The sequence below is a fragment of the Natronococcus occultus SP4 genome, assembly GCF_000328685.1.
GTDB classification, from domain to species: domain Archaea; phylum Halobacteriota; class Halobacteria; order Halobacteriales; family Natrialbaceae; genus Natronococcus; species Natronococcus occultus.
Window position 1 is genome coordinate 3,676,464 of record NC_019974.1, and the last position, 111,154, is coordinate 3,787,617.

General features: G+C 66.1%; 106 protein-coding genes, 4 tRNA genes, 3 rRNA genes and 5 pseudogenes (2 of these 118 only partly in view). 61 read left to right on the top strand and 57 right to left on the bottom strand.

Annotated elements, in window-relative coordinates:
• The 5 genes and pseudogenes from NATOC_RS17845 to NATOC_RS17865 all read left to right on the top strand — a co-directional run.
• Positions 1-475: pseudogene (locus NATOC_RS17845) on the top strand (proteasome assembly chaperone family protein); it begins 265 nt to the left of the window's first position.
• Positions 476-579: 104 nt separating this feature from the next.
• Positions 580-1,413: an aldo/keto reductase gene (locus NATOC_RS17850; RefSeq protein WP_015322885.1), complete on the top strand. Its 834-nt coding sequence runs from the start codon at positions 580-582 to the stop codon at positions 1,411-1,413.
• 55 nt (positions 1,414-1,468) lie between these two features.
• On the top strand, positions 1,469-2,215 hold the full coding sequence (locus tag NATOC_RS17855) for a hypothetical protein (RefSeq protein ID WP_015322886.1): 747 nt from the start codon (positions 1,469-1,471) through the stop codon (positions 2,213-2,215).
• Positions 2,216-2,263: 48 nt separating this feature from the next.
• On the top strand, positions 2,264-3,055 hold the full coding sequence (locus tag NATOC_RS17860) for a 2-oxo acid dehydrogenase subunit E2 (protein WP_015322887.1): 792 nt from the start codon (positions 2,264-2,266) through the stop codon (positions 3,053-3,055).
• Positions 3,056-3,205: 150 nt separating this feature from the next.
• Positions 3,206-3,397: a DUF7333 family protein gene (locus NATOC_RS17865; protein ID WP_015322888.1), complete on the top strand. Its 192-nt coding sequence runs from the start codon at positions 3,206-3,208 to the stop codon at positions 3,395-3,397.
• Positions 3,398-3,820: 423 nt separating this feature from the next.
• Here the strand turns inward: NATOC_RS17865 and NATOC_RS17870 are convergent, their stop codons facing one another.
• Complete coding sequence (locus NATOC_RS17870; protein ID WP_015322889.1) at positions 3,821-4,792, bottom strand: phosphoadenosine phosphosulfate reductase family protein; 972 nt, start codon at positions 4,790-4,792, stop codon at positions 3,821-3,823.
• Between the two features lie 145 nt (positions 4,793-4,937).
• On the opposite strand from NATOC_RS17870, the gene NATOC_RS17875 reads away from it, so the two are divergent.
• The 4 genes from NATOC_RS17875 to NATOC_RS17890 all read left to right on the top strand — a co-directional run bounded on the left by NATOC_RS17875 (position 4,938) and on the right by NATOC_RS17890 (position 8,165).
• Positions 4,938-5,570 (top strand): hypothetical protein, encoded by a 633-nt coding sequence (locus NATOC_RS17875; protein ID WP_015322890.1) that lies wholly within the window; start codon positions 4,938-4,940, stop codon positions 5,568-5,570.
• Positions 5,571-5,746: 176 nt separating this feature from the next.
• Positions 5,747-6,547, top strand: coding sequence for a hypothetical protein (locus tag NATOC_RS17880; RefSeq protein WP_015322891.1), 801 nt, complete (start codon positions 5,747-5,749; stop codon positions 6,545-6,547).
• A 39-nt stretch (positions 6,548-6,586) separates the two neighbouring features.
• On the top strand, positions 6,587-7,804 hold the full coding sequence (locus NATOC_RS17885) for a metal-dependent hydrolase family protein (protein ID WP_015322892.1): 1,218 nt from the start codon (positions 6,587-6,589) through the stop codon (positions 7,802-7,804).
• Between the two features lie 49 nt (positions 7,805-7,853).
• The gene (locus NATOC_RS17890) at positions 7,854-8,165 is read left to right on the top strand and encodes an ASCH domain-containing protein (protein ID WP_015322893.1); all 312 of its coding nucleotides are present in this window, start codon (positions 7,854-7,856) and stop codon (positions 8,163-8,165) included.
• Positions 8,166-8,220: 55 nt separating this feature from the next.
• Here NATOC_RS17890 and NATOC_RS17895 read toward each other — a convergent pair whose 3' ends face one another.
• From NATOC_RS17895 to NATOC_RS17930, 8 genes are all read right to left on the bottom strand, one after another.
• Complete coding sequence (locus NATOC_RS17895) at positions 8,221-8,778, bottom strand: sugar O-acetyltransferase (RefSeq protein ID WP_015322894.1); 558 nt, start codon at positions 8,776-8,778, stop codon at positions 8,221-8,223.
• Positions 8,779-8,845: 67 nt separating this feature from the next.
• A complete protein-coding gene (locus tag NATOC_RS17900) occupies positions 8,846-9,160 on the bottom strand; it encodes a zinc ribbon domain-containing protein (RefSeq protein ID WP_015322895.1) in 315 nt (104 codons plus the stop codon).
• A 73-nt stretch (positions 9,161-9,233) separates the two neighbouring features.
• A complete protein-coding gene (locus NATOC_RS17905; RefSeq protein WP_015322896.1) occupies positions 9,234-9,815 on the bottom strand; it encodes a DUF7110 family protein in 582 nt (193 codons plus the stop codon).
• Positions 9,816-9,930: 115 nt separating this feature from the next.
• The gene (locus NATOC_RS17910) at positions 9,931-10,275 is read right to left on the bottom strand and encodes a glutaredoxin family protein (protein ID WP_015322897.1); all 345 of its coding nucleotides are present in this window, start codon (positions 10,273-10,275) and stop codon (positions 9,931-9,933) included.
• A gap of 72 nt (positions 10,276-10,347) precedes the next feature.
• On the bottom strand, positions 10,348-10,815 hold the full coding sequence (locus NATOC_RS17915; RefSeq protein WP_015322898.1) for a DUF6691 family protein: 468 nt from the start codon (positions 10,813-10,815) through the stop codon (positions 10,348-10,350).
• Between the two features lie 85 nt (positions 10,816-10,900).
• Positions 10,901-11,458 (bottom strand): YeeE/YedE family protein, encoded by a 558-nt coding sequence (locus NATOC_RS17920; RefSeq protein ID WP_015322899.1) that lies wholly within the window; start codon positions 11,456-11,458, stop codon positions 10,901-10,903.
• Between the two features lie 103 nt (positions 11,459-11,561).
• The gene (locus tag NATOC_RS17925; protein WP_015322900.1) at positions 11,562-12,359 is read right to left on the bottom strand and encodes a M14 family metallopeptidase; all 798 of its coding nucleotides are present in this window, start codon (positions 12,357-12,359) and stop codon (positions 11,562-11,564) included.
• An 80-nt stretch (positions 12,360-12,439) separates the two neighbouring features.
• The gene (locus tag NATOC_RS17930; RefSeq protein ID WP_015322901.1) at positions 12,440-12,943 is read right to left on the bottom strand and encodes a DUF309 domain-containing protein; all 504 of its coding nucleotides are present in this window, start codon (positions 12,941-12,943) and stop codon (positions 12,440-12,442) included.
• Between the two features lie 205 nt (positions 12,944-13,148).
• Here NATOC_RS17930 and NATOC_RS22040 point away from each other — a divergent pair, with 205 nt between their 5' ends.
• The 11 genes from NATOC_RS22040 (at position 13,149) to NATOC_RS17985 (ending at position 22,767) form a co-directional block, all read left to right on the top strand.
• The gene (locus NATOC_RS22040; RefSeq protein WP_015322902.1) at positions 13,149-13,310 is read left to right on the top strand and encodes a hypothetical protein; all 162 of its coding nucleotides are present in this window, start codon (positions 13,149-13,151) and stop codon (positions 13,308-13,310) included.
• A gap of 48 nt (positions 13,311-13,358) precedes the next feature.
• Positions 13,359-13,441: transfer RNA gene (locus tag NATOC_RS17940), tRNA-Leu, on the top strand.
• A gap of 131 nt (positions 13,442-13,572) precedes the next feature.
• A complete protein-coding gene (locus NATOC_RS17945; RefSeq protein WP_015322903.1) occupies positions 13,573-14,376 on the top strand; it encodes an inositol monophosphatase family protein in 804 nt (267 codons plus the stop codon).
• Positions 14,377-14,442: 66 nt separating this feature from the next.
• Positions 14,443-15,561 carry a DUF63 family protein gene (locus NATOC_RS17950; RefSeq protein ID WP_015322904.1) on the top strand — a complete coding sequence of 373 codons (1,119 nt, stop codon included), beginning with the start codon at positions 14,443-14,445 and terminating at the stop codon, positions 15,559-15,561.
• 57 nt (positions 15,562-15,618) lie between these two features.
• Positions 15,619-16,296 (top strand): hypothetical protein, encoded by a 678-nt coding sequence (locus NATOC_RS17955; protein WP_015322905.1) that lies wholly within the window; start codon positions 15,619-15,621, stop codon positions 16,294-16,296.
• A 69-nt stretch (positions 16,297-16,365) separates the two neighbouring features.
• On the top strand, positions 16,366-17,229 hold the full coding sequence (locus tag NATOC_RS17960) for an NOP5/NOP56 family protein (protein WP_015322906.1): 864 nt from the start codon (positions 16,366-16,368) through the stop codon (positions 17,227-17,229).
• On the top strand, positions 17,226-17,864 hold the full coding sequence (locus tag NATOC_RS17965) for a fibrillarin-like rRNA/tRNA 2'-O-methyltransferase (RefSeq protein WP_015322907.1): 639 nt from the start codon (positions 17,226-17,228) through the stop codon (positions 17,862-17,864). The genes NATOC_RS17960 and NATOC_RS17965 overlap by 4 nt, the downstream gene beginning before the upstream one ends.
• Before the next feature lie 166 nt (positions 17,865-18,030).
• On the top strand, positions 18,031-19,362 hold the full coding sequence (hcp, locus tag NATOC_RS17970; RefSeq protein WP_015322908.1) for a hydroxylamine reductase: 1,332 nt from the start codon (positions 18,031-18,033) through the stop codon (positions 19,360-19,362).
• 97 nt (positions 19,363-19,459) lie between these two features.
• Positions 19,460-20,542 carry a glutamate--cysteine ligase gene (locus NATOC_RS17975; RefSeq protein ID WP_015322909.1) on the top strand — a complete coding sequence of 361 codons (1,083 nt, stop codon included), beginning with the start codon at positions 19,460-19,462 and terminating at the stop codon, positions 20,540-20,542.
• A 106-nt stretch (positions 20,543-20,648) separates the two neighbouring features.
• A complete protein-coding gene (locus NATOC_RS17980; protein ID WP_015322910.1) occupies positions 20,649-21,842 on the top strand; it encodes an AGE family epimerase/isomerase in 1,194 nt (397 codons plus the stop codon).
• Between the two features lie 331 nt (positions 21,843-22,173).
• Positions 22,174-22,767, top strand: a complete 594-nt coding sequence (locus NATOC_RS17985) for a helix-turn-helix domain-containing protein (RefSeq protein ID WP_015322911.1) — start codon at positions 22,174-22,176, stop codon at positions 22,765-22,767.
• Positions 22,768-22,770: 3 nt separating this feature from the next.
• Here NATOC_RS17985 and NATOC_RS17990 read toward each other — a convergent pair whose 3' ends face one another.
• Entirely contained in the window at positions 22,771-23,865 is a 1,095-nt protein-coding gene (locus tag NATOC_RS17990) for a M24 family metallopeptidase (RefSeq protein WP_015322912.1), read from the bottom strand.
• Between the two features lie 140 nt (positions 23,866-24,005).
• Here NATOC_RS17990 and NATOC_RS17995 point away from each other — a divergent pair, with 140 nt between their 5' ends.
• Positions 24,006-24,878, top strand: coding sequence for a COX15/CtaA family protein (locus tag NATOC_RS17995; protein WP_015322913.1), 873 nt, complete (start codon positions 24,006-24,008; stop codon positions 24,876-24,878).
• A 318-nt stretch (positions 24,879-25,196) separates the two neighbouring features.
• On the opposite strand, the gene NATOC_RS18000 is transcribed toward NATOC_RS17995, so the two are convergent.
• On the bottom strand, positions 25,197-25,688 hold the full coding sequence (locus NATOC_RS18000; protein WP_015322914.1) for a metal-dependent hydrolase: 492 nt from the start codon (positions 25,686-25,688) through the stop codon (positions 25,197-25,199).
• Between the two features lie 78 nt (positions 25,689-25,766).
• Between NATOC_RS18000 and NATOC_RS18005 the strand changes: the two genes are divergently transcribed.
• A complete protein-coding gene (locus NATOC_RS18005; protein ID WP_015322915.1) occupies positions 25,767-26,423 on the top strand; it encodes a uracil-DNA glycosylase family protein in 657 nt (218 codons plus the stop codon).
• On the opposite strand, the gene NATOC_RS18010 is transcribed toward NATOC_RS18005, so the two are convergent.
• From NATOC_RS18010 to NATOC_RS22045, 3 genes are all read right to left on the bottom strand, one after another.
• Complete coding sequence (locus tag NATOC_RS18010) at positions 26,420-27,745, bottom strand: DNA polymerase Y family protein (RefSeq protein WP_015322916.1); 1,326 nt, start codon at positions 27,743-27,745, stop codon at positions 26,420-26,422. The genes NATOC_RS18005 and NATOC_RS18010 overlap by 4 nt on opposite strands.
• A 91-nt stretch (positions 27,746-27,836) precedes the next feature.
• Entirely contained in the window at positions 27,837-29,180 is a 1,344-nt protein-coding gene (locus tag NATOC_RS18015; protein ID WP_015322917.1) for an MFS transporter, read from the bottom strand.
• A 1-nt stretch (position 29,181) separates the two neighbouring features.
• Complete coding sequence (locus tag NATOC_RS22045; RefSeq protein WP_015322918.1) at positions 29,182-29,322, bottom strand: hypothetical protein; 141 nt, start codon at positions 29,320-29,322, stop codon at positions 29,182-29,184.
• A gap of 215 nt (positions 29,323-29,537) precedes the next feature.
• Between NATOC_RS22045 and NATOC_RS18020 the strand changes: the two are divergent.
• Positions 29,538-29,917, top strand: a pseudogene (locus NATOC_RS18020) (FAS1-like dehydratase domain-containing protein).
• Positions 29,918-29,921: 4 nt separating this feature from the next.
• On the opposite strand, the gene NATOC_RS18025 reads toward NATOC_RS18020, so the two are convergent.
• The 3 genes and pseudogenes from NATOC_RS18025 to NATOC_RS21360 form a co-directional block, all read right to left on the bottom strand.
• Positions 29,922-30,245 (bottom strand): transcription factor S, encoded by a 324-nt coding sequence (locus tag NATOC_RS18025; protein ID WP_015322919.1) that lies wholly within the window; start codon positions 30,243-30,245, stop codon positions 29,922-29,924.
• A gap of 708 nt (positions 30,246-30,953) precedes the next feature.
• The gene (locus NATOC_RS18035; protein ID WP_049888970.1) at positions 30,954-31,937 is read right to left on the bottom strand and encodes a beta-ribofuranosylaminobenzene 5'-phosphate synthase family protein; all 984 of its coding nucleotides are present in this window, start codon (positions 31,935-31,937) and stop codon (positions 30,954-30,956) included.
• A 77-nt stretch (positions 31,938-32,014) separates the two neighbouring features.
• A pseudogene (locus NATOC_RS21360) lies at positions 32,015-32,480 on the bottom strand (histidine kinase); the annotation flags it as partial.
• Between the two features lie 25 nt (positions 32,481-32,505).
• Between NATOC_RS21360 and NATOC_RS22925 the strand changes: the two are divergent.
• The gene (locus tag NATOC_RS22925; protein WP_245549717.1) at positions 32,506-32,691 is read left to right on the top strand and encodes a hypothetical protein; all 186 of its coding nucleotides are present in this window, start codon (positions 32,506-32,508) and stop codon (positions 32,689-32,691) included.
• Between the two features lie 408 nt (positions 32,692-33,099).
• Positions 33,100-34,230 (top strand): CobW family GTP-binding protein, encoded by a 1,131-nt coding sequence (locus NATOC_RS18045; RefSeq protein ID WP_015322921.1) that lies wholly within the window; start codon positions 33,100-33,102, stop codon positions 34,228-34,230.
• On the opposite strand, the gene NATOC_RS22515 is transcribed toward NATOC_RS18045, so the two are convergent.
• Positions 34,225-34,383, bottom strand: coding sequence for a hypothetical protein (locus tag NATOC_RS22515; RefSeq protein WP_015322922.1), 159 nt, complete (start codon positions 34,381-34,383; stop codon positions 34,225-34,227). The two genes, NATOC_RS18045 and NATOC_RS22515, sit on opposite strands and share 6 nt — an antisense overlap.
• Positions 34,384-34,509: 126 nt before the next feature.
• Between NATOC_RS22515 and NATOC_RS22520 the strand changes: the two genes are divergently transcribed.
• On the top strand, positions 34,510-34,677 hold the full coding sequence (locus NATOC_RS22520; RefSeq protein ID WP_015322923.1) for a hypothetical protein: 168 nt from the start codon (positions 34,510-34,512) through the stop codon (positions 34,675-34,677).
• A gap of 44 nt (positions 34,678-34,721) precedes the next feature.
• Here NATOC_RS22520 and NATOC_RS23215 read toward each other — a convergent pair.
• Positions 34,722-35,068: pseudogene (locus NATOC_RS23215) on the bottom strand (DsrE family protein).
• Positions 35,069-35,288: 220 nt separating this feature from the next.
• Positions 35,289-36,449 (bottom strand): glutathione-independent formaldehyde dehydrogenase, encoded by a 1,161-nt coding sequence (locus NATOC_RS18055; protein WP_049888844.1) that lies wholly within the window; start codon positions 36,447-36,449, stop codon positions 35,289-35,291.
• Positions 36,450-36,646: 197 nt separating this feature from the next.
• Here NATOC_RS18055 and mobA point away from each other — a divergent pair, with 197 nt between their 5' ends.
• The 3 genes from mobA to NATOC_RS22525 all read left to right on the top strand — a co-directional run bounded on the left by mobA (position 36,647) and on the right by NATOC_RS22525 (position 39,329).
• Positions 36,647-37,285 carry a molybdenum cofactor guanylyltransferase gene (mobA, locus tag NATOC_RS18060; RefSeq protein ID WP_015322925.1) on the top strand — a complete coding sequence of 213 codons (639 nt, stop codon included), beginning with the start codon at positions 36,647-36,649 and terminating at the stop codon, positions 37,283-37,285.
• 94 nt (positions 37,286-37,379) lie between these two features.
• Complete coding sequence (gene ilvD / locus NATOC_RS18065; protein ID WP_015322926.1) at positions 37,380-39,107, top strand: dihydroxy-acid dehydratase; 1,728 nt, start codon at positions 37,380-37,382, stop codon at positions 39,105-39,107.
• 66 nt (positions 39,108-39,173) lie between these two features.
• Positions 39,174-39,329: a hypothetical protein gene (locus tag NATOC_RS22525; RefSeq protein ID WP_015322927.1), complete on the top strand. Its 156-nt coding sequence runs from the start codon at positions 39,174-39,176 to the stop codon at positions 39,327-39,329.
• Positions 39,330-39,339: 10 nt separating this feature from the next.
• Here the strand turns inward: NATOC_RS22525 and NATOC_RS18070 are convergent, their stop codons facing one another.
• From NATOC_RS18070 to NATOC_RS18080, 3 genes are all read right to left on the bottom strand, one after another.
• Positions 39,340-40,707 carry a YncE family protein gene (locus NATOC_RS18070; RefSeq protein WP_015322928.1) on the bottom strand — a complete coding sequence of 456 codons (1,368 nt, stop codon included), beginning with the start codon at positions 40,705-40,707 and terminating at the stop codon, positions 39,340-39,342.
• 211 nt (positions 40,708-40,918) lie between these two features.
• Positions 40,919-41,356, bottom strand: coding sequence for an adenylyltransferase/cytidyltransferase family protein (locus NATOC_RS18075; RefSeq protein ID WP_015322929.1), 438 nt, complete (start codon positions 41,354-41,356; stop codon positions 40,919-40,921).
• Positions 41,357-41,441: 85 nt separating this feature from the next.
• A complete protein-coding gene (locus tag NATOC_RS18080) occupies positions 41,442-41,936 on the bottom strand; it encodes a Mov34/MPN/PAD-1 family protein (RefSeq protein ID WP_015322930.1) in 495 nt (164 codons plus the stop codon).
• A 105-nt stretch (positions 41,937-42,041) separates the two neighbouring features.
• Here NATOC_RS18080 and NATOC_RS18085 point away from each other — a divergent pair, with 105 nt between their 5' ends.
• Positions 42,042-43,946 carry a DHH family phosphoesterase gene (locus tag NATOC_RS18085; protein WP_015322931.1) on the top strand — a complete coding sequence of 635 codons (1,905 nt, stop codon included), beginning with the start codon at positions 42,042-42,044 and terminating at the stop codon, positions 43,944-43,946.
• A gap of 45 nt (positions 43,947-43,991) precedes the next feature.
• Positions 43,992-47,177 carry a PAS domain S-box protein gene (locus tag NATOC_RS18090; protein WP_015322932.1) on the top strand — a complete coding sequence of 1,062 codons (3,186 nt, stop codon included), beginning with the start codon at positions 43,992-43,994 and terminating at the stop codon, positions 47,175-47,177.
• A 22-nt stretch (positions 47,178-47,199) separates the two neighbouring features.
• Here NATOC_RS18090 and NATOC_RS18095 read toward each other — a convergent pair whose 3' ends face one another.
• A complete protein-coding gene (locus NATOC_RS18095) occupies positions 47,200-47,523 on the bottom strand; it encodes a hypothetical protein (RefSeq protein WP_015322933.1) in 324 nt (107 codons plus the stop codon).
• 106 nt (positions 47,524-47,629) lie between these two features.
• On the opposite strand from NATOC_RS18095, the gene NATOC_RS18100 reads away from it, so the two are divergent.
• A complete protein-coding gene (locus tag NATOC_RS18100; protein WP_015322934.1) occupies positions 47,630-48,568 on the top strand; it encodes an HhH-GPD family protein in 939 nt (312 codons plus the stop codon).
• On the opposite strand, the gene NATOC_RS18105 is transcribed toward NATOC_RS18100, so the two are convergent.
• The 3 genes from NATOC_RS18105 to NATOC_RS18115 form a co-directional block, all read right to left on the bottom strand.
• Positions 48,565-49,128, bottom strand: coding sequence for a hypothetical protein (locus NATOC_RS18105; RefSeq protein WP_015322935.1), 564 nt, complete (start codon positions 49,126-49,128; stop codon positions 48,565-48,567). The genes NATOC_RS18100 and NATOC_RS18105 overlap by 4 nt on opposite strands.
• A gap of 69 nt (positions 49,129-49,197) precedes the next feature.
• Complete coding sequence (locus NATOC_RS18110) at positions 49,198-49,365, bottom strand: hypothetical protein (RefSeq protein WP_157224653.1); 168 nt, start codon at positions 49,363-49,365, stop codon at positions 49,198-49,200.
• 535 nt (positions 49,366-49,900) lie between these two features.
• Positions 49,901-49,975 (bottom strand) — tRNA-Val (locus NATOC_RS18115).
• 180 nt (positions 49,976-50,155) lie between these two features.
• On the opposite strand from NATOC_RS18115, the gene trpD reads away from it, so the two are divergent.
• The 4 genes and pseudogenes from trpD (at position 50,156) to trpG (ending at position 54,216) form a co-directional block, all read left to right on the top strand.
• Positions 50,156-51,184, top strand: coding sequence for an anthranilate phosphoribosyltransferase (trpD, locus tag NATOC_RS18120; RefSeq protein ID WP_015322936.1), 1,029 nt, complete (start codon positions 50,156-50,158; stop codon positions 51,182-51,184).
• The gene (locus NATOC_RS18125; RefSeq protein ID WP_015322937.1) at positions 51,181-51,840 is read left to right on the top strand and encodes a phosphoribosylanthranilate isomerase; all 660 of its coding nucleotides are present in this window, start codon (positions 51,181-51,183) and stop codon (positions 51,838-51,840) included. The genes trpD and NATOC_RS18125 overlap by 4 nt, the downstream gene beginning before the upstream one ends.
• Positions 51,837-53,584: pseudogene (gene trpE / locus NATOC_RS18130) on the top strand (anthranilate synthase component I). The gene NATOC_RS18125 and the pseudogene trpE overlap by 4 nt, the downstream one beginning before the upstream one ends.
• Positions 53,581-54,216: an anthranilate synthase component II gene (gene trpG / locus NATOC_RS18135; RefSeq protein ID WP_015322938.1), complete on the top strand. Its 636-nt coding sequence runs from the start codon at positions 53,581-53,583 to the stop codon at positions 54,214-54,216. Before trpE ends, trpG begins: the two are co-directional and overlap by 4 nt.
• A gap of 260 nt (positions 54,217-54,476) precedes the next feature.
• On the opposite strand, the gene NATOC_RS22530 is transcribed toward trpG, so the two are convergent.
• Positions 54,477-54,647, bottom strand: a complete 171-nt coding sequence (locus NATOC_RS22530; RefSeq protein WP_015322939.1) for a hypothetical protein — start codon at positions 54,645-54,647, stop codon at positions 54,477-54,479.
• Between the two features lie 397 nt (positions 54,648-55,044).
• On the opposite strand from NATOC_RS22530, the gene NATOC_RS18140 reads away from it, so the two are divergent.
• From NATOC_RS18140 to NATOC_RS22535, 3 genes are all read left to right on the top strand, one after another.
• Positions 55,045-58,155 carry an adenosylcobalamin-dependent ribonucleoside-diphosphate reductase gene (locus tag NATOC_RS18140; protein WP_015322940.1) on the top strand — a complete coding sequence of 1,037 codons (3,111 nt, stop codon included), beginning with the start codon at positions 55,045-55,047 and terminating at the stop codon, positions 58,153-58,155.
• A 116-nt stretch (positions 58,156-58,271) separates the two neighbouring features.
• Positions 58,272-58,589 carry a carboxypeptidase-like regulatory domain-containing protein gene (locus NATOC_RS18145; RefSeq protein WP_015322941.1) on the top strand — a complete coding sequence of 106 codons (318 nt, stop codon included), beginning with the start codon at positions 58,272-58,274 and terminating at the stop codon, positions 58,587-58,589.
• A gap of 44 nt (positions 58,590-58,633) precedes the next feature.
• Positions 58,634-58,780, top strand: coding sequence for an HVO_2523 family zinc finger protein (locus tag NATOC_RS22535; RefSeq protein WP_015322942.1), 147 nt, complete (start codon positions 58,634-58,636; stop codon positions 58,778-58,780).
• Positions 58,781-58,784: 4 nt separating this feature from the next.
• Here NATOC_RS22535 and NATOC_RS18150 read toward each other — a convergent pair whose 3' ends face one another.
• Complete coding sequence (locus NATOC_RS18150) at positions 58,785-59,474, bottom strand: TVP38/TMEM64 family protein (RefSeq protein ID WP_015322943.1); 690 nt, start codon at positions 59,472-59,474, stop codon at positions 58,785-58,787.
• A gap of 81 nt (positions 59,475-59,555) precedes the next feature.
• Between NATOC_RS18150 and NATOC_RS18155 the strand changes: the two genes are divergently transcribed.
• Positions 59,556-59,939, top strand: a complete 384-nt coding sequence (locus NATOC_RS18155) for a DUF5830 family protein (RefSeq protein ID WP_015322944.1) — start codon at positions 59,556-59,558, stop codon at positions 59,937-59,939.
• A 1-nt stretch (position 59,940) separates the two neighbouring features.
• Here the strand turns inward: NATOC_RS18155 and NATOC_RS18160 are convergent, their stop codons facing one another.
• A complete protein-coding gene (locus NATOC_RS18160; RefSeq protein WP_015322945.1) occupies positions 59,941-60,930 on the bottom strand; it encodes a DUF7115 domain-containing protein in 990 nt (329 codons plus the stop codon).
• Positions 60,931-61,032: 102 nt separating this feature from the next.
• Between NATOC_RS18160 and NATOC_RS22050 the strand changes: the two genes are divergently transcribed.
• Positions 61,033-61,184: transfer RNA gene (locus tag NATOC_RS22050), tRNA-Met, on the top strand.
• A gap of 547 nt (positions 61,185-61,731) precedes the next feature.
• Entirely contained in the window at positions 61,732-63,372 is a 1,641-nt protein-coding gene (locus tag NATOC_RS18165) for a hypothetical protein (protein WP_049888846.1), read from the top strand.
• A gap of 130 nt (positions 63,373-63,502) precedes the next feature.
• Here the strand turns inward: NATOC_RS18165 and NATOC_RS22055 are convergent, their stop codons facing one another.
• Positions 63,503-63,691 (bottom strand): hypothetical protein, encoded by a 189-nt coding sequence (locus tag NATOC_RS22055; RefSeq protein WP_015322947.1) that lies wholly within the window; start codon positions 63,689-63,691, stop codon positions 63,503-63,505.
• Positions 63,692-63,870: 179 nt separating this feature from the next.
• Here NATOC_RS22055 and NATOC_RS18170 point away from each other — a divergent pair, with 179 nt between their 5' ends.
• Positions 63,871-64,917: an AI-2E family transporter gene (locus NATOC_RS18170; protein WP_157224654.1), complete on the top strand. Its 1,047-nt coding sequence runs from the start codon at positions 63,871-63,873 to the stop codon at positions 64,915-64,917.
• Positions 64,918-65,195: 278 nt separating this feature from the next.
• Here NATOC_RS18170 and NATOC_RS18175 read toward each other — a convergent pair whose 3' ends face one another.
• From NATOC_RS18175 to NATOC_RS18200, 6 genes are all read right to left on the bottom strand, one after another.
• Entirely contained in the window at positions 65,196-65,495 is a 300-nt protein-coding gene (locus NATOC_RS18175) for a HalOD1 output domain-containing protein (protein ID WP_015322950.1), read from the bottom strand.
• Between the two features lie 98 nt (positions 65,496-65,593).
• Positions 65,594-68,362 (bottom strand): GAF domain-containing protein, encoded by a 2,769-nt coding sequence (locus NATOC_RS18180; protein ID WP_015322951.1) that lies wholly within the window; start codon positions 68,360-68,362, stop codon positions 65,594-65,596.
• A 53-nt stretch (positions 68,363-68,415) separates the two neighbouring features.
• Positions 68,416-70,083 (bottom strand): gamma-glutamyltransferase, encoded by a 1,668-nt coding sequence (ggt, locus tag NATOC_RS18185; RefSeq protein WP_015322952.1) that lies wholly within the window; start codon positions 70,081-70,083, stop codon positions 68,416-68,418.
• Positions 70,084-70,146: 63 nt separating this feature from the next.
• Positions 70,147-70,575 (bottom strand): universal stress protein, encoded by a 429-nt coding sequence (locus tag NATOC_RS18190; protein WP_015322953.1) that lies wholly within the window; start codon positions 70,573-70,575, stop codon positions 70,147-70,149.
• A gap of 85 nt (positions 70,576-70,660) precedes the next feature.
• Positions 70,661-71,716: a DNA-methyltransferase gene (locus NATOC_RS18195; RefSeq protein WP_015322954.1), complete on the bottom strand. Its 1,056-nt coding sequence runs from the start codon at positions 71,714-71,716 to the stop codon at positions 70,661-70,663.
• An 85-nt stretch (positions 71,717-71,801) separates the two neighbouring features.
• Positions 71,802-72,392, bottom strand: coding sequence for a hypothetical protein (locus NATOC_RS18200; RefSeq protein ID WP_015322955.1), 591 nt, complete (start codon positions 72,390-72,392; stop codon positions 71,802-71,804).
• Between the two features lie 191 nt (positions 72,393-72,583).
• Between NATOC_RS18200 and NATOC_RS18205 the strand changes: the two genes are divergently transcribed.
• The 3 genes from NATOC_RS18205 (at position 72,584) to NATOC_RS18215 (ending at position 75,340) form a co-directional block, all read left to right on the top strand.
• Complete coding sequence (locus NATOC_RS18205; RefSeq protein ID WP_015322956.1) at positions 72,584-73,225, top strand: hypothetical protein; 642 nt, start codon at positions 72,584-72,586, stop codon at positions 73,223-73,225.
• 98 nt (positions 73,226-73,323) lie between these two features.
• Positions 73,324-74,322, top strand: coding sequence for a hypothetical protein (locus NATOC_RS18210; RefSeq protein WP_049888847.1), 999 nt, complete (start codon positions 73,324-73,326; stop codon positions 74,320-74,322).
• A 109-nt stretch (positions 74,323-74,431) separates the two neighbouring features.
• Positions 74,432-75,340 (top strand): AEC family transporter, encoded by a 909-nt coding sequence (locus tag NATOC_RS18215; protein ID WP_015322957.1) that lies wholly within the window; start codon positions 74,432-74,434, stop codon positions 75,338-75,340.
• A 41-nt stretch (positions 75,341-75,381) separates the two neighbouring features.
• Here NATOC_RS18215 and NATOC_RS18220 read toward each other — a convergent pair whose 3' ends face one another.
• From NATOC_RS18220 to NATOC_RS18230, 3 genes are all read right to left on the bottom strand, one after another.
• The gene (locus NATOC_RS18220; protein WP_015322958.1) at positions 75,382-76,203 is read right to left on the bottom strand and encodes a YihY/virulence factor BrkB family protein; all 822 of its coding nucleotides are present in this window, start codon (positions 76,201-76,203) and stop codon (positions 75,382-75,384) included.
• 44 nt (positions 76,204-76,247) lie between these two features.
• Positions 76,248-77,015 (bottom strand): CAP domain-containing protein, encoded by a 768-nt coding sequence (locus NATOC_RS18225; RefSeq protein ID WP_015322959.1) that lies wholly within the window; start codon positions 77,013-77,015, stop codon positions 76,248-76,250.
• 63 nt (positions 77,016-77,078) lie between these two features.
• On the bottom strand, positions 77,079-77,381 hold the full coding sequence (locus NATOC_RS18230) for a lycopene cyclase domain-containing protein (RefSeq protein WP_015322960.1): 303 nt from the start codon (positions 77,379-77,381) through the stop codon (positions 77,079-77,081).
• A gap of 104 nt (positions 77,382-77,485) precedes the next feature.
• On the opposite strand from NATOC_RS18230, the gene NATOC_RS18235 reads away from it, so the two are divergent.
• Positions 77,486-78,643 (top strand): CBS domain-containing protein, encoded by a 1,158-nt coding sequence (locus tag NATOC_RS18235; RefSeq protein WP_015322961.1) that lies wholly within the window; start codon positions 77,486-77,488, stop codon positions 78,641-78,643.
• Positions 78,644-78,705: 62 nt separating this feature from the next.
• Here the strand turns inward: NATOC_RS18235 and radB are convergent, their stop codons facing one another.
• A complete protein-coding gene (radB, locus tag NATOC_RS18240; RefSeq protein WP_015322962.1) occupies positions 78,706-79,416 on the bottom strand; it encodes a DNA repair and recombination protein RadB in 711 nt (236 codons plus the stop codon).
• A gap of 99 nt (positions 79,417-79,515) precedes the next feature.
• On the opposite strand from radB, the gene NATOC_RS18245 reads away from it, so the two are divergent.
• From NATOC_RS18245 to NATOC_RS18265, 5 genes are all read left to right on the top strand, one after another.
• Complete coding sequence (locus NATOC_RS18245) at positions 79,516-80,265, top strand: hypothetical protein (protein ID WP_015322963.1); 750 nt, start codon at positions 79,516-79,518, stop codon at positions 80,263-80,265.
• Positions 80,266-80,457: 192 nt separating this feature from the next.
• Positions 80,458-81,687: an outer membrane protein assembly factor BamB family protein gene (locus NATOC_RS18250; RefSeq protein WP_015322964.1), complete on the top strand. Its 1,230-nt coding sequence runs from the start codon at positions 80,458-80,460 to the stop codon at positions 81,685-81,687.
• 79 nt (positions 81,688-81,766) lie between these two features.
• Positions 81,767-82,624, top strand: a complete 858-nt coding sequence (locus NATOC_RS18255) for a triphosphoribosyl-dephospho-CoA synthase (protein WP_015322965.1) — start codon at positions 81,767-81,769, stop codon at positions 82,622-82,624.
• Positions 82,621-83,232 (top strand): DUF447 domain-containing protein, encoded by a 612-nt coding sequence (locus tag NATOC_RS18260; protein ID WP_015322966.1) that lies wholly within the window; start codon positions 82,621-82,623, stop codon positions 83,230-83,232. The genes NATOC_RS18255 and NATOC_RS18260 overlap by 4 nt, the downstream gene beginning before the upstream one ends.
• Positions 83,233-83,284: 52 nt before the next feature.
• On the top strand, positions 83,285-83,476 hold the full coding sequence (locus NATOC_RS18265) for a 30S ribosomal protein S17e (RefSeq protein WP_015322967.1): 192 nt from the start codon (positions 83,285-83,287) through the stop codon (positions 83,474-83,476).
• A gap of 95 nt (positions 83,477-83,571) precedes the next feature.
• Here the strand turns inward: NATOC_RS18265 and NATOC_RS18270 are convergent, their stop codons facing one another.
• On the bottom strand, positions 83,572-83,832 hold the full coding sequence (locus tag NATOC_RS18270) for a hypothetical protein (RefSeq protein WP_015322968.1): 261 nt from the start codon (positions 83,830-83,832) through the stop codon (positions 83,572-83,574).
• A 233-nt stretch (positions 83,833-84,065) separates the two neighbouring features.
• Here NATOC_RS18270 and asd point away from each other — a divergent pair, with 233 nt between their 5' ends.
• Positions 84,066-85,100, top strand: coding sequence for an aspartate-semialdehyde dehydrogenase (asd, locus tag NATOC_RS18275; protein ID WP_015322969.1), 1,035 nt, complete (start codon positions 84,066-84,068; stop codon positions 85,098-85,100).
• 4 nt (positions 85,101-85,104) lie between these two features.
• Here the strand turns inward: asd and NATOC_RS18280 are convergent, their stop codons facing one another.
• Both NATOC_RS18280 and NATOC_RS18285 read right to left on the bottom strand, forming a co-directional pair.
• Positions 85,105-85,536: a universal stress protein gene (locus NATOC_RS18280; RefSeq protein ID WP_015322970.1), complete on the bottom strand. Its 432-nt coding sequence runs from the start codon at positions 85,534-85,536 to the stop codon at positions 85,105-85,107.
• A gap of 129 nt (positions 85,537-85,665) precedes the next feature.
• Positions 85,666-86,628: a D-2-hydroxyacid dehydrogenase gene (locus NATOC_RS18285; protein WP_015322971.1), complete on the bottom strand. Its 963-nt coding sequence runs from the start codon at positions 86,626-86,628 to the stop codon at positions 85,666-85,668.
• A 113-nt stretch (positions 86,629-86,741) separates the two neighbouring features.
• Here NATOC_RS18285 and NATOC_RS18290 point away from each other — a divergent pair, with 113 nt between their 5' ends.
• Positions 86,742-88,127, top strand: a complete 1,386-nt coding sequence (locus tag NATOC_RS18290) for an NAD(P)/FAD-dependent oxidoreductase (protein WP_015322972.1) — start codon at positions 86,742-86,744, stop codon at positions 88,125-88,127.
• 54 nt (positions 88,128-88,181) lie between these two features.
• On the opposite strand, the gene NATOC_RS18295 is transcribed toward NATOC_RS18290, so the two are convergent.
• Positions 88,182-88,619 (bottom strand): hypothetical protein, encoded by a 438-nt coding sequence (locus NATOC_RS18295; RefSeq protein ID WP_015322973.1) that lies wholly within the window; start codon positions 88,617-88,619, stop codon positions 88,182-88,184.
• 118 nt (positions 88,620-88,737) lie between these two features.
• On the opposite strand from NATOC_RS18295, the gene NATOC_RS18300 reads away from it, so the two are divergent.
• Positions 88,738-89,556 carry a manganese catalase family protein gene (locus tag NATOC_RS18300; protein ID WP_015322974.1) on the top strand — a complete coding sequence of 273 codons (819 nt, stop codon included), beginning with the start codon at positions 88,738-88,740 and terminating at the stop codon, positions 89,554-89,556.
• A 363-nt stretch (positions 89,557-89,919) separates the two neighbouring features.
• Here NATOC_RS18300 and NATOC_RS23355 read toward each other — a convergent pair whose 3' ends face one another.
• The 5 genes from NATOC_RS23355 to NATOC_RS18325 form a co-directional block, all read right to left on the bottom strand.
• On the bottom strand, positions 89,920-90,387 hold the full coding sequence (locus NATOC_RS23355; RefSeq protein WP_015322975.1) for a DUF7344 domain-containing protein: 468 nt from the start codon (positions 90,385-90,387) through the stop codon (positions 89,920-89,922).
• Positions 90,388-90,482: 95 nt separating this feature from the next.
• Positions 90,483-90,604 (bottom strand): 5S ribosomal RNA (gene rrf / locus NATOC_RS18310).
• Between the two features lie 119 nt (positions 90,605-90,723).
• Positions 90,724-93,645, bottom strand: a 23S ribosomal RNA gene (locus NATOC_RS18315).
• Positions 93,646-93,870: 225 nt separating this feature from the next.
• Positions 93,871-93,942 (bottom strand) — tRNA-Ala (locus tag NATOC_RS18320).
• A 164-nt stretch (positions 93,943-94,106) separates the two neighbouring features.
• Positions 94,107-95,578, bottom strand: a 16S ribosomal RNA gene (locus NATOC_RS18325).
• The 16S, 23S and 5S rRNA genes sit together here with 1 tRNA gene alongside, the layout of an rRNA operon.
• Positions 95,579-96,348: 770 nt before the next feature.
• Here NATOC_RS18325 and NATOC_RS18330 point away from each other — a divergent pair.
• Positions 96,349-96,726, top strand: coding sequence for a winged helix-turn-helix domain-containing protein (locus NATOC_RS18330; RefSeq protein ID WP_015322976.1), 378 nt, complete (start codon positions 96,349-96,351; stop codon positions 96,724-96,726).
• Positions 96,723-97,004, top strand: coding sequence for a DUF7521 family protein (locus NATOC_RS18335; protein WP_015322977.1), 282 nt, complete (start codon positions 96,723-96,725; stop codon positions 97,002-97,004). Before NATOC_RS18330 ends, NATOC_RS18335 begins: the two co-directional genes overlap by 4 nt.
• A 182-nt stretch (positions 97,005-97,186) precedes the next feature.
• On the opposite strand, the gene NATOC_RS18340 is transcribed toward NATOC_RS18335, so the two are convergent.
• The 5 genes from NATOC_RS18340 to lipA all read right to left on the bottom strand — a co-directional run bounded on the left by NATOC_RS18340 (position 97,187) and on the right by lipA (position 103,672).
• On the bottom strand, positions 97,187-98,680 hold the full coding sequence (locus NATOC_RS18340; RefSeq protein WP_015322978.1) for a dihydrolipoyl dehydrogenase family protein: 1,494 nt from the start codon (positions 98,678-98,680) through the stop codon (positions 97,187-97,189).
• 37 nt (positions 98,681-98,717) lie between these two features.
• Positions 98,718-100,340, bottom strand: a complete 1,623-nt coding sequence (locus NATOC_RS18345; RefSeq protein WP_015322979.1) for a dihydrolipoamide acetyltransferase family protein — start codon at positions 100,338-100,340, stop codon at positions 98,718-98,720.
• A 1-nt stretch (position 100,341) separates the two neighbouring features.
• On the bottom strand, positions 100,342-101,328 hold the full coding sequence (locus NATOC_RS18350; protein WP_015322980.1) for an alpha-ketoacid dehydrogenase subunit beta: 987 nt from the start codon (positions 101,326-101,328) through the stop codon (positions 100,342-100,344).
• Position 101,329: 1 nt separating this feature from the next.
• Positions 101,330-102,460: a pyruvate dehydrogenase (acetyl-transferring) E1 component subunit alpha gene (pdhA, locus tag NATOC_RS18355; RefSeq protein ID WP_015322981.1), complete on the bottom strand. Its 1,131-nt coding sequence runs from the start codon at positions 102,458-102,460 to the stop codon at positions 101,330-101,332.
• A 246-nt stretch (positions 102,461-102,706) separates the two neighbouring features.
• Positions 102,707-103,672 (bottom strand): lipoyl synthase, encoded by a 966-nt coding sequence (gene lipA / locus NATOC_RS18360; RefSeq protein ID WP_015322982.1) that lies wholly within the window; start codon positions 103,670-103,672, stop codon positions 102,707-102,709.
• Between the two features lie 108 nt (positions 103,673-103,780).
• Between lipA and NATOC_RS18365 the strand changes: the two genes are divergently transcribed.
• The gene (locus NATOC_RS18365; protein ID WP_015322983.1) at positions 103,781-105,181 is read left to right on the top strand and encodes an MATE family efflux transporter; all 1,401 of its coding nucleotides are present in this window, start codon (positions 103,781-103,783) and stop codon (positions 105,179-105,181) included.
• Between the two features lie 91 nt (positions 105,182-105,272).
• Complete coding sequence (locus NATOC_RS18370; RefSeq protein ID WP_015322984.1) at positions 105,273-107,690, top strand: DEAD/DEAH box helicase; 2,418 nt, start codon at positions 105,273-105,275, stop codon at positions 107,688-107,690.
• Between the two features lie 2 nt (positions 107,691-107,692).
• On the opposite strand, the gene NATOC_RS18375 is transcribed toward NATOC_RS18370, so the two are convergent.
• On the bottom strand, positions 107,693-107,926 hold the full coding sequence (locus tag NATOC_RS18375) for a DUF7385 family protein (RefSeq protein WP_015322985.1): 234 nt from the start codon (positions 107,924-107,926) through the stop codon (positions 107,693-107,695).
• A gap of 255 nt (positions 107,927-108,181) precedes the next feature.
• Between NATOC_RS18375 and NATOC_RS18380 the strand changes: the two genes are divergently transcribed.
• The gene (locus NATOC_RS18380; protein WP_015322986.1) at positions 108,182-109,966 is read left to right on the top strand and encodes an outer membrane protein assembly factor BamB family protein; all 1,785 of its coding nucleotides are present in this window, start codon (positions 108,182-108,184) and stop codon (positions 109,964-109,966) included.
• 21 nt (positions 109,967-109,987) lie between these two features.
• Here NATOC_RS18380 and NATOC_RS18385 read toward each other — a convergent pair whose 3' ends face one another.
• Positions 109,988-110,644: an HAD family hydrolase gene (locus NATOC_RS18385; RefSeq protein WP_015322987.1), complete on the bottom strand. Its 657-nt coding sequence runs from the start codon at positions 110,642-110,644 to the stop codon at positions 109,988-109,990.
• Positions 110,645-110,958: 314 nt separating this feature from the next.
• On the opposite strand from NATOC_RS18385, the gene NATOC_RS18390 reads away from it, so the two are divergent.
• A protein-coding gene (locus tag NATOC_RS18390; RefSeq protein WP_015322988.1) for a bacteriophage holin crosses the window boundary here: on the top strand, positions 110,959-111,154 show its 5' portion. Its footprint extends 116 nt past the window's final position; 196 of the gene's 312 nt are visible here — the first part of the coding sequence; it begins with the start codon at positions 110,959-110,961; the stop codon falls past the right edge of the window.

The window sequence follows — 111,154 nt, forward strand, 5'->3', positions numbered from 1 at the left end:
CCGGGCCGACGCCGTCGACCCGGTTACGAACTGCGTCTCGGGATGGATCGACCAGCAGGAAGCCCGCCCGATCTACCTCAGCGGGCTGCCCGCCGAGCGCGAGGAGCAACCCTCGCTGTACGGGATCGCCACCGGGAGCAAGGACGACGTCCTCGCGAACCACGACATCGACGCCCCGCCGGAGGACGGCGTCGTCAGCGGCCCGACGGGCGCTCTGCTCAACCGCGCCGCACAGAACGGCGACGACAGCCTCGGGCTGATCGTCGACTCGAGTCCGCAGTTTCCGGATCCCGAGGCCGCGAGCGTGCTGCTCGAGGACGGGGTCGCCCCGATCGCGGACGTCTCGATCGACGTCGGGGAGCTGGTGAATCGCGCCGAGGAGATCCGGGAGCAACGCGAGCAGTTCGCCCGGCAGATGCAGGAGCTGAGCCAGGACGAAAGCACGCAGGCCCAGCCGTTGCGAATGTACCAGTGAGGGGACGTCCGGGCTTTCGGCTGTGAGGGACGTTGACACCCGAAAGCGGCGATCTTGCTCACGCAATCCCAACCCCTTTTCGGGTCCTGACGAATCCTTCGGACATGGCAGACCAAATCGCTCCCGACTTCTGTCCGACGACGTCGAACGGAACCCCGATGCTCGGGCTCGGCACCTGGGAAAACGACGACCCTGAACAGTGCGCCGAGAGCGTCCGGAACGCCCTCGAGCGAGGGTACCGTCACATCGACACGGCACAGGCCTACGGCAACGAGGACGCCGTCGGCGAGGGGCTCGCGAACGCCGACGTCGACCGCGAGGAGGTCTTCCTCGCGACGAAGATCTGGATCGACAACCTCGGCTACGAGGACGTCAAAGAGACGGCCCGAGAGAGCATGGACCGTCTCGGCGTCGATTACCTCGACATGCTGTACGTTCACTGGCCCGCCGGGGAGTACGACCCCGAGGAGACCCTCTCGGCGTTCGCGGAGCTGTACGACGAGGGGCTGATCGAGAACGTCGGCGTCAGCAACTTCATGGCCGAGGACCTCGAGACGGCGATCGACGTCTGTGACGCCCCGATCGCGGCCAACCAGGTCGAGCTTCACCCGCTGCTTCCCCAGGAGGACCTGCGCGAGGCCTGCGAGAGCTACGACGTCGACGTCGTCGCCTACTCGCCGCTGGCCCGCGGCCAGGTCTTCAACCACGACGGGCTCGAGGAGGTCGCGTCCCGACACGGCGTCAGCGAGGCCCAGGTCAGCCTCGCCTGGCTGCGCGAGAAGGGTATCGTCGCGATCCCGAAGGCGACCGGCGAGGACCACATCGAGGACAACTGGGAGTCGCTGCTGGTCGAACTCGACCGCTCGGATATCGACACGATCGACGCCATCGACGAGGTCAGCCGCGAGGTCGATCCGGACTTCGCCCCCTGGAACTAGTACGGCTGCCTGAATAGCAAGAAAGCTTACCTTTTCTCGACTCGTCGCGGGTCGCATGGCAACCCGGACACGGAAGGGTGACGCCGGCGTCCTCGAGGAAATCAGGACGGATCTCCGGCGGCTCCACGACGGCTGGATGGCGCTCGTCTTCCCCAGACAGCGCGGCCGCGGTCACGCCGTCATGGGTCGGTGGACCCCCGAGACGACGCCCCAGCAGGTCGGCTACTACGGCTGGGGGATCGTCGGCGCGCTCGGCCTGCTGGCGCTGTACCCGCTTACCGTTCTCGGCTTCGCGACCCGCTACTACGCGGCGACGCTGGACTCGACCCGAACCCGGCTCGGAATCGCCGGCGTCACCGCCCTCGCCGTCCTCGCGTGGGGCGGGCTGACGGCCCTCGCCCACCTCCGGCTCGAGCCCGAGGCCGTCCTCGCGGTCGCCGCGGCCGGTGTCGTCGCCACGGGATCGACGGCACTGGCGGCCGCCTGCTCGCGGATCGGGGGTCGGCCCGTCTCGGTGCTGCTCGCGTACCCGTTCGCGCTGACCGCACTCTTTTTGCCGCCGGTCGTCGCCGCGCTCGTGACCCCGTCGCTCGAGGACGTCGTCCTCGAACCCAGCTACGCGTTCGCCGTTCAGTTGCTCGAGGGGCCCCTGGCCGTCGGCGGGATAAACGAACTGCTCCGGGCGAACTTCGAACTCGCTGGCACGGCCTACGCAGCGATGTGGACCGCGATCGCGTTCCCGCTGGGGTGGCTGCTGGGGGGTGCGGTCGCGCTGGCGAACCTCGTGCGTCCGTCGAGCTAATCGGCTCGGCGCGCGAAGATGGATGGTCGTCCTCGTGGTGGGGCGACTATGGACGAGAGCGACGCGACGATCGAATCCTTCCCCCTGGGGCGACGCGGCACCGTCGACTACATGCGGACGGCCGGCCGACGGAGCGTCGTCCACGGGCTCGTCGAACTCGACGTCACCGAAGCCCGGCGGCGCATCCGCGACCACGAGGACCGAACGGGAACCCGACGCTCCTTCACGGCGTTTCTGGTCCTGTGTCTGGCCCGGGCGATCGACGACCATCCGAACGTCCAGACGTACCGCGACTGGCGGGGCCGACTCGTTCGGTTCGAGGACGTCGACGTGAACGTCCTGATCGAACGGGAGATCGACGGTGAGCGGATCGTCGTCCCGCACGTCCTCAGGGCAGCGAACCGGCGCTCGCTCGAGTCGATCCACGAGGAGATCCGGGCGGCCCAGACGGATCCGAACGCGGGCCGACGGAGTGCCCTGTCGGCCGCGGGACTGCGACTCCCCGGCCCCGTTCGGCGGCTGTTCTGGCGGCTGCCACGGACCTTCCCCCGGCGCTGGAAGCGCGTCACCGGCACCGTCGCGGTGACCTCGATCGGCATGTTCGGTGCCGGCGGTGGCTGGGCGGTTGCGCCGACGAACTACGCGCTGCAGCTCACGGTCGGCGGCATCGAGCGCAAGCCGAGGGTCGTCGACGGGGAGGTCGTTCCCCGGGAGCTCCTCGATCTCACCGTGACGGTCGATCACGACGTCGTCGACGGCGCGCCCGCGGCCCGGTTCGTGCGACGACTGACGGAGCTCGTCGAGGGGGCCGACGGGCTGGAAACGGACCTCGAGACGTAGAGGCTCCGAAAGCGAGAGAGTTCCATCCGCAGAGCCGTGTAGCTCGGTGGAGCTGTCGAACCCGAATAGGTTCGGTCCAGACCAAGCGTCAAGTCGATCGGACTGCCGGTTTCCGATACCCTTTGGGGCTTCGCCGTCCCACGATTACGTATGGAGTTCGATCTACCAACCACGGCGGCGACGTTTATCGCGCTGATCACGCTCGGCGCGGTCGGAATGATCGCCTCGGACATGATGGCGACCGACAGTATCCTGATGATGGTCGTGCCGTCGATGGTGGTCTTCGGCGGTATCATGCTGCTGATCGGGATCAAACACGGCCAGTATCGGGCCACCAAGTAGCCGGAATCGTCGTTTCAGGGTTCCTCGTCGAACGTCCAGCGAGTCGCGTCGGTCGGAAACTCCGACCACGCGAACGCGACGTCCGGACGGACCCGGAAGAACGGCGGTCCGTGCCGAACGCCGTACTTCTCCTCGTAGGCCGCGTCGGGTCGCTCGACGGTTCCGGACGAGGCTATCTCCTCGTCGATCCGTTCGGCCTGCCCCTCGAGAATGATGACCTCCTCGGCGTCCTCGCGGTGGACGACGATATCGGGGTTTCGCTCGAGGTTGCGGACCCGCCGCGTCCGCTCCCCACCGCCACAACGGAAGGTGCCGTCGACCCAGACGCCCCAGGGCGGAGGCCGATGAAACGCGTTGCTGGTCGGTCGAGTTCGGACCGAAAACGGCGGTCGTTCGATCGTCGGTGCGCGAGCGCGGCGTCGCCTACATATACCCGAGGTCGCGCAGGCGCTCCATCAGGTCCTCCTTGTCCTGGGCGCGGCCCGCGCGCTCGGTCGTCCCCTCGAGGTCCTGGAGCCAGGCGGGGTCGTCCTCGGTCTTCTCCGTGCTGATCTCGCTACCCAGCGAGCGGAACCCTTCCCAGTACTTCGGCGAGACGGGTGTGTCGCGGGGCTCGAGCCCCTCCGGCAGGTCGTCCTTCCCTTCGGGGACGTAGCCCTCGTCCGGGAACTCGGGGACGGTGTCCGGCACCACGAAGTTCCAGAACGCCTCCCACACTGCGGCCTCCTCGAACTGCAGGATGGACTGGATGCGGTCGTGGGGCGGGTAGATGTCGGGGTCGTGGCGCGGCGAGAAGAACGTCTCGTCGGCGCGAGCCTCCTGTTCGTCCCAGCGAACGCCGGAGATGACGCCGTCGACGTCGTGCTCCTCCAGGGCGTTGTTCAGCGCGACCGTCTTCAGCAGGTGGTTGCCGACGTAGGTGTCCAGCAGGAACGGGAAGGTGTCGTCCTCGTACTCGAGCAGGTCCCGAACGTGGTGCTGGTTCTGTTCGTTCAGTTCCTCGATCTCGATCTCGTCGCCGGGTTCGAGGTCGTGCTCGTCGACGTACTCGCCGACGTCCTCGTTGCGCGCGTAGATCACGTCCAGATCCCACTTCTCGGCCCAGTCGTCGACGAAGTCGTGGACCTCGTCGAAATGCTGGTAGTGGTCGATAAAGATCGCCGGCGGCACCTCGAGGTCGTAGCGGTCGGCGACCTCCTTGACGAAGTACAACACGAGCGTCGAGTCCTTGCCGCCGGTCCACATGACCGCCGGGTTCTCGTACTGTTCGAGGCCCTGGCGGGTGACCTCGACGGCCTTCTCGATTTTCTCGTTGATATGGGGGTAGTCCTCGGGATCCTGACCCTCGCCGTCGTCGTAGTTCACGTCGACGTAGTCGGGGAAGCTCTCGGTCATCGTACTGTAATTAGATATAATTAGGAGGGATAAACCGTTTGTGGGACCGGAAACCTCTGTCGGAACTCCGGACGCTCCCCATCGACAGGTCGGCTGTCACCGAGTGAACAAATCGTTTATTTATCCGGGCGCGAGAACACTCACCATGATCGATGCGGTCGCCGCCGCGTTCGTCCTCGCCGGGATCGCCCTCCTGCTCTCCGGCACTGCGCTCTCGGTGTACGGAATCGTCGCCGTCGGCCTCACCGCGGGCGCCGGCGCGGGGTATCTGGTCGGCCCCGCGCTCGGACTCGAGGGTGTCGGCGCGGGCGTCGCCGCCGTTCTCGGCGCGGCCGTCGGCGGCCTCGGAAGCTACCTGCTCCTGTCGGTCGCCGTCTCGCTGCTGGCGTTCGTCGTCGGGACCGGCCTCGCGGTCTCCACACTCTCCTCGAGCGCCGCCGCAGACGGCTGGCTTCCCGAACTGGGTGGTGCCGTCGCCGTCGGCCTCGTCGCCGCCGTCCTCGGGCTGGTGCTCACGCGGTGGGTCACCGCCGCGCTTACAGCCGTCCTCGGCGCCGCGCTCGCCTCCCGGTCGCTCACCCCCGAGGGGATCCTCGCGGCCCGCGAGTCGCTGACGCTCGACCCGCTGCTGTTCGAGGTTACGTCGCCCGCGTTTCTACTCCTCGTCGCGGTCGGTCTCCTCTCGCAGTTCGGGCTGTTCTCGCTCCCGCGGCTGGTCCGGGCCGTTCCGCGACTCCTGTTCCCCCGGCGCCGCGAGGACTCGACGGCGACACGGTAGCGCTGCGGACTCGTCCGCTCCCGAGGACGCCCGGTAATGCTGTGGTTACCCACCGAGCCCCCGGCACGGTCGGGGCTGTGGCGGTCTCGGCTCGTTCGCGCCCGGGCGCTCGCGCTCGCCGTGCGAACGAAGAAGGCAGTGGCTTACTTTGTCCCTCGTCGGCACAGCGTCGAGCGATGACGTTCCCCGAAGATCGACTCGCGAGACACGTGGGCGAGGACGAGTCGGTTCGAACCCTCGCGAGCGCGACGTTCCTCGGCGAACCCGCCTCGGGACCGGTGACCGTCGGCCTCACCGACCGACGGCTGCTCTGTCTCGCCGAGGACGGCGCCTTCGCCGACGTACGCTACGAGTACGTCAGCGCGGTTCGCAGCCGCCCCCGGAGCAGGTGGGAGTACCGGTACCGGACCGAGGACGCCCTGCTGGTCGGTGGCGTCGGTGCCGTGCTCGCGGTGATCGGCGTCCTCGTCGCGGTCGGCTCTGCCGTCGGCGCGGGACCGCTGGGTGGCGCGCTCACGACGACGGTCGGCCTCGTCGCCGCGACGGCGGTCGCGTCGACCTACCGGGCTCGCGAAGCGACGGGACTCGACGGAGCCGACCGCCAGCTGGTCGTCGGTGCCGGCGGGTGTGCCGTCCTCTCGCTTGCTATCGTCGCGGCCGTCGTGCCCGCGCTGTCGGCGTCGCTGTTCGCGTTCGCGACGGTCGGCGGACTGGCGATCCTCGCGGCCGCGCCCCGGGTTGCCGCCGTCCTCGAAGGGATCGAGCTCGGCCGCAGTCGGAAGACGCAGCTGACGATCGCTACCGTCGACGGGGGGACGGTGCGGCTCGTCCTCGAGGACGACGCCGACCTGGGCCGGGAGCTGGGGGTCGAACTCGCTCGTGCCGAGCCGACCCCGCCGACCGCCCGCTCACCTGACGGCGACGTCGGGCTGGCGCTGCTCGGACGGGAGCCGGCCGAGGAATCACAGAGCCAGTAACGCACAACTACTATTCCCGTCCTCCGGAACTACTTGCGTATGCGAGTTATCGACGCCGACGTTCTCGTGACGGGACTGGACGCGGAGCCGATCGACGACGGCCGACTGGTGGTCGACGAGGAGGGCGCGATCGACGCCGTCGGCCCCCGCGAGGACGTCGCTGCGCCACCGGACGCTGCCCACGACACCTACCCCGCGGTCGCGCCGGGACTGATCGACGCCCACGTCCACCTTCAGGGGACCCGAACGATGAACCCGCTCGTCTGGACCACCGAGTCCTCGGAGCTCGGTACCGCGCGAGCGACGGCCGACCTGCGCTCGCTGCTAGCGGCGGGCTTTACCGCCGTCAGGGACGTCGGTTCGACGACCGGGCTGGGGCTGCGAGAGGCCGTCGCCGAGGGGACGATCCCGGGTCCGCGGGTGTTTACGAGCGCACAGAGCATCAGCCAGACCGGGGGCCACGGCGACTCCCACTTTCTGCCCTACGAGTGGGCCGCGACCGGCGAGGGATCGCTCGCGACGCTCGCCGACGGTGCCGACGAGTGTCGGAAAGAGGCCCGCAAGCGGATCCGTAACGGCGTCGACGTCCTCAAGATCATGACGACCGGCGGGGTGTTGAGCGAGAAGGACGCCCCCGACCAGAGCCAGTTCACCGACGCCGAGATCCGGGCGTTCGTCGAGGAGGCCCACCGGGTAGGGATCCCGGTCGCCTCCCACGCCCAGGGGGCACCGGGGATCAAGGCCGCGCTCCGCAACGGCGTCGACACAATCGAACACGGGTTCTGGGTCGACGAGGAGTGTCTCGAGCTGTTCGAAGAGACCGGTGCGACGTTCGTCCCGACGCTGTCGATCATGCACCGGCTGCTCGAGCACGGCGCCGACCACGGCGTTCCCGACTACGGACTCGAGAAGGCCCGCGAGGCGAGCGAGGCCCACCTCGACTCCGTCCGGCGGGCCTACGAGAACGACGTCCCGATCGCGACTGGGACGGACTTCCTCGGCCCCGAGCCGGTCCCCCATGGCGAGAACGCCCTCGAACTCGAGCTGCTGGTCGAGGAGATCGGCATGAGCGAACACGAGGCGCTCCAGTCGGCGACCCGGATCGCCGCGCGAACGATCCCCGACGACGACGTCGGAACCCTCGAGGTCGGTAACCGCGGGGACGTCCTCGCGCTCGTCGGCGATCCCTGCGAGGACCTCGAGGCGATCCGAACCCCCGAGACGGTGTACGTCGACGGGGAACCGGTCGGTCTGTAGGACCTCGAGTCACCGACAGCATTATTCTTCGCGGGCCGAAGCTCCGTCCATGGGAACGATCGACGCGAGCGACCTGCTGCCGGCCGAACGGCTCCGAACGAGCGCTCTCGAGGGCGAGGTTACCCAGATCCATCGCGGGGATAGACACGCCGCGGAGGGTGACAGCTTCGAGATCGAGGGGACGACCTTCGAACTCGTCGAGGTGACGGAACGACGGCTCGGCGACCTGACCGACGAGGACGCCCGCGCCGAGGGGTCGTCGGATCTCGAGGCCTACAAGCGACGGATCGAGCGCACGCACGGCACCGAGTGGGACGATGAGAACACTGCGTTCCTGCACCGATTCGAGCCCGTCGACTGATCGTCCCCTTCCGTTCTCCGTTCGCAGTTCCTGCAGTCGTCGCTCCGGTCGGCCGTCAGTCGAGTTCCCGCACGACCTCCGCGGGGTTCCCGGCAACGACGACGTCCGCCGGGACGTCCCGGGTGACGACGGCGCCCGAGGCGACGACCGATCGGTCGCCGACGCTGACGCCCGGGTTCAACACTGCCTGCCCGCCGATCCAGACGTCGTCCCCGACGCTGACGGGGTCACCGTACTCCACTCCCTCGGCGCGGGCGGCAGCTTCGAGAGGATGGGTCGCGGTGTAGACGTGGACGCCAGGGCCGAGCAGACACCGATCGCCGACGGTTACCGAACGCACGTCCAGAACGACACAGCCGAAGTTCGCGAAGAACTCGTCCCCGACGGCGATCTGGTCGCCGTAGTCACACCGGAACGGGGGTTCGACCTGCGGGCCCTCGCCGACGGCGCCGAACAGCTCCTGGAGGACGAGCTCCCGACTCTCACGGTCGCTCGCGGTCGTCCGGTTGTACAGCCGACACAGCGCTCCGGCACGCTCGCGGGCCGCGGCGAGTTCGGGGTCCGAGGGATCGTACGCCTCGCCGGCGAGCATCTTCTCCCGTTCGCTGGCCATACGGTCGATCGGCGCGGGGCGCAGATAGGCGTCCCGATCGACGCGATTCGCGGCGGCGACCGCCTCGCTAGCCCTCCGCGAGCTGAGCCAGACACTCGCGACAGTACCGCGCGTTCGAGTCGTTTGGGGTCTCGCAGGACGGACACCGGTACTCCGAGCGGTCGGCGCGGTCGAACTCGAGGCCGTCGGCGAGGACGTCGAGGACGTCGTCGTTCGGTGAGACGTCGACGTCCTCGCGGTGGCGTAACTCGAGCAGCAGGGCGTCGTCCCGTAGCCGCTCGAGGCCCCGGACCAGTCCGAGAAAGAGCAGCGTCGGCGCGACCGAGACGAACGCCGCGAGCGCGAGTCGCCCGACGATCCCGTAGCTACCCGGATCGAGCATAGTTCGGGTACGGGAACGGACGGAATAGCTCTACTGTCGGTCGGACTTCGTAGAACTCCCGTGTCGGCGACGGTCAGTCGCTGATGAACTTGTTGTCCCGCCAGTTGACGCCGCCCTGGCTCGAGCTGTGGTCCCGCGGACCTTCGACGACCTCGATGTCGGCGGGTCGGGGCTCGCCCTCGACGATACGGGTCGCCTCGAGCTCGCCGTCGAACTCGGCGATCGCGGTCAGGGTTCCCTTCTCGGCGGCCTCGGCGATCTCACAGAGGACGAGGAACATCTCGTACTGCAACAGCGAGTTCTGGAGGACGGTCTCGCGGTCGCCCTTGAACGCGGCGAACTCGACGAGCTCCGATTCGATCTCTTCCTCTTCGTCCTCGTCCCAGCGGAACGAGTTGTGTCGCTCGTCGGGGTCTTCCTCGTAGACCCGGTTCTCGGTGACGCTGGCCTTGAGCTGGGCCGTCGGAGTGTACTTGCTGACCGATTCGTCCTTGGCGACGGCCTTCAGGATCAGCGTGTTGTTGCGTCGCGTGATCTCGACATCCGAGACGCCGTCGGGAAACGTCGCCTCGTCGATGTGGTCGTGGAGGTCTTCGAGGGGCAGTTCGAGGGTCGAGTGCAGCCGATATACGTGTCTGGATTCCTCTGTGGACATAGTGGGAAGGTGTGGAGCGCTCGCTGGCTTATAATACGGTCGCGTGGCTTATATGACCTGCTATTAAATTCGAGGCCCTATATAAGGAATAAATTCAACTCGGTTTCGGCGCGAGCTATTCGTCCGCGAGCGTCTCGGCCAGTTCGCCGCGCTCCTCGAGCTCCGCGAGGATGTCCGACCCGCCGACGAACTCACCGTCGACGTACGTCTGGGGAATCGTCTCCCAGCCGCTCTGTTCTTCGAGGGCCGCCCGGTACTCGTCGAGCGAGTCGAGGACGTCGACGGTCTCGTACTCGTCGCGGTACTGGTCGATCAGCCCGAGCGCGCGACGGGAGTAGCCACACTGGGGCATCAGTTCGGTTCCCTTCATAAAGAGGACGACCTCGTTGTCCTCGAGGGTCTCGGCGACCTGTTCGTTGACCTCGTCCTGGTCGAGCCCCTGATTCGGTGGGAAGTCCATACCGGGGGTACGAACGTGACGGGGATAGACCTTACGTCCCCGGTGATCGTGCGCCGATTCGATCCGGCACCGTCAGTCGGCCGTCGAGGCCGGGGTATCGTCCCCGGCGTCGGCCGACCGCAGGTAGCCCTGAACGTACGCGCCGACGAACATACCGGCGATCCCGTAGAGGATCGCGACGTTGCCGATCCCGAGGCTGGCGTAGGCCGCGCCGGGACAGATCCCCGACAGCCCCCAGCCGACGCCGAAGATCCCGCCCCCGAGGACGACGTTTCGGTCGAGCGTCTTCAGCCGACGGCCGTAGGCGGTTCCGGTAAGCGGTGCCGTCCCTCGGACGTGTTTGATTCCGAAGAAGGTGATCCCCGTCACGACCGCGGCACCGAACATGACAAAGAGCAGTCCGAAGTCCTCGAACTGCAGGAAGTTCAGGACGATCTCGGGCTGGGCCATGTGGCTGAAGCCGAGTCCGAAGCCGAAGATCAGTCCGCCGACGAACACCAGCGGCATGAACAGCGGATGTTGCTCGTGGTCGGCGCTCATCGCTCACACCTCCGTTCGTAGCTCGCGGTTCGTTTCGCTCGCCGCTGGCGTCTCCGGGATTCTCGCGCGGCTCGAATCCCGTTCATCAGGGACTCACCCCCAGCGCCTGCACCAACTGGGCGACGCCGATCGCAACGAGCAGGAAGGTCGCGACGCCGACGAGAGAGGCGCTCGAGGCCGAGCCGACGCCACAGACGCCGTGGCCCGAGGTACACCCCTTGCCGACGCGGGTTCCGATCCCGATGAGGATTCCCCCGAGGAACAGCCGCCAGGGCTGGACGTCGGTCAGCCACAGCGTCAGTCCGCCGACGTCGTAGAGCTGTCCGGTCGTCGCGGGCTGGTGGAGCGAACTCGAGACCAGACCGGACTGGAACGTGACCGCGTAGACGGCCGCGCCGGCGACGATTCCCAGCGTGAACACGACCCGCCAGTCCCGCGAAGCGCGGTACCGCTGGAACCGCGAGAGGTTCGAGACGTACGACAGGGTCGACTCGAGGAACGTGCTCGCGCCGGCGGCGATGCCGGTGCCCAGATAGATGACGACGGTACCGAGACCGACGAGGAGACCGCCGATCGCGTAGTGGCTGATCCCGTTCGGGAACAGCTCCCCGAACGCGACCGCGAGGAGTGGTGTTACTGCCATATACGACCGCTAGGGACGCCGAGGCATCAATCCTCCTCACTCGGGGAAACTTGTGCGTATCTCGGAGCCGTTCCCGAGCCGTCCCGGGGCGACTGCCGCGCGATCAGTCGGCTGCACTCGACGTCGTCACAACGTCGAGCTTCTCGGCGGCGTAGCCGAAGACGTCGCGGTAGCCGTACGAGGACATGAGCACGGGGTAGAAGGATTCGGTGGCGACCTGCATGTCGCCGTCGGCCGCAGCAAAGGGATCGCCCGGCTCGATCTCGGTGAAGTTGTCGACGAAGACCTCGTAGCTGTCGGCCTCGCCTTTCGGAATGGCGTCGACGAGCCGGTACACCGGCAGGTCGCGACCGACCGTGTCGCCGGGCAGAGCGCCAACGGCGGTCAGAAACGCCCGGGTGAGCCGGTGGGCGTTCTGGGCTGCCGTCTCGGAACCCTGCAGTCCGCACTCGACCTCGACGGTGTCGATCTCGGAGAACAGCCGTCCCTCGGCAAACTCGCTGGTCTCGACCATCGCCTGCACGGGCAGCTGCGGACAGATCGACTTCGCCCGTTCGCCGATCTCGTTGACGATGGCGAACGGTTCGGCGTGGCTCTGCGTGGAGTGCATCGAGAACGTGAAACAGCCCGACAGCTCCTCGACGAGCTCGTTGGCGAGCCGTCCCTCGTGGGTCTTGGCGTCCGGATCGCCCGGAAACGCCCGGTTGAGGTCCTCGTCGACGAACCGTACCCGTCGCTCGAGCGCCTCCTCGTTGGCGATCACGAGCTTGACGGGACGCTCGACGGACGGGTTCTCGTCGAGCAACCGCTCGACGGCGCGAACCCCGCAGGGCTCGTCGCCGTGAATTCCTCCGACAACCGCTATCTCGGGCGTTCCGGACCCGAGCTGTGCAACTTTCATTATCAGTCGTACGAACTTCGACCTCAAATGCAGTTCGGTCCAGCATGGGCGCGGCCGCAAGCGACGGCGAACCCCCACTCTCAGGGACCGGTCTCGACGTCGGCCGCGTACTCTCGATCGATCGGTCGGGCGGTCGGTCGCTCGCCGTCCAGCGGAATTAGCCAGCCGTCGATCGCAGCCGGCTCCTCGAGGGCCGTCTCCAGGGTTTGACGGACCTCACGAACGTCGACGCCGTAGTAGTCGTCGGGGATCCCCTGTAGGTACTGCAGGGCCGTCCGGAACAGGCTTCGCATCCCGTCGTCGTCCTCGAAGTCGGCTCGCTTGTAGGCACCGGCGGCGACCTGAACCATCCCGTGCAGGAAGGAGCTCTCCGTCGTCCCGTGGCCGTAGTTGTACCACTCGTGTTCGAAACAGTCGTGGGACTCGTGGAACGCGCGGTCGTTGAACAGCCGCACGCCGTGGACGACAGCCCGCCGGAGCGTGCCGTGTTCCCAGCCGTTCGACTCCCCACGGTCGGGATCCCAGCCCGTCGGCTCCCCCGAGATCGGCGGCGCGACGGAGTAGTCTCGCGTGTGGTCGGTCATCGGACTCGAAACGACGTTCGGAGCGACTCGGCGAACGGTGCGGTTCCCATCACTCACCCCTTCGGGCTCGAGGACCCCGTTCGTTTCGCTCGTTGCGCCGCTTGCCGGCGTCGGACCGTCTCGACACCGAACCGTACGACAGCGATCCGATCCGTTCCGGCCGCACCCGGAATACTTATTTCGAGCGACGAGCGATCCACGGTCGATGAAACATCCGGACGGTCGCTGTCTGCGCTGTGGCGGACGGCTCTTCGGACACGTTGAGGGGGGCTACGCGTGTCACAACTGTAACGCCCGTCACCTGCTCGAGCCTATCGACGGGACGTCCTCGGTCGAGGACGTCCCCGGGTGCGGACTACGGGCGTAGCGAGAACCGCAGGGTATTCATACGATAGTCACCAACCGTCGACCGCGTGCGAGGGTAGCCAAGCGGTCAACGGCGGCGGACTCAAGATCCGCTCGTGTAGACGTTCGTGGGTTCGATTCCCTCCCCTCGCACTCACCAGAGTGCGGCAAGAGCGAGCCTCTTGCCCTCGCAAAGCTTCTCGCGACCGACGATCCGCCAGCGACTGCGCCGCGTCGATCCGAAACGTGATCCCTTTTTGACGGCGGCCCACCGAAACCGAACAATGAGCGACTCCGACGAGCTCGATCGACGCGCCGACACCGCCGTACGGGCGGCCCGAGCGGGCGCCGCTGTCGCCGGCGAGGCGTTTCGCACGACCCTGGAGGTCGAGACGAAAAACGGCAAGACCGACGTCGTCACGCGGGCCGACCGCGAGGCCCAGGTCGCGGTGATCGAGGCGATCCGCGAGACCTACCCCGACGACCCCGTCGTCGGCGAGGAAGAGGACGAACTGAAGGAGGTTCCCGAATCGGGGCCGGCCTGGATCGTCGACCCCATCGACGGGACGAACAACTTCGTCCGGGGGATCCGATCGTTCGGTACCGCCGTCGCCGCGGTCGTCGACGGCGAACCCGTCGGCGCCGCGACGGTGTGTCCGGCCCTGGACGACGAGTACCGGAGCGGTCCCGAGGGGGCGTTCCGGAACGACGAGCCGATCGCGGTCAGCGATTGCGCCGACCCCGAGGCCGCGACGGTCTCGCCGACGTTCTGGTGGGACTTCGACCACCGCGATCAGTACGCCGCCGCGAACCGCGAGATCGTGACCCGTTTCGGCGACATGCGACGGTTCGGCTGCGCTCAGCTCGGGCTCGCGATGGTCGCTTCGGGTGCCCTCGAGGGGATCACCACGAACCTGCGGGCGAACCCCTGGGACACCGTCGCCGGCGTCCACCTGATCCGGCAGGCTGGGGGCCAAGTGACCGACCTCGAGGGTGAGCGCTGGCGCCACGACAGCGAGGGGTTGGTCGCCTCGAACGGCGCGGTTCACGAGGAGCTGCTCGAGGCTGCGCGAGGGATCGACCCGTAGGCGGGCGGGTTTTTTCTCGGAGTGTAAACCGGAAACGGTAAGCGGTCGCTCCCACGGGTATCGAGTATGGACGAGTACATCGAACGGTTCGGGGCCGTGCGGATCTGGGCCGCGACCGTCCTCGTGCTCGCTGCCGCCATCGTCGCCCTCGCGGTGGCGTTTCCACAGCGAGTGTACGTCGATCTCATCTGGCAGTACTACTGGGGGCCAGTCGTCGCCGACGCCCACGGCTGGAACTGCGTCGCGTGGGCCGGCGGCGCCGAGATCCCCTGCAACGAGGCCGGTACCGGCGCCGGCCCGACCGCCGAGCCCGGCTACACGGCGGTCTCCTACGCCGGCTACATCCCGACGCTCCTGTTGTTGCTGATCGGGATCTACTTCATCATCGACTGGCTCGACATCGAGCGCTACCGAGCGGGCTTTTTCGCGCTGTTCCCGTTCATGCTGTTCGGCGGCGCCCTGCGAACCGTCGAGGACGCGAACGTCGCGGCCTACCGCGACACGGGTGAGCTGGCGATCGAGCTGCCGTGGTCGGGCTTTCTGATCAGCCCGCTGATCTACGTCACCGTCTTCCTGGTCGCGCTGGTCGCGATCGTCGCCGGCGTCTGGCTCGAGCGAAAGGAGTACGTCTCGGGCTACGAGTATCCGCTGTTCGGAGTCGGCGCCGTCGCGCTCGCGGCGACGCTGGGCTTTCTCGGATACACGGCCGCGACCGAGACGTACTCGACGTTCTACTGGACGATTCCGGCGATCGTGCTCACGGCTGCGACCGTCTCGACGGCCGTCGTCTGGCTCGCGATCGAGCGGTTCGCACCCGGGCTGAACGCGGGTACCCGGTACATGGGAATCGTGATCATCTGGGCCCACGCCGTCGACGGCTTCGCGAACCAGCTGATGCTCGACTGGTCACACGTCTGGGGGATGACCTACACGCCGAAACACCCCGTCAACGACGCGATCGTCACGTACACGAGTGCGCTTCTGCCTCAGAGCGCGGAGGTCATCGGCAGCGCGTGGCCCTTTGCCCTCCTGAAACTCGCCGCACCTGTGGCCATCATCTGGCTGTTCAACGAGGAGATCTTCGAGGAGAGTCCGCAGTTCGCGTATCTCCTGTTGGTCGCCGTCGTCGCCGTCGGACTCGGGCCCGGCACCCGCGACATGCTCCGGGCGACGTTCGGCGTCTAACTTCGCGCGAGCTCGAGTCGACGCGCTTTTCTCCTCTCTCTCGGACGTGGCTGCTGAATGAGCGAGCGAGAGCCACCGGTCGACGACGAGCGCGAACCCGACCGCTCGTCGAACCCGAGCGACGACGTCGATCGGCTCCTCGAGCATCTGGAGGAGCTCGAGGAACTCGTCGACCACCCCGACGAGCGCGAACAGGTCCGGAAGGCAATGCGAACGGCCCACCGCATCCCCGGGCTGGACGCGGTCGAGCAGGGGATCCGGAAGTACACGGCCCGCGACATGGCCGAGGCGTTCGTCGGCAGCATCCTGCTTGCGCTGCCGCTGCTCGTCGAGGACGGCGTCTTCGAGATCGCTGACCACTTCGTCACCACGACGGTGTCGGGGATCCCGGTCTTTCTCATCGCGAACGTCCTGTTCGTCGGCGTCCTCACGACCGGGTTGCTCTACTGGACCGACATTCGGGACGTCGACGTGACGAGCCCGCTGTTCGGCGTCGTTCCGCGGCGCCTCGTGGGTGTGTTGGCGATCTCCTTTCTCACCGCGGCAGGACTGATGGTCATGTGGGGCCGGATCTACGAGGAGGATCCGACGACCCTCGAGGCGTTCGCCCGGATCACGGTCATCTGGGCGGCCGGCGCGTTCGGCGCCGCGCTGGGCGACATCCTGCCTGGCGAAAGCGAGGGCCACGATGTCAGGCTCGACACGATCGACGACATCGTCGCGAGAGACCGGTAGCGGTAGCCGAGGGTTCGCGCCCGTGGCGGATCGGGAACGACTTACCGCCCCGAGATACAAGGGACGGGTATGACAGCAGATTCGCCCGCGGAAGCGGGCTGGTTCGCCGATCTCGAGCCCGGTGACCGCGAGGACGCGGCCGCCGCGATCGCGGATGGAACGACACCGGAGCCCCGGGACTGGCCGAACCTGGCCGTCGAGGCGGGCTTCGCGAGCGACACGGCGGAGTACTACGACCGACTCAAGGAGGCGACGACGACGGCGACCCGCGAGGCCGTCAAACGGGCCGAGCGGGCCGACGACCGACAGCTCGTCCACGCGGTGCGGACGATGGACGACTGTACGCGCACGGCCAACGAGCTCGCCGAACGGCTCGCCGAGTGGGCCGGCACGATCGATCCCGACGCGGGAACGGGCGTCGACTACGCCCGCGAACTCGCGGGCGACGAGGACGCCGTCGACCACCCCCGAGTTCGCTCGCTCGCCGAGCGGATCGCCGGACTGGCCGACGAGGCCGAGGCCCTGCGGGAGTACGTCGAGCGGGAGACCCCAACCGTCGCGCCGAACCTCGCGGCGCTGGCCGGCCCCGTGCTCGCGGCCCGGCTGATCTCGCTGGCCGGCGGGCTCGAACCGCTCGCGAAGCAACCCAGCGGAACCGTGCAGGTGCTGGGCGCCGAGGACGCCCTCTTCGCCCACCTCCGGGGGCACGCGTCCTCGCCGAAACACGGGATCATCTACACCCACGACGCGGTGCGGGGCACCCACCCCGACGAACGGGGCTCCGCGGCGCGGGCGGTCGCGGGCAAACTGGCTATCGCGGCCCGCGTCGACCACTACTCGGGCGAGCGCAAGCCAGAGCTCGAGGCCGAACTCGAGGAGCGCATCGAGACGATCCAGGCTCGAACCGACGACGACGGGGGTGACGGCGAGTGAGCGACCTTCCCGCGGGCGTCGAGCGCCGTCAGTTCGACGGTGACGAACAGCTCGCGACGCGGGGCGAGCCCGTCTACGGCGAGCCCACCGACGGCAAGTGGCGCGCCTGGAACCCGAACCGATCGAAGCTCGGCGCGATGCTCGCCCTCGGGATGGACACCGGTCTCGTCGGCGGGGACGACGAGACGGTGCTGTATCTCGGCGCCGCCAGCGGCACGACCGTCAGCCACGTCGCCGACGTCGCGGGTCCGACCTACGCCGTCGAGTTCGCCCCGCGTCCGGTCCGGGACCTCCTCGAGGCGGCCGACTCCCGACCCCGCCTCTTCCCGCTGCTCGCGGACGCCCGGAAACCCGAGACCTACGCCCACGTCGTCGAGCGCGACGTTGACGTTCTCGTCCAGGACGTCGCGACCCGAGGGCAGGCCCGTGTCGCCCTCGAGAACGCACGCTTTCTCGCCGAGGACGGCCGACTGGTGCTCGCGGTCAAGGCCAGAAGCGAGGACGTCACCCGCGAGCCCGGCGCCGTCTTCGCCGACGTCCGCGAGGAGCTGGCCGAGGGGTACGACGTCCTCGAGACGCAACGGCTCGACGACTACCACGCAGACCACCTCGGGGTCGTCGCGCGCCCGCGGTAGTCGGCCGAGGACGCGTCGCGTGAACGGTATCCGCGCCAGACTGGTCAGTCGAACGGACCGTCATAGCAGAGGTAGATAAACCCCAGCCCGAACCCGTTTTGCGGGTATTGCGAGCCTGCGGGAATTGCGCTCGGCTGTTATGTGGTCGCCGTTCCGTGAGTCGAGTATGGATTGCAACCAGTGCGAGCAAACGCCCGAGGGGGGCTGTACGGTTCGGGGCGTCTGTGGCAAGGAACCCGACATCAACGGGCTACAGGAGCTCGTCATCTACGGACTCAAGGGGATCTCGGCGTACGCGACCCACGCCCGCGACATGGGCTACCGTGACCCCGACGTCGACGCCCTCGTCCACGAGGCGCTGTACTCGACGCTGACCAACGTCAACTTCGACAGGGACGACCACGTCGACCTGGCGATGCGGGCCGGGAAGGCGGCCGTCGACGTGATGGAGCTGCTCGACGAGGCCCACACGACCGAGCTCGGGGTGCCCGAGCCGACGGAGGTCCCCCAGAACACCGTCGAGGGCCACTCGATCCTCGTGACGGGCCACGACCTCTACGGACTCAAGCAGCTGCTCGAACAGACCGCCGAGGAACCGATCAACGTCTACACCCACTCGGAGATGCTGCCGGCTCACGGCTACCCCGAGCTCGCGACGTTCGACCACCTGAAGGGCAACGTCGGCGGTGCCTGGCACGATCAGCGGCTGCTCTTCGCCGAGTTCCCGGGCGCGATCATCGGCACGACGAACTGCGTCCAGCCGCCCACGGAGGAGTACCGCGATCGGTTCTTCACGACCGGGCTGACCGGTCTCGAGGACGTCGGGGCGCTCGAGGAGTACGACTTCGAGCCCGTGATCGAGAAGGCGAAATCGCTGCCGGCGGTCGACTGGGAGAGCGACGAGACCGTCACGACCGGGTTCCACCACGAGCCCGTCCTCGATCAGGTCGACGAGATCGTCGAGGCCGTCGAGTCGGGCAAGCTCCGGCGCTTCTTCGTCGTCGCGGGCTGTGACGGCCCGACGCCCGGGCGGGACTACTACCGCGAACTCGTCAAACAGATCCCCGACGACTGCGTCGTGCTGACGACCTCGTGCGGGAAGTTCCGGTTCAACGACCTCGAGATGGGGACCGTGCCCGGCACCGAGATTCCCCGCTACGTCGACCTCGGGCAGTGTAACAACTCGATCTCGACGGTGAAGATCGCGGGTGCGCTCGCGGAGGCGTTCGACTGCGGCGTCAACGACCTCCCGCTGTCGGTGGTGCTATCGTGGTTCGAGCAGAAGGCGATCGCCGTCCTGCTGGGCCTGCTCCACCTCGGCGTTGAGGACGTCCGGCTGGGGCCGACGGTGCCGGAGTTTCTCACCGAGTCGAACGTCGAGCTGCTCCACGAGGAGTTCGGCCTGCAGCCGATCGGCGAGCCCGAGGCGGACCTCCGGGAGATGCTCGGCGAACCGGTGCCCGGCGCGGCGACCGGGCCCTCGCCCGCGGACGATTAACCCGCGTCGAACAGTCGGGAACCGGCCGAAACGTCGAGCGCGCGTTCGCGATCCCGAGCCAAACGGTATTTATCGGCGCGGCCGAAACGTGGCACCGATGGAACGCGGGTCGCCGGAATCGTTCACGCGCATGGGCACGCTCGGGATCGAGGAGGAGTTCTACGTCGTCGACGAGGGGGGCCGCCCGACCAGCGGCACCGACGAACTCGTCTACGAACACGATCCCCCCGAGATCCTCGAGGGGCGACTCGACCACGAGCTGTTCAAGTTCGTTATCGAGACCCAGACCCCGCTGATCGAGGAGCCAAGCGACGCCCGCGAATCGCTGCTCGAGGTCCGGGAGGCGCTGACCGACCATGCCGAGGCCCACGGCTACCGGATCGCCGCGGCGGGACTCCACCCGCTCGCGAAGTGGCGCGAACTCGAACACGCAGAGAAACCCCGGTATCGCTCCCAACTCGAGCGTATCCAGTACCCCCAGCACCGTAACACGACCGCGGGGCTGCACGTCCACGTCGGCGTCGACGACGCCGACAAGGCGGTCTGGATCGCAAACGAGTTGCGCTGGTATATGCCCGTGATGCTCGCGCTCTCCGCCAATTCGCCGTACTGGAACGGGTTCGACACCGGGCTCCAGTCGGCCCGCGCGAAGATCTTCGAGGCCCTGCCTAACACCGGGATGCCGACCGCCTTCGAGGACTACGCGGCGTTCGATCGGTTCGAGCGCCGAATGCTCGAGACCGACGCGATCGAGGACCGGGGCGAGCTCTGGTACGACGTCCGTCCCCACACCGCCCACGGCACCGTCGAGCTGCGAACGCCCGACGGGCAGGCCGACCCCGACGTCGTGCTGGCGTTCGTCGAGTACGCCCACGCCCTGGTCGACGTCCTCGCCGAGGAGTACGAGGACGGAACCCCAGGCCACGACCACCGACGGGAGCTGCTCGACGAGAACAAGTGGCGCGCGATCCGCCACGGACAGGACGTCTCGCTCATCGATCGGGATCTCGATGGGACCGTCGACCTGGGCGAACTCGTCGACCGGGAGTGCGAACGGCTGGGGATCGACGGGATCCGGGAGGTCTACGAGCGCGAGAGCGGTGCCGAACGCCAGCGACGCCTGCGCGAGAAGGAAGGATCCGACGCACTCTGCGAGTCGCTGCTGCTCGAGACGCACTGACCGAATTTTTCGTTCGTCCGTTCGCGGACAGCGATCAGCGCAGCGTCCGCGGCGCCCCGCGTGCAGCGTCCGAATCACTATGTGATCCCGTCGGATACGACGAGCCATGAACGTCTACCGGACCCGAGCGGGACTCCGCCACCAGTTCCGCGACGTCCTGAACTTCTACTATCCGGCCTGTATCGACACGACGGTCGGCGGGTACGTCGCCCAGCTCGACGAACGCGACGGCCACATCTACGACTCGCGGACGAGACACCTCGTCGCGACGGCGCGGGGCGTCCACAACTTCAGCCTGGGCGTCCTCGCCGACGGCCCCGACTGGTGTCGGTACGCCGCCGAACACGGCCTGCGATTCCTCTCGACGGCCCACTGGGACGCCGACCGCGAGGGGTACGACTGGCTGCTCGACAGCCGGGAGTCGACCGACCGCACCCGCTACTGTTACGGCCACGCCTTCGTCCTGCTGGCCGGGGCGCGAGCTCTGCAGGCCGGAATTCCCGGCGCCCGGGCAGAGCTCGAACGGGTGTTCGACGTCCTCGAGGAGCGGTTCTGGGAGCCCGAGCACGGCCTGTACGCGGACCGGGCCTCGCCTGACTGGGCGCTCGCGAGCTACCGCGGTCAGAACGCGAACATGCACGCCTGCGAGGCGCTGCTCGCGGCCTACGAGGCCACCGGCGAGGACCGCTTCCTCGAGCGTGCGACCACGGTCGCCGACCGCTTTACCCGTGAGGTGACGAGCGCGACCGACGGCCTGCTGTGGGAACACTACACCGAGGACTGGGAGCCCGATCTCTCGTACAACGAGGACGAGCCCCGCCACCAGTTTCGTCCGCCGGGCTACCAGCCGGGCCACCACGCGGAGTGGGCGAAGCTGCTCGCCCTGCTCGACGACCACGGGTCGGCGTCGTGGCCCCTCGAGCGCGCTATCGAGCTGTTCGACACCGCGATCGAGCTCGGCTGGGACGAGGAGTACGGCGGGCTCTACTACACGGTCGCGGCCGACGGCGAGCCGATCGTCCCCGACAAGTACGGCTGGGTCCACACGGAGGCCATCGGCGCCAGCGCCTTGCTCGCCCCGCACGACGAGGCGTACGCCGACTGGTACGACCGCCTCTGGGAGCACTCGGTCGAGCACCTCCGGAATCCCAAGTACGGCAACTGGTACGAGCGCCTGACCCGCAGCCACGAGCGCGACGATCCGAACCGCGGGACGGCCGTCGAACCGGGCTACCACCCGCTGACGAACTGCTGGCTCGCGATGGACGTCCTCGAGGACGAGCCAGCCGCCTTCGAGTGACGGCGGTTTCGATCGATCGAGCGGGCGGGCGCTGCACAACCGACGGATCGAGGACGAAGCGGAGCTGCTCGAACCGCGGATCTGAGCCGTCCGCTCGAGAGCTACTGGCCTCCGATCGCCGGACCCACGATTTCAGTAATACGCTCGCACAGCGAGAGTTGACGATCGAGGTTCTCCGTTCCCCCACTGTTTCCAGTGAGGCTGTTGTCGAGAGTAGTCTGAGCGATAGTGAAAGAATGGGAAGAGAGTGTCTTGGAATTCTGTTACGTGCTCGCTCGAGGGTCCCGCAAAGGTTTATCCATACACGCGGTCTCGTGAACACGAGAGGGACATGGCTTTAGACGACACTGACGACCGTTCGGGCGAGGACGTGATCGGGGACGACGAACGACCCGCGGTCGACGGGATGGATCGAGCGGCGACCGTCGAGGAGGTCGACCAGCGCATCGTCGATCTGCTCTCGTGGATTCTCGATACGGAGACCCGCGCGAAGATCTACGTCCACCTGCTGGCAAGCCCCGGCAGCACCTCCGAGGAGGTCGCGAAGGGGACCGGGCTCTACCCGAGCACCGTCCGGGAGGCGCTGGCGGAGCTCCACGAGGAAGAGCGCGTCAGCCGGGAGAAACGCGAGAGTCAGGGAGCGGGGAACAACCCGTACGAGTACACGGCGATCCAGCCCAGCGAGCTCGTCGGCGGCGTCGTCGATCAGGTCCAGCGCGAGCTCAACACCATCTTCACGCTCGATCGCGTCCTCGACCGGAACGACGCGCTCGAGGAGGCCGAACTCGAACCGGTGACGATCACGGTCGACGACGGCGACGCGACGGACGACACCGATCCGATGGCTCTCGAAGACGACATGGACATCGATCCGAGCGACGAGACGGAGAGCGACGACGGCGATTCCGCGGAGACGGACCGGTAGCCCTCAGTTTTCTTCGAGTCCGAGCACGGCGGGTCGCTCGAGTTCGAGTTCGTACTCGCCGACGGCGGTCGTCGACAGGGTCGGCCACTCTCCGGTACTCGTGAGCGGCTCGATCTCGTCGTCGACCAGCACGGTATCCTCGCTTTTCGCGCCCTGGACCGTTGGGTTCCAGGCGTAGGCCATCGGCGTCCGGACCGTCGCGTCGTGGTCGGGGGTCGCGATCCACTCCCGCCCGGCGAAGCCGGCGGCGCCGCCCTGGTGGTGGTGCTCCCACTCGCCGTCGTACCCGACGCCGTCGTAGGCCTCCCGGATCGCGTCGAAGACCGCACCCGCAGTTCCGTCCGTCCTCGCGGCCTCGTGTGTCGCTGCAAGCGCCGTCGTCTCGACGCGAGTCGCAGCGCGGTGGCGCTGCTCGAGCCAGCTCGGCGGATCGAAGGCGACGGCGCGGGTACAGCTCGCGTGCAGGCCGTGGCGCTCGGCGGTCACCGAGACGAGAACGTAGTCGTCCAGCTCCGCCTCGGTCGGGGTGTAGTGGCGGTACTGGCGTGCGCGCTCGCCGCCGCCGACGAGGACGACGGGCGTCTCGATCTCCCGCGCCGAGAGCGCGACCCGCAGCGCCGTCGCGACCTCCCGTTCGGTGTCGTCGGGCTCGAGCTCCCGGCAGACTGACTCGAGCGCACCTGCAGTTTCCCGCCCGAGATCGCGGTAGCGCTCGCGGTCGCGCTCGGTTAGGGGCTGGCGCAGCGCCGTCGGGTCGACAGGTTCGAGCCCCGGGACGTCGATATCGGCTGCGGCGCGTTCGTCCTCCATGCGGTCGGCGATCGCCTCCACGAGCGAGGCGTCGTACCAGGGGAACCGTTCGACGGCGACGTCCTCGAGGTCGGGCAGCTCCTCGGCCGCGATGCGGTCGGCCTCGATGGTGTCGGTCAGCACACGGAACTCCTCGTCGAAGCCGACGGCCGCGACGCCGGCGTCGCCCTCCCGGTCGACGACGTTGTCGCCTCCGGTGAGCCAGGCGAAGGAGTTCGGTCGAGCGAACCAGATCGAGTCGAGCTCGCGGCGGTCGAGCGCGCGCTCGAGTCGGGTGCGTTTGTCCATGACAAGCGCTATCGGGGGACGAGCCTTGAATCCGACGAACCAGTTCGGTCCGTGCGCAGCGAACCGGACGAATCCGCGACGGCTCGGGCTCGACTCGGGAAATCTAAATACGGGTGGTCCTAACCCCCGCCAGAACGCCCGTGTCGACCCACAGCCACACCTCCGGTCTCGGACTGCGCCCGCTGATCGCTCGCGTTGGCTTCCCGCATCTGCTCGCGGCGACGCTGACGCTGGTCGCAGCGACGATCCTGCTCGGCGTCGCGGCGAAAGCAACCGGTGCGGGACTGGCCTGCGAGGCGAACTGGCCCCAGTGTGACGCCGGCCCGTACAACCTGTTGCCCGCGAACCTGCCGAGTTTCTACGAGTGGTTCCACCGCTTCGTCGCGATGTTCGCCGGTTTCGCCATCATCGGCTCCGCGGTCGCGGCCTGGCGCTCGCCGTCGATCGACAAGCGCGTCACGGCGCTGGTCGTCGGCGGGATGATCCTGACGCCGATCCAGGTCGTTCTGGGTCGCGAGACGGTTACCCAGTACACGATGGACATCCTCTCACTGCACTTCTGGACTGCAGTGGTGATCTTCACGATGTTCGTCGTCGCGACCGTGCTGGTCTGGGCGGCCTCGCTGCGAGCGAGCCACGTCACCGCGGCGCTTGGCGTCGGCGTCCTCGCCCTGCCGGCCCACGTCGCGCTCAGCCCGACCGATCTGAGCCTCGTCTCGAGCTACTCGCCGACGGTCCAGCTGCTCCAGTACGGCGTGACCCTCGCCCTGCTTGCGGCGGTGATCGTTGCCGTGATGGGCGGTCGCTGGCGCTTCGACGACGGCCCGCTGCTGGGGCTGCTTTCGGTGTCGGCGGTTCTGGCGCTCGTGGTCACCTACCTCGGTCGCCAGGCGGTGATGACCTACAGTCCGCTGCTTGACGATCTCTATCTGGTCGCCGCGCTGGCGCTGCTGGTCGCCTTCGTCGTCGGGATCTGGAGGAGCCGATCCGCGACTGGCGCTCGAGACGCCTGATCGCTCTCCTCTCGCTTCTCGGTCGTTGAGAAGACGGGTTCGTTTTTGATCTGTTTCGTGACTCTTGATCGGTCGATTCGGTACACGGAGAGTGCGTATGGAGCGGAGCGGGTCGGAGAAGCGTACGCCGAGCGAAGCGAGGCGTTTCACCGACGGCGAGCCGGATGGGCGAGCCGTCGGCTTTTTCATCGAAGTTTTTGCCGGGGGTTGAGGCTGACGCCTTCGGCGTCAGCCGATGCCCTCGGTAAAAAAGTTCGCTATGCGTAACCCAATCTTCACCAGAGTATCAAATAGAGAAATTAGTACGATCGTTTGCTGCTATCCGGCCGTGACCACGATCCCCGCGGCCGCGGCCGTCGCCGCGACGCCGACGAGAAGCAACGCGTAGTTCGCCACCGGGCTCTTGGCGGGCGTCACGTTCAGCGTGTACCGTCGCCTCGAGAGGGGCCAGAACGGCCTGATTCCCATCGGTGTCAGCGCGTCGGCCAGCAGGTGCGAACCGATCGAGAGCGTCCCGACGAGAAAGGCAAAGCCGACGAACACGACGTCGATCAGCGGCGACGCAGCCTCGACGAGGACGGAGGCGGCCGCGGCGAGGGCGGCGCCGACCAGCGCCGCGAAGGCGAGAGTGTGGGTCGGCCCGCGGTGTGCGATCAGCGGGAGCCGATGATCGACGTCGGGTAGCGTCGACAGCGAGACACAGACGAGCCCGCCGACGATCGCCGCGGCCTCGAAGCCGGCGAGTCCGACGGCGGCGCCGAGCGGTGCGTACGCGAGCAACGCGGCGCCGTAGTGGCCGTGCTGGTACATCCTTCCTACCTGGATCCCGATCGCTGATAAGTTTCCCGTCGTCGAGGATCGAACGGCTCGGACCCAACCGCGGTCGTTATGGGCCCCGATCCCCTCACTCCGGCCGTGCAAAACGTCACCGACAGGACGAGCAACCCGTTCGGCATGCGACCGCCCTTCGACCGGAGCCCTCCCGGCGACCGACCCGCCGTCTTCGGCTACGGTGACGCCAACGCGGACTTCCACCTGATCGGCGACCACCCCGGCGTCCACGGCGGCGCCGACGACGGTGTCCCATTCAGTGCCCCTGAAGTCGAACCGCTGCGGGCGGTCCTCCGCGAGGTCGGGTTCGAGGACGGCACGCGGGACGAGCCCGTCTTCGAGGACCTGTTCGCCAGCTACGTCCACATGTGTACGCTGCCGCCCGGCGAGACCCCGAGCGAGGAGTCCTACGCCGACCTCGAGCGGTACTTCGACGCCGAGCTGCGGGCGATCAACGCCCACATCCTCATGCCCGTCGGCGAGCAAGCGACCGACCGCGTCCTCGAGGGGTACACCACCCAGCGCGGCCGGCTCGATCTCGAGATGGCGTCGTTACACGCCACCGAGATCCGCGGCCGGGGGTTCCTGATCGTCCCGATTAGAGAGCCCGCCGAGTGGGAGGATACGGAGCAGGAAGCGCTTCGCGCGCGTCTCGAGGCGATCCTCGGACGGGACTACCGCCAGACGAAAGGCGTCGCGACGACGGTCGGCTAGAAGTCCGCGAGCGACGACTGTCCGCCGTCGGTGTTGGTGTCCCGCTCGGTGTCGGCGTCGGCGTCGGTGTCCCGGTCCCGTTCGTCGGCGTCGGGGGTCCCCGCCCAGCCGTCGAGGCTGGCCTGGTCAGCTGCGGCGAACTCGAGGTTCGCGACCCTGACACCGAGCTTTCTGACCGGTTCGTCCTCGAACTCCGCGAACAGCTCCCGGGCGATCTCCTCGACCAGCGCCGGCTCGTCGACCGGGCCGGGCAGCGAGCGCGCGCGGGTGTTGACGTCGAACGGGGGCAACACGGCCTTGACGCCGACGGTCCGGTACAACGCACCCTCCCGGCGAGCGCGGTCGGCGACCGCGGCCGCCAGCGTCTCGATCTGTTCGTACTTCGGACCGGGCTCGGAAACGGGGTCGGCGAACGCAGATTCCCGCGAGAAGCTCTTGGGGTCGCCCTTCGGTTCGACCCGTCGGTCGTCCTCGCCGCGGGCGCGATCGTACAGCTCCCGGCCCCGTTCGCCGAACCGTTCGACCAGCGGCTTGGGGTCGGCCGCGGCGACGTCGCCGGCCGTCTCGAGGCCCATCTCCCGCAGTTCGCGAGCGGTGACGGGTCCGACGCCGTGGAGCAGGTCGACCTCGAGCGGTGCGAGAAACTCCCGGATCTCGCCCGGACGGACGACGGTCAGCCCGTCGGGCTTGTCGAAGTCGCTGGCGATCTTGGCCGCGCTCATCGTCGGCGCCGCGCCGACGCTGACAACGATGCCGACCTCCCGGCGGATGCGGTCTTTGACGTGGCGGGCAAAGCCGTCGGCGACCTCCCAGGCGGTGCGGTCGGTAACCTCGAGGTAGGCCTCGTCGATACTCACCTCGCGGACGACGTCGGCGCAGTCGTGGAGGATCTCCTGGACGTCGCTCGCGACGGATTCGTAGTAGTCCATGTCGACGGGGCGGTAGTGGCCCGTCTCCGATTCGGCGAGTTCGGGGTCGTGGTCGTCCGCGTCCGGGTCTCGCGGTGATCCGCTCGAATGTTCCGAGGCGCGTGGCGCCTCGCTCTCCAGAGCCGCACGGCGGGGGAGTCGCTCGAGGGCCGTCGAGATCGCCTGCGCGCTCTCGACGCCGAACTCGCGGGCCTCGTAGCTGGCGGTGGCGACGGCCCCGTTCGTTTCACCGGGCTCGTACCCCATCCCGACGACGACGGGCTCGCCCCGCAGTTCGGGCTCGCGTAACCGCTCGCAGGACGCGTAGAAGCAGTCCGCGTCGACGTGGAGGACGATCGGCTCCTCCTCGTCCTCGTCGTCCTCGATCCCTGGAAGTCGCGGCCCGTCTGCCATTCATCCGAGAGTTCGGGCGGACGGTTGTGAACGTTGCGCCCGTCGCCGATCGCGGATCGACCTCCGCGGGCAGGGGTTACGCTCGAGGACGTCAGTCGCCCGTCGGTGCGGGCGTCTCCGTCGGCACGGTCGTCGGCTCCGAGCGATACAGCGCGACGGCGATCCCGAGCGCGACGAGACCGAGGACCAGGTAGACGACGAACCCGGTCGCGTACCCGCTCACGCCCCGGAGGTCGACGAACAGTCCCAGAAGCGGGGGGACGACGAACCCGCCGAATCCGCCGAGGCCGCCGACGAGCCCCGAGGCGCCCCCGACCGCTTCGGGGACGTATCGCGGGAGGAGCTGGTAGATCGCCGCGCTGGCGATTCCCAATCCGGCCCCGAGGACGACCGTCGCGGCGACAGCGACGTACAGGTTCGCGGTTCCCACCAGCGCGAGCGTCGAGAGCACGACCAGGCCGAAGCTCGCAATGGTCGTCACCTCGCCGCCGACCCGGTCGCTGATCGCGCCGCCGGAGGCCCGAAAGAGCGCCGACAGTAGCGTGAAGGTGAGCGCGGTGACGACGCCGGCCGTGCGGACGTCTAATCCGTGGAAATTGCTCCAGTAGGAGGGAAACCAGGTGGTAAGCGCGAGGTAGCCGCCGAAGGAGACGAAAAACATCGCGGTGAGCAGCCACGAGCGGGGGATGGTCGCGGCCGTGCGGATCGACGCCAGCGCGTCGCCGCCCGGAAACAGCTCCTGGCCCGCTCCGCGAGCGCGGTCCCTGGCCTCCTGCTCGTCGAGGCCGCGCTTGCGGTACTGGAAGTACGGCGAGTCGACGGCGAAGACGACAAAGAGGATCGTCCCGACGAGGAGGAACGCGAACCACGCGGCGTACGTGCCCGTGAGGCCGAACGCCAGCAGGGCGAACGGCGAGACGATCGTGAACAGCCCCGGCGAGGTGGTTCCGAGGCCGGCGAACAGCGCGAGCATCGTCCCGCGGCGCTCGGATGTGTACCAGTAGGCGGTGTCGGTGATCCCCACCGAGAAGGCGGCGATCCCGCAGCCGCTCAGCGAGCCGAACAGAAAGATCAGCGGGTAGTGCGCGAGCGTGAGTCCGTCGGGGTAGGCCGCTACCAGGATCGCCAGCAGTCCCCCCATCCCAACTACCGAGAGCCCGAGGAGGACGCTGAAGGGCTTTTTGGCGCCGACGCTGTCGGCCCACGCGCTGAAAGGAATCCGGAGCAGCGATCCGGTCAGCTGTGGCGCCGCGACGAGCAGTCCGAGCAACACGCCCGATAGCCCGAGGACGTCCTCGAACTCCGAGGCGACCGGGCCGTAGACGACGACGCCGGCGAACCCGACGAAGTAGCCGAACGTCAGCACCGAGAGAGCTCGTTTCGGACCGCCGCGGACGCCGGCCGAGGACGGGTCGGACGGCTCCCCGCTGGACATCTCAGACGCTCACCTCGAGGGTCGAATCGTCGGTGCGCTCGGACTCGGCGTCCGCCGTCTCCCGGTCGTTCGTCCGATCCGACTCGAGCAACAGACCGTTGTGAAATCCGCGCGGAGCGCAACCGAACGTCTCGTGATACATGTTCTATCCACAGTAGTCTAAATATTATAATGGTATCTGTTTACAAACATCCAGTATTGTGGGGTACCGTGATTCGAACGTGGCGTCTTCAATCGAATGGAGTCTGTATTAGGATCTTTATTCGAATTGCTCGGACGGCGACTGGACGAGCATCCGTCCTCGAGTCGCGACCGAAAGGTCGAGGTGCTTCCCACGGGAGTGGGAACCGAGACCGTATGCAGCGACCGACTGAAGGGGAGACCCACACGTTCGAGCGCGCGTTCACCACCGAGGACGTCCGACAGTTCGCCGAGCTTTCCCGAGACACCCAGGATCGTCACACCGAGCCCGATCCGCAGGGCGGCTGCTGGTCCACGGCTTGCTGACGGCGACGTTACCGACCAAGATCGGCGGCGACCAGGAGGTGCTGGCCACCTCGATGGCCTTCGAGTTCCGCCAGCCCGTCTACACCGGGGAACGGATCACCTGCAGGTGGACCTACGAGGACGTTCTCGAGCGCGAGGATCGTTACGAGCTGGTGGTCGACGTCGGTTGTGAGAACGAGACCGGCGAGACGGTGCTGACGGCGACCGCCGAGGGGCTGATCTGGAAGTAGCCGCTCAGTTGTAGCCGCGCCAGCGGTGGCCACACTCCGTGCATTTAAAGAACCTGGTCGGGGGCTCGTCGGCCGAGGCGGTCTGTTTGAGCGTGTACCACGCCTCCTGGGTGCCACACTCGTCACAGACGACGTCGGTCGCCTTGGGCTTGCCCTCGAAGTTCGCGTCCTCGCTGGACTCGATCACCTCGTTGTCCGTCTGAGACTCGGTCGTGACGAACTCGCTTTCGGCCTCGCGGTCGCGCTCGTTCGAGGCGCCGCAGTTCGAACAGACCATGCGGTCGCCGTCGGCTTTCATCATCGAACCGCAGTCGTCGCAGAACTGCATGTCCGCACGTACGCACGCACAGCGACAAAACTCCCTCGCTCGGACACTGTGTCCCACCCAACAGCAGCAAGCTGGAGTTTCTCGCTCTCGATCCCGTCGCGTGCCGCTGTCCTGTTACGGCGACCGCCCGCGTAGCGTCCGCCGCTCGGCCCACTCGTGGACGCTCGTTCAGCAGGGGGGACCACGTTTAATTCCTTTAAGAAGCCAATGAGGGTGGTAGACAGAACTATCCATCCTCTCGGTCTCCTCTCACGGGATGGCACCTCCCCGTCCGGACGACGACAGCAGTACCGACCCGATTCGTCGGAAATCGATGCTGTTCTGCTGGGAGTGCGACCACGCGAGTCCGATCGAGGACGACTGGGTAGTCCACACGTGCGGCGACTACCTCCAGCATGCGTGTCCACGCTGTGGCACGGTCCTCACCGAACGTCCACGCTCGGAAACCGTTCCCGCAGTTCGCAGACGCCCGGCAGAACGCGTCGCGGCTTCGTGGGGGGACGTACTCCGATCGTCCGCCGAACTCTGGCGCGTGTCGTTTGCTATCGGAACCTGGGACACCACCCCGAACGCTGACCGCTGTGACTGTCGGTAAACGCGTGGGCTTTCGCGCTGTTGCCGTTGCTGGAGGAGTCGAACCCCGTCGGCGAGACGACTCTCATGGGCGTTCTGAAGGGGTTGCGTCCGATCGACCAGCCGAGGGTCGACTCACCGCTCCGTCTCCACCGCGACCGTCGCTCCCCCGGTCGCCGCGGCCGAGAGGACGACCTCCCCGCCGAACCCGCCGTCCGCGAGGGCGTCCTCGGCCGCGGCTCTGGCCTCGTCGGCGTGGGCGGCGTCGGTCAGCCCGTAGACGACCGGGCCCCACGAGGACTGGCCCACTCCAGTCAGGACGGGACAGTTCTCGAGGGTGGCGACGAGCTTGCCCGCGGGCGGTCGAAAGACCCCACCCTGGGCGTCGGCGTACCAGGAGCCGTTCTTGCGCCCGATCTCGGCGACCGCCTCGCCGAACGCCTCGAGGCGACCCTCGGCCGCGGCGGGCAAGAGCTTGCGGGTGACCACGCCCGCGAGCTCGTCGGCGACCGCGGGGTCGGCTCGCTCGACGACCGCGCGCATACTGGCGTCCTCGTTTTCGCCGCTGCGTCCGGGGTCGGCGTCGGGGACGACGATCAGAAAGCGCCAGTCCTCGGGCAGGTCGTGGCGGGCGACCACCGGAGGGACCGTCCAGTCGCCCTCCGCGGGCGGCTCGGTCGTGAACCGGCTGGTCGGATGGCCGGCGTCGACGACGAACCCGCCGTCCTCGAAGGTCGCGACGCCGATCCCGCTGCGCCCGCCTCGGCCCATCTCGGGCGCGCGCTCTCGAACGCGGGGCTCGAGACCGTGAGCCCGGGCCGTCGCCGCGAGGACGGCCAGCGCGAGCTGGGTGCCGCTCCCCAGCCCGACGTGGCGGGGCAGGCGCTCCTCGAGCGAGAGGTCGACGCCCGACACGTTCAGCGCGTCGACGGCCCGTCGGGCGTACTCGGCGATCAGTGAGTCGGGAGCCGTGACCGTCCTCGCGGGTTCGGCGACGACAGTCACGCGTGGCTGCTCGAGGCCGACGCCGATGCCGCCGTAGAGGCGGCGACGGGCCAGTGAGAGGTTCTGGAAGCCGACGTGGAGGCGTGCACCCGTGCTGACGGTCGCCGTCGTCATCGTGTTCTCGCCGTAGGAATCCGGTCGGGAAGGGGGTTTCGACGCTGACAACGACTGACTCCGCAGCGGACGTCCGGTCAGGGGCGCGGTGGGGCCTTCTGCAGGGCCGACTCGGCAACGTTCCCGCCGTAGTCCGCGCTGCGGGACAGCGAGTCGAGGACGAGTCCAAGCGATTGGGCCTGCACGGGATCGAGATCCCAAGCAGCTCGTCGACGCGACGAGTGTGTTCATCGATCTCGGGAACGGCTTCGAGCGCGCGGTACCGTCCCCGTTGGTGTCGTCGCTCTCCTCGGCGAACAGCGCGTCCATCGACTGCTCGATAATCGCCGCCGCGTCCTCGTGGAGGGCCAACAGCGCGTCCGCGACTGGCTCGGGGACGTCCTCGAGTTTGAGCGCCAGCCGGACGATCTTGACGGCGTGGTCGGCGATCCGTTCGAGCTGGCGGGCACTGGAGTGGTAGTCGACACAGTCCTCCCGGGAGACGCCGAGCCCTTCCGCGGTCCCGGGCGATCGAAGCGTCACACGAAAGATCCGCGAGACGACGGCAGTTCGAGTCCGACGTCGAGCAGTGGAGCGACGTCCGCGACGACTGGCCCACGAGGACATCGCGCTGCACAGCCGGGACTCCGCGTCGGGCACGTTCGACTACTTCACCGAACACATCAACGGCGAGATGAGCAACATCCGCGACGAGCCAGACCGACGAGATCCGGGACGCCGTCGCCGACAACGAGTACGCGCTGGGCCGAGGTAGCGTCGGCCACCTCCGCAGTCTGCAAGAACAGGACGGGATCTCAGAGCCGTCGAGGTCGAAAGCGACCAGGACGGCGAGTTCTACCCGCCCGAGGAGGAGTACATCGAGGGCGGGGAGTACTCCCCGCTCGCTCGGCCGCTCTTTTTCTACTTCAACCGCGCCGCGCTCGAGGAGAAGCCAGATCTGATCGGCTCGTTCGCTCGCTTCCACATCAACAACCAGCACGAGTTCGCCGAAGAGGTTGGCTTTTCAGATTGTGTTGGTGATGCGGGCAAGCTGAGACGCGTGGTTCGTGCCAGCAGTGACGGCTTCATCCCACGACCGAAGTCGTGGGCTTTTGCCTGTATCTCGTGTAACCCGAACGACCCGCGCCGTTTAGTAGTCGGCTTCCGTGGTAAGCGGTAGGACATGACAGGAACGGACGCCGATCGGATCCCGGTGACGATCGTCAGCGGCTACCTCGGTGCGGGCAAAACGACGCTCGTCAACCACCTGCTCACGAACGAGGCGGGGTACGAGATCGCGGTGATCGTCAACGACATGGGCGAGATCAACGTCGACGCCGACCTGATCGCCCGCGAGAACGAGGACGAGGGCGTGATCGACCTCTCGAACGGCTGTATCTGCTGTCGACTGCAGGGCGACCTGCTCGAAGAGGCCCGTCGGCTCGCCGAGACCCGCGAGTTCGACTACCTGCTCGTCGAATCGTCGGGGATCAGCGAGCCGATCCCGGTCGCACGGGTGTTTCTCGAGGGCACCGAGGAAAGCGAGATCGATCCGACCGAGCTGTTCGAACTCGATACGATGGTGACCGTTCTCGACACCTACGGCTTCTGGAAGGAGTTCGACGCCGGCGCGACGCTGCCCGAAAGCGCCCAGCCCGACGCGGAACGGCCTCTGAGCGAGGTGCTGGTCGAGGGAGTTGAGTTCTGTGACGTCCTTCTGTTGAACAAGACCGACATGGTTCCCGACGACGTCCTTGGGGAGATCGAGGACGTCGTCGATCGCCTCCAGCCCAGGGCTGAACGGGTACGAACGACGTACTCCGAGGTCGAGCCCGACCGCGTACTCGGGACCGGTAGCTTCGACTTCGAGGACGCGAAGCGCTCCCAGGGGTGGAAACGCGAGCTGCGCGGCGGGGACCACGAACACGGCCACGAGGACGACGGCCACCACCACGGTCCGGGGCAGTCCGCCGCCGCCATCCACGGCGTCTCCTCGTTCGTCTTCCGGGCCGACGACCCGTTCCGGCCCGACGAGCTGGGCGAGTGGCTCGAGGAGTGGGACGGGTCGATCGTCCGCGCGAAGGGCGTCTGTTACGTCGCCGGCCGCGAGGAGGTGATCGGTCTCAGTCAGGCCGGTCCCGCGGTGCAGGCGGGACCGATCGGGGAGTGGCGACCCGACGACGACCGACGGACCCAGCTCGTGTTCATCGGGCGCGAGATGGACGAGGATCGAATTCGGAGGGAACTCGAGTCGCTGCTGGTCGAGGCCGAGCGGGCGGACGAGACGGAGTGGGCGGATCCGTTTCCGCTATGACTCGAGTTCCTCGCTGAGTTCGTCCCAGGACTCGTGAAAGCCGTGCGTCGACTGCGTCGTCACCGACTCGGGGAGGGCGCTCTGGTAGACGTCGTCGTACTCGAGGAGCTGTCCCCAGCCGTCGGTAAACGAGTAGTTGCAGTACTTGCACATGGAACGGGATAGCACCGACGCCGACATACGTTTTGCCGTCGCCCCGGCGATCTCGAGACTGCGGTTCGGCGATCGGTCCGAAGAGCCATACCGCTTCGTCCCCGAGGGCGCTTACCCGACGAGCACATGACTCCGAAACGAAACGGGGCGTACGTCGACAGTCGGACCGACGTCGTCGAACGGTCCTGCGATCACTGCGGCTGGCACGCGGTCGACGACACGTACCCCGATCTGATCGAGCGGTACCAGTGCCACCTCCGGGAAGCGCATCCGAAGATCTGGCTTCGACGGTAGCCACGCGGGCGAGTCGTTGCCAACGGTGTGGTCGGGGGCCGCCGTTAGCCGATCGTCAGCACCCGATTCGCCGTCGTAACGGCCTCGAGGAGGTCGCTCATCGTCGAGATCGGACACACCTCGCTCTCGTCGCTGTTGCGAATCTCGAGGCAGGTGCCACACGCCAGCAGCTCCCCACCCGCCTCGTCGAACGCTTCCATGCGCTGTCTGACGTCGAACTGGTCGTCGGTGATCTCCGCTGCCTCGACGCCCTCGCCGACAGGAACGCCGAGACGTCGTGGCCGTCCTCGAGCGCCGTGATCCCCAGTCGGAACGCGTTCCAGGCCCGTTCGGGGTCGCTGGTCTCCAGCACGATACCGGTGTGTTCGACGTCGTCGGTCACTTCCACCATTTTAGTGTATAATTCACACAATACTATTTCCCACCTGGTTGCCCGTTTTGGAAATATATGCCAGATGTCGGCGTTACCAGGCAGCAATACGGAACAGAAGGTGACACGCCGATACAGCAGTTGTGCAATAACAGATAACAAATGAGGTCGAATATCGATCGGGGATTCCGAACCCACGACCTGTCCCCGGTTTCGCCGTCGGGAACGATCGGTCGCCCTTTCAGGGCTCGAGCAGGACCTTGACGACGCCCTCTTCGCGGTCGTCGAAGCGCTCGTACATCTCGGGGGCCTCCTCGAGGTCGACCCGGTGGGAGACGACCCAGCTGGGGTCGGCCCGCCCCTCGATGATCATATCCCGGAGCTGGCGGTTGTACTCCTTGACGTTACACTGGCCGGTGCCGAACCGGTGGCCTTTCTCGAAGAGCTTCCCGAAGTCGATCCCGAGCCGGCCCTGAGCGGCCATCTCGTCCGGCGCGCCGGGGTCGGATGGGACGTACAGCCCCGGGACGCCGATCGCGCCGGTCGGCCGGACCGTCTGGATCAGCTGGTTGAGCACGACCGCGGGGTTCTCGCGAGCCGGATCGTAGGCGTCGTCGCCCGGATCCGTCTCGGGGTCGATCGCCTGGTAGCCGACGGCGTCGACGCCCTTGTCGACCTCGTCGCCGTGGGCCTCGACGATCTGTTCGACCGGGTCACCCTCCTCGAAGTTGATCGCGTGGGCGTCGCAGTGGTCCTCGGCCATCTCGAGGCGGCTCGGAACCCGATCGACGACGTAGATTTCGGCGGCACCCTGTAGCTTCGCGCTGTAGGCGGCCATCAGCCCCACCGGCCCCGCCCCGTAGATCGCGATCGACTCACCCGGTTTGAGATCCGCGAGCCGGGTGCCGTGCCACCCTGTCGGGAAGATGTCGGCCAGCAGTGCGAAGGCGTCCTCGTGTGCGTCGCCCTCGGGGAGTTTCAGTGCGTTGAAGTCGGCGTAGGGAACGCGGAGTTTCTCGGCCTGTCCACCCTTGTATGGACCCATCGCCACGTAGCCGTAGGCGCCGCCCGCGAACCCGGGGTTGACGTTCGTACAGAACCCCGTATACCCCTCCTCGCAGTTCTGACAGAACCCGCAGGCAACGTTGAACGGCATGACGACTCGGTCTCCCTCCTCAAGGCTCGTGACCGCCTCGCCGACCTCGCTGACGACCCCCATGTTCTCGTGGCCGAAGACGATCCCCTCCTCGGCGGCGGTTCGGCCCTCGTACATGTGGAGGTCTGACCCACAGATTGCGGTCGTCGTGATGTCGACGACGACGTCGTTCGGGTGTTCGATCTCCGGCTCGTCTACCTCTTCGACGGCGACCTCGTGTGGCCCCTGGTATACGACAGCGTCCATTGACATTTGGTATCTCTCCACGGTACGGTGGTACGATGCCGACGGTAAATCTTGCTGTGATCGGTCCCTGAAGAATTGTGTGCTCTTGCTATCTGATACTGCTACACTAGCATCGCTCGGGGTGGACGAATCAAGCGAACGGTCGGTTCCGGACCGAGCCCGACAGCTATTACGGCCCGCCACCCCAAGCTCCGGCCATGAGTTCCCAGCGTTCACTGTCGGGGGTCGTCCTCGCGGGCGGCTACTCGACCCGGTTCGGCGAGGACGACAAGGCGGTCGCGGAGCTCGCGGGAACGCCGATGATTCGACGGGTCGCCGATCGGCTCGCGACCGTCTGCGACGAGCTCGTGATCAACTGCCGCGAGGACCAGCGCGAGGCGATCGAGGCGGCGATGGCCGACTTCCCCGACCTGGTCACGTTCGCGGTCGACCCCGAGCCCGATCGCGGACCGCTTGCCGGTATCGCAGTCGGGCTCGAGGCCGCCAACCGGGAGTACGGCGCGGTCGTCGCCTGCGACATGCCGTTCGTCGATCCCGCCCTGATCGAGCAGCTGGCCGACCGCGCACGGGACCACGACGGGGCGCTCGTCAAGCTCGAGGACGGCTGGTACCAGACGACCCAGGCGGTCTACCGCGCCGAACCGATGGCCCGGGCCTGCGCCGACGTCCTCGAGCGCGAGGACGGACGGATCCTCGCCGCCCTCGAGGAGCTCGACACCGTCGTCGTCGGCGAGGACGAACTCGCGGACGTCGCCGAGGAGACGTTCGAGAGCATCGACACGAAGGCAGCACTCCGGGAGGCTGCCGAGCGGTTCGAGGCGCGGAGCCGGAGCTGACGATCGCCGACCGAACCCGTTAGCCGGGTTTCCGATCGCCAGCAACCCTTGAGGAGAAGGCGTGACTTATGTCCCCCCGAGACAAGATCCGACCATGAGCAGCGATGACCGGTTCGAACATGGGAAAGACGAGCGCCTTCAGAGCCGCGAGGTCACGGAGGGCGCCGAGAAGGCACCACATCGCGCGATGTTTCGCGCGATGGGGTTCGACGACGAGGACCTCGGCTCGCCGCTGATCGGCGTCCCCAACCCAGCGGCCGACATCACACCCTGTAACGTCCACCTCGACGACGTCGCCGACGCGGCGCTCGAGGGCGCCGACGCGGCCGGCGGAATGCCCATCGAGTTCGGGACGATCACGATCTCGGACGCGATCTCGATGGGGACCGAGGGGATGAAGGCGTCGCTGATCTCCCGGGAGCTGATCGCCGACAGCGTCGAGCTCGTCAGCTTCGGCGAGCGCATGGACGGCCTGGTTACGGTCGGGGGCTGTGACAAGAACCTGCCCGGAATGATGATGGCCGCCATCCGAACGGATCTCCCCTCCGTCTTCCTCTACGGCGGCTCGATCATGCCCGGCGAGCACGAGGGACGGGACGTCACTATCGTCCAAGTGTTCGAGGGCGTCGGCGCCTACGGCACCGGCGACATGGACGCCGAGGAGCTAGACGAACTCGAGCGCAACGCCTGTCCCGGCGCCGGCTCCTGTGGCGGGATGTTCACCGCGAACACGATGGCATCGATCTCCGAGGCCCTTGGGCTCGCCCCGCTGGGCAGTGCCTCGCCGCCCGCGGAGGACGAGGAGCGCTACGCGGTCGCCGAGCGAGCCGGCGAGCTCGCCGTCGAAGTCGTCGAGGAGGACCGCCGTCCCTCCGATATCCTCTCCCGGGAGTCCTTCGAGAACGCCATCGCGCTCCAGACCGCGATCGGGGGCTCGACCAACGGCGTGCTCCACCTGCTGGCGCTGGCCCGCGAGGCCGGGATCGACCTCGAGATCGAGGACTTCGACGAGATCTCGAAGCGAACCCCCAAGATCGTCGATCTCCAGCCCGGTGGTGCCCGCGTGATGAACGACCTCCACGAGCTGGGCGGGGTTCCGGTCGTGATCCGTCGGCTGCTCGAGGCCGACCTGTTCCACGGCGACGCGATGACCGTCACGGGGCGGACGATCGCCGAGGAGCTCGAGGAGCTCGACCTGCCCGCTGACGAGGACCTCGAGGCCGACTTCCTCTACACCGTCGACGAGCCCAAACAGGAGGAGGGCGCGATCAAGATCCTGACGGGGAACCTCGCGCCCGGCGGCGCCGTCCTCAAGGCCACCGGCGAGGACCAGTTCCACCACGAGGGGCCGGCCCGGATCTTCGAGAACGAGGAAGACGCCATGCGGTACGTTCAGGAGGGCGACATCGAGAGCGGCGACGTGATCGTCATCCGCAACGAGGGCCCCCAGGGCGGCCCGGGGATGCGCGAGATGCTCGGCGTTACCGCCGCGGTCGTCGGCGCCGGCCACGAGGACGACGTCGCCCTGATCACCGACGGGCGGTTCTCCGGCGCGACGCGGGGGCCGATGATCGGCCACGTCGCCCCCGAGGCGTTCGTCGGCGGCCCGATCGGCCTGCTCGAGGACGGCGACGAGATCACCGTCGACATTCCCGAACGCACCCTCGCGGTCGACGCCAGCGACGAGGAGCTCGAGGCCCGACGGGAGGAGTGGGACCGGCCGGAGCCGGCCTACGACGCCGGCGTGCTGGCGAAGTTCGGCCGGGACTTCGACTCGGCAGCGAACGGTGCCGTAACCAATCCGGGCGTCAAACGCGAGTAACGTCCCTTCGATTTCCTGCACGGGTCTTTCCCGGCCCCGTCCCCGACTATCGAACAGAGCCGAGGGATGCACAAGTACTGTCTCGAGTGTGACTGGGAGGCGAGTACGGGCGACGACGACAGCGAGCAGGACGTCTCGAGAAAGGCGATCGAGCACTTCGTCGAGACTGGACACACCGTGGATTCGATCCCGCGTCCCCCCCGCTTCGTGATCAAAAACTAGCGACGGCGGTTCAGAACGGCGGTGAGTTCGGAATCTCGCCCTCGGCGTCGCCGATCGGACGAACGCCGAGCCCGTGGAAGTCCGGAATGTCGGGTGCGTCCTCCGCTCCCTCCTGTGCGGCCTCGATCTCCTCGTCGGCGTAGTCGTCGATCGGATCCGGCTCGACAACCTCGACGATTTCGCGGCTCTCGACGTCGAGTACCGAGAACCCGGGAGTAACGCCGGTCGCGGCGTGTGGGTCGCCCGACAGCGGCGCAGGACCCCGCAGGGTGACGAACATGTACTCGCCGTCGGGCGAGGTCCACATGATGTCCGGGGCGTCTCGCTCCTCGGGGTCGTCGGCCTGGTCGGGGCCGAAGGCCTCGATCTCGTCGACGACCTCGTCGGTCTCGGGGTCGACGACGACGCCGTCGTTGGTCTCGCGGTTCAGCACCCACAGCTCCTCGCCGTCGGGGGTAAACCAGAACCCGTGAGCGTCGACGCCTCTTGTGCTCTCGCCGTCGACGACGATCTCGTCCTCCTCGACGTCGTAGACGTAGTACTCACCGACGCCGTCCTCGCCTTCCTCGGGATCCGAGGGCAGCCCCGCGGTGAGGTAGAACTTCCCGTCCTCGAAGTGGGGCATGGTGCCACAGTTGGCCGGCAGCTCATCGCCGGAGTAGGCCCGTTCGACCTCGAAGTCGTCGTGGTCGACGATGACGACGCCGGCGTCGTGGTAGCTCGGACCGAGCGTGTGGATCGAGCGACCCTGCCCGTCGAACTGGTGGCAGATCGGGCTCGCGGACTCGATGCCGGCCTCCTGGACGGTCTCGTCCTCCGGCAGCTCGAGGCGGTCGACCTCCTCGAAGGACTCGGCCTCAAGGTCGGCCTCGACGCGGGCGACCGCCTCCTCGTCGATGACGTCGACGTGGATGTAGTCGTCGTCTGGCGCGAAGATCGCCATGTGCGAGCCGGGACCGGTCTCGACGTCGCCGACGAGCTCGTAGTCCTCGGTTCGGAACACGAGGACGCGACGACCGGCCGTACAGGCGACGGCGGCGTACTCGTAGTCCGAGCTGAAATCGATCATATGCGGAACGATGTCGGCGTCGTCCTCGATGTCGACGCCGACGTCGTGGAGATCGAGACACTCGGTGCGGTCGAACTCACCCTCACCCTCCTCGGGCTCGTAGATGTGGATCGTGTCGGTCCCCTGATCGAGCGCCCAGACCTCGTAGCTCTCCTCCTCGGGGGCGTCCGTCCCGTCGGCGTCGTCGGTTTCGCTCTCTTCGTCGGTCGGTTCGTCCTCGCTGGCCTCGTCGGCACAGCCGGCGACGGCGACGATACCTGCCGCCGTACCGCCGGCGATGAATCGTCGTCGAGTAGGCGTCGTCTGCATACGCCATACTGGGAACTCACGACCCAAAAGTTTACGGGTTTTAGGCCCTCTACTGCTCGAAAACGGCGTTTTCGGCATAGAAGGAGGCAAGATTTGAATCCGTCCAGTCCTGTCAGCCGTGAGGAAAACCGACCGCGACGGCGTCGAGCCGTGAACCGCAGGTATGGTCCGAACGACGTCGAAAATATTGCCGATACCTACGTCGCCGATCCTACCCTCGGCGCTCGAGGACGCGCTGGATGATCAGCCGCGTCGAGAGGAGTTCGTCCTCGCTTGTGGGTTCGCGCGCGCTCGCCCGCCGGACCTCGCAGTCGAGTCCTCGTGCCGACAGCGCCTCCCGGATCGCGTCGGCGTCGTGGTGCTGGTCGTGGCCCAGCGCGATCACGTCGGGATCGATCTCCTCGATCGGCACGAAGATGTCCTCCTCGTGGCCCAGCAGGGCCTCGTCGACCGGCTCGAGCGCGTCGACGACGTCCCGTCGCTGGCTCGCGGGACAGATCGGCGCCTCCTTGTGGTCGACGTTTGCCTTTCGGGCGACGATCACATAGAGGCGATCGCCCATCGCGGCGGCCTCCTCGAGGTAGTGGACGTGTCCCGGATGAAGGATGTCGAAGGTTCCCTGCGCGATGACGGTGCGGCCGCGGCTCATGTCGTCGATCTCGCCTCCGCCGTCGCCGGTCGTCGATCGGGGTCCGAGTCGTCGGTCGCCTCGAGCGGGGTCGTCGCGTTCCGGATCATTGTAGGTCCTCGTCGATGTCGGCCTGGGTAAAATCGAAGAAATCGTCGCTCTCTGGAAGCTCGACGTCGATCACGTTCAGCGTCGTCGGCTCTCCCTGGGAGTCGAACGCCTTCCAGTCGTGGCGTCGGTACGGTGCGCCGATGATGACGTGAACGCTCCCGCGGCCGAACGTCTCCAGATCGGCGCTGCTCGGGCTGATCACGCCGTTAGGATGGGAGTGAACGCTCCCGAGCGCCTTCACGTCGTTGGGTATCTGGCTCGTCCGAACCGTCGCGCTGACGCTGTTGGCCTCGGTTCCCGGCACGACGAGCACGTCGGTAATAACGAGTCCTCGTCGGTCGAGGCCGAGCTCACGGGCCTCGGTGCCCCGGAGAAATCCCATATACTCGTCGGGGTGGGCCGCCTCGGAGGACTCGATGGCGAACTCGAGGGTTTCCTCGGCGATCCCGAGGATCTCGCTCGAGCGAAACAGCGCGTCGAACAGCCCCATACCCACCCATCCGGGCTTGCGGTTGCTAAACGTTCCGAAAGACCACCCGCCGAGCCGGGTGGCTTAACAAGGGTTATACGCGCCCGTCACAAACAACGGGCAACGATGACTGCTGAGCCCGCCGGCGACGCCGGCGACGGCGACGGGGATTCCGTCGTCTACGATCTCGACTCCGACTGTACCGCAGACGATCTCGAACGAAACCAATCCTATCTCGCTGAAATTAACGGTATCGTCGACTACGGTGTCTTCGTCGATCTCTCGGACTCGGTCTCCGGTCTCGTCCACGAGTCCGTCCTCGAGGGGACCTACGCCGTCGGCGACGAGCTCGTCGTCGAGCTCGAGACCGTTCGCGAGAACGGCGATATGGCGTTCGAGCCCGTCGATATCGACGACTACGTCCTCGAGTCGGTCTCACGGGACTACTCGCTGACCGGCACCGACCGCCTCGAGGCCAACGTCGGCGACCAGATTCACGTCGAGGGCGAGGTCGTCCAGGTCAAACAGACCGCCGGGCCGACGATTTTCCACGTCGCCGACGAGCAGGGGATCGTCCCCTGTGCGGCTTTCGAGGAGGCAGGGGTCCGGGCGTATCCGTCGACCGAGGTCGGCGACATCGTCCGGGTCACCGGGATGCCCGAACACCGCGACGGCGACGTCCAGATCGAGGTCGACGGCCTCTCGAAGCTCGAGGGAGAGGACGCCGACGAGGCCCGCCAGCGTCTCGAGGCCGCCCTCGAATCCCGGGCCGAACCCCGCGACGTCGAGCCGCTGATCGACTGGCCGGCCTTCGAGAAGCTCCGACCGAACCTGAAGGAGGTCGCGCGACTGCTCCGGCGAACGGTACTGGAGGGACGTCCCATCCGGGTGCGCCACCACGCCGACGGCGACGGGATGTGTGCCGCCGTTCCCGTCCAGATCGCCCTCGAGCGGTTCATCGCCGAGGTTCACGAGGACGAGGACGCACCCCGCCACCTCATCAAGCGACTGCCCGCGAAGGCGCCGTTCTACGAGATGGAAGACGCCACGCGGGACCTGAACTTCGCCTTGGAGGACCGCGATCGCCACGGTCAGCAGCTCCCGCTGCTGCTGATGCTCGATAACGGCTCGACGGCCGAAGACGTCCCGGCCTACGAGACGCTGGCTCACTACGACATCCCGATCGTCGCGCTGGACCACCACCACCCCGACCCCGACGCGGTCGGCGAGCTGCTCGACGCCCACGTCAACCCCTACCTCCACGACGAGGATTACCGGATCACGACGGGGATGCTCTGTGTCGAGCTCGCGCGGATGATCTACCCCGGGATGACCGAGGAGCTGCGCCACGTCCCCGCCGTCGCCGGTCTCGCGGACCGCTCGAAGGCCGACGCGATGGACGACTACCTCGAGCTCGCCGCCGAGGAGGGGTACGACGAACAGCGGCTCAAGGACGTCAGCGAGGCGCTGGACTACGCGGCCTTCTGGCTGCGGTACAACTCCGGCGACCAGCTGATCCAGGACCTGCTCCAGATCGACACCAACGACGAGGGGCGCCACCGCGAGCTGGTTTCGTTCTTCGCCGACCGGGCCCGCGAGGAGGTCGACGAGCAGCTCGAGGCCGCCATGCCCCACGTCGAACACGAGGAGCTCGACAACGGCGCCCACCTCTACGGAATCGACGTCGAGAACTACGCCCACCGCTTTACCTACCCCGCACCGGGGAAGACGACGGGCGAGCTCCACGACCGCAAGATCGAGGAGACCGGCGACCCCGTCATCACGGTCGGCTACGGTCCCGACTTCGCCGTCCTGCGTTCGGACGGCGTTCGGCTCGACATCCCGAACATGGTCTCGGAGCTGGAAGCGGAGATCCCCGGCGGCGGCGTCTCCGGCGGCGGCCACCTCGTCGTCGGCTCGATCAAGTTCGTGAAGGGCAAACGCGAGGAAGTCGTCGACGCCCTGATCGAGAAGATGGCCGAGGCCGACATCGACGAGGCGCTCTCGAGTGCGGCGCTGATCGACGACTGAGAACGGCCATACTCCTTATCCATCCGAAGCGACGATGAGTTCGGAATGAGTTCGTCCCGAGACGACGCAGCGTTCGCCGACCGTTCGAGCCCGCAGGCGATCGTCGCGGAGCTGTCCGAGCTGGCGCTCCGGATCGACGACCCCGAGGAGCTGCTGGACGCGGTCGTCGATGCCGCCACGGGAGCCCTCGAGGCCGATGCCTGTCTGGTCTTCGAGCGACTCCCCCGTGGCGACCGTGCGGTATGTCGCCGGAGTACGGGAGCGAGCGACGGCGCCACGTCGGCGACGGTCGCGATCGATCCCGAGGACTCGCCCGTCGGACGGACGATCGCTCGCGGCGAGCCCGTCGCGGTCGACGAGCTGCGAACGGGTCACGAACCCGAGTGGCCGGATCGGCTGTTCGAACGCGACGTCCGAAGCGGGCTCTGGGCGCCCGTCGGCACCGACGATCCCTGGGGCGTTCTCGAGGTTCACGCCGCGGTGCCCGACGCCTTCGACGCGGACGACGCCGCGACCCTGCGCACGATCGCCAACGTCCTCGCTGGCGCGCTCGAGTCCGCGTCGTCGGACGCGGACGACGAGCCCAGCGGGGAGTGGACCCGCAAGGGGGAGTTTCTGGAACGGAGCCCCGTCGGGATCACGGTCGTTGACGCCGACGGAACGCTGCAGTTCGCGAACGAGCGAGCGGAGGAGATTCTCGGACGGTGTCGCACGGAGATCGCCGACGTCGCCCACGACGACCCGCGCTGGGGGCTCGTCGACGCGAACGGGGAGCCGGTCTCGACCGACGACCTCCCGTTCGACCGGGTTCTCGAGACCGGCGAACCGGTCACCGACGTGGAGCTCGGCGCGACCCGCCCGGACGGAACGCGAGTCTGGCTTTCGGTCGACGCCGCGCCGTTGCGAACGGACGACACGGACCGTCCCGGCGCGGTCTTTGCGCTGACCGACGTCACCGACCGGAAACGAATCGAGACCGAGTTCGAGGAGATACTGGACCGGGTGACCGACGCCTTCTACGCGCTCGACGCCGAGTGGCGGTTCACGCACGTCAACGAGCGTGCGGCGGAGCTGATCGACGTCACGGGTCGAGGACTGGTCGGCGAGCGCGTCTGGGACGTCTTCGAGTGGGCCGCCGACTCGAAGCTCCGCACGGAGTACGAACGCGCCATGGAGCGCCAGGAGGCGTCCTCGTTCGAACTCTACTACCCCGACCCGCTCGACACCTGGTTCGAGATCCATGTCTACCCCTCGGAGACGGGACTCTCCGTGTACTTCCGGGATATCTCGGAACAGAAAGAGCGGGAACGGCGCCTGCGCGAGGAGCGTGATCTCACTGACCGAATCATCGAGACGAATCCGACCGGAATCGTCACGCTCGGCCCCGACGGTTCGTTCGAACGGATGAACCGACGAGCCGAGGAGATCACGGGGTACGCGGCCGACGAGCTCGAGGACCTCGCAGGCGGCACGGCCGGCCTCGATCCCGTGAAACCAGACGGAGAGCCGTTTTCACCCGACGAGATTCCGACCCGACGGGTCTTTTCCGACGGCGAGACGATCCACGACCTCGAAATCGGGCTCGAGCGTGCCGACGGACGACGGATCTGGCTCTCGGTGAGCGGGACACCGCTGTGTGAGGACGGCGAGATCTCGGGGGCAGTGTTTTCGTTCGTCGACATCACCGAGCGAAAGCGGATCGAAACCGACCTCCGGGAGAGCGAGGCGAAGTTCCGCCAGGTCACGGAGAACGTTTCGGAGGTGGTCTGGCTGAGCAGCCCGGAGAAAGACGAGATGTTCTACGTGAACCCGGCCTACGAGGACGTCTGGGGCCGGAGTCGTGACTCGCTGTACGAGGACCCGTCGTCGTTCGTCGACGCGATCCACCCCGAGGACAGGGACCGCGTCCGCGAGGCGCTGCCCGAGCAACGCGAGGGAACGTACGACGAGGAGTACCGCGTCGTCCAGCCGGACGGCGGGGTTCGCTGGGTGCGCGATCGCGCCGTTCCGATCCGCGACGACGACGGCGACGTCTACCGGATCGTCGGGATCGCGAGTGACGTAACCGAACAGCGAACCGTCGAACGGGAACTGCGCGAGCGCGAACGAGAGCTCTCCCGACTGATGAGCAACGTCCCGGGGATGGTCTACCGCTGTCGGAACGAGCGCGGCTGGCCCATGGAGTTCGTCAGCGAGGGCTGCGAGGAGCTGACCGGCTACAGTTCGGACGTCCTCGAGCGAGGGGACGTACAGTGGGGGGCCGACGTCGTCAGCTCGGCTGACCGCACGGAGCTCTGGGAGCGGATTCAGACGAACGTCTCCGACCGCAAGCCGTTCTCGACGACCTACCGGATCGAAACCGCGACCGGAGCGAAGCGGTGGGTCAAAGAAACCGGTCGGGCGGTCGTCGAAGACGGTACCATCGAGTGGCTCGAGGGCGTTGTCATCGACGTCACTGAGCGCAAGCGCTACCAGCAGCGCCTCGAGGAGACGAACGCGCAACTCGAGCGGGCGAACGAACGCCTCGAGCGCACCAACGCCCGCCTCGAGAAGTCGAACGAACGGTTAGAGCAGTTCGCCTACGCCGCCAGTCACGACCTCCAGGAGCCGTTGCGGATGGTCTCGAGCTACCTCCGGCTGCTCGAGGACCGCTACGGCGACGAACTCGACGAGGACGGCGAGGAGTTTCTCGGATACGCCGTCGACGGCGCCGACCGGATGCGCGAGATGATCGACGGGCTGCTGGCGTACTCCCGGGTCGAGAACCAGGGCCAGCCCCTCGAGCCCGTCGACCTCGCGGACGTCCTCGGGGACGTACGCGACGACCTCCAGCTCCGGCTCGAGGAAAGCGACGCGGTGCTTTCGGTCGACTCCATGCCCTGCGTTGAGGGTGACGCCAGCCAGCTCCGACAGCTGTTCCAGAACCTGCTCGAGAACGCGATCAAGTACAGCGGCGAGACACCCCCGAGAATCGAGATCTCGGCCGAACGATCCGGCGAGATGTGGATCGTCTCGGTCAGCGACGATGGGATCGGCATTCCGGAAGGAGAGACCGACCTCGTCTTTGAGGTGTTCGAACGGCTCCACCCCGTTGATGACCACACCGGACCCGGGATCGGGCTCGCGCTCTGTCAACGGATCGTCGAGCGCCACGGCGGCGAGATCCGTGTCGACTCCGAGCCCGGCGAGGGATCGACGTTCTCCGTCACGCTTCCGGCTCCGCAGAACTGAGACCGTCACTCGCGCCCGTCGGTTAGAACTGGTAGCGTCGCTCGTCGTCCATGCTCGGGTACTGATCGGCGCCGGTCATCTCGTCGAAGGTCATCCCCGAGAGGTACTCGTCGTAGGTGACGTCGTACCCCGATCGCAGCTGGAAGTCGAGCTTCCCGCTGTCGACGGTCGTCTGGAACAGCATGTGAACCGCCCGCCGGACGAGCTCGTCGGTCTCCTCGGGCTCGAGAGCCGTCTCGAGCAGGGCGAGTTCGTTTCGCGTCTCGCGGTCGAGGGCGACGGCCAGCTCGTCGCCGATCTCGGCGTACGACTCCTCCATCTCGGCGTTGAGATCGTCGAGGCTCATACGGGTGCCGACTCGTGCGGGTCGGATAGACCTTTCGTGCTCGCTCTCGATGCCTGCTGCGAGCCGATCCAGTACACGTAAGCCGGGGCAGTCGCTAGAACGGCCGATGAGTGAGGCCGACGCAGACGTCGACGCCGACGACCCGTCGGTGCCCGACGATCTCGAGGACGTCCGCGAGTCGCTGATCGCGTGGTACGAGGACGACCATCGCTCGTTTCCGTGGCGCCGGACCGATGACCCCTACGAGATCCTGGTCAGCGAGGTGATGAGCCAGCAGACCCAGCTCGACCGGGTCGTCGACGCCTGGGAGAACTTCCTCGAGCGGTGGCCGACGACCGCCGCACTGGCGGCCGCGGATCGGGCCGACGTCGTCGGCTTCTGGACGGATCACAGCCTCGGTTACAACAACCGCGCGAAGTATCTCCACGAGGCCGCCGGACAGGTCGAGGAGGAGTACGAGGGCGAGTTCCCGGAGACGCCCGACGAGCTCCAGGAGCTGATGGGAGTCGGTCCCTACACCGCGAACGCGGTCGCGAGCTTCGCGTTCAACAACGGGAACGCGGTCGTCGACACCAACGTCAAACGCGTTCTGTATCGCGCCTTCGACGTGCCCGACGAGGACGCGGCCTTCGAGGAAGCGGCGAACGAGCTCATGCCCGCCGACCGATCGCGGGTCTGGAACAACGCCATCATGGAGCTGGGCGGGGTCGCCTGCCGACAGACGCCCCGCTGCGACGAGGTCGGCTGTCCCTGGCGGGAGTGGTGTTCGGCCTACGAGACGGGCGATTTCACCGCGCCGGACGTGCCGACCCAGCCCAGCTTCGAGGGGAGCCGTCGACAGTTCCGCGGTCGCGTGATCGGAACGCTGCGGGAGTACGACGAGCTCGAGCTCGACGCGCTGGGACCGCGGATCCGGGTCGACTACGCGCCCGAGGGCGAGTACGGTCGGGCGTGGCTCGAGGGGCTCCTGTCGGATCTCGCGGACGACGGGTTAGTCGAGGTCGAAAATCGGGACGGGGAAACGGTCGCGCGTCTGGAGCGCTAGCTCTCCGAGGCGTCGTCGAACGGCGTCTCGACGTCCTCGGCGCTCGATTCGGTGTCGACGAACACCGAGAACAACGCCCCGAGCAGGAGGCCGTACAGCAGGTGACCCGCGAGGGTCTCGGCGGCGACCCCCGGGAACACGGGGTCGGCGCCGCCGATCGAAACCAGGACGGTGCCGGCGATAACCGGGAGCAGTGCCCACACCGCCAGCCCGTAGACGAAGCCGGCGAGGACGAACCGCACCGTCAGGCCGGTCTCTTCGAGGACGTCGAACTGGGTGTCCGCGGTGAGCGTCCCGAGGATCAGATCACGCGAGACCAGGAACCCGAACACGAGCCCGAGGATCAGGCCGTGGAACAGGTGGAACACCCAGCCGAGCGCGCCGTCGGGATCGAAGCCGTAGATCCCGGGGACGGTGTCGGTGACGATCGCCGGATCGACGACCCACAGCAGGGCGCCGAAGAGCAACGAGCCGACGATGCCCCCGATCGCGCCACCGAGCAGCCAGTTCGTGCTGCCGTCGAGGCCGTAGTCCGTGGGACTTGCGGATTCAGTGCTCATACGGTCGACCCTAGACCGATGTCGCGGATAAGTGTTCAGCAGGAAACATAAGATTGGGTATAGCGGCGCTTAACGGACGGATTCGAGCCCCGTGAGAACGGCTGCTTGCTCGAGTACGGACGTCCGATGGCACCGAACGGTATCAGTATCGTGGTCCTCGTCGACGGCAGCGGGGATCGCGTCCTCGGGCGTGTCGGCGACGAGCGCGCGGTAGAGTGCCCCTCGAAGCGTCTGCACGGCGTCGTTCGCCTGACGAACTCCTCGGAGCAGTATCGGACGCAACTCCACGGGATCGACGCTGAACGAAACTCCAGGGATCTATCCCGACGGGCACGTAGCCTCGCTCGGATCGGCCGTTCTCCCCGGACTCGGACGGGAAAGCCGCGAGGTTTACATCCGCGATGGAGGAGGACTCAGCCACCGACGAATTATTAAACCTCGCCGTGACGATCGTTCTCAGATCGTTCGGACGCTGCCGCTCGTCTCTCGTCGATCGTTGGGCTGGCAGAATGGGTTGAGGGAGATTTGAACCACGGTCGTTCCGCTCACTTCGTTCGCTTCACTCCCTGATTCAAATCCCCCGTGACAATTTTTCCAACGCGGATTCGTCGCTTCGCTCCTCGTCGTTGCGTTGGGAAAAATGGGTTGGGGCAGATTTGAACCACGGTCGTTCCGCTCACTTCGTTCGCTTCACTCCCTGATTCAAATCCCCCGTGACAATTTTTCCAACGCGGATTCGTCGCTTCGCTCCTCGTCGTTGCGTTGGGAAAAATGGGTTGGGGCAGATTTGAACTGCCGGCCTCCTCCATGTCAAGGAGGTGTCATAACCAGACTAGACCACCAACCCGCCTGGTTTCGCGTCCGTGGCGTCGTGCGCCACCTCGCCTGCACTCGTTCGTTGCCGGCCACCGTAATTGAAGGTTTCGAATCGTCCGTCGTGCGTAACTCCTCACCACAGCCGGCGATACCCTTAAGTTCGTGTACGGATTTGGACATCGTAAGACAACTCCGTACATTGGTGCTCACTATGCAGGACTTCATCGAACGGGTCACGATCGGGGAGGATCTCACGCAGGACGACGCTCGCGCGGCTTCGCGGGCCGTCTTCGAGGACGCGACCGACGCCCAGATCGGCGCCCTGCTGACCGCGCTGCGGGCGAAAGGCGAGACCGAGGCCGAGATCGCCGGCTTCGCCCAGGGGATGCGCGAGGCTGCCCGGACGATCGACCCCGACCGAGCGCCGCTGGTCGACACCTGCGGAACGGGCGGGGACGATTACGACACGATCAACGTCTCGACGACCAGCGCGATCGTCGCCGCCGGCGCGGGCGTCCCGGTCGCCAAACACGGCAACTACTCCGTCTCGTCGTCGTCGGGCAGCGCGGACGTCCTCGAGGAGGTCGGCGTCGAGGTCGAGGCCGAACCCCCCGCTGTCGAGGACGCCATCGAGCGCGACGGGATCGGCTTCATGCTCGCGCCCGTCTTCCACCCGGCGATGAAGGCCGTCATCGGCCCGCGCAAGGAGCTCGGAATGCGGACGCTGTTTAACGTCCTCGGGCCGCTGACCAACCCCGCGGGCGCCGACGCCCAGGTCGTCGGCGTCTACGACCCCGAGCTGGTGCCCGTCCTCGCGGACGCGCTCGCACGGATGGACGTCGAGCGCGCGCTGGTCGCCCACGGCGCGGGCACCGACGAGATCGCGATCCACGGCGAGACGCGGGTCGCGGAGGTCGAGGGAACCGACGTCGAGGAGTACGTCCTCGAGCCGACCGACCTCGGGCTCCCCGACCACGAGATCGGCGACATCGCGGGCGGTTCACCGACCGAGAACGCACGCGACATGCGCGGCATCGTCGAGGGCGACGTCACCGGCGCCAAGCGGGACGTGATCCTCGCGAACGCCGGCGCGGCGGTGTACGTCGCCGGCGAGGCCGACACGCTCGCTGCCGGGGCCGACGCCGCCCTCGAGGCGATCGAGTCGGGCGACGCCGCGGCGAAACTCGAGGAACTGTGCGCCCAGAACCGCGCCGCGCCCCCGGAACAGGAGGCCCGATGACGCGGGTGAAACTCTGCGGGACGACCGACGAGGACGACCTCGAAGCGGCCGTCGCCGCGGGCGCCGACGCGGTCGGGCTCATCTCCGCGGTTCCCGTCGACACCCACCGCGAGCTCGCGCCCGCTCGCGCGGCCGAGCTTGCCGCAGCCGCGCCGCCGTTCGTGACGACCGTCCTCGTGACGATGCCAGAGACGCCGGCGGCGGCGATCGAGCTGGTCGAGACGGTCGGTCCCGACGCCGTCCAGCTCCACGGCACGCTCGAGCCCGACGCCGTCGCGACCGTCCGCGAGGACGTCGACGCGACGGTGGTTGTCGCCCTCGAGGCCGGCGAGACCGACGCTACGACCGCCGGGCGGTACGGCGACGTCGCGGACGGGCTGCTCGTCGACACCCCCGCGGACGGGGGCGGCGGTGGCACCGGCGAGACCCACGACTGGGAGCTGACCCGCGAGCTGACGGCCGCGCTCGACTCGCCGATCGTCCTCGCGGGCGGGCTGGCGCCGGAAAACGTCGCCGACGCGGTGCGGACGGTCGAACCGTTCGCCGTCGACGTCGCCAGCGGCATCGAGGACGCCGACGGCGCGACCGACGCCGACGCGGCCCGGACGTTCGTCGAGCGAGCGAGAAACGCACTCGCCCCGATCCCCGGATCATGACCGGCGCTGACCGAACGCCGAGCGACGGTTTCGAGTTCGACCTCGAACGGGCAGCGTTTCGCTCCCATGCCGACGCGAGCGACGCGGAGCGTCCCGTCGTCGTCCGGGCCGTCGCCGAGCTCGACGTCGAGACGTCACCGCTTGCGGCCTACGCCGCGCTGACCGGGCGCTCCGAGAGCTGTGACCGCGAGCGCTCGCCGTACGCCTTCCTGCTCGAGAGCGCGGAGAAGACCGCCTCGAGCGACCCCGACGGCGCCTTCCGACCGAACGCCTCGCGGGCCGACCGCCACGCCCGCTACTCCTACGTCGGCTACGATCCCGAGGCCGTCGTCACCGTCGACCCAGAGGGGGCCACGGTCGAGGCGCTCTCGGCGGATCCGCCCCTCGAGGAGCTCGAACGCGATCCCGACGGCGACACCGTCGACACCCTCAGAGCCGCCCTGCCCGACGTTCGGCTCGCGAACTTCCCCGATCACGACCGCCAGCACCTGGAGGGCGGGCTGGTCGGCTTTCTGGCGTACGACGCCGTCTACGACCTCTGGCTCGAGGAGGTCGGCTGCGAGCGACCCGACTCGCGGTTCCCCGACGCGCAGTTCCTGCTTACGACCAAGACCGTCGCGTTCGACGAGCGCGACGGGACCGTCTCGCTCGTCTTTACGCCCGTCCTCGAGAACGGCGACGACCCGGACGCGGTCTACGACGAGCTGCTCGCGGAGGCCGAGGACGTCACGGACACTCTCTCAGCGAGGCCTCGGAGCCGGACTCGGGCGGGTTCGTCCGCGAGGACGAGCGGGCGGGCTCGCGCGAGGCGTACGAGGAGAGCGTCCAGCGAGCGAAAGAGCACGTCCTCGACGGCGACATCTACCAGGGCGTCATCTCACGCACCCGGGAGCTGTACGGCGAGATCGATCCGATCGGTTTCTACGAGGCGATGCGGGAGATCAACCCCTCGCCGTACATGTACCTGCTCGATCACGACGAGCTGACCGTCGTCGGCGCGAGCCCCGAGACGCTGGTCTCGGTGCGGGGCCGCGAGGTCATGTCGAACCCGATCGCGGGCACCTGCGACCGGGGGTCGGGCCCCGTCGAGGACCGACGGCTGGCCGGCGAGATGCTGGCCGACGAGAAGGAACGCGCCGAGCACACGATGCTGGTCGATCTTGCGCGCAACGACGTGCGCCGAGTCGCCGAACCCGGCTCCGTGCGGGTCGACGAGTTCATGAACGTGTTGAAGTACAGCCACGTCCAGCACATCGAGTCGACGGTGACGGGGCAGCTCGCAGCGGAGTCGGACGTTGCCGAACCGCGTTCGGCAGCCCGGGAGACCGCGTCTCCCGACGCGTTCGACGCGACCCGGGCCGCGTTCCCCGCGGGCACCCTCTCGGGGGCCCCGAAGATCCGCGCGATGGAGATCATCGACGATCTCGAGAGCGAACCTCGCGGGCTGTACGGCGGCGGGGTCGGCTACTACTCCTGGACGGGCGACGCTGACTTCGCGATCGTGATCCGTACCGCAACCGTCGAGAAGAGCGCGGCGCGTGGTACCGCGGATAAGCGAGCGGGGAACCCGCGAGCCGACGGAGACCGCGATCGGATCACCGTCCAGGCCGGCGCCGGGCTCGTCGCCGACAGCGACCCGACCGCCGAGTACGAGGAGACCGAACAGAAGATGGGCGGCGTACTCGCCGCGCTCGAAGCAATCGAGGAGGACCGGCACGAGGCGACGCCGGAGGTGGGTCGATGAGCGCAACAGGAGCCGAATCCGAGGACGCAGACGAAGCCGAGGGAGAGCCCGTCCGGGTCCTCGTGATCGACAACTACGACTCCTTTACTTACAACCTCGTCGAGTACGTCAGCCAGCAGCCCGGGACCGAGACCGAGGTGCTGAAAAACACGGCCTCGCTCGAGGACGTCCGCGCCGTCGACCCCGACGGGATCATCGTCAGCCCCGGTCCGGGCCACCCAAAGAACGACCGCGACGTCGGCGTCTCGACGGCCGTCCTCCGGGAGCTCGGCCCCGACGTGCCGACCCTTGGGGTGTGTCTCGGCCTCGAGGCGGCCGTCTACGCCTACGGGGGCTCGGTCGGTCGCGCGCCCGACCCGGTCCACGGGAAGGCGTGGGCGGTCGACCACGACGGCGAGGGCGTCTACGCCGGTCTCGAGCAGGGGTTTCGGGCCGGCCGCTACCACTCGCTGGTCGCGACCGAGGTGCCCGACTGCTTCGCGGTGACGGCGACGGCCGACCACGATGGGACCGAGTTGGTCATGGGCGTGCGCCACCGCGAGCACCCGATCGAGTGCGTGCAGTTTCACCCCGAAAGCGTCCTCACGGCGGTCGGCCACGACGTGATCGAGAACTTCCTCGAGGGGCTGTAACGGGTGTCGGTTCGGCTACTTTTGGCTTGACTTCTGTCACTCCCGACTGAGCGACCGGCATTGCAGTGGCGCGCGCTGACCGAGAGCGAGCGAACTGCGAGCTCTCGGACCCAAGCCGTGCGAGGGATGAGTAAACGAAGGAAGTGAGTGAGCGAATCGGCTGGGGAGGGCGCGGCGATCCCGTGTTGTCGGCTCGAGCAGCACGCTCGAGTCTTCGGCAATCGCTACACAGCCGATACCGTCATGGATTCTCGAACGACCTATCCGATGACGCCGACGGTGTAGAGCCCCGCGAGAGCGACGCCGGCGACGAGGCCGACGCGAACGGCGAGTTTGATCGCGACACGGACTGCGAGGATCGCAACGACGACGAGGACGACCGCAAGCAGTGCGAGCAGGAGTCCCGTGCTGGATGTCAGCGGGTCGAGCATAGGAGAGACTCCGGACGGGAACTATGTAGTCTTTCTGGATATTCTGAATGACAGCTTTGATATTCAGTCTACTTTCCGAATAGTTTCTGGGATAGATGAGAGTATTCCTCGCCCGCAAATTCACTTTCAGTCTGGTCTGAAAATCATTAAGTCGGTCGCCGCCGTAGTCTCTCACAAGCGCGAAGCAAGCCGTTTCACCCTCGCGTCGCAACCGTGACGGAGTAGATGCGTAGCTACGCAACTATGATTGTACTACTACAAAAAGAATGGAAGAATACCACTACAATTATGTGCCGCCGATGAATACCGATTCGTCGCTACAAATGACCGACGCCACCACTTCTGTCCCCGCCCGAATCGACGGCCGGCGGCGGGTTAACTGCGAGGTGACCCGCGCATGAGCGAGCCGGAGCTCTCCGCGGAAGAGCTGACCCTCCCGATCAAACGCACCGAGGGCAACACCCTCGAGGAGCGACTGACCGCCAACGCCTACGAGAACATCCTCCCCGCCCGCTACCTCCGCAAGGACGCCGACGGCGAGCTGATCGAACAGCAGGAGGACCTGTTCGACCGCGTCGGCAAGAACATCGCGCTCGCGGAGGCCGTCTTCGAGGCCGAGAAACGCGACCTCGAGATCACGGTCACGCCCGACCAGCTCAAACCCGACCACCCGCGGCGAGACGAACTCGCCGCAGAGGTCTTCGGTGCCGGGACGACGGCGGACGATGACGCCGAAGCCGCGCTCTCTATCTACAACGTCAACAAGTTCGCCTACGACACCGTCGTTCCCGAGCTGCCCGAGGAGGTCCGGGCCCACGTCGAGGACGTTGCCGCGGAGTTCCAGGGGATGATGGAAAACCTGGACTTCATGCCGAACTCGCCGACGCTGATGAACGCGGGCGACGAGCTCCAGCAGCTCTCGGCGTGTTTCGTCGACTCTCCCGAGGACGACATCGACGACATCCACCAGACCGCCAAAGAGGCCGCACAGGTCTTCCAGAGCGGCGGCGGCATGGGGTATGCCTTCTGGCGGCTCCGACCCTACGGCGACGCGGTCGGGAGCACCGGCGGCATCGCCAGCGGCCCGATCACGTTTATGCGCACCTACGACCAGATGTGCGAGACGATCGCCCAGGGCGGCGCCCGACGGGGCGCCCAGATGGGGGTCATGCGTGTCTCCCATCCGGACGTCATCCAGTTCATCCACGCAAAGAACAAGGACGTCTCGCTGGCCGAGACGCTGCGCCTGAACGACCCTGACGACTACACCCACACCTCCTTCCAGGACGCCCTCGAAGAGGCCCGCGAACTGATCGACGACGAAGGCCGAGTGCCGAAACACCTTCGCAACGCCGTCGAGGGCCACCTCTCGAATTTCAACATCTCCGTCGGGATCACCGACGACTTTATGGAGGCCGTCCAGAACGGCGAGGAGTTTACCTTCACCAACCCCCGGACGGGCGAGCCACATATCGCGACCGCGGAGACCAAGGAGCTGTACGAGATGTTCGACCTCGGCGAGCACGTCGAGGTCGGTGAGGAGCTGTCGATCCCGGCCGAGGAGCTGTGGGACGACATCGTCGAGGGCGCCCACGAGAACGGCGAGCCCGGCGTGATCTACCTCGAGCGAGTCAACAAGCAACACTCCTTCGATGTGGACAAACATCCAGATCATAGAATTCTTGCAACAAATCCTTGCGGAGAACAACCTTTGGAGGAGTACGAGGCCTGTAACCTCGGACACATCAACCTCTCGACGCTCGCCGATCTGGAGGCGCCGGACTGGCGCGTCTGGTACGACGAGCACGGCGACGAGTACGAGTCGCTGGAGGACGCGGTCGACGCCTTCCTCGCGGACGCCGTCGACTTCGAGGAGTTCGACCGTCGCATCGAGATGGGGACGCGATTCCTCGAGAACGTCGTCACGATGAGCGACTTCCCGGTCGAGAAGATCGAGCAGAAGGTCCGGGAGATGCGCAAGATCGGCCTGGGTATCATGGGGCTGGCACAGCTGTACATCCAGCTCGGGATGGAGTACGGCAGCGAGGCCTCCAACGAAGTCGCCCGCCAGCTGATGACCCACATCAACCACACCTCGAAGTGGACCTCCCACGAGCTCGCCGAAGAGCGCGGGAGCTTCGATGAGTGGGACAACTCGAAGTACGCGAACCCGACGGAGTACCGCGAGTGGTTCGAGCACCAGACCGGCGAGGACGCCGACGACTGGGCCGAGGGGTTCCCGATTCGCAACCACAACACGACGACCATCGCACCGACGGGCACCACGAGTATGGTGGGCAACACCACCGGCGGCTGTGAGCCGATCTACAACGTCGCCTACTACAAGAACGTCTCCGACGACGTCCAGGGCGACGAGATGTTAGTCGAGTTCGACGACTACTTCCTCCGGGTACTGGAGGACAACGGCATCGACGTCGACGCCGTCAAGGAAGAGGCCCAGGAGCAGATGGCGACCAACCAGTTCAACGGCGTCGAGGGGCTCTCGACGGTGCCCGACGCCATCGGCGAACTGTTCGTCACGACCGGCGACCTCTCGGCGAAAGACCACGCCGGCGTCCAGGTCGCCTGTCAGGCCGGCGTCGACTCCGCGATCTCGAAGACGGTCAACGCGCCCAGCGACTCCACGCTCGAGGACGCCAAGGACGTCTTCGAGTACATCTACGAACACGGCGGCAAGGGCGTCACCTACTACCGCGACGGCACCCGCAGCAAGCAGGTGCTGACGACCCGCGCCGACAACGCCGAGTTCGCCGACGAGACCGAAGCCGCCGAGGCCCTCGTCGAACAGATCGACGAGATCTTCGGCGGTCTCGAGGCGTTCCTCGAGAGCGAGGACGTCCAGGATATCCTCGAGGCGGACGTCGACTCGATGGCCGGGACGGACGACCGCGACCCCGTCCAGGTCGACTTCACCGAGAAGCGCGAACGGCCCGACGCCCTACACGGCGTCAGCCAGCGCATCGACACCGGCTACGGGAAGGTGTACGTGACGATCAACGAGGACCCCGAAACGGGCCAGCCGTTCGAGCTGTTCGCGAACATCGGCCACTCGGGCGGGTTCACGAACTCCTTTACCGAGGCGCTGGCGAAGGTCATCTCGACCTCGCTGCGCTCGGGCGTCGACCCCGAGGAGATCGTCGACGAACTCTGTGGTACTCGGAGCCCGAAGGTCGCCTGGGACAAAGGCGAGCAGATCCAGTCGATCCCCGACGCCATCGGCACCGCGATGCGTCGCTACCTCGAGGGCGAGATCGACAAGCCGTACCCGACCCAGCAGACCCTAGAGGACGCGACGGACGCCGAGATCGCCGACGGGCCGAAGACCGACGGCGGCGCCGCGGCCGCGGAGACGGCTGGCGACGACGACGCCGTCCAGGACCTCATTGACGCGGGCGAATCCCCCGAGTGTCCCGACTGCGGCTCGCTCTCGCTGTACTACTCGGAGGGCTGCAAGACCTGCGAGTCCTGCGGCTGGAGCGAGTGCTGACGGGCGAGAGCTGAACGCGATCGCCGGTTCGCCCTTTTCGCGGGCTCGAGCGAATCGAGCCTGCTCCCATCATGTTCAGGTGATACCATTTTCCACGTGGCGTGCGAACGTTCAGCATGAGAACGACGCGATCGCTCGTCCTGGAGGTCGACAGCGACGAGGTACTGCTGGGCGAGCCCGTCACGATCCGCGTGCGGGATCGGTTACAGAACCCGATCGAAGGCGCCACCGTCTCTACCCGACAGAAGGGCGTCCGAACCGACAAGACGGGGCGCTGTCAGCTCACCTTCCACGCACCGGGCCTATGGTCGCTCACTGCGACCAAGCCGGGTGAGGGCGAGATCTCCTACCGGCCCGCGACGGTGCTTCTGCGTGCGGTTACCAGACCCGCGATGGCGCGGCGGATCCGTCGGATCGCGGCCTGTTCGCAGTAAGGCCGAACCCCGCAGTACTTGGTCGCTCGAGCGAACGGACTGGTATGAGCGACGAGGACGACGGAGCGACCGCCGAATCGGCGAGCCCGCCGACCTGCCCGCACTGTCGGGCGCCGCTGTACAGCCGCCACTGCAAGTACGTCTGTCCCCAGCACGGCGTCGTGATCGACTGCAGCGACCCGTTCCGGTGACCGCTCAGTCGGCGCTTCCGGCAGGCCGGGAGTAAAACAGCAGTCGGCGGGAGATCGGCCCGGCGAGCAACAGGGCCGCAGCGCCCGTGCAGGCAAGCGCCAGCGAGAGTCCCAGTTCACCGACCCCGTCAGCGGCGACCGTCGCCGTCGAGGCGCCGACGACGACCGCGGCAACCGTCCACGGAAGTTCTCCGACGACCGTTCCGGCCACGAGCTGTCGGAGCGAGACGCCGCTTATCGCCGCGCCACAGGTCGCGACGTCCGAGGGGATCGGCGCGAGCCGGGCGGCGACGACCCCCCGAATCGGTCCCGCGGTCTCGTAGTAGCGCTCGACCGTGTCGCGGGCGCGACCGAGGACGCGGCCGACCCTCCCCGGAGACGTCCCTGCGTCCTCGGTCCGGACGAACCGGCGAGCAACCAGAAAGACCGGAACGACGGTCACCGCGACGCCCGCGAGGGCGATCGGGATCCCGATTGCGACGCCGTAGCCGTAGCCGACGACGACCGCGAGCGGAGTCGTCGGCAGGGTCGCGAGCGGACGGAGCAGGTACAGCCCCGCGACGAGGATGCCGAAGCGGACCGGGTCCGTCGTCGCCGGTTCGACGGCTGCGACGATCGCCGATGACGGGACGAGCGCCCCAACGCCGAGAACCGAGAGGACGGCGACCGCGACGAGCGTGCGATCCGTACGCATCGGCCGTCGTTCGGCCCCTCCCGTTGAAGGCTTTGTGCCCGAGCACAACGTTTATTCGCTCCGCCGCGCCAGTTCCCGCCGATGAACGGCGACGAGCGCGCGGTCGAGCCCACCGACGACCGCGTCGAACTCGGACTGGCGCTGCTCGAGCGACTCGAACACGAGTCGCTGCCCCTGCCCGCGGTCGTCGATCGGATCGAGACCGTCACCACCGATCCGACGGTGACCCGGACGATCCTCGACCAGGCCGAGCTCCGCGGGATCATCGACCGCGAGGACGGGATCGTCCGTCCGAAGAGCCGCCAGTACGTGCAGTTCGACCGGGACGTGATCACGAAAGACGGGGAGTTCTCCTGTCGGCGCTGTGGCTCAGGGCTCTCGACGGGTTATTTCATCGACCTCGATGCCGGCGAACTCGGGCCGTACGGCTCCTCCTGTATCCGGAAGGTGACGGGCCGGGAGTGAGCTATCGGCCCTGGCGGAGCTCCTCGATGAGCCGATCGATCGTTCGCTGTTGTTCCTGGAGGCGTTCGTTCTGACGCTCGACCGCGTCCTCGAGGGCCTCGAGGCGTTCGAGGACTTCCCGGCTAGCGCCGTCGTGGGACTGCCCGGCGACGGCGGCACGGCCGACCTCCCCCGTCGCGTCAGCCGCGGCGGCGTCGGCACCGTCGGCCATCGGCTGGCGCTTTTCGACCGCGGCTCGCTGATTCTCCGTCGGCTGGGCCCGAACGGCCCGCCGGGATCTGGCGGACGCCTCGCCTCGCGAACGTGAGGTCGAGTCCGCTCTCGATGCTGGCTCCGCGTCGGCGTCGTTCGCGGACTCGTCGAGGGTGTCGTCGAGCTCCGCGGAGTCGGTCTCGTAGTAGGAGATCAGCGCCCGCTTGAGTCGCTCGCGAACGTCGTCGGCCGCGTCGTTGGGCGTCTTGATCCGCCGCGGACGGCCGTCGACCTCGAGGACGATCCGGGTCGCGACGTCGCCGTCCTCGAAGGAAAGGTTCGTCACGTCCTCGAAGTGGTACTCCTGGGACTCCTCGTCCCAGACGGCGCTCCCGACGTGTTCGAGCAGGCGCTTCTCGGTCAACACGAGGGTGAGTTCGCTGAACCGGTAGAGCTCGATGAGGGATTCGTCGGCGTCGACGGCGCCGTTGGCCTCGAGGACGCCCGCCAGGAGCGGGCGGAGGACGTCCTCGGTGTTGGTAGCGGGGATCGACACCTCGCTGGTTCCCTCGAGGGAGTACTCGAGGGTGATCGAGGACTTGCGTCGGCCCTCCGAGAGGGTCAGGCGGTCGGCGTCGTAGGGAAGTTCCTCGATCGATTCGTCGGTCAGCAGGCCCTCGGCCCGGTAGACGAGACACTTCGAGTCGGCGACGAAGAGTTCGTCGTCACCGCCGATCGAGACCCGTGTGTGGATCTCCTCGCCGTGGAGAGCGGACTGAACGATGGCGGGAACGGTCATTATCCGGCGTTGGGTAGCGCAGGTGATAAATGCGTGGGTCCTGCTTGCACGGCCGACGCGAAAGGGAAGGTTAAAGAAACAGACCGCACTACTCGAAAACGAGCCCGGGTGGCTTAGCTGGACATAGCGCCGCACTCATAGGGTTCAGAGATTCGGTGCGGTTTCGCCTTGGAAGCCTCCGTGTCCCACAGAGGACTGCCGAGCCTCGGACCTGGGACATGCGGAGATCGAGGGTTCGGAGCCCTCCCCGGGCACTCATCAAATTATTTACATGGCCACGTAAAAACACCCCGAGAGACGGGTGTTTGCGGTCATTCCTCGGCTTCCTGTAGTGCCAATTCTATAGCAGATAGCAGGTTGCAGCGTCCTCGAGCGGCGACAACGGGGGTGACAGCATGACGTCGGTCGCCGACAACCACAATTGTGGCCACCACGTCGACGACGTCCTCGGAATGCACGGTTAACAATAAACCACGGTGGTCACGATGATCCGTGAGGAGCACAAGTTCGAATACATCGACACTAGTTCGACGCGGCGTCACGTCGAAATTATCCTGAGGGCAGCTGATGACGGGATTAAGCACGACTCTGGGAATTTCCACAACAAGTAGCGGTCGGTGATGAATACCGACGAGATCCTACACTGTCCGTAGTGCTAGGCGCAAACCAACCACTGACGGGGTCGGCTAGTAACTCATTCTAAATAGTAGGATGTAGTGAATATTCTACTTTGAATATAGTATACTGGTGTCCGATTATACAACTATATTGAAGTGTAATCAACAATAACTAATCGGACAGATGAAGTTGTACGAGCTAATTGATCGGAGTTGGAATAGCTATGAACGAAAACGGTTTGTCAACGATGATACCAAGACTAAGACTGATGATTTCAATCCAGAAGAATTCAAACACAACGGCTTTTCTAACCGAGAATTATATTTGAAGGAATACGTTCCAGCACTCGCCGCTGAAGAACGCCTCACACAGGAACTCAATAACTTCACTCCTCCAAGACTTAGCGAAATTAACAATTCACCATACCAAGCTCTCGTCATCCGGTATGGCATTCTTCGGCAACTTATTCAGCAGTCCGAGTATAATATGGAAAAAACAGAACTGATAGACGCTGTTCAAAGTTGGCAACGGGACCTCATTCGATCCTACGACGAAGACTCATTTTCCGAAACTGACGATCTCCTTCACCTCGCGCAAGCCGCTGTCGATTATGAAAGTCAAATTGATGATTCTGAACTTCATATGGTGTCCAGCTATTTCGAGATCCACAACAACGCCACGAACAGCAAGCACGAATACTACACTTGGCTTGATTTCTTCCAGCGGCTGTCTACACTTGGCCGATTTCCGAAAGTAACACGATCGGACAGCCCTGAACACGCTCATGATACTATCGAGAAAGGGGTTTGGTCACTCCAAGAACAGGCACTCATCTATGAGGTTGATGATCCTAATTACGACGAACTCGTTGGAATTCCTGAAGATTATATTGAGAAGATTCGAGACTGGTTGTACTACGAAATGTCCGACGAAAACTATCGTCAGATGCTCGAGACTCTCGATGTCTTTGACCGTCAATCGATCCTAATCGAGGCTCGTGGGGAATTCGATATCAGCGGGAAAAACTACGGTAAAAATGAAAATCGTCGGGGGAACATTATTCAAGAAGGTATCTATCCGAGTGAGTTATTAAGGGAAGTAGTTCCGAAGGATGATCTGAAAGATATCGTCGATCGGTATGGTCTCGATGCACACAAACTGAAGACAGGCGAAATGGTATCTGCGATTATTGAGTATTTCGAGTTGTCTCAAAATACGGTTGAGGGTGAAGACGAGAAGATTGATCTGTATTTAAATTCCTATGAAGACATCGCAGATGGTGCCGTTACTGAGGTACCACCGCAGCTCCAGGATCTCATTGACGCCGACGATATTTCTGACAAGCTAGATATACTCTTTGAGGAGGCAACCGGGGAAATATTCCGAGAAGTGTTCAATCTCGAGGAGACAAACCAACTAGGACAACAGGCGACTGGTGTGGTTGCAGATGGCGAAATCGAACAGAACGACCAGTGGCTTCTCTGGGATAATAAACGCCGCCGCCAGGGATTCTCACTTGGAAGTGATACCCGGAGTAAGATTAAGAATTATATCGATACGAAAGATCAACAGCACGACGTAGAGTGGTTCCTTATTATTGCCCCTGAGTTCACAGACAAAGCACCAGCAAACGCATTACAATTAGAAATGCAAGTTGGAACGGATATTCGATTAGTGAGGGCAGAGGATTTGACAGCACTGGCCGAATTGTGGCAAGAGAATTATGCAGCGGAGGGACGGGAACTACCATTATCAGTTTTTACTGGATCAAAGATATTCGACGTAGAGACCGCGGCTAGTTTACTGGAAACCCAGTTTGCATAGCCACTTCGGTGAAATCAGAATTTTGTATCGATTCCTCGGGTAGGGTATTGATTCAGACTAGCGTTCACAGAGGCACTTTTGAAATTTCAAGAGGTGATCATGGACGAGGTGTAGCAGTTACCTGAGGACGTCATCCCCGAAGATCGGGACGCTCCGAGTCGACGTCGGATGGGGAGAACGCCTCGAACTCCGTACAGCCACAGGACTTACAGCCCGCGGGACAGCCGATGGGGTTCAGGCCACCGCTCGCGACCTGCCGTGCTGCGTACTTCCTGCCACACTCCGTACAGATGGCGAGCCCGCGAGAGTTATCTCCCATACCGCGTGAAAACCACCCTGACGGGATAAGCGGCGTGTGAGTATAGCCGGAGTAACAGCGCCGAGGACGTCCCCAGCAGTACCACTCCCAGCGACGCTGCCCTCGCACGGCACCCCGTCGCGAGTCCCCGATCGAAAACTACCACGCTCTTTGCGGAAGCAACACTACTGATGGGTGTCATGGCCGACCCGTCCCAGGGGATCACCGAACAGACCGCGCTCGGAATCGTCGCGGCGATAAGCGGCGTCCTCGCGCTGTTGCTCGTGCTCCCGTACCTGCAGTACGTGTTGCTCGCCGTGGTGCTCGCCTACGTCCTCGCGCCCGCCCAGACCGCCCTCGAGCGGGTGATGAGTCCGACCGCGTCGGCACTGACGCTGATCGCGGCCGCCCTGCTCGTGCTCGTCCTCCCGGTGTTGTACGTCCTCGTCGTCGCGATCCGCCAGGCTGCCCAGCTCGTGGGGACGATCCAACAGCAGGGACTCGACGTGACGGCGATCGACCGACAGCTCGAGCAGTTCGGCTACCAGCTCGACCCCGACGCCGCGTTTGCGGCCCTCGAGGCCAACCAGGACCAGATCGACGACGGCCTCCACGGGCTCCACGGCGCGGTGACCGGTACCCTCGAGTTCCTCGGCGGACTCCCGTCGATGGCGTTCGGGCTCACGGTGACGGCGTTCGTTCTCTTCGGCCTGCTCCGGGACGGCGATCGGCTGGTCGACTGGCTCCAGACCGTCGTGCCGATCAGCGACGACGCCAGAGACGAGCTGTTCGCCGAACTCGATCGGCTCATGTGGGCGTCGGTCGTCGGCAACGTGATCGTCTCGGCGATCCAGGCGATCCTGCTGGGGCTCGGCCTGTGGGTTCTCGATGTACCCGGCGTCGTCTTCCTCACGGTCGCGACGTTCGTGCTTGCACTGCTGCCGCTGATCGGCGCCTTCGGGATCTGGGTGCCGGTTTCGGTCTACCTCCTCGCGGTCGGGGAGCCGTTCTCGGCCCTGGCACTGGTGATCTACGGGACGCTCGTCAGCGCCTCTGATATGTACCTCCGGCCGGCGATCATCGGCAAAAGCGGCGCGCTCAGCTCGGCGGTGATCGTTCTGGGAATCTTCGGCGGCGTCGCCGTCCTCGGCGCCGTCGGTCTGTTCGTCGGTCCCGTCGTCCTCGGCGCGGCCAAGATCGCGTTCGACCTCTTCAGTCAGGCGCGTCGCGAACCGACGGCCGCGTAGAACCAGTCCGGCGTCGTCAGTCTCAACTACGTGTCTGGCTCGTCCCGTCCTCGGGACCAGACGTTCGTCACGGAGTCGCCGCTCGGCGGCGTGTGGCTGACGTCTTTCATCGTCTGGGTGGTGTGTTTCGACATAGCTCGCTGTTTCGATCGAGAACGGATAGCCGTTTCGGTGGTGGAATAATTACAATATAATGTGTTTATACACCATGGTATGCGATGGCTACGAGCTGTCGTCGGTCCGAGTTGAGAGCGAAGCGGTGGTCACACCGAACGGAACTACGCGGTCGTGACGCGGATCTCGCCGTCGGCCGTAACGGTGACCGAACAGCCGTTGTACTCGAAGGTTACCGAACCCTCGCTCCGGAGGCCGTCGGCTCGAGGCGCGAACAGGCGCTCGAGCGCCTCGGGGTTGATCACGTAGTACAGCGGCTCGAGTTCGGTCGCGTCGATGTCTCGGTAGGTCGCGACCGCGTTGGCGATCGCGACGCTGAGCGGCGTCTCGTCGAGTCGGTCGTACTGGATAACGTAGCAGTCTGTCGTCGATACGGACGGCTGTTGTTGTGTCGTTTCAGTCATACTACCCCACTGTGAGTCGTCGACCGATCCTTCTCGACTGGACGCAAAGAGTCTGCTCGTTAACTGTGTAACGGGTCGTTCGGGGGGCGGTTAAGCTATTAACCGTCCGTCGTCACGCCCTCGAACAGCGCCGCGAACAGCTTTCCCTCGACGTATCGGACGTGTTTGTGAAACGCCGGCGGCGAGATCGACAGCGAGTCGGCGACCGACTCACCCGTCGTCCGGCGGGGCCACTCGAAAAAGCCGCTGTGGTAGGCCGTTCGGACGACTTCCCGCTGGCGGGGCGTGAGCTGTTCGAGCAGCGCCTTCCGCGCCGGCCCGCCGAGCGAGGACGCGTCGTCCGACGGGCGATCCCGGCGCGCGACCATCGACGCCGACAGGCCGTGGCGTTCGAAATCCGCGAGGACGGTCCGGAGCTCGAGGCCGGCCGGGAGGTCGACGGTCGCCCGATAGCTCGTCTCATCGCAGACGAGGTCACGAAGCGTGGCGCCGCGGTCGCCGACGATCGTCCCGACGAACGGCCCGGTCACCCGGAGCTGGACGAGCGTCCGGTCCTCGGAAGCGGTAAGCACCATCGCGTCCTCGATCCCCTCGACCGACGCCCCGAGGACGTCGGCGTCGATCGCGGGCTCGAGGGAGACGAACGCCAGCGCGGTCCCGTCGTCCTGCAGGGTCGCGCCCTCGAACGCGAGTCGGCGATCGAGGGCGTCGGCAAACCGACACAGCGGCGACGCGGTCGTCAACTCGAGTTCGACCTCGGTGACGCCGTCCGCCAGCAGCGCGTTCTTTCGCTGGATGGCGTCGATCGTATACGCGACGCTCTCTCCGAGATCAGCGAGCATCGACTCGAATGGGTCGTCGAAGGCGTCCGGTTCGTCGGCGTACACCGAGAGGACGCCGTAGCGGTGGCCGTCGTAGACCAGTGGGATCGAGAGCACCGACTGGAAGCTCCGCGAGAGCGCGTCGGTTCGCCACTCGCCGTCCCCCACGTTGTCGGCGACGTTCTCGACGGCTACCGGACGGCCGGTCCGGGCTGCCCGTCCCGACGGCTCCGCCGCGGAGTCGTCGACGGCCGTCGCCGTGACCGTCTCGAGGTAGCCCCGGTCGAGACCAGCGTGGGTCCGGGGTCGGATCCGGCTCCCGCTCGGGTCGGAGTCGCCGATCCAGGCGAACGAGCAGCTATCGGTCTCGACGAGTCTGGTACAGACGCCACGCTCGATCGCCTCCCGCGAGTCGGAACGCAGCAGGTGTTCCTCGATATCCTGCCGGATCTGTTTCGAGGCGTTCACCCGCTCGAGGTTACGATTCTGTCGTTTCAGCTTCCGCTCGCTGTCGTGGAGCCGGCGGGTCCGTCCGATACGGTCGAGCGCCGCCTCTGCCGTCGTCGCGAACAGCTCCACCAGTTCGACGGTGTCCTCGTCGTACCGATCGACCACCGTCGACACCGCGGCGAAGACGCCGTGTTCGCCGAGCGGAACGTAGAGCCCACTCCGGACGTCGGTCGATTCGTTGTAGACCAGCTCGGACTCCCGAACGTCGCCGAACACCGACGGCTCGCCGGTGGCGAACGTCTCCCACGTGATCCCCTCGTCGGGCGCCAGACGCGGCGGCGTGCCGACCGCCCGTTCGAGCTCGTCGGAGTACGCCGCCGGCACGAGCTCGTTGTGCTGCTCGTCGAACCGGTAGACGATGCTATCGAGATCGAGGACGTCGTCGGCGACCCTGACGACGTACTCGCAGGCCTCGTCCTTCGAGTCGACAGTCAGCAGGTGACTGGTCGCCTCGTGGAGCGCGCTCAGTGCCTCCCGATACTGGACGCGCTCGGTGACGTCCCGGAAGGCGACAGAGAGCCCGGTTGCGGAGGGATAGACGTTGATCTCCATCCAGATCCCGAGCGACTCCGAGTTGTGTTCCCAGGAGAGCGACTCCTGGTGCTCCATCGCCGTCTCGAAGCGCTCGAACAGCTCCGAGCGGAACCCGTGGGGGAACAGCTCCCGGACGTCCTCGCCGAGCAGTTCCGACCGCGAGTAGCCAAGCAGCTCCGCGGCCCGGCTGTTGACGTAGGTGAACCGCCAGTCCGAATCGAGCGCGTAGAACGCGTCGCTGACTCGTTCGAGCGACTCGGCGAGCTCGCGCTCGACTCGGTAGTAGCGAGTCACGTCCCGGATCGAGGCGATCACCCCGTCGACGACCGGGTCCGCGAGGTGGTTCGCGAACGCCGTCTCGTGGACGCGCCAGGACCCGTCCCGGCGGTAGCGGTAAGTGACGGTTCGACTCGCGCCCGGCGGATCGTCGAGGACGGCGTCGAACGCGTCGGCGACGGCCGGCCTGTCCTCAGGGTGGATCGCCCCGAGGACGTCCTCGCCGTCGAGTGCGGTCGCCTCGAAGCCGAGGACGTCCTCGAGACTGGAGCCGGCGTCGGTGATCCGTCCGGCGTCGTCGACGACGATCACGAGGTCCGAGGAGCGCTCGAGCAGCGACCGGTACCGCGCCTCGTCGCAGTCGGTCGACGCGACCGCAAGCCCCAGCCGTCGGGCGAGAAGCGCGGCTCGGTCGCTCGCCCGCGCGTCGACGACGTCGGTCGCGCCGTCGGCCAGGATCGCTTCGACATCGGCCTCGCGGACGTCCTCGACGGCGCAGACGACCGGGAGCCGGCCGTCGACCTCCCGGAGGACGGTTCGATCGTCGGTCAGCACGCAGTCCGCGGCGGCGAGTCGCTCGGGATCGAGATCGCGGGACGGGTCGGTATCGACGAGGACCGCAGAACGGTCCTCGAGGACGGTCGCCGCGCGCTCGATCCAGGGCGCCGAGCCGACGACGAGCACGCGAACCGCCCCCACCCCCGCAGCCTCGAGTCCGGAATCCATACCCTCGATGGGATCGGCGCAGGGAAAAACGTCGCGACGGTTCACCCGGTGGTTCAGTAGCCGATCGGCGTCCCGTCCTTTCGGGGTTCGGTCGCGCCCGACAGCGTTTCCCCGTTTCGGCGGACGGCCTGGGCCCCGCCGAACATCACGGGCGGGAGGACGCCGACGTCGTGGCCCTTTCGGGCGAGCTTCGCGGCGCCGGGCAGTCGTTCCTCGATCCCGAGGCTGCCGTCCTCGCGGTAGCGCCAGCGGGGGCGATCCAGGGCCTCCTGCAGGTCCATCCCGTAGTCGACGAGATTCGAGAGCACCTGGACGTGGCCCTGGGGCTGCATGTAGCCGCCCATGACGCCGAAGGCGAGCCAGTCGTCCTCGTCGAGCTTCGCGATCGCCGGAACCAGCGTGTGGAACGGCCGCTTGCCGGGTTCGAGGCTGTTCGGGTGGTCGGGATCGAGCGAGAACGACGCGCCGCGGTTCTGGAGCGCGATTCCGGTGTCGCCCGCGACCAGTCCGCTGCCGAAGCCGGCAAAGCGGGAGTTGATGTAGGAGACGAGGTTGCCCTCCTCGTCGCCGACCGTGAGCAGGACGGTGTCGGCGTCCTCGGCCGCCCGCGTCGGGACGCCAACCTCGGGGTCCTGGATCGGCGTATCGCCGATCGCGTCGGCCCGTTCGCGGGCGTACTCCTTCGAGGCCAGCGGCGGGATCTCCTCGAACTCGGGGTCGGTGACGTAGTGGTGACCGTCGACGAACGCCAGCTTCATCGCCTCCGCGAAGGCGTGGACCCGCTCTGGCGAGTCGTACTCGTGCTCGCCAGCACCGATCTCCTCGGCGATGTTCAGCGCCTCGAGCGCGACCAGCCCCTGGTTGTTCGGCGGGAGTTCGTACACCTCGGTTCCATTATAGGTCGTGCTGACGGGCTCGACGAACTCCGGCGAGAACTCGGCGAGGTCCTCGTGGGTCATGAAGCCGCCCGCGGACTGGATCTCCTCGACGATCGCGTCGGCGATCTCGCCCTCGTAGAAGGCGTCGGCGCCCTCCTCGGAGATCTGCCGGAGGGAGTCGCCCAGCCGCGGCAGCGTGACCGTCTGGCCGACGTCGGGCGCCTTGCCGTCGAAGAGGTACGCCTCGCGTGCGTTCTCGTCGGTGAAGAGCTCCTCGGCACCCTGCCAGTGGTCCGCGATGATCGGCGAGACGGGGTAGCCCTCCGTCGCGTAGCCGATTGCGGGCTCGAGGGCTTCCGCGAGCGAGAGCGTGCCCAGCTCCTCGATCGTCGCCTCCCACCCCCGGGCTGTCCCGGGCACGGTCACGGCGTGTGGTCCGAGGAACGGCATCTCCAGCTCGTCGCCGCCGGCGTCGCCGTCGACGGCGTACCCTCGCGACTCGGGATAATACTGCGAGACGTCGTCGGCGTCCTCGAGGGCGCCTCTGACGTTCTCGATCGTCGCCTCGGCGGGCGCGGGCCCACAGGAGCGCATCGCGCCAACCTCGCCATCGGCGGTGCGGTACAGCGCGAAGACGTCCCCGCCAAGTCCCGTCGAGGTGGGCTCGACGACGTTGAGCGCGGCCGCGGTCGCGACCGCCGCGTCGAAGGCGTTCCCGCCATCCCGCAGGATCGACAGCCCAGCCTCCGCGGCGAGGGGCTGGCTCGTCGCGACCATGCCCCGGTTGGCGTAGGCCGTCGAGCGTCTCGAGTCGAATCGGTCCGGATCGGCTGTGCCGTCCATACGCATGGACGGAGGGACGGCGATAAAAATCCTGTCGGGATCGGCGTCGTCCCGTGCGGGCGATCAGACGATCGTCACGGGAACGCTCGCACGCTTCGCGACGGTCTGGCAAACGCTCCCGGTACCGAGCCGGCTTGCACTGCCGTCTCGGGAGCCGAGGACGAGGTGGTCGACGTCGGCCTCGGCCGCGTAGTCGACGATCGCTCCCGGCGCCCGGCCGTCCTCGAGGACGGTCCGGACCTCGCGGCCCCGGTCCGCAGCGAGCGACGTCACCTCCTCGAGCAGGGCCGCGCCGCGCTCGCGGCCGGCCCGGGCGAACTCCACGTACCGGTCGCCCGACCCGCCCGTCGCGTCGGCGTAGATGTGCGGATGGGTCGGGTCGAAGACGTGGAGGACGGTGATCGTCGCGTCGGGGTACTCGGCGAGCGCGTACTCGAAGGCCGCCCGCGAGGCCTCGGTGTCGTCGACCGCGACGAGAACGTGCCGACTCATACGCGCCGTTCGGGGTTGTCACTCAAGGCTCGCTCGCTTCCACGTGAAAGCATCCCACGGGAACGCACGACGGGACGGTGGTCGGCTACTCGACGAGCGGTTCGTGGGTCGCCCGGTAGCCGTCGCCGTCCGCGAGCGGGTCGAGCCCGCTGACCTCCCGGAAGCGGATCTCGCGTTCCATCTTCGTCATCACGGGCGTGTCGTAGTACGCGGCCTCGTAGGACGGCTCGTCGCCCTCGCGGCGTCGCTGGGCGACGAACTCCCGGTGGCGCTCGAGGCGTCGCCGCCCGATCGCCCGCGATAGCTCGGGGACGTCCGCGACGCGGTCGGCGAAGACCTTGCGGAAGGCGTCCTCGAGTTCGTACCCGATCGAGTTTCGCCCGGCACACAGCGCCGCAAGCGAGGTCGTCCCGGTTCCCCAGAACGGATCGAGGACGGTGTCGCCGTAGGTCGAGTACATACAGAGCAGCCGGTAGGGGATCTCGAGGGGGTAGGCCGCCGAGCGCTCCCGGAGCTCCTCGTGGTCGTCCCCGAGCGCCTGTAGCTCGCCCCGGACCTCGGTCCAGACGTCGGTGAACCAGCGGTTTCGCTCCTCCCAGAAGTAGGCGGCCTCGTACCGGCGGTCGGCACCGGGCTCGAACGAGCGGCTCTCACCGCCGTTGCGGAAGATCAGGACGTACTCGTGTTCGAGCGTGACGTAGGCGTTTGGCGGGATCATCCCGCTGCCCATGAACTTCGCCGCGCTGTTTGCGGGCTTGCGCCAGAGGACGTCCGGCAACGGATCGAACCCACGGGCCTCGAAGGCCTCGAGCACGCGGGCGTGGTTGGGGTAGACCCGGAAGCTCCCGTCGAGCGTGCGGGTCGCGTCGCCGACGTTGATACAGGCGATGCCGCCGTCGACGAGGACGCGCTCGAGCTCGTCCCAGACGGCCTCGAGCTGGGCGTGCATCGCCTCGAAAGCGGCCCGGCCGTCGCCGTCCTCGAGGGCCGTCCCGATCGCGGGATCGAGCTCGGTGAACAGCTCGTCCCACATCTCGATCATCGGATACGGCGGGGAGGTGACGACGAGTTCGACGGAGTCGTCGTCGACCGCCGAGAGCTCGCGGGCGTCGCCGACGACGACGCGGTGGGTCGTCTCCATCGAGTGGAGTGTGTCGGCGTCGCCCCCTTAGCTCCTTCGTCGAGCGCCGCCGCTGAAGGAACGAAAAGCGAAAGAACGGAACGGCTTACTCCTCGTCGGCGTCGCCGGCCTCGGCCTCGAGCCCGTCGTCCTCCTCGTCCTCGTCGTCGGCGTCGATCTCGGTCGCCGGCTCGAACTCCTCGATCGGCTCCCACTCCTCCTCGTCGCCGCCGCCGAGCCGACGGCGCAACACGGCGAGACCGATCAGGAGACCGGCCGCAAGCACCAGCCGACCCAGCCAGCCCGAGGAGCTGCCGTCCGCGGGCTCCTCGTCGGTTTCGGTCTCGGCCTCGACCGCTTCGGCCTCGGCGTCTTCCGCTTCGAGTTCCGCCTCGCTCTCTGTCTCGTCCTCGTCACCACCCGTCACGTCCTCGATGATCTCGGGCTCCTCGACGTCCTCCAGCGAGACGTCCCCGACGTCGGTGGACTCGCGGCCGGCAAGGTAGCCGATCGCAGCGCCGACACCGACGAGCGCGCCCGCGATCGGAAGGTTTCGCGAGCCGCCCTCGCTGTCGCCGCCCTCGGATTCCTCGACGGCCTCGAGGATCGGATCCCGCATCGAGGACTCGAGTCCCTGTCCGACGAGTTCCTTGACGACGAGTTCCGACAGCGTCTGCTCGGATTCGGTCTCTTCCATACACCGGCCATTGACATCCCGATACATAGGTTTATCCAACGGGACACTCTCCCGTGAGGGATACTAACTCACCACAAGGAGAGACGCTTGCCGGCTATGTGGCGCTCGACCGAACAGTTTCGGACACCGGTTCGGGGGCGAAAACCGGATAACCGTCACATAACAAAACGGCTATACTCGGACGGAGAGGTATGAGCACGCTCCGACAGCCGGGCGCCTTTGGACGGCCGACGCGTCGCCACGTCTTCGACGCCGTCGCCGCTGTCTCGGCGGGTGCCGTCGAGGCCGCTTCGGTCGGCCTCTGGTTCGCCCTGGTTGCCGGCTCGCGGACGACGACGACGGCGCTCGTCGGCGCCGCCGTCCTCGTCGTCGGAATCCTCCTTCGAACGCGGATCGTCGCCGCGGCCGTCGACGGCTGGCGGCTCCGTCACGCCCCCCGGCGAGTCGGGCTTGCGCTCGCGCTTGCAGCGGGCTGGATCTGCTGGCTGCTGCTGGCCGAAACCGTCGGCTCACCGGCAGGGGCGATCGTCGCGACGGCGCTGCTCGGTGCAGGAGTTGCCGCCCAGTTCGAACTTGAGGGTGCGACCTGTCGGCCGCGGTCGGCCGACGGGGATCGCCTGGCGTCGATCGTTCCGGGACTACTGCTCGCACTCGGCGCGGGAGGGCTGCTCTGGGCGAACTGGGCTGCCGGATGGACGATCGTCTCGCCGCCGCTCCCGCTCGGCGTGACGACGGTCGTCGTCCGGATCGAGGCCGTTCAGCTCGGCCTGCTCGGGTTCGCCGTCCTCGCGGTAGCCGCCCACCGACTGCGGCTGGGACGGCTCCGCGGCTGATCGATCTTCGACACGCGATGCCGATTGCGCACATTTATCCAGATCAAACACCTAGTACGGGTGAAACGCGACTCGACGACTCCTTTCGGGACACACCCATGATAGAGACAGCATCGTTCGGCGGCGTCGTCGCGGCCGGGTTCGTCCTCGTCGCGGTCTTCGTGTACTGGTTCCTCCACCGCACCCGCGGATCGGACGCGGCGTCGCAGTCGACGGCGAGTGCCGACACGGAAACTGGGGGGTCGCGACTGCCGTTCCTCGAGCGAGCCGACGATTCCTCGTCCGGGCCGATCGATCCACAGATTCTCCTCCCCGTTCCGAACGACGCCGAAACCGGCTGTCGACTCACGGCCATCGCGTGTGCGCTCAAACACCGCTACGGCGACGAACCGCTCCGCCTCCTCCGGATCGAGGACGGGACGGCTCCCGACGCCGACGCGTTCGCCGAGCGACTCGACGAACGGGAAACCGCGACCAACACCGCGATCCGGTCCGAGACGATCGACGACGAGGACGTCACCGACGCGATCGTTCGGGCCGCGCCGGAGCCGAACACCGATCTGGTCGTGGCGACGTGGACGGCGACCGACGGCGCCGCAAGCGAGGGTGTCGTCGACGGGATCGTCTCGCGAACACCGCTGCCGATCTACCGGTTCCGGCTCGCGCGGTCCCCGGACGAACTCGCGCGGCTCCGGGTCGTGCTGCCGCGCCACGTCGACCACCACGAGGGGTTCTACGAGGGGATCTACAACGTCAAGCAGCTGGCGGACAACCTCGGACTCCCGATCACGGTCTACGTCTTCGAGCAAACCGTCGACCACTACCGGACACTCTTCGATCTCGTCGAGATCGACGTGCTGGCCGAGTTCCGGTCGGTCGACTCCTGGGCGGTGCTGGAGTCGAAGCTCCGGACCGACGGCGAGCCCGACGATCTCCTCCTGGCGCTTGCGGTTCGGGAAGATGAGATCGGCTGGGACCCCGAGCTCCCGACCGTCGGCGACCGGTTCGCCGAGCTGCCGCCCCGATCGCTCGGGCTGTGGTACCTCCGAAAGGACGAACCGGCCTACGACGAGCGCTTCCTGCGGACCGAATCGTAGTCTGGACGGTCGACGGCGAGTGCCGCGCCGCCAGCCGACATGTTCCGACGACGCGATCGAACGGCGCCGAGATCGAACGGTAGAAAAGTCACGACCGTCTCGGGCGGATATGGAGGTTCTCGGCCGGCTGCTTGCGATGCTCGCGGTGTTGTTGGTCGGGACCGGGCTCAGGTCCTCGGGCGCATTGAACGACGCCAGAACCGCACGGCTCAACGCGACGGCCTACTACGTCGCCCTCCCGGCGCTCGTCTTCGTCGCGACCTACGATCAGTCGATCGGCGACCTGCTCTCGACGGAGCTGTTCGTCGGCTCGCTGGCCGTCCTCTTCGCGACGGGCGCGATCGCCTGGATCGCCTACCGGAACCGGCTCTCAAACGACCGCCGGAGTGTCGCCATCATCCAGTCGTACCACTCGAATCTCGGCTACCTCGGGCTACCGCTGGTGGCCGCGACCTTCGACACGCAGGTCACCGCGATCGCGAGCGTGATCCTTGGGTTCGTGACGCTCGTCCAGCTCCCGCTGACGATCGTCGTCCTCAGTGCGTTCGGCGCGGCCGAAGCAGCGATCGGACGCGAGCTCGCCGCCCTCGCGAAAAATCCCGTGTTGCTCGCACTGATCGCCGGGCTCACGGTGGGCTCGATCGGCGTCACGTTCCCGGGCGGCGTCGTCGTCGGGCTCGACGCGCTGGGCTCGCTCGCGCTCCCGCTGGCGCTTTTGTGTGTCGGCGCCGCCCTCCAGATCGACGCCGACGCGGTCGATTTCGAGGCCGTCGGCTCGGTCGTCGCGCTGAAGCTCTGCTGTATGCCGCTTCTGGCCTGGGTGGTGTTCTCCGCGCTCTCGGTCGACCGGGCCACCTTCACCGCGGGCGTCGTGATGCTCGGGATGCCGACCGCGGTGTCGACGTACGTCTACGCGAACGAGCTGGGCGGGGACGCCGAGTTCGCCTCGCTGAACGTCTTCGCGACCACGGTCGCCTCCGTCGCCAGCCTGTTCGTGCTCATCACGCTGCTGGGCTGAGCGCGGCTGGACTGTGTCCTCGCGGCGCCGCGAGACGACGGCTACCCCAGTGGCGTCGGCACGTCCGCGGCGTCCTCGGCCAGGGACGGCCGCGCGAGGACGACGTTGACCACCGCACCGAGAAGGATCAGGATCCCGGCGAAATAGAGCCAGGTGACGAAGAGGATGACGACGCCGATCGCGCCGTAGGCGGCGTACTGGCCGGCGTTCGCGGCGTAGAGCTGAAATCCGACCTGCAGGATCGTCCAGCCGACGGCGGCGACGACCGTCCCGGGGAGGATCTCCCGTACCGTGACCGAGATCGGCGGCAACACGTAGTAGATCGGCAGAAAGACCAGAACCAGTCCGACCAGCAGCGTGATCCAGCTCGTGAGCCCGGCCAGCGGGATCACGTCCGCGGCGATCCCCAGCATCGCCCCGATGACGATCATCAACGCGAGCGCGCCGGTCCCGGCCAGGATCACGGTGATCCCGTCCCGAAGCTCGTCGAGAAACGTGTTCTCGGCGGCCTCACCGTAGACCATGTCGAACGCACGGCTGAGGCCGCGAAAGACCTTGAGCGCACCCCAGGCGGCGACCGCCAGCGCGACGACCGTCGCCTGACTGCGCCCCGACTCGGTCGCCAGCGCCTCCGCGACCAGCTCCTCGCCGGCCGGCGGCAGGAAATCCCCGGTGACGAGCACCAGCCGCTCGGCCACGTCCTCGCCGCCGAGCAAGGAGCCGACGACCAGCGCGAGCAACACCATCGGGATCAGCGAGACGAACGCGTAGTAGGCGAAGCCGGCCGCGAGAAAGGTGATCTCCCGATCCTGTGCCGTCCGATAGATCGAGAGCAGCGTCGTCGACAGCCGCGTCGTATCCATACCCGTAGTACGGACGGCGGCGCCAAGAGTGTAGGACCTCTCGGCTACCACTCGTGACAGAAGTTATGCGTCGCGAACACCTGGCCGTCGTCCGCGACGTAGACGCCGACGCCGCCGCGGTCCCAGCCGTGGGGGACGTTCTCCTCGAGGATCGCCTCGCGGTGGTCCGTGGAGTTCATCCACTGGTTGACCAGCCCCTCCGCGAGCCCCTCCGCGGTCTGGTGTTCGACAGTACCGTCGTCGCCGGACTGCTCGACCGGTCTGTCGACCCAGGTCATCGCGATGTTCTCGCCGTACCCCTGACAGTAGTCCTCGACGTCACTGAACCGGTCGTAGGGCTGCTCGCCGTCGGGGTTCGTGTGCGCGAAGTACTCCCGATCGGCCATGTCGGCGCTGTGGGCCCGCGAGACAGACGCGACGGTCCCGTCCCAGTCGATGGCCTCGAGGTCGTGGTCGGCACGGCGGTCGTTGACCTCGGCGTGGACGAACTCTTCGACGTCCTCGGAGACGACCGTCTCGACGTCAGTTTCGTAGCTCGACTCGTTCGGATCGTCCGGATCTGTCACCTCGGGATCGTCCTCGCCGGTCGGCGGCGGGTCGGAACTAGGTGAGGGCTGCGTTCCGACCTCGATCTCGTCGACGTCGTCGAACTCGTCGATCTCGTCGACCAGCGCGGGACCGTAGGTCGCGCCGGCCAGCGCGATCGCACCGACCAGCGCCACGAGGACGACCAGTCTGAGGAGGCCGCGCAGCAGTCCCCGGTCGGCGTCGGCTCCGTCCGGGCCCGGACGCGCGGGAGGGCGAGTGTTCATCGTTCCTAGGCAAGCGATTGGGAACCAAGAGTGTCGCGGTTGCACACATCCTGTAAGGCGGTCCTACTCCGCTCCGAACAGCGTCTCGTGGAAGGCGATCACCAGTCCCGGCACGACGGCCATGAAGATATGTTCCTCGATGGGGATGCCGGCGACCTCGATCCCGGTCCGGAGCTTGATATCGAAGACGCCGACCGCGAGCGTGTACCGGTCCCAGACGTACGCGATGGGGTACAGTGCGAGGATCGTCGCCCCTGCTCGCCGGAGCGCGTTCGCTCGGCGAAGGAGCAAGAACGCGATCGCACCCCAGAACAGTTCCGTCGCGAGATACGTGTACCGACCGAAGGCGCTGATATCGGGCACCATACGACGGCTACGGAACCGTTATCAAAAAATAATGGCCCTGATCCCAGCCGGCAGCACCGTGCAGTACGTTAAATACGCCGGCGTGAGTAGATCGACCCAGAACGATGAATATCGCTGATATCGCGACGAAGGAGTTTATCGAAGTCGACGTTGGCAAACGGATGGGCAAGGTCCGTTCGACGTTCGAGGACGGCAATCCCAAGGGGATCATCGTCACCGACGACGGGGAGTACGAGGGCGTACTCAGCGAGCGCGAGGTGCTCCAGTCCCACGTCGAAGACGACGCGAAGGTCGCGGCGCTGATCAAGCCGAGTCGCAACTCGCCGGCGCCGAAGATCGACCGCCAGGAAGACGTCCGCGAAACCGCGCGGATGCTCATCGAGAGCAACTCGAAGGTCGCCCCTGTCTTCGAGAACGACGAGCTCTGGGGTGTTATCACCGACGACGCCATCCTGGAGGCGGTCCTGGAGAACCTCGACGCGCTATCCGTCGAGGACGTCTACACCTCCGACCCCGTAACACTCCAGGAGAAAGACGGAATCGGAAAGGCGATCAACCACCTGCGAGAACACGGCATCTCGCGGCTACCGATTCTCAACGAGAACGGCTTCCTCACGGGCGTCGTCACGACCCACGACATCGCCGACTTCGTCATCCGAGAGAACAACAAGACGACGGTTGGCGACCGGGTCGGCGACACCGACCGGATGCTCGACGTCCCGATCTACGACATCATGAACAGTCCGGTCAGAACGACCTCGCTCGATACCTCCGCCCAGGACGCCGTCGAGACGATGCTCGACGACGACTACGCGGGACTAATGGTCACCCCCGAGGACGACGACCGGGTCGTCATCGGCGTCATCACCAAGACCGACGTCCTGCGGGCGCTTACCTTCACCGAGGAGGAACGCATGGACGTCCAGATCACCAACATCTCGATGCTCGATACGATCACCCGGGAGGGGATCACTGAGAGCATCCAGGACGTTGCCGACAAGTACGCCGACATGCAGGTGATGCACGCCCACGTCCGGTTCACCGAGCACAAAGAGAAACTCCGGGGGACGCCGCTGGTGCAGTGTCAGATCCGCCTGCGGACGAACAAAGGCCAGGTCGCCGGCACCGGCGAGGGGTACGGCGCCGAGAACGCCTTCCGGGTCGCGCTCGATAAGCTCGAGCGCAACGTCTTAGAGCTGAAAGGCGTCACCAGCGACGAGGAGTACCGCGGCCAGCTGCTGCGGAAGCTGAACGAACTGTAGACGCCAGTCACGGCCGTTTTTCGCGCGATTCGACGGAACGGAGCGTTCGCTTCCCGACGAGATCAGCGAAGCCTGTCGCCGTCGTCGGCCTCCAGTCCCGTCTCCGTGATCCGGAACTGGACCGAGTCGCCGACGGGTTTCGAGCGGTGTTTCTCGAGGGTCGCCCGTCGGTTCCCGCCGCGGAACCGCTCGATCCGTAGCACCGACCCCGTCCAGTGCTCCAGGGTGTTCCCACCGAGCGGACGCGTTCGATCGGCGTCGGGATCCGAGAAGACCTGGTTCGTGAGCACGACCGCCAGATCGTGTTTGCGAGCCAGCGAGAGGAGATGGGTGACCTGACGGGCGACGCCCCGAAGCGCCTCGCCGTCGTCGCCCTCGCCGGTGCGCTCGAGGCGGTAGAACCCGGTGGCGCTGTCCAGGACGATCAGCGAGGCCCGGTCGGCGAACTCCTCGGTGTCCCGGACCGCCTCCTCCTGCTGGTCGAAATCCAGCGCCTCCTCGATGACGATCCGGGAGGCGACGCGCTCGACGTCCTCGGGGTCGTCGACCCGCGCGGAGAGAAGTTGCTCGAAGCGATCGACCGAGAGCCCCTCGGTGTCGATGTAGACGGCGGTCCCGTCGGCGACGGCGGTTTCGACCGCGGCCGACAGCGCGAGGTTCGTCTTGCCCGCGGCCGGCGGCCCGTACAGCTGCGTGACGGTTCCCCGTTCGAATCCGCCGCCGAGCAGCTCATCGATGGGTCCACAGCCCGTCGGAATCGCCTCGTCGTTCACGGGCGATATTGCTCGCCATCCCGCAAAAACCCCCTGAAATCCGCCGTGGCGCCGACGCAGTTCGCGTACGTTTATTCGAATTGGGAGCGAAGGGCGACCGTGATCGTCGTCGCCACGTCAGACTTCGAGGTGTACCACGGCGTCGTCAACGAGCTGCGCGAGCGCGGCGCCGCGTTCACGACCGTCGAACCCGACGACTCGCTCCCCGAGGAGACGACGGTCGTCGTCACGGACGAGTCACACGCTGACGCGTTCCCGGACGTGACGACGGTCGTCGCCGCTCCCGACGGCTCGCGGCGGGCGGTCGATCAGGCGCTGACGACGGCCCGCGGAGAGGGCGGACGAACGATCGTCGGCGTCGATCCCGGTCGGAAGCCGGGGATCGCCGTGCTGGCCGGCGAGATGGTCGTCGCCGCGTTCCAGGTTCCGCTCGCCGAAGCGGTCGACGTCATCCAGCAGGAGGTCGCCGAGGCGTCCTCGCCGGTCGTGCGGATCGGGGACGGCTCCCGGCTCCAGAGCTCGACGCTGGTCAACGACCTCGAGGACGTCCGGGTCGAGCTCGTCGACGAAACTGGGACGACACCGTACCTCGGGACGGGCTCGCGAGGGATGGGGGACGTGCTGGCCGCGGTCAACATCGCTCGCCTCGAGGGCGAACCGATCGAGACCCGTGAGATCGAACCGACCGCGGGTGAGCTTCAGATGATCAAGGACCGAGCGCGCGAGCGAAGCGAGACCAACCGGGCGATCGACGAGCGGCTGGCACGGCGGGTCGCCGCGGGCGAGCTGACGATCGAGGAGGCGCTGGCGGAACACCGCGACGGGACGGACGACGAGTCCGACTCCTAAGTGGATCACCCGCGTTCATTCCGAGCGGTTCAGCGGCTTTCTCGGCTCAGCGTCTTTCTCCGGGATTTGTGGGCTGTTCAGCGGTTTCTCCGAGGTTCGGACTACCATATTCTCCCCCCAACCAACAGTCAAGTTAAACTGTAAGTTCAAAATTCCATAACAGTAATATAGTTGGAAGATATGAAAGTGTGTATGGGTGAATGGAACCGACGATCGGTGATGGTCTCGAGTGCCGCCCTCGCAACCGGAACCGCTCTCGCCGCAGCCGGAACGAGTAGCGCGAACGACTCCCCCGCCGCCTCCGTGCCGACCGAGCCGAGCGGCTGGTCGTCTCACGGCGGGACGATCGGCAACTGTCGGCACGTTCCGGCAACCGACGGGTTCGAGCGGCCCGATACGATCGCCTGGCGGTACGACCACAGTGGCCCGGCCGCAGCCGTCGACGGCGCCGTCTACCTCCAGACCGAGGGCGAGCTCCACTCACTGGACGCGAGCGACGGCTCTCGGCGCTGGATCGCCGACGGGATCGACGCCGCCGGAACGCCCGCGGTCGTCGGCGGGGTCGTCTACGTCGCTGGCGAGGGAGTCACCGCGTTCGACGCCGAAACCGGCGATCGGCACTGGAACGTGTCGTTCGACGGTGCAAAAGCGGTCTCCGCTCCCGTCGTCGCCAACGGGACGGTCTACACGAGCGCCGACGGAACGCTCCGGGCGCTCGACGCCGAAACCGGCGACCGCCGCTGGGAGCGCGAGACCGTCGACGTGGCCTTCGACGGCGAGAGCGAGACCGGGCCCGGCGAGGTCGCGTACGGCTTTCACTCGAGCGACGGCACGGTCGCCGTCGCCGACGACACCGTCTGGGCGCTGCTCGACGAGGAGCGAACCGAAGACGGGGCAGACGCCGACGCGGTCGCCGCGCTCGATCCGGCGACGGGCGAGGTTCTGGGGGCGACCCACCTGTCGTCGGGACGGATCGCGAGCGGGCTGGCCGCGACCGAGGACGCCCTGTTCGTCGAGACGCCCAGCGAGGAGGGGGTCGTCGTCCTCGACCCCGGCTCACGGGAGGTCGTCGACACCGTCAGCGACGCCTTCGACAGCGCGGCGGTCGGCGGGACCGCGGTGACCCACGGTCGACACACCCTCTCGAGCACCGGGGCCGACGCGCCCTGGAACGACCGGGAGACCCACGCGTACGGGAAGCCGACGATCGTCGGCGATCTCGTGGTCGTCGCCCACAGCCGCTGTGGCCGCTCCTCGCCCGACGAGCTCGTCGGGTTCGACCTCGAGGACGGCAGCGAGCGCTGGACGTTCGCGTTCGACGACCGCCACTGGTGTGACGGGTTCCCGATCGACGCGGTCGTCGAGGGCGAGACGATCTACGTCGACAGGGACGGTCAGCTAACGGCCGTTCGACCGTCGTAGTCGGTTACGACGGCTGCTCGGGATCGGTCTCCATCGAAGAAACATACGTACTTCTATCCTCCGCGATCGTAGACGACGTATGAACGGAGCCGCGCCCGACCGTACCGCCGAGCTCGCACTTCTGCTGGAGGTCGCGGGCACGCCGAAACCCGGGAACGTCGATCGCCACCGGGATCTCGAGGACCTGCGTTTCGAACACTTCCTCGCGGGGGCCGTCGGCGCCCGCGACGGGCTCGAGCTGGCCGCCTCGGGGGCGGCCGTCGGCCCTGCCTTCGAGCGGGCCGTCGAGGGGATGGCCACCCAGGAGGGCGGCAACACCCAGTTCGGCGCGTTGTTGTTGCTCGTCCCGCTGGTGCGGGCCGCCCGCAACGAACTCTCCCAGCCCGTCGTCGAGAGCGTCCTCGAGGGAACGACCGTCGCCGACGCGGCCGCCTTCTACCGGGCGTTCGAGCACGTCGACGTCTTCGTCGCCGACCCGCCCGCGGAGCTGGCCCCGCTCGACGTCCGCCGCGGCGCCGACGCGATCCCCGTCCTCGAGGAGCGTGGACTCACTCTGCTCGACGTGATGGACCGCAGCGTTCCGGGCGACGACGTCGCCCGCGAGTGGGTCACCGCGTTCGAGCGCTCGTTCGCCGCCGCCGAGGCACTCGCCGCGGCCGACGGGCCCGTCCCCGAGCGAACCGCCGCCGTCTTCCTCTCCCTGCTGGCCGAGCGCCCCGACACCCTCGTCGCCGATCGGTGCGGTGAGTCGGTCGCGGCCGAAGTGACCGAGCGCGCCGCCACGCTGGTCGAGCGCGACGCCCTCGAAACTGATCGCGACGCCGTCGAGGCGTTCGCCGACGAGCTCGTCGGTCGGGGCATCAATCCCGGAACGACGGCCGACGTCACCGCCGCCGGACTGTTCATCGCCCTCGAGCACGAAACGGTCGAGCTATGAGCGACGATTCACGGCCGGACGGCGATCGAACCGCCGACGTCGAGTGGCCCGTCGAACTCGCCGGCGTCACCGAGTCCGTCGTGACGACGCTTGGCCCCAACGACCGGTGGAACGCCGCCCCGCTCGGACTGTTCGCCGCCGAGGACGAGGACGCAGTTACCGCCACGACATGGGGCAACACCAGAACCCGACGGAACTTCCACCGCCAGGGCGAGGGGTACGTCCAGTTCACCGTCGACCCCGTCGTCTTCGCCGACGCCGCCCTCTCGATCGTCGAGTTCGACGAGCCCGTCCTCGAATCGGCCGACGCCTGGGTGCGAGTCGAGGTCGAACGGATCGAGGCGGGAACCGAGGACGGCACCCGCCGGGAGAAGTGGGCGCTTCGCCCCGTCGAGTCGCAGGTCGTCAACGAGCGGGTGACGACGATCGATCGCGGATTCGGTGCGGTGATCGAGGCGACCGTGGCCGCCTCACGGCTCGACGTTCCCGGGTACGACACCGAACGGCTCCGGGATCGCCTCGAGTACTACGCCTCGGTCGTCGAGCGTGCGGGGAGTCCTCGGGAGCGGGCGGCTCTCGAGCGCGTCCGGGACTACACCGACTGGTAGCCCGGCGGCGAAGAACGAATGGCTTTAGGGCGCGCTCCGAAAACCCATCGGTATGGCAATCAAACCGGCCTACGTCAAGAAGACCGGGAACCTCCTCCTGGAGCGGTACCCGGAGGCGTTCACGACCGACTTCGAGCAGAACAAAGACAGCGTCACGAAGCTGACAAACGTCGAGTCCAAGGGCGTTCGCAACCGGATCGCCGGCTACGTTACGCGGAAGAAAAGCGGCGAAGTGCCGGCGTAGTTCGAGTTCTCGCTCACGTTCGTCTCCGAAAGAACGCAACCCGATAGCGACGGGTTCGGTGCGTCGAAGTCGTCGAACGTCGTTCTGACGGGGAGTCAGTGTCCCTGATCGTCACCGAAGCCGGGGTCCATGTAGACCGCGGCGACGAACGCGACGAGAGCGAAAAAGAGCCCGAAGAAAAGACCGACAGTTCCGGTGATGATCGAGAGGTCACCGGCCAGCGGAAGGCTCATCTCCTGGTACCCCATGACACCGAAGGCGACTCCGAGCACGAGCGCCAGCGCGGCGATCACCGTCGCGCCGGTGCTAAACCGCGTCTCGAACAGGCCGCTCAGGCCGGCAGTCGAGTTCGTCATCGGAACCACCCCGAACGAGGCTGCTGGAGCAGGCTGCTCCCGGTGGCAGCCGGATCGATACCTGAACCGCATCGGTCCTGGTGGAAGCGCATCGGTCGATACCATCCACTCCGTTTTCTTAACCTCTTCTATGCAGTCCGCTGTGGACCGACAGCGCTCGGTCGAGTATCGCCGTCCGCAGCAGTCGCGCGAATCCAAACCGTTTTGCGCACACAACCCCGAGCAACGGGAAAATGGCAGTACGAGTAGGCGTACTTGGCGCAACCGGAGCCGTCGGACAGCGACTGATCCAGCTTCTCGACCCCCACCCGGAGTTCGAGATCGCCGCCCTCACGGCGAGCGACTCCAGTGCGGGCAAGACGTACCGACAGGCCGCGAAGTGGCGCGTCGAGGGTCCGATCCCCGACGACGTCGCGGAGACGACCGTCTCGGCAACCGACCCCGACGAGGTCCCCGATGACGTCGACCTGCTGTTCTCGTCGCTCCCCTCGAGCGTCGGCGCGGAGGTCGAGCCCGACTTCTGCGAGGCGGGCTACGTCATGTCCTCGAACTCCTCGAACGCACGGATGGCCGACGACGTTCCGCTCGTAATCCCGGAGGTCAACGCCGAACACCTCGATCTGCTCGAGGTCCAGCGCGACGAGCGGGGCTGGGACGGCGCGATGGTCAAAAACCCCAACTGCTCGACGATCACCTTCGTTCCCACGCTGGCCGCGCTCGCGGAGTACGGCCTCGAGTCGGTCCACGTCGCGACGCTGCAGGCGGTTTCGGGCGCGGGCTACGACGGCGTCTCCTCGATGGAGATCATCGACAACGCGATCCCCTACATCGGCAGCGAGGAGGACAAACTCGAGACCGAGTCCCGCAAGCTGCTCGGCGAGTTCGACGGCGCCGAACTCAGCCATAACAGCGTCGAGGTCGCCGCCTCCTGTAACCGAATCCCGACGATCGACGGCCACCTCGAGAACGTCTGGGTCGAGACCGAGGACGACCTTACGCCCGAGGACGCCGCCGACGCGATGGCTTCGTACCCTTCCCTCGAGCTGCCGTCCTCGCCCGACCAGCTCATCCACGTCTTCGACGAGCCCGACCGCCCACAGCCACGCCTCGACCGAACGCTCGGCGACGGGATGGCTATCGCGGCTGGCGGGCTACGCGAGTCGTCGTTCGGGCTCCAGTACAACTGCCTGGCCCACAACACGATCCGCGGCGCCGCGGGTGCGAGCGTTCTGAACGGCGAACTGCTGCTCGAGAACGGCTACCTGTAGGCCGTTACGTCGACTCCTGGGGTAAAGCGACGACGGGCACGGACGCCTCCTTGACGAGTCGCCGCGCGACGTCGCCCGTCAGCAGCTCCGCGAGGCGGTTCCCCTCTCGCGCGTTGAAGACGACGGCGTCGGCGCCCTCCTCGCGGGCGGCCTCGAAGATGCGCTCGACGACGTCGGTGCCGTACAACACCTCCGTCTCGACCGCGGCTGGTGACTCATCGAGGACGTCCCTGATCCGCTCGAAGATATCGGCGGCGTGGTCTTCGCGTTGTTCCATCGGGGCCTTGTCGATCCCGCCGCCCGATTTCTCGACCACGTTGACCGCGACGACGGTGCTTGCCGGAGCGAGATGGGGCTCGAGCGCCCTGGCGGTTCGCTCGCCGTCGTCCGGATCGGCCGCGGGAACGACCACCGTCCCGTCGATGGTAAGCGTCACCGGCCGCCACCTCGGTTCGGACGAGCCGTGGCAACTCGAGGCGAGCGCGCTGGGCGAGCCATCGCTAGTGGTACCATGGTTCAACGTGGTTCGCCGCGGGGAAAAAGGTACAGTCGGACCGCGCGGGGATCAGGGAACGACCTGGTTGCGAAGCTCGTCGCTTCCCTCGTCGAACCGACGCACGTTCTCGACGACGATATCGGCCAGACGCTCGTAGTAACGGGGCGTCTGACCCGCGTTGTGGGGCGTGATCTGGACGTTCCCGAAGTTCCACAGCGGGTGGTCCTCCGGCAGCGGCTCGGGGTCGGTAACGTCGAGCGACGCCCCGCGGATCCAGCCCGAGCGCAGCGCGTCGACGAGCGCGTCGGTGTCGACCACCGGTCCTCGCGCGACGTTGACGATCACGGCCTCCGGATCGAGCGTGATCATCGTCTCCCGGTCGATCAGCCCCCGGGTGAGATCAGTCAGCGGACACGCGAGCACGAGGTAGTCGGTCCGGGCGAGGGCGTCCTCGAACGGCTCGTCCTCGAAGCCGACGACCTCGTCTGTCGGGCCGCCCTTCTCGGGCGTGTAGCGAACACCGATCGTCTCGACGTCGAACGGCTCGAGGCGCTCGGCCGTTGCCCGTCCGATCGCGCCGAGTCCGACGATCGTGACCGTCGACCCCTGAAGCTCGTGGGCCTTGTAGTGGCGCCACTCGCGGCGGCGCTGTCTGCGCTCGGCGACGTGAAACCGACGGGTGAAATGCAAAATCGCACCGAGGACGTGCTCGCCCATGTTCGGCCCGTGGACACCGGACGCGTTGGTCACCGCGACGCCGCGTTCCCGAAGCCGGTCCAGCGGCAGGTGACCCGTTCCCGCGTACGCACAGGCGAACACCTCGAGGTCTGGGGCGGCCTCGAGCAGCTCCTCCTCGAGGGTCATCCCGGTGACAAAACGGGCGTCCTCGATCAGCTCGCGCTCGGCGGTCGGCGTGCGAGCGAGCTCGACGGTCCGATCGGGAAGTCGCTCCCGGAGCGTCTCGGCGTACTGCTCGATCGGCGTTCCGTGGGTCCCCTTGCGCAACACGAGGAGGTCCGTCTCGTCGGGCATGTCAGGTGTCTCGAGCGGTATGGTCAAAAACGTTCAGTTCGCGGGGAGTACCGCCGCGGCAGTCGATCCGAACTTCAGACAGTTTAATACGGGCCGTCCAGTCCCAACGAAGTATGGAACGCGTTGATGTCGCGATCGTCGGCGGCGGGCCCGCGGGCGCCTGTGCGGCGGAACGAGCCGCCGCACACGGCGCCGAGACGGTCCTGTTCGAGCAGGGTGTCCCGCGGGAGGACCGTGACGAGCTCGGTCCAGACTCGACCGACGCGGCCGGGATGCTCGACTACTGGATCGATATCATGGATTTCGACCACCGGGAGATCCCCGACGACGTCATCCATCAGGAGCTCGACGCCACGGAGTTTGTCGGCCCGTCGAGCCGTCTCGAGCTCTCGACCACCGGGATCGACGCCGATTATCCAAGATTCGGCTACACCTTTCACCGCGCCCGGATGGACGACTGGCTCCACGAGCGCGCGAGCGACGCCGGCGCCGACCTGCGGGTCGGAACCGGGGTCAAATCTCTCGAGACCGACCTTCGAGCCGCGAGCCCGAAGGGGCCGACCCACACGCTGACCCTCTCGGACGGCGCCCAGCTCGAAGCCCAGTACGTCGTCCTCGCGGACGGGCCACAGCGACGGATCACCCTCGAGGCGCTGGATCAGTTCACCCCGCCCGGACGGAGCGTCTCGGACCACCTCTCGCCGCCCGAGGCGAACCACATCGCTTACCAGGAGTACCGGGAGTTCCCGCCCGAGCTATTCGAGGAGGACCGACTCAAGTTCTGGTGGGGGTACATGCCCGGTGAGACCGCCTACCCGTGGATGTTTCCCAACGACGGCACCGTCGCCCGCGTCGGCCTGACGATGCCGATCGGGATGGACCTCGAGGACGTCCCGAACCCCGGAGCGTACGCCTTGCTGGAGCCGACCGACGACCAGCTCCCCTCCGGCGCCGAGTACATCCGTCGACTGCTCGAACGCGAGTACGGCGACGAGTACGACGTCGAGGAAGACATCCCGATCGTCGAGGACCGCGGCAAATCCAAGGGAACGGAGACCTATCCGATCTCCTCGACGCGCCCGATCGACTCGCCGGTCGGCGCGAACATCGCCGTCGCCGGCGGGGCGATGGGGACCACCTCGGCGTTCCACGAGGGCGGCTACCACGTTGCCGTCCGAACGGGGAAAATCGCCGGGCGTCTCGCCGCGACCGACTCCCTCGAGAGCTACAACGACGTCTGGAAGCGCGCGATCGGCGACGAGATCGTCCGCAACGTCGCCTTCGCGGATATCGTCGCCGACTACGAACCCGACGACTGGGATCGTGCGTTCGAGATCGTCACCGACATGCAGGGCTCCGGGGACGAGAACGCGATCCTCGAGCGGACCTACTCCGCAGGGATCGGGGCGACGAAGCTGCTCACGGCCTACAAGAAACGCAAGTTCGGCTACCGCGACGGCCGGTACGTCCAGCTCACCGAGGACGAGTACTTCTACTGAGCGACGGCCAATCCGTCGACTCGGTATCACCGCGACGGACCACGGACGATCGGCTCACTCCGTTTCGGAATCCGCCGACGGGCGGAGATCGAGCCCGACGGTAACCAGCGCGCGGTTCGTCTCCGATACCGCGTCCCGTATCTCACCGATCGCCAGCGATCGATTCGCACGAAGCGGACCATCGGTCAACAGGATCGCTCGCAACGACGGGGCGTGATCGTAGCTGATCGCGTGTGCCCGGTCGTACGAATCGAACCCCCGCGGCTGCCACCCGACCCCTTCTTCGAGGACCGTCACCCGGGAGCCGGGAACGACCTGATACGGAGCTATCGCCCCCTCCTCGATCTCGGCTCGTTCGGACGGGCCGTCCTCGCGAGTCGCCCCAGCGGCCGTTCCCGAGCCGCCCGCGAGAAGGCCAGTCGAGAGCGCACCGTACTTGGCGAAGGTTCGTCGCGACATCGATCGCGTGTTGCGCGTGTACATCGCACTCATGTTCGCGGTAACACCACCGAGATCTCCATAACCGTTCGCCAGTCTGGTGCAACGGTGGACGTTTCAACTATCCATTCAGGCCACAGTTTTATTTCCGTCACCGTGGCCCGCTTCCCTGATGTTCTTCCACGAACCGGAGCTCCAGTACGAGGTCACGGTCGAGAACCCGGATCCCCACTTCGCGAAACTGCTCCAGCAGGCTATCGGCGGCCAGGAGGGTGAGATGCGCGTTGCGATGCAGTACATGTTCCAGGCATGGGCCCTCCCCGAAGAGTACGAGGAGTATCGAACCCTCCTGATGGAGACCGCCGTCGAGGAGCTCGGCCACATCGAGATGCTCGCGACGGCCGTCACGAAGAACCTCCGAGGCTCGTCCAAGCAGATGAGCGAGGACGCCGAAGCGGTCGCCTCGACCGCTGCGTCGATGACTGGACAGAATCCGCGTCAGTTCCTCTCGGCGGGCCAGTCGGCGATGCCCGTCGACAGCAACGGCGTTCCGTTCTCCGGGGGCTACGTCGTCGCCTCGGGGAACCTCGCTGGCGACCTCTACGCCAATGTGATGGCCGAAGGGACCGGGCGAACCCTCGCGACCCGCCTCTACGAGTACACCGACGATCCCGGTATGCGAGACATGCTCTCGTATCTCATTGCGCGCGACACGATGCACCAGAACCAGTGGCTCGCCGCTCTCGAATCGCTCGAGAACCCGACTCCGGTACCGGCGAGTTTCCCACAGGAGGAGGAGAATCAGGACGTCAACTACGCGTTCATGTCGACCCGTCGGGAGCAACAACCCGATCCGGAAGCACCCTGGACCCAGGGCGACGCCCCGGACAGCAGAGGCGAGTTCTCCTATCTCGCCGAACAGCCCGGCGACGGCGACGGTGTTCCGCCGGCACCGGATCCGAGCACGTACAACGTTCCCGAAGACGAGTAGGGATCGGTTCCGATAGGGACCGGCCCCTCCATCACCGATACTCGACCCTTCACGCGACGCGTTCGTCTGTAAGACTTAAACGGGCCACGACCCTATTACGACTGCGTGCCTTTAGTCCCCGTCCGAGTGAACCCGTTTCGGGTGCGATGACAGCACGGCGAACCCGGGCACGCGACATTGGATCGACCGCGACGGACCACTCCGTCGCACTCGGGGACGATCGTCCCCCGCCCGGCACGAGGGTTAGCCAGCCGACGCGGCATGCCGCCACGGGATGACGCTGGACGTTAGTGTTCCGGGCGACAGTCGTTCCTTCGACGACCATCTCACCAGCAGCCGCTGTTCTCCCCGAAACCGTTCTGGTTAGTTACCCGACGCAGGCTCCGCGTAGCGCACCGAATCGATCGGCTCCTCGACCGGACCCACGTCGCCATCGAGAACCCGGGCCTGCTTGATCTCTTCGCGTCTCGGTTCGAACCCTGCAGCGCGTGTGACGCTTCCACTTCGAGGATCGAACTCGACGAGTCCGTCCTCGTCAAGTCGCGGAAGGTGATCATGTATTAGTGACGTTCGAACGGGACGACGTGCCGACTCGGAAACCGTCTCCGGAGACTCGCCGCGTTCCCAGGCGGTGATCTGTCTACTTAACGTTTCGATATCCGTATGGCGGGTTTCCAGTAAATAGTACGTCACGTACCGACAGCGCGAGTGGGAGAGAAGACCGGAGGTAGACGGTGTGGTTGGCCGAGTTGCTTTTGACATATTGCGTGGATTACTACCGCTCTCGCATAAGATACAGTCCAAAGATATTGGGAGGTTACGAACAGTCATCGATGGTGAGGATCTTCCTATACGACGTGTTCTCACACCGTATAAATACGGAACGCCCACACAGCGGGCGCTGTGCGGGCGTGAATCAGTATGAGTGGTGGCGGCGAATCGGATTTCCCAGAGGGTCTCCCACTCCAGTACTGACCGAAACGCAGGCGAGCTTATCTTCCGTGTTCGGGATGGGTACGGGAGGCACCTCGCCGCTGTGGCCGCCGTAATGCCGATCGACGGAGTCGAACCGTCGTCAAACCCTAATCGGTCAACGACCGTAATGTACGTGTAGTCCAGTTTGCGTCCGGACCCGTTTCCGGGCACTGTGATCCGAATGCGAATATGAATGTGTGGCTCGATCAGTTAGTGCTCGCGGGCTCAACGCCTCGTTGCCTTGGCGCGTACACCCCGAGTCTATCGATCTCGTCTTCTACGAGTGATCTCGACGGTTCCTCTTTTCCAGGTGGGTTTCGAGCTTAGATGCGTTCAGCTCTTACCCCGTGGTGCGTGGCTGCCCGGCACGTGCTCTTTCGAACAGCCGGTACACCAGTGGCACCCATTCGTAGTTCCTCTCGTACTATACGAACGTTCCCGTCAGGAACCATTACACCCCCAATAGATAGCAGCCGACCTGTCTCACGACGGTCTAAACCCAGCTCACGACCTCCTTTAATAGGCGAACAACCTCACCCTTGCCCGCTTCTGCACGGGCAGGATGGAGGGAACCGACATCGAGGTAGCAAGCCACTCGGTCGATATGTGCTCTTGCGAGTGACGACTCTGTTATCCCTAAGGTAGCTTTTCTGTCAGCAATCTCCCGCATCAAGCAGGATGATTGGTTCGCTAGACCACGCTTTCGCGTCAGCGTCCGTCGTTGTGCCGGACACTGTCAGGCTTCCGTTTGCTCTTGCGCTCTTTCCCGCGTCTCCGACGCGGGTGAGGAAACCTTGGGGCGCGCTCGATATCTTTTCAAGCGCGTACCGCCCCAGTCAAACTGCCCGGCTACCAGTGTCCTCCGCCAGGAGTGAGAGTCGCAGTCACCATCGGGTAGTATTTCAATGCTGGCTCGGTGAGCCGCTAGCGCGGCTACCTGTGTAACGCCTCCTACCTATGCTGCACAATGGCGACCACGTCTCAGTGACAGCCTGCAGTAAAGCTCTATAGGGTCTTCGCTTCCCCTTGGGGGTCTCCAGACTCCGCACTGGAACGTACAGTTCACCGGGCCCAACGTTGGGACAGTGGCGCTCTCGTTGATCCATTCATGCAAGCCGCTACTGAAGCGGCAAGGTACTACGCTACCTTAAGAGGGTCATAGTTACCCCCGCCGTTAACGGGTCCTTCGTCCCCTTGTAAGGGGTGTTCAGATACCCGCACTGGGCAGGATTCAGTGACCGTACGAGTCCTTGCGGATTTGCGGTCACCTATGTTGTTACTAGACAGTCGGAGCGCCCGAGTCACTGCGACCTGCCCCATTGCGGGGCAGGCATCCCTTCTTCCGAAGGTACGGGACTAACTTGCCGAATTCCCTAACGTCGGTTACTCCCGACAGACCTTGGCTTTCGCCGCCATGAGTACCTGTGTCGGATCTCGGTACGGACAGTGTGATCGCCTTTTCACGGGCTCTGGGTTGACCGCTCTTGCGCTATCCAGCCATTCGTTCGCTTCGTGCCATTACGGCTTCCACGAATTTCGACTGTTCGACCGGGCGAAGGCCCGGCAGCGGCGGCCCCAAAGCGTCAGCTTTGAGTTCACACTGGTACAGGAATATTAACCTGTTTCCCTGTTGTCTCATTCGAGTTACGGTGAGACTTAGGACCGACTAACCCTCAGCTGATCAGCATTGCTGAGGAACCCTTACTCGTTCGGCCGTCGGGGGTTCAACCCGACTAACGCTGCTACTATGACCAGGATTATCGTTACTGAACGGTCCACACGACTTCTCAGCCGTGCTTCCACCCGAACAGAACGCCGACCTACGCGATCGCCCCTATGGGGGGCGCGGCCAGGTCTCGGTGGTGGATTTGAGCCCCGATCATTTTGGGCGCCTCAAACCTCGGCCGGTAAGCTGTTACGCTTTTCTTAGAGGGTAGCTGCTTCTAAGCTCACCTCCCGGCTGTCTAGGGCTTGAGACCACCTTCGATCGCACTTAATCCACACTTGGGGACCTTAACCCGGCGCTGGGTTGTCTCCCTTACGGTACACAGGCTTACCCCGCGCACCGATCTCCCCGCGTCGACGGCGTTCGTAAGTTTGGAGTTGGACAGGGGGGCGCACTCCTCTCGGAGTGCGGTCCCCCAATCCGTCGCTCTACCTCACGAACTACCTCGGCGGAGGTGATGCTTCGACATCTTTCGGTCGGAACCAGCTGTGTCCGGATTCGATGGGCCTTTCACCCCTAGACGTAGGTCACGAGAGGGTATTGTAGGACACCAACTCTAACAGACTTCCACGTGCCTTTCGGCACGCTTCATCTTGCCCACGTCTAGATCATCCGGTTTCGGGTCGTGCCCGTTTGACTCCCCGCGCTTGAACACGGCGGCCCTCACGCAAAGCGCTGCGGCCCTGTCGGTTTCCCTACGCCTTCCCTGATGATCAGGTTAGACTCGTCAAACAGGCACACTCCCTGGTTCGTTTTTCAAAACGTACGACGGAACTTCGGCTTCCGCTGCGTCCTACTTGTAGCTCGCGCTACGTTCGTTTTGCAGAGGACCTTCTAAGCCCCGTCGCTCGATCGCCAACTGATTTCACGCCCTATTGCACCTCCCTTCTCGGGGTGCTTTTCAGCGTTCGCTCACGCTACTTGTTCGCTATCGGTCTTGAGGAGTGTTTAGTCTTCGCAGTCGATGCCTGCGAGATTCTCGAGGGATATCCAACCCCCGATACTCTGGAGCTGACTCGTTCCTTACTGCTCGACAGTACGGGACTGTCACCCTGTTTCATGCTCCGTTCCAGGAGACTTCGTGTCGAGTGTCGGGAAGTGATCGTCAGTCCGAACACCACATTGCCCGTAGGGGCTTCGGTTTGGACTGATGTCGCGTTCCTTCGCCAGTACTAACGATATCACGTTGCGTTTTCTTTTCCTGCCGGTACTAAGATGTTTCAATTCCCGGCGTTCCCCATTGCGCGAAGCAATTGCGAGGGGATTCCCATTCGGAGATCCCAAGTTCTTCCCCTCCGTGCGGGTCCCTTGGGCTTATCGCAGCTTGGCACGTCCGTCTTCAGCTCTCAAGCCGAGCGATCCACCAGCTGGCACAGTAGCCACGTTCGTCGGATCAGGGTTGCAAAGCAACCGTGTAGTGACCCGGGAACGGGTCCAGTGGACGCCTGGACTACACGTACACACGGTCTCATCTGCACGCCGGTAGACGGCCGGCCTGCATTAACCCTTCCCAGCCACACTTGCGCGGGCTGGTGCATCGGTTTCGTCTGCGGATTTGATCGAAAGTTCCTGCCCCACTTAAGGGACACGATCTTCGATCGCTTCCGCAATCATGGACCCACAGGGATTCGAACCCTGGGCATCCTCCTTGCAAAGGAGGCACTCTCCCACTGAGCTATGGGCCCACTCTCTACAGGCCGGATGTGGCCCGTAGAGAGCGTAGATGGTGTGAGCCTCGGTAGTTCAAGGGTGCCCGGTCGGCCCGTGATGGGCGCGAACCGAACGTGGACTGCGTGGCGCAACGCGCCACGAGTTTGGTGGGCCACCCCGTCGGGGTGGTCCCGGTCTGTGGAGGTGATCCAGCCGCAGATTCCCCTACGGCTACCTTGTTACGACTTAAGCCCCCTTGCGAAGCCCAGATTCGACCCCCAGAAGGGGCCTCATCCGGACCTCACTCGGGTGCTTTGACGGGCGGTGTGTGCAAGGAGCAGGGACGTATTCACCGCCGTCTTCTGAACGGCGATTACTACCGAATCCAGCTTCATGCGGACGAGTTTCAGTCCGCAATCCGAACTACGATCGAGTTTCGGAGATTAGCGCCCCCTTTCGGGGTTGCATCCCACTGTCTCGACCATTGTAGCCCGCGTGTTGCCCAGCACATTCGGGGCATACTGACCTACCGTTGCCCGTTCCTTCCTCCAGTTTGGCACTGGCAGTCCTCCTAATGTACCCAACCACCACAAGGGTGTTGCTGGCAATTAGGAGTGCGGGTCTCGCTCGTTGCCTGACTTAACAGGACGCCTCACGGTACGAGCTGACGGCGGCCATGCACCTCCTCTCAGTAGGTCTGGTAAGCTCATCACACTGACCGTCACTCCTACTGTCGATGCTGGTGAGATGTCCGGCGTTGAGTCCAATTAAACCGCAGGCTCCTCCGGTTGTAGTGCTCCCCCGCCAATTCCTTTAAGTTTCATCCTTGCGGACGTACTTCCCAGGCGGTCTGCTTCACGGCTTCCCTGCGGCACACCACAGGCTCGTAGCCTGTGGCACACCTAGCAGACATCGTTTACAGCTCGGACTACCCGGGTATCTAATCCGGTTCGTGACCCGAGCTTTCGTCCCTCACCGTCGGATCCGTCTTTCCAGAGCGCTTTCGCCACCGGCGGTCCGTCCAGGATTACGGGATTTCACTCCTACCCCGGACGTACCCTCTGGATCTTCCGGTCCCAAGCCAGGCAGTTTCCACCGGACGCCTCCCCGTTAGGCGGGGAGATTTCCCGATGGACTTGCCTGGCCAGCTACGGACGCTTTAGGCCCAATAAGAGCGGCCATCACTCGTGCTGCCGGTATTACCGCGGCGGCTGGCACCGGTCTTGCCCAGCACTTGTTCCTGCACCACCTTACGGTGCAGAAAAGCGAGGGCTCTATGCCCTCGCACTTGGAGTCCCCTTATCGCACTGGCGTGCAGTGTAAAGGTTTCGCGCCTGCTGCGCCCCGTAGGGCCCGGTATCTTGTCTCAGATACCGTCTCCGGGCTCTTGCTCTCACAACCCGTACCGATTACTGGCACGGTGGGCCGTTACCCCACCGTCTACCTAATCGGCCGCAGCCACATCCTCTGGCGCCGGAGCGTTTCGGGCTCGCGCCAGTTCCAGGCGTCGAGCGGTATGGGGAATTAGCCTCAGTTTCCCGAGGTTGGTCCCCTCCAGAGGGTAGTTTGGCCACGTGTTACTGAGCTATCTGCTACGAGTCTGAACTCGTGCAACTAGCATGGCTAAATCGGACTCCAATAGCAATGGCCTCCGGCAGGATCAACCGGAGTGCTCTTTCCCCCAAAGTGGGGGAGGTTGGCGGAGTATGAATCGAATCACACTCACTTGAATGGGTCCACGTTCGGATCGGCCGCGATCGCAGACCGATCGGGCGTCACCGAACTACCAAGGCTCACATCAGATCCCATCTGTACGGCGGACCGCAGGGGTAGGATCCTCATTTCCTTCGGACGTATTCATAAGCGTCGAGGGGTACTTAACCCCTTCGAAGCCAAATCGCCCGAACCGACGGGGCCGCAGAACGGCGCTGTCGGGTTCTCGATTGCGTTCCATCCGAATCCTCGTATGTACTTAAGGCCGTCGGATCGACCGCGGCCCACGAGTACGGAGATCGGTTGACCGATGAGGACGTCGGATGGAGCACCTGCCTTCGCGCCGAAATCGGCCGAAGGGGACGTGACGAGTGCGCCACGTCGTTCGCATTAATGACGAGGACCCGGTCCATACATAAGGCCGTCGAACGTCGGACAGTTCGGTCCGGGCTCACATGTCATGGTCACCAGTCAATAAATTAATAGTAGCTGCTTCTGTGGCCGTCGTGCGATCACTGTACAAGCGATTGCAGTCGTTACTATCGGGAAAAGTATCGCGCGGGCGGAGGTCGGCCGGTCATCCACCCCTTGAAGGGATAGTCGGACCGAATGATACCCGCGCAGTCTCGAGCTCGGGTCCGCACCCGCAAGAAGGCTTCGGCAATAGCGAGCATGGCGAGGACGTGCATCGATGCGAATAAACCCGGTGCGTTACAAGGGACAGACGAATGGTCCAGGATCCGATCACTTCGGAGCCACCGCCGTCACCGGAAGTGATCTGTTCCGCGCTCGACGATCCCGACTGTCGGGAGATCATCCGGAAGCTCGAGGAACCGATGACGGCTGCAGAGCTCAACGCGCAGTGTGAGATCCCACAGTCCACACTGTATCGAAAGCTCGAGCTGTTAACTGACTCGACACTCCTCGAGGAGTCGACCGAGATCCGTCAGGACGGCCATCACGCGAGCAAGTACTCCGTGGCGTTCGACGAGATCACGCTCTCCCTCGAGGACGACCGATCGCTGTCGGTAGAGATCGAGCGGCCGGCCCGGACAGCCGATGAACGACTCGCCGAACTGTGGTCTGAGGTGCGAAAGGAGACATGACTGGAATCGAACTTGCGCTCGTACTGGCTATCGTGAAGACACTTGTTCTCGTCGTCGGAAGCGTAATCACCTACTTCGCGTTCAAGGCGTACCGCCGAACGCGCCAGCCCGCGCTTGGCTATCTCGCGGGCGGGTTCGGAATCGTGACGCTCGGATTCGTTCTGGCGGGCGTCCTCCACGAAATTTTGGGTGTCTCGCTGGTTACCGGAGTATTACTCGAGAGTTTGCTCGTCCTCATTGGCTTTTTCGTGATCGCGTACTCGTTGTACGTCCAGTAGGAGGGCGTCGATACGCTTCGGCCACACGTAACCCCTCCCGATGCGACGAGGACACGATCGACTGCTACTGCGGTGGTTCGTCGTCGAGCGGGCGATCACGGACCGCACTCGGCGGTTTCGGTTACCGAACCGTCGTGAGCGGGCGATAGAACGAACGACGCTCGCCCGAGGACGGCGCCTCGCTACCGATTGAGGGTGTGGATCGCGTGACCGAGCGCGTTCTCGGCGGCCTCCATTACGGATTCCGAGAGCGTCGGATGGGTGTGGACCGTCGAGGCGACGTCCTCGAGTGTTGCCCCGAGTTCGATCGCGAGCCCGAGTTCGGCGATCAGTTCCGAGGCCTCGGGACCGACGATCTGGGCGCCGAGGACGTACCCCTCTTCCTGGTCGGCGACGATCTTGACGAACCCGTCCGACTCGCCGGTGGTCAGCGCGCGGCCGCTGGCCCGGAACGGGAACTTCCCGATGACGGTCTCGAAACCGGCGTCCTCGGCCTCGCTTTCGGACATGCCGACGGTGCCGATCTCGGGTTCGGTAAACACCGCCGCGGGCATCGCCTGGTAGTCGATCGCCGACGGCTCGCCGGCGATCACCTCGGCGGCGACCTGGCCCTCCATGCTGCCCTTGTGAGCGAGCATCGGCTCGCCGGCGACGTCGCCGACGGCAAAGACGTGGTCGACGTTCGAGCGAGCACGCGAATCGGTCTGGATGAACCCGCGGTCGTCGGTCTCGACGCCGGCGTTCTCGAGTTCGAGCGTGTCCGAGACCGGTTCCCGGCCGACGGCGACGAGGACTTTCTCGGCGTCGAGTTCGAGCGGTTCGTCCTCGACGGCCTCCGCGTTCGCTTCTTCCGAGGCCTGTGGCGTCTCGCTTCCCCCGTCGGCAGCCGCCTCGTCGGGCGTCTCGGCGACGACGCGGATCCCGTCGCCCTGCTGTTCCCACTCCGAGGCCGCGTACCCGAAGTGGAACTCGATCCCGAGGTCGCTCGCGCGCTGTTTGACGGGGCGTTTGAGATCGTCGTCGTAGCCCGGCAGGATGCTATCGAGCATCTCGATGACGGTGACGTCGGTGCCGAGCTTGGCGTAGACGCCGGCAAGCTCCATTCCGATGTAGCCGGCGCCGACGATCACCATCGAGTCGGGGACCGACTCGAGTGCGAGCGCCTGCGTCGAGTCGATCACCGGCTCGTCGTCGTACTCGAACCCGGGGATCTCGATCGGTCGCGATCCCGTCGCGACGATGGCGTGTTCGAACTCGAGGGTTTCCGACCCCTGGCCCTCACCGCTGTGGGAGACCCGGACAGTGTTTTCGTCGGCGAAGGTGGCGGTTCCCTCGAGCAGATTGACGCTGTTTGCCTTGCAGAGCTTCTCGACGCCGCCGGTGAGCTGGTCGACGACGTCGTCCTTCCAGCCCATCATCCCCGCGAGGTCGATCGCGGGGTCGGCGTGGATCCCCATCTCCTCGGCGTTGCCCGCTTCGTGAGCAACGTTGGTGGCGGTGATCAGCGCCTTCGAGGGGATACAGCCGTCGTTCAGGCAGGTTCCCCCGTACGCGTCCTTTTCGACGAGCGTTACGTCCAGATCGAGCTGTCCGGCCCGGATCGCGGCCACGTAGCCCGCGGGACCCGCGCCGATGACCAGTACGTCCGTTCCGGTGGTGACGTCTCCGACGACCATCAGTTAGCTCCCTCTCGTGGCAGTGTAGTAAGGTTCATCATTCGAGCAGTAGCAGTTCCGGATTCTCGAGGTACTCCATCACTTTGTTCGTAAACCGTGCACCAACCGCACCGTCGATCAACCGGTGATCGAACGACAGCGACAGCGTCATCACCGAGCGCGGCTCGATCGACTCCTCGCCGTCGTCGTCCGTGACGACCCGCGGCTTGCGTTTGATCTCGCCGACCGCGAGGATGCCCGACTCCGGATAGTTCAGGATCGGGGTCGCGTACTCGCCGCCGATCCCCCCGACGTTCGTGATCGTAAACGTCGAACCCCGAAGCTCGTCGGGACTGATCGAGCGTTCTCGGGCCTTCGTGACGAGCTCGTTCATCTCCGAGGACAGCTGCAGGAGCCCCTTCCGGTCGGCGTCCTCGAGGACGGGTACCATCAGGCCGACGTCGGTTGCCGTGGCGATGCCGACGTTGTAGTAGTCCCGGTAGACGATCTCCTCGTTGTCCTCGTCGATCACCGCGTTCATTTCGGGGAACTCCTTCAGTGCAGCCGTCACGGCCGTCATGATAAACGGCATGTAGGTGAGGCTGATCCCCTGTTCCTCGGCGCGGGGCTTGAGCCGATCGCGCGCCTCGACGAGTTCGGTAACGTCGACCTCGTCGTGGTGGGTGACGTGGGGCGCGGAGTACTTCGACTCGACCATCGCGTCGGCGATGGTCTTGCGAACGCCTTTGAAGGGTTCCCGACGTTCGCGTTCGCCCTCGGGGAACGCCGTCCCCTTCGCGCCGACGGGTTCACCCGCCGAGACTGCCTCTGCGTCGGCCTCCTGGGCTCGTTGCTGGGCCTCGGCGTACTCCCGGACGGCCTCGGGGGTGACGTAGGGCTCGCCGTCGCGTTCCTCGTCGGTCGGGACGGCGTCGATGTCGACACCCTCCTCCTCGGCGAGCTTTCGAGTTGCGGGCGCAGCCAGAGTCCGATCGCGGTCGGCCGACTCGACCTGATCCGGTGTCGTCGACTGGGTCGTCTGGCTCCCGGAAGGGGAACCCGCGTCGCTCGCGACGGCGCTCTCGGCACCCGTCTCCGAGGTGGTCCCTTCGGGTGTCGTCTCGGCTTCCACCGACTCCGAGGACGTGTCCGATCCGCCCGCGGCGGCTTCCACGTCGGCTGCGGTGATTCGACCGCCGGGACCGCTGCCCTCGAGCGTCGAGAGATCGATCCCCTCCTCGCGGGCCAACCGTCGTACCCGCGGCGGTGCGAAGACCCGGTCTTCTGGGGGTTCGACCTCACCGGTTTCGGCACCCGTCGCGCCAGCGTCGCCGGCAGGTTCGCCGTCGGCGTCTGTCTGGGTCCCCTCGGGCGAGTCGACACCCGGGGGTTCGCTGGCTCGTTCTTCTTCCGAGGTGGTCGATTCGTCCGTGCGCTCCTCGCCCTCCACGTCGTACGTAACGAACAGGTCGCCGACGGGGACCATCTCGCCTTCCTCCCAGTGGAGTTCTCTAACGGTGCCGTTGACCGGGGACGGAACCTCGACGAGGGCCTTGTCGGTCTCGACCTCCGCGACTGGCTGGTCCTCGCTAACCTCGTCGCCCGGTTCGACCAGCCAGCTCACCAGTTCACCCTCGGCGACGCCTTCGCCGACGTCGGGCAGCTTGAACTCTCGTACCATGTTAGAACCCCATCGTGTCTCGAATGCCGTCCTCGATGCGTGCCGGCTCGGGCAGGTAGTAGTCCTCGAGTGCGTACAGTGGGAACGGCGTATCGAACCCAGTGATTCGTTCTACCGGCGCCTCCTGGTAGAGCAGCGCCTCATCCTGGATCGTCGCGGCGATCTCGGCGCCGAGCCCACCCGTTTTGGGTGCCTCGTGGACGACGGCCGCACGGCCGGTCTTTTTGAACGACTCGACGATCGCGTCCTCGTCGAGGGGAGAAAGCGTTCGCAGGTCGACGACCTCGACGTCGATCTCGCCCGCGAGGTTGTCCGCGGCCTCGAGGGTCGGTCGAGTCATCGCACCCCAGGTGAACACGGAGATATCCGACCCCTCGCGACGGACGGCCGCCTCGCCGAGTGGTACCTCGTAGGGCTCGTCGGGGACCTCCTCTCGGAACGCCCGGTAGATGAGTTTCGGCTCGAGAAAGACGACCGGATCCGGCGAGCGGATCGCGCTCGTCAACAGCCCTTTCGTGTCGTACGGCGTCGAGGGTGTGACGACCTTCAGCCCGGGCTGGTGAACGAACATCGCCTCCGAGGACTCGGAGTGATGTTCGGGCGCCCGGATCCCGCCGCCGTAGGGGGCGCGGATGACCATCGGGCAGGTGTACCGGCCCCGCGAGCGCGTCCGCAGGCGCGCGGCGTGGGAGACGATCTGGTCGAACGCGGGGTAGATAAAGCCGAGGAACTGCATCTCCGGAACGGGACGCATCCCGTAGGCGGCCATGCCGATCGCCGTCCCGACGATCCCCGACTCCGCGAGGGGGGTGTCGATGACGCGGTTCTCGCCGAACTCGTCGTACAGCCCCTCGGTCGCGCGAAAGACGCCGCCGTTTTTCCCGACGTCCTCGCCCATGACGACGACGTCGTCGTCGCGTTCCATCTCGCTGTGCAACCCGTCTCGTACCGCCTGTACCAGCGTGAGGTTTTCCGATTCTGCAGCCATGTTATCCCTCCAGGAGGGCGTCGTCGCCGTGTCGTTCCCGGATCGATTCGAACCACTCGAGCTGTTCCTGTAACCGTTTGGGCATCCCCTCGTAGACGTGAGCGAAGATCTCCTCGGGGTCTGGCCGTTCGACCGCCTCGGCGGCGTCGATCGCGTCGGCGACGTCCTCGGAGATTCGGGACTCGATCGCGTCGACGCGCTCGTCGTCGAGCATCCCGTTGTTTCGCAGGAACGTCTCCATGCGCGGGATCGGATCCTTCTGTTTCCAGTGCTCGACCTCCTCGTCGTCGCGGTAGACGGAGGGGTCGTCGGCGGTCGTGTGGGCGCCAAAGCGGTACTGGACCGCCTCGATGAGCGTCGGCCGGGTCGCGCTGCCGGGCGACTCGTCCTCGACGGCGTCGGGGTTTTTCGCCTTCTCGACGGCGTCGCGGGTGACCTTGTACACTGCGAGGGGGTCCATCCCGTCGACCTGAACGCCCTCGAAGCCGTAGGCGGTGGCCTTCTGGGCGAGCGTCTCGCTCGCGGTCTGGCGCTCCCGGGGCACGGAGATCGCCCACTGATTGTTGTTACAGAAGAAGACGGTCGGCGTATCGAAGACGCCGGCGAAGTTCAGTCCCTCGTGGAAGTCTCCCTCCGAGGTAGCACCGTCGCCGAAATAACAGAGAAACGCCTTCTCCTCGTCCTTGAGGTCGGACGCCCACGCCGCGCCCGTCGCGTGGGGAATCTGTGTGGCGATCGGCACGGCGACGGTGAAGATGTTGGCGTCGTCGGGGATCTGGTTGCCCAATTCGTGGCCCATCCAGTACAGCAGGGTCCGCTTGAGCGACATCCCGCGGACGAGCGACGCCCCGTGCTCGCGATAGCTCGGGAACAGCCAGTCCTCGTCGTCTAGCGCGTGTGCGCTACCGATCTGGGAACCCTCCTGGCCCGACAGGGGTGGATACGTCCCCATTCGACCCTGGCGCTGGAGACTCACTGCCCGTTCGTCGAAGTGACGGACGAGACGCATCTGCTCGTACATCTCGACGAGCTTTTCTTCGGAGAGGTCGGGCACCTCGGCGTCCTCGAGGACGCGACCGGCGTCGTCGAGTACCTGTACGCGGTCCTGGGGGTCTCGCTGTATCGTACTCACGGGTGTACCCACCTGTGCATACCCTAACGAATTATCGCTCGCGTTAAAGGATTTTCGTAAATAGTTTACTATCGATGAGATTCTTGCTCGGCACGCAGAGAGTGTTCGGGGAACCGGGATCGAATCGACCGATCGTCCGTGTCAGTGCGGCTAACTGAACGGCTACGTACGGGTTCGGGAACCAGTGAACGAAATAGTGGACGAACGATCGGTCTCGGGCCGTGGCCAGGGAGAGCGGTTCCGTGACTACTCCGCGAGTTCGGCTGCCCCCGACTCGGCGCGGGCTTCCTGGCGGGCCTCGGCAACGCTTTTCCCCTCTCGAAGGACGGCGTCGACGAACAGCTCGCCGGCCTTGTACGAGGATCGGACCATCGGGCCGCTGGCGCAGTACAGGAAGTCGAGTTCGTCCTCGGCGACCCGTCGCCAGGTCTCGTACTTGTCGGGGTGGTCGTAGCGTTTCACTTCGAGATGGTCCCGCGAGGGTCGGAGGTACTGCCCCAGAGTGACGATATCGACGCCGCGCTCGCGGAGGTCGGCTAGAGTCTGGTAGACCTCGTGGTCGTACTCGCCGTGACCGAGCATGATCGACGTTTTCGTGTAGATATCCGACTCCCGATGGACCTGCTCGAGGACGCCGAGGCTCTGTTCGTAGCCGGCACGACGATCCCGGACGGGGAACTGTAGTCGCTCGACGGTCTCGACGTTGTGGGCGATGACGTCCGGATCGGCGTCGATGATCTTGCGCACGAGACGTTCCTCGCCCTGGAAGTCCGGGATAAGGACTTCGACGAGGATTCCGGGGTGGCGATCCTTGATCTCGCGGATCGTCTCCGCGAAGTGGCCGGCTCCCTGATCGGGGAGGTCGTCGCGGTCGACGCTCGTCAACACGACGTAGTCGAGACCGATCTCGGCGACGGCCTCGGCGACGTTTGTGGGTTCGTCGGGATCGAGCGACTCCATCCCCCCGGTCTGAACGTCACAGAAGTTACACGCCCGGGAACAGCGATCGCCCATCAGCATGAACGTGGCCGTTCCCCCCTCGCCGTCACCGGTTCCGGCGCCGCCGGACCAGCACTCGCCGAGGTTCGGACAGTTGGCCTCCTCACAGACGGTGTGGAGGTTCCGCTCGCGAAGACGCTCCCGGATGTCGGTAAACTCCTGTCCCGACGGCGGACGCATTTTGAGCCAGTCGGGCTTGCGGGTGCTGCTCATACCTCTACCGTGGCGTGCCAGGGTGAAAAACGGTTGTGATCGACAGGTCCTCTCAGTGTGAGTACAACAGGAATATTTATTTTACTCAAATATATCCGTATATATGGAATGCTCGACCTCGATCGGGAGGAGATCACGACGGGTCCGATACCGCGGGTGCTCGCACTCCTGGCCGCCCCGTTGCTCGTCCAGAACCTCGTGCAGGTCCTCCAGCAGGTCGTCGACACCCTCTGGCTGGGCCGTCACAGCCTCGAGGGAGTGGCCGCGGTCGGGCTGACGTTTCCGCTGATGGGAGTGCTCGCGGCCGTCTCGATCGGCGCGGGCGTCGGCACACAGGTACTGGTCTCCCAGCGAGTCGGCGCCGAGGAGGACGACCTGGCCCGCCGGGCGACCGGAAACGGAATCCTCGTCGGCGTCCTCGCGGGCGGACTCGCGGGGCTCGGCGTCGCGGCGTTCGCCCCGGAGATCGTCGGCGTCTTCGGCGCCGGCGAGCTGGTCACCCAGTACGCCGCAGCCTATCTCGCGGTCGCCGCGATGGTCTTTCCGATCCTGAGCGCGAGCGAGGCCCTCGAGTCGAGTTTCATCGGCTGGGGCGACACACGCGCGGCGTTGTACATCAACGCCGTCGCGGTCGCGGTCAACATCGTTCTCGATCCGTTCCTGATCTTCGGCTGGTGGCTGTTCCCCGAACTGGGCGTCCCCGGCGCGGCGCTGGCGACGGGGATCGGCTACGGCGTCGGCTTCCTGTTCGGGCTCGGCCTGGCAGTTCGAGGACGGGATGGGTTCGTCCTCTCGCGGGCGGTGCTTTCGTTCGAGCTCGAGGACTGTCGCGAGATCGTCGACATCGGCTGGCCGACCGCGGGCCAGTACCTCTCGAGCCAGTCGGCCCGCGTCGGGATGGTCTGGCTCGTCGCGATCGTCGGCGGCGCGGCGGGACTCGCAGCGTACACGATCGGCGCCCGGGTGGCGGCGATCGCGTTCGTCCCCGCGATCGGCCTCCAGCAGGCCGCCCAGAGCATGGTCGGCCAGAACCTCGGCGCCGAACTCCCCGACCGTGCGCGACGAACGACGTGGGTCGGCGTCGCCATCGCGAGCGTCGCCCTCACCGTCGTCGGCGCGGTCCAGTGGGCGATTCCGGAGACGCTGTCGGTGCTTTTCGTCCCCGACGCGACACCCGCCGAGGTCGAACTCGCCGCGGAGTACCTGCGGATCCTCGCGTACGGCTACTGGGCGATCGGCGCGACCTACCTCCTGCAGGGCGGGTTCAACGGCGCTCGACGGACCCGGACGAGCCTGATCGCGACCCTGCTGCAGTACTGGATCATCCGACTCCCCGTCGCGCTCGCGGGTGCCTACCTGCTCGGGCTTGGCGTCGTCGGCGTCTTCTGGGGCGTCACCGTCTCGAACGTCGTCGCCGCGCTGGGACTCGGCGCGTACTACTGGTACGAGACCTCGTCCGGGATGAACGTCCGGGCGGCCGAAACCGCGTCCTCCGAGGCCGCCGACTGAGCCGGTCGGCCCTCAGCTTGCCGTCACACGGTGCCGTCCCGCGGGCGGCCGAAGGAAACGCCTTTGGCCCGTCACCCCCCGTTTCCGCGTGATGGAGGTCGCCGAGGTTCTACCCGAGTTTGCCGACGCCTTCGCGTTCGAGGAGTTCAACCGGATGCAGCGGGAGGCCCTGCCCGCGTTGCTCGAGTCCGACGAGAACGTCGTCGCGAGCGCGCCGACCGCGTCCGGAAAGACCGCGCTCGCGGAACTGGCGATCTGCAAGACCCTCGCCGAGGACGGCACCGCGCTGTTTATCGCGCCGATGCGGGCCCTGACCAACGAGAAAGAAGACGACTGGGACCGATTCGAGGAGCTCGGCTACTCGGTGTACGTCGTCACCGGCGAGCGCGATCTCAACCCGCGGCGGGCCCGCCGGGCCGACATCCTCGTGATGACCCCCGAGAAGCTCGACTCGGCGACCCGAAAACACGACTCCCGGCGGTACGACTTCGTCACCGACGTCGACGTCTGTGTCATCGACGAGGTCCACCTGCTGGATGCCGACCGCCGGGGCTCCGTCCTCGAGGTGACGATCTCGCGGCTTCGACGACTCTGTGAGCCCCGAATCGTCGCACTCTCGGCGACGATGCCGAACGTCGAGGACGTCGCAGCCTGGCTCGACGCCCCCGAGGACGCGACCTTCGAGTTCGGCGCGGAGTACCGGCCCGTCGAACTCAACGCCGGCGTCAAGACCTACACCCACGGCGAGAACTCCTTTGCCGACAAGTACCGTCGGCTCTACCGGGCGCTGGACCTGGCCGAACCCCACCTCCGCGAGGACGGCCAGTCGCTCGTGTTCGTCTCTTCCCGCCAGGACACGGTCCGGGCGGCCGAGAAGGCCCGCGACGAGATCGCCGAACGCGATATCCCGATGGGCGTTCGTGGCGACTTCGACTACCACAACAACGACCTCAAGGAGCGTATCGAGAACGAGACGCTCTACAAGTCCGTGCTCGACGGCGTCGCCTTCCACCACGCCGGGCTCTCGAAAAACGACCGCGACCTCGTCGAGGAGTGGTTCAAGGAGGGACGGATCGAACTGTTGTTCTCGACCTCGACGCTCGCGTGGGGCGTCAACCTCCCCGCCCGCTGCGTCGTGATCCGGGACACGAAGCTCCACGACCCCCTCGAGGGTGAGATCGATATGAGTCCCCTGGACGTCCTCCAGATGCTCGGGCGTGCGGGCCGCCCGGGCTACGACGACGTCGGCTACGGCTGGGTCGTCTGTGACACGGCCGAGGCCGACAAGTACCGCCGGCTGCTCGACGACGGCAAGGAGATCGAGTCCCGGCTCGCCGAGACCCTCGGCACCCACCTCAACGCCGAGATCGCGATGGGAACGATCACCGACCTCGAGGACGTGATGGACTGGCTCGAGACGACCTTCTACTACGTCCGCGGGCAGTCGAGTCCCGAGGCCTACGACTTCCCGAACCTCCGGCGACGCGTCCGGGACTGTCTCGAGGATCTGGTCGATCGGGGGTTCGTCGCGATGGACGAGACGGATCTCTCGATCGAGGCCACCCCGCGGGGAGTCCTCGCCTCGAAGTACTACCTCCGGCTCGAGACCGCCGTCCGGTTCGCGACGCTGTGTGACCGCGTCGCCGACGGGGAGGCGGTCGCGACAGACGACCTTCTCGAGGTCGTCGCGACCGCCGCGGAGTTCGACTCGGTGTCGGCCCGTCAGGCCGAACGCGACGCGATCGACGCGGTGCTTGTGGGTCAGGAAACGGGCGACCTCGAGCCCGGCCAGCGCAAAGTCCTCGCAATCTTGCGCGGGGCCGCGAGCGGCTCGGTCCCAACCGAGCTCCGAAGCGATGCCTGGGTCATCCGCCGGAACGCGACGCGGCTGCTCTCCGCGCTGGGTGCGTTCCTCGATCGGCTTGCGGGTCCCCACGCCGCGAACCTCGCGGGACGCGTCGAGGCCAGGGTCGAGAACGGGGTCGCCGAGGACGCGGTCGGACTGACGGCGATCGACGGGATCGGTCCGGGGCGAGCGAGCAAGCTCTCAAAAGAGGGGCTGTCGACGCCGGGCGACGTCGTCGAGGCCGGGATCGCCGGGCTGGTCGAGGCGGGCCTCTCGGAGGGCGTCGCCGAGCGGGTCTACGAGGGCGCCCAGTCGCTGCCCGCAGCCGAGATCGAGTGGGGATCGTTCCCGGAGACGATCGAAACCGGGGAGAACGACGTCTCCGAGGTCACCGTGCGAAACGTCGGCGAGCCCGCGCGAGCCGGGATTCGGGTGACGGTAAACGTTCGAGAGAGCGACGCGCTCTCGAGCCAGTCGGGAACGGATGTTCCCGACGACGGCGTCGAGATGACGAGTACGAGTACCTACCTGCGCGGCGAGGAAACCGTTCCCGTCGGTGTCTTCGGCGCCGACGCCGACGAGCTCGAGTTTCGCGTCAGCGTCGCCTTCCCCGAGCAACCCCTGGTCCCCCTCGAGGAGCGACGAACGGTTGAGGTCCGCTGAATCTATTTCTTGTGGGTGAAGATGACCGCCTGTCCGTCGGCCGAGCCGACACAGAGGTCGAGCTGCTGTGAGAGGTTGAGGCTTGCCGGGTTCTCCTTGCAGACGACCAGATCGTCGAACGTCGCGTCGCAAGCCGGACAGGAGACCGCCACCGTGTTCTGGTAGCTCTTGATCGCCTGGTTTTCCTCGCGAATCGTCAGCGATGCGGCGAGTTCGTCGAGGTCGATATCGCCCATACCCCACCTTGTGAGTCGGTACCTATAAATTCAGGCGGGAATCCCCGTCCGAACGGCCCGAAGCTGACGGTCGGGCGACGGTTCCGCCGCGAGCACGAGCGCTGCGGAGACCGCGAGCGTCAGGTGCGGTTGTGCGTCGCAGCGACCCGAATCCGTCCGCTGGTCCGGGTATCGGTCCGCCCCGTAACAGTTTCCGTGGAGACAATTCAGCAATAGTGATCGGATAGTAATGGTCCGACTCGTTTTCCACCCGGTATGGAAGAGTGGCGACGCCGCTCGGTGCTGGCGACTGGTGTAGCGCTGTCGATCGGAACCGGATTCGCTTCGGTGGGGGCCGGAGACTCCGAAACCGACGTTGACGAGCTTCCGGATCCGGATCGCGACCCGGGGCCGGACGAGGACTGGCCGTCACACCGGGGCGGTCCCGGACACGCCAGATACGTCCCGGATGGCCACGAGTTCGAGGGCGCGGCGCTCGAAGCCGCGTGGTCCGTCGACGGGGCGGGAGCGAACACCGTCGCCGTCGCCGACGAAACCGTCTACGCGCCGACCGACGGCGCCGTCCTCGCCCTGGATGCGACGGACGGCACCGTCCGCTGGGAGAACGCGGAGATCGACGCGAGCACGCCGTCGGTCGCCGGCGAGAGCGTCTACCTCAGCGGCGAGGAGATCGTCGCACTCGACCGATCCGACGGGAGCGTCCGCTGGGAGACGTCGTTCGATCCCGAGGAGGAGATCCACTGGCAGACGGTCGCCTACGGCGGCGTGTACGCCGTGGTCGACGGGACACTGTACGCGCTCGACGCCGACGACGGCTCGGTTCGATGGGAGCGGGAATCGATCACCGCCGCGCTGTTCGACGGCGACGAGGAAGAAGAGTACGAGTTCGTTACGGCGCCCGCGGCGGCGAACGGCGTGATCTACAGCGTCACGGGTGGAGGGCCGATCGCTCTCGATCCCGAAACCGGTGCCGAAGTCTGGCAGGAGGGCGTCCACGTCGGTTCCCACGTCAGTACCACCTACGCGTCCCCGACAGCGGTCGCGTACGACGGCGGCGCCTACGAGGAGTGGCCGTTGCACGACGCTCGAACGGGCGAATTTGCAACCATAGGCGCCGGGACCCGCGAGATAGCGTTCGGCGAGGAGATCTACGTCGGCGGTGGCACCGACCACGGCTACTCCGGCGGCTCGATCGAGGGCGACGAATACGAGTGGAACCTCGATATGACCTACACCTACGGCCAAGCCGTCATCAGCGGCGAAACCGCGTACGCGTACTTCTATCTGGACGGCCACAACTACGGAGATCGGGAGTACGACGAGGAGCTCGTCGCCCTGAACAAGTACGACGGCTCCGAAAGGTGGACCATCGGAGTCGAGGACGCCCCGGTCGGTCCCGTTCGCGCGATCAGCGGCGAGACGATCTACGTCGAACACGACGGCGACCTCGTGGCGCTTCGCGAGGGGACCGACGAGGACGGCGATGAACCCGAGGACGAAGCGGACGATCAGCCTGCCGACGAAGGCGAGGAAGGCGACGATCAGGCCGACGACAGCGAGAGTGAAGAGACCGACCAGCCCGACGACGGAGGGGACGACCAGCCCGCTGATGACGGAGACGAGCCCGAGGACGAAGGCGAAGGGGGTGATCAGCCCGCACAAGGCGACGCGGACGACGGAGACGAACCCGACGAAGACGACGAGGGCGACTATACCGGTGAGGGTGAGGACGACAGGGACGAGCCGGACGACGAGGACGGTCCCGACACCGACGACGATGGCGGGAACGACGACGAGAGCGACGATGGGGGCGGTGACGAAAACGGTGGTGACGACCAGGACGTCGGCGGCGATGACGAAGGCGGTGACGAAGTAGCCGACGACCCGAGCGACGACGAGACCGACGGGATGCCCGGCTTTACGACCGGCGCCGGACTCCTCGGCGGGGCGCTCGGCCTCGAGTGGGTGCGTCGACGGGCCGGTTCGGACGAACGGACCGACCCGGACGAGCGAGTCAGTCCGGACGAGCGAACCGACTAACGGACGCTTCGGGGGCGACGGCTACGCCGCCGCGACCAGCTCGAGGACGCTCTCCCGCACCTCGGCCGGCGAGTCGGCGACCCGATCGGCCGGCGAGTAGTCGATGTCGCCGTGGGCGTCGATCCGGTAGGCGACGACGATCGTGTCCGCGCGGTCGGCCGCCTCGATCCCGTTCTCGGAGTCCTCGACGACGACGCAGTCGTCGGTAGAGACGCCGACCTCCTCGGCGGCGTACTCGAAGACGTCCGGCGCGGGCTTGCTCGAGCCGTCGATCTCCTCGGCGCTGATCACGCGGTCGAACGCGTCCTCGAGCTCGAAGCGCTCGAGGACCATCCCGATCCAGTCGTGGGGCGAGGAAGAGACGACGGCCGTCGTCACGCCCCGCTCGTCCAGCTCCGCGAGCAGCTCGTGGGTTCCCTCGAGCAGCTCGACGCGCTCGGTGTACAGCGTCTCGGCGGCCTCCTCGAACTTCTGGAGGTACTCCTCGCGGGAGATCGCGGTGCCGTACTCCTCCTCGAGGTAGTCGTAGATCTCCGCGTAGTTCATCCCACTGACCTCGGCGACGTCGATGTCCTCGTCGGGGACGGCCGCGGGGAGGATCTCCTCGCGCTGGAACTCGACCCAGTAGTCCTCGGAGTCGACGAGTACGCCGTCCATATCGAACAAGACTGCACTCATGTACGTCGGGCTACCGGGGACGGACGTATAGCCGTTTGGCCGTCACACGGACGCCGTCGCCCATCGAGGCATTGACAGCCCCCGAAAACCCCACCCGGAAAGTGAAACTCGTGGTCGTTGCAGATCAAGTCCGTGCCTTCACCCGTTCGTCGGGCATGGGCGAGGTCACCGATACCAAGGTTGTACCGACAGGACCGTGGCGAGATCGGTATCGAGTGCTACAGCCGTCGTGGGCCAGCTCTCCGTGTATCAATTCTCACAAAACTGAAACTCCCCTCTTATATTTTGGTCGGACGGGACGATCTCCCGGTGAAATGAGCGACTCACAGCCCTCGACCCAAGAGCAGATCCGTGCTTCCGCAGCCGAAGCCACGGAAACGGCAGGGACGGTCGATGCCCGTGCACTCGGCCTCTCGGCCGGTCTCATCTGGAGTGCAGCGGTTGCCTTCCTGGAACTGGCAGCTGGGACGAAATACGGAGAGCGCTGGCGACTGTTGCTGGCAGACCTCT

Excerpts from the sequence above, each read along its gene's own strand:
- NATOC_RS17850 (WP_015322885.1), top strand. The coding sequence starts at position 580 with ATGGCAGACCAAATCGCTCCCGACTTCTGTCCGACGACGTCGAACGGA.
- NATOC_RS17855 (WP_015322886.1), top strand. The coding sequence starts at position 1,469 with ATGGCAACCCGGACACGGAAGGGTGACGCCGGCGTCCTCGAGGAAATC.
- NATOC_RS17860 (WP_015322887.1), top strand. The coding sequence starts at position 2,264 with ATGGACGAGAGCGACGCGACGATCGAATCCTTCCCCCTGGGGCGACGC.
- NATOC_RS17865 (WP_015322888.1), top strand. The coding sequence starts at position 3,206 with ATGGAGTTCGATCTACCAACCACGGCGGCGACGTTTATCGCGCTGATC.
- NATOC_RS17870 (WP_015322889.1), bottom strand. The coding sequence starts at position 4,792 with ATGACCGAGAGCTTCCCCGACTACGTCGACGTGAACTACGACGACGGC.
- NATOC_RS17875 (WP_015322890.1), top strand. The coding sequence starts at position 4,938 with ATGATCGATGCGGTCGCCGCCGCGTTCGTCCTCGCCGGGATCGCCCTC.
- NATOC_RS17880 (WP_015322891.1), top strand. The coding sequence starts at position 5,747 with ATGACGTTCCCCGAAGATCGACTCGCGAGACACGTGGGCGAGGACGAG.
- NATOC_RS17885 (WP_015322892.1), top strand. The coding sequence starts at position 6,587 with ATGCGAGTTATCGACGCCGACGTTCTCGTGACGGGACTGGACGCGGAG.
- NATOC_RS17890 (WP_015322893.1), top strand. The coding sequence starts at position 7,854 with ATGGGAACGATCGACGCGAGCGACCTGCTGCCGGCCGAACGGCTCCGA.
- NATOC_RS17895 (WP_015322894.1), bottom strand. The coding sequence starts at position 8,778 with ATGGCCAGCGAACGGGAGAAGATGCTCGCCGGCGAGGCGTACGATCCC.
- NATOC_RS17900 (WP_015322895.1), bottom strand. The coding sequence starts at position 9,160 with ATGCTCGATCCGGGTAGCTACGGGATCGTCGGGCGACTCGCGCTCGCG.
- NATOC_RS17905 (WP_015322896.1), bottom strand. The coding sequence starts at position 9,815 with ATGTCCACAGAGGAATCCAGACACGTATATCGGCTGCACTCGACCCTC.
- NATOC_RS17910 (WP_015322897.1), bottom strand. The coding sequence starts at position 10,275 with ATGGACTTCCCACCGAATCAGGGGCTCGACCAGGACGAGGTCAACGAA.
- NATOC_RS17915 (WP_015322898.1), bottom strand. The coding sequence starts at position 10,815 with ATGAGCGCCGACCACGAGCAACATCCGCTGTTCATGCCGCTGGTGTTC.
- NATOC_RS17920 (WP_015322899.1), bottom strand. The coding sequence starts at position 11,458 with ATGGCAGTAACACCACTCCTCGCGGTCGCGTTCGGGGAGCTGTTCCCG.
- NATOC_RS17925 (WP_015322900.1), bottom strand. The coding sequence starts at position 12,359 with ATGAAAGTTGCACAGCTCGGGTCCGGAACGCCCGAGATAGCGGTTGTC.
- NATOC_RS17930 (WP_015322901.1), bottom strand. The coding sequence starts at position 12,943 with ATGACCGACCACACGCGAGACTACTCCGTCGCGCCGCCGATCTCGGGG.
- NATOC_RS22040 (WP_015322902.1), top strand. The coding sequence starts at position 13,149 with ATGAAACATCCGGACGGTCGCTGTCTGCGCTGTGGCGGACGGCTCTTC.
- NATOC_RS17945 (WP_015322903.1), top strand. The coding sequence starts at position 13,573 with ATGAGCGACTCCGACGAGCTCGATCGACGCGCCGACACCGCCGTACGG.
- NATOC_RS17950 (WP_015322904.1), top strand. The coding sequence starts at position 14,443 with ATGGACGAGTACATCGAACGGTTCGGGGCCGTGCGGATCTGGGCCGCG.
- NATOC_RS17955 (WP_015322905.1), top strand. The coding sequence starts at position 15,619 with ATGAGCGAGCGAGAGCCACCGGTCGACGACGAGCGCGAACCCGACCGC.
- NATOC_RS17960 (WP_015322906.1), top strand. The coding sequence starts at position 16,366 with ATGACAGCAGATTCGCCCGCGGAAGCGGGCTGGTTCGCCGATCTCGAG.
- hcp (WP_015322908.1), top strand. The coding sequence starts at position 18,031 with ATGGATTGCAACCAGTGCGAGCAAACGCCCGAGGGGGGCTGTACGGTT.
- NATOC_RS17975 (WP_015322909.1), top strand. The coding sequence starts at position 19,460 with ATGGAACGCGGGTCGCCGGAATCGTTCACGCGCATGGGCACGCTCGGG.
- NATOC_RS17980 (WP_015322910.1), top strand. The coding sequence starts at position 20,649 with ATGAACGTCTACCGGACCCGAGCGGGACTCCGCCACCAGTTCCGCGAC.
- NATOC_RS17985 (WP_015322911.1), top strand. The coding sequence starts at position 22,174 with ATGGCTTTAGACGACACTGACGACCGTTCGGGCGAGGACGTGATCGGG.
- NATOC_RS17990 (WP_015322912.1), bottom strand. The coding sequence starts at position 23,865 with ATGGACAAACGCACCCGACTCGAGCGCGCGCTCGACCGCCGCGAGCTC.
- NATOC_RS18000 (WP_015322914.1), bottom strand. The coding sequence starts at position 25,688 with ATGTACCAGCACGGCCACTACGGCGCCGCGTTGCTCGCGTACGCACCG.
- NATOC_RS18005 (WP_015322915.1), top strand. The coding sequence starts at position 25,767 with ATGGGCCCCGATCCCCTCACTCCGGCCGTGCAAAACGTCACCGACAGG.
- NATOC_RS18010 (WP_015322916.1), bottom strand. The coding sequence starts at position 27,745 with ATGGCAGACGGGCCGCGACTTCCAGGGATCGAGGACGACGAGGACGAG.
- NATOC_RS18015 (WP_015322917.1), bottom strand. The coding sequence starts at position 29,180 with ATGTCCAGCGGGGAGCCGTCCGACCCGTCCTCGGCCGGCGTCCGCGGC.
- NATOC_RS22045 (WP_015322918.1), bottom strand. The coding sequence starts at position 29,322 with ATGTATCACGAGACGTTCGGTTGCGCTCCGCGCGGATTTCACAACGGT.
- NATOC_RS18025 (WP_015322919.1), bottom strand. The coding sequence starts at position 30,245 with ATGCAGTTCTGCGACGACTGCGGTTCGATGATGAAAGCCGACGGCGAC.
- NATOC_RS18035 (WP_049888970.1), bottom strand. The coding sequence starts at position 31,937 with ATGACGACGGCGACCGTCAGCACGGGTGCACGCCTCCACGTCGGCTTC.
- NATOC_RS18045 (WP_015322921.1), top strand. The coding sequence starts at position 33,100 with ATGACAGGAACGGACGCCGATCGGATCCCGGTGACGATCGTCAGCGGC.
- NATOC_RS22515 (WP_015322922.1), bottom strand. The coding sequence starts at position 34,383 with ATGTGCAAGTACTGCAACTACTCGTTTACCGACGGCTGGGGACAGCTC.
- NATOC_RS22520 (WP_015322923.1), top strand. The coding sequence starts at position 34,510 with ATGACTCCGAAACGAAACGGGGCGTACGTCGACAGTCGGACCGACGTC.
- NATOC_RS18055 (WP_049888844.1), bottom strand. The coding sequence starts at position 36,449 with ATGGACGCTGTCGTATACCAGGGGCCACACGAGGTCGCCGTCGAAGAG.
- mobA (WP_015322925.1), top strand. The coding sequence starts at position 36,647 with ATGAGTTCCCAGCGTTCACTGTCGGGGGTCGTCCTCGCGGGCGGCTAC.
- ilvD (WP_015322926.1), top strand. The coding sequence starts at position 37,380 with ATGAGCAGCGATGACCGGTTCGAACATGGGAAAGACGAGCGCCTTCAG.
- NATOC_RS22525 (WP_015322927.1), top strand. The coding sequence starts at position 39,174 with ATGCACAAGTACTGTCTCGAGTGTGACTGGGAGGCGAGTACGGGCGAC.
- NATOC_RS18070 (WP_015322928.1), bottom strand. The coding sequence starts at position 40,707 with ATGCAGACGACGCCTACTCGACGACGATTCATCGCCGGCGGTACGGCG.
- NATOC_RS18075 (WP_015322929.1), bottom strand. The coding sequence starts at position 41,356 with ATGAGCCGCGGCCGCACCGTCATCGCGCAGGGAACCTTCGACATCCTT.
- NATOC_RS18080 (WP_015322930.1), bottom strand. The coding sequence starts at position 41,936 with ATGGGGCTGTTCGACGCGCTGTTTCGCTCGAGCGAGATCCTCGGGATC.
- NATOC_RS18085 (WP_015322931.1), top strand. The coding sequence starts at position 42,042 with ATGACTGCTGAGCCCGCCGGCGACGCCGGCGACGGCGACGGGGATTCC.
- NATOC_RS18090 (WP_015322932.1), top strand. The coding sequence starts at position 43,992 with ATGAGTTCGTCCCGAGACGACGCAGCGTTCGCCGACCGTTCGAGCCCG.
- NATOC_RS18095 (WP_015322933.1), bottom strand. The coding sequence starts at position 47,523 with ATGAGCCTCGACGATCTCAACGCCGAGATGGAGGAGTCGTACGCCGAG.
- NATOC_RS18100 (WP_015322934.1), top strand. The coding sequence starts at position 47,630 with ATGAGTGAGGCCGACGCAGACGTCGACGCCGACGACCCGTCGGTGCCC.
- NATOC_RS18105 (WP_015322935.1), bottom strand. The coding sequence starts at position 49,128 with ATGAGCACTGAATCCGCAAGTCCCACGGACTACGGCCTCGACGGCAGC.
- trpD (WP_015322936.1), top strand. The coding sequence starts at position 50,156 with ATGCAGGACTTCATCGAACGGGTCACGATCGGGGAGGATCTCACGCAG.
- NATOC_RS18125 (WP_015322937.1), top strand. The coding sequence starts at position 51,181 with ATGACGCGGGTGAAACTCTGCGGGACGACCGACGAGGACGACCTCGAA.
- trpG (WP_015322938.1), top strand. The coding sequence starts at position 53,581 with ATGAGCGCAACAGGAGCCGAATCCGAGGACGCAGACGAAGCCGAGGGA.
- NATOC_RS22530 (WP_015322939.1), bottom strand. The coding sequence starts at position 54,647 with ATGCTCGACCCGCTGACATCCAGCACGGGACTCCTGCTCGCACTGCTT.
- NATOC_RS18140 (WP_015322940.1), top strand. The coding sequence starts at position 55,045 with ATGAGCGAGCCGGAGCTCTCCGCGGAAGAGCTGACCCTCCCGATCAAA.
- NATOC_RS18145 (WP_015322941.1), top strand. The coding sequence starts at position 58,272 with ATGAGAACGACGCGATCGCTCGTCCTGGAGGTCGACAGCGACGAGGTA.
- NATOC_RS22535 (WP_015322942.1), top strand. The coding sequence starts at position 58,634 with ATGAGCGACGAGGACGACGGAGCGACCGCCGAATCGGCGAGCCCGCCG.
- NATOC_RS18150 (WP_015322943.1), bottom strand. The coding sequence starts at position 59,474 with ATGCGTACGGATCGCACGCTCGTCGCGGTCGCCGTCCTCTCGGTTCTC.
- NATOC_RS18155 (WP_015322944.1), top strand. The coding sequence starts at position 59,556 with ATGAACGGCGACGAGCGCGCGGTCGAGCCCACCGACGACCGCGTCGAA.
- NATOC_RS18160 (WP_015322945.1), bottom strand. The coding sequence starts at position 60,930 with ATGACCGTTCCCGCCATCGTTCAGTCCGCTCTCCACGGCGAGGAGATC.
- NATOC_RS18165 (WP_049888846.1), top strand. The coding sequence starts at position 61,732 with ATGAAGTTGTACGAGCTAATTGATCGGAGTTGGAATAGCTATGAACGA.
- NATOC_RS22055 (WP_015322947.1), bottom strand. The coding sequence starts at position 63,691 with ATGGGAGATAACTCTCGCGGGCTCGCCATCTGTACGGAGTGTGGCAGG.
- NATOC_RS18170 (WP_157224654.1), top strand. The coding sequence starts at position 63,871 with ATGGCCGACCCGTCCCAGGGGATCACCGAACAGACCGCGCTCGGAATC.
- NATOC_RS18175 (WP_015322950.1), bottom strand. The coding sequence starts at position 65,495 with ATGACTGAAACGACACAACAACAGCCGTCCGTATCGACGACAGACTGC.
- NATOC_RS18180 (WP_015322951.1), bottom strand. The coding sequence starts at position 68,362 with ATGGATTCCGGACTCGAGGCTGCGGGGGTGGGGGCGGTTCGCGTGCTC.
- ggt (WP_015322952.1), bottom strand. The coding sequence starts at position 70,083 with ATGGACGGCACAGCCGATCCGGACCGATTCGACTCGAGACGCTCGACG.
- NATOC_RS18190 (WP_015322953.1), bottom strand. The coding sequence starts at position 70,575 with ATGAGTCGGCACGTTCTCGTCGCGGTCGACGACACCGAGGCCTCGCGG.
- NATOC_RS18195 (WP_015322954.1), bottom strand. The coding sequence starts at position 71,716 with ATGGAGACGACCCACCGCGTCGTCGTCGGCGACGCCCGCGAGCTCTCG.
- NATOC_RS18200 (WP_015322955.1), bottom strand. The coding sequence starts at position 72,392 with ATGGAAGAGACCGAATCCGAGCAGACGCTGTCGGAACTCGTCGTCAAG.
- NATOC_RS18205 (WP_015322956.1), top strand. The coding sequence starts at position 72,584 with ATGAGCACGCTCCGACAGCCGGGCGCCTTTGGACGGCCGACGCGTCGC.
- NATOC_RS18210 (WP_049888847.1), top strand. The coding sequence starts at position 73,324 with ATGATAGAGACAGCATCGTTCGGCGGCGTCGTCGCGGCCGGGTTCGTC.
- NATOC_RS18215 (WP_015322957.1), top strand. The coding sequence starts at position 74,432 with ATGGAGGTTCTCGGCCGGCTGCTTGCGATGCTCGCGGTGTTGTTGGTC.
- NATOC_RS18220 (WP_015322958.1), bottom strand. The coding sequence starts at position 76,203 with ATGGATACGACGCGGCTGTCGACGACGCTGCTCTCGATCTATCGGACG.
- NATOC_RS18225 (WP_015322959.1), bottom strand. The coding sequence starts at position 77,015 with ATGAACACTCGCCCTCCCGCGCGTCCGGGCCCGGACGGAGCCGACGCC.
- NATOC_RS18230 (WP_015322960.1), bottom strand. The coding sequence starts at position 77,381 with ATGGTGCCCGATATCAGCGCCTTCGGTCGGTACACGTATCTCGCGACG.
- NATOC_RS18235 (WP_015322961.1), top strand. The coding sequence starts at position 77,486 with ATGAATATCGCTGATATCGCGACGAAGGAGTTTATCGAAGTCGACGTT.
- NATOC_RS18250 (WP_015322964.1), top strand. The coding sequence starts at position 80,458 with ATGGGTGAATGGAACCGACGATCGGTGATGGTCTCGAGTGCCGCCCTC.
- NATOC_RS18255 (WP_015322965.1), top strand. The coding sequence starts at position 81,767 with ATGAACGGAGCCGCGCCCGACCGTACCGCCGAGCTCGCACTTCTGCTG.
- NATOC_RS18260 (WP_015322966.1), top strand. The coding sequence starts at position 82,621 with ATGAGCGACGATTCACGGCCGGACGGCGATCGAACCGCCGACGTCGAG.
- NATOC_RS18265 (WP_015322967.1), top strand. The coding sequence starts at position 83,285 with ATGGCAATCAAACCGGCCTACGTCAAGAAGACCGGGAACCTCCTCCTG.
- NATOC_RS18270 (WP_015322968.1), bottom strand. The coding sequence starts at position 83,832 with ATGACGAACTCGACTGCCGGCCTGAGCGGCCTGTTCGAGACGCGGTTT.
- asd (WP_015322969.1), top strand. The coding sequence starts at position 84,066 with ATGGCAGTACGAGTAGGCGTACTTGGCGCAACCGGAGCCGTCGGACAG.
- NATOC_RS18285 (WP_015322971.1), bottom strand. The coding sequence starts at position 86,628 with ATGCCCGACGAGACGGACCTCCTCGTGTTGCGCAAGGGGACCCACGGA.
- NATOC_RS18290 (WP_015322972.1), top strand. The coding sequence starts at position 86,742 with ATGGAACGCGTTGATGTCGCGATCGTCGGCGGCGGGCCCGCGGGCGCC.
- NATOC_RS18295 (WP_015322973.1), bottom strand. The coding sequence starts at position 88,619 with ATGAGTGCGATGTACACGCGCAACACGCGATCGATGTCGCGACGAACC.
- NATOC_RS18300 (WP_015322974.1), top strand. The coding sequence starts at position 88,738 with ATGTTCTTCCACGAACCGGAGCTCCAGTACGAGGTCACGGTCGAGAAC.
- NATOC_RS23355 (WP_015322975.1), bottom strand. The coding sequence starts at position 90,387 with ATGACTGTTCGTAACCTCCCAATATCTTTGGACTGTATCTTATGCGAG.
- NATOC_RS18330 (WP_015322976.1), top strand. The coding sequence starts at position 96,349 with ATGGTCCAGGATCCGATCACTTCGGAGCCACCGCCGTCACCGGAAGTG.
- NATOC_RS18335 (WP_015322977.1), top strand. The coding sequence starts at position 96,723 with ATGACTGGAATCGAACTTGCGCTCGTACTGGCTATCGTGAAGACACTT.
- NATOC_RS18340 (WP_015322978.1), bottom strand. The coding sequence starts at position 98,680 with ATGGTCGTCGGAGACGTCACCACCGGAACGGACGTACTGGTCATCGGC.
- NATOC_RS18345 (WP_015322979.1), bottom strand. The coding sequence starts at position 100,340 with ATGGTACGAGAGTTCAAGCTGCCCGACGTCGGCGAAGGCGTCGCCGAG.
- NATOC_RS18350 (WP_015322980.1), bottom strand. The coding sequence starts at position 101,328 with ATGGCTGCAGAATCGGAAAACCTCACGCTGGTACAGGCGGTACGAGAC.
- lipA (WP_015322982.1), bottom strand. The coding sequence starts at position 103,672 with ATGAGCAGCACCCGCAAGCCCGACTGGCTCAAAATGCGTCCGCCGTCG.
- NATOC_RS18365 (WP_015322983.1), top strand. The coding sequence starts at position 103,781 with ATGCTCGACCTCGATCGGGAGGAGATCACGACGGGTCCGATACCGCGG.
- NATOC_RS18370 (WP_015322984.1), top strand. The coding sequence starts at position 105,273 with ATGGAGGTCGCCGAGGTTCTACCCGAGTTTGCCGACGCCTTCGCGTTC.
- NATOC_RS18375 (WP_015322985.1), bottom strand. The coding sequence starts at position 107,926 with ATGGGCGATATCGACCTCGACGAACTCGCCGCATCGCTGACGATTCGC.
- NATOC_RS18380 (WP_015322986.1), top strand. The coding sequence starts at position 108,182 with ATGGAAGAGTGGCGACGCCGCTCGGTGCTGGCGACTGGTGTAGCGCTG.
- NATOC_RS18385 (WP_015322987.1), bottom strand. The coding sequence starts at position 110,644 with ATGAGTGCAGTCTTGTTCGATATGGACGGCGTACTCGTCGACTCCGAG.